This is a genomic window from Streptomyces millisiae (genome assembly GCF_031845425.1).
Classification (GTDB): Bacteria; Actinomycetota; Actinomycetes; order Streptomycetales; family Streptomycetaceae; genus Streptomyces; species Streptomyces millisiae.
Genome location: NZ_JAVREM010000004.1, coordinates 1 through 113,300 on the forward strand (window position 1 = coordinate 1; position 113,300 = coordinate 113,300).

At 72.9% G+C, this 113,300-nt stretch carries 101 protein-coding genes, 1 tRNA gene and 1 pseudogene (1 of these 103 running past the window's edge); 49 read left to right on the forward strand and 54 right to left on the reverse strand.

What is annotated here, in order from left to right; genetic code table 11:
• Positions 1–227 precede the first annotated feature (227 nt).
• Genes RNC47_RS05850 through lpdA form a run of 3 tightly spaced genes read left to right on the forward strand, consistent with a single transcriptional unit; the run spans position 228 to position 2,351 of the window.
• Positions 228–473, forward strand: coding sequence for a DUF6186 family protein (locus RNC47_RS05850; RefSeq protein WP_311596118.1), 246 nt, complete (start codon positions 228–230; stop codon positions 471–473).
• A gap of 9 nt (positions 474–482) precedes the next feature.
• A complete protein-coding gene (locus RNC47_RS05855; RefSeq protein WP_311596120.1) occupies positions 483–914 on the forward strand; it encodes a DUF6256 family protein in 432 nt (143 codons plus the stop codon).
• 27 nt (positions 915–941) lie between these two features.
• The gene (lpdA, locus tag RNC47_RS05860; RefSeq protein ID WP_311596122.1) at positions 942–2,351 is read left to right on the forward strand and encodes a dihydrolipoyl dehydrogenase; all 1,410 of its coding nucleotides are present in this window, start codon (positions 942–944) and stop codon (positions 2,349–2,351) included.
• Between the two features lie 325 nt (positions 2,352–2,676).
• On the opposite strand, the gene RNC47_RS05865 is transcribed toward lpdA, so the two are convergent.
• Positions 2,677–2,892 carry a hypothetical protein gene (locus tag RNC47_RS05865; protein ID WP_394814718.1) on the reverse strand — a complete coding sequence of 72 codons (216 nt, stop codon included), beginning with the start codon at positions 2,890–2,892 and terminating at the stop codon, positions 2,677–2,679.
• Between the two features lie 359 nt (positions 2,893–3,251).
• Between RNC47_RS05865 and RNC47_RS05870 the strand changes: the two genes are divergently transcribed.
• Both RNC47_RS05870 and RNC47_RS05875 read left to right on the forward strand, forming a co-directional pair.
• Positions 3,252–3,617 carry a hypothetical protein gene (locus tag RNC47_RS05870; protein WP_311596127.1) on the forward strand — a complete coding sequence of 122 codons (366 nt, stop codon included), beginning with the start codon at positions 3,252–3,254 and terminating at the stop codon, positions 3,615–3,617.
• 256 nt (positions 3,618–3,873) lie between these two features.
• A complete protein-coding gene (locus RNC47_RS05875) occupies positions 3,874–4,014 on the forward strand; it encodes a hypothetical protein (protein WP_311596128.1) in 141 nt (46 codons plus the stop codon).
• Between the two features lie 219 nt (positions 4,015–4,233).
• Here RNC47_RS05875 and RNC47_RS05880 read toward each other — a convergent pair whose 3' ends face one another.
• Positions 4,234–4,497, reverse strand: a complete 264-nt coding sequence (locus tag RNC47_RS05880) for a hypothetical protein (protein WP_311596129.1) — start codon at positions 4,495–4,497, stop codon at positions 4,234–4,236.
• A gap of 148 nt (positions 4,498–4,645) precedes the next feature.
• Positions 4,646–4,846, reverse strand: coding sequence for a hypothetical protein (locus tag RNC47_RS05885; protein ID WP_311596131.1), 201 nt, complete (start codon positions 4,844–4,846; stop codon positions 4,646–4,648).
• 111 nt (positions 4,847–4,957) lie between these two features.
• Here RNC47_RS05885 and RNC47_RS05890 point away from each other — a divergent pair, with 111 nt between their 5' ends.
• The 4 genes from RNC47_RS05890 to RNC47_RS05905 all read left to right on the forward strand — a co-directional run bounded on the left by RNC47_RS05890 (position 4,958) and on the right by RNC47_RS05905 (position 8,132).
• Positions 4,958–5,494 (forward strand): RNA polymerase sigma factor, encoded by a 537-nt coding sequence (locus RNC47_RS05890; RefSeq protein WP_311596133.1) that lies wholly within the window; start codon positions 4,958–4,960, stop codon positions 5,492–5,494.
• Entirely contained in the window at positions 5,481–6,272 is a 792-nt protein-coding gene (locus tag RNC47_RS05895) for a hypothetical protein (RefSeq protein WP_311596136.1), read from the forward strand. The genes RNC47_RS05890 and RNC47_RS05895 overlap by 14 nt, the downstream gene beginning before the upstream one ends.
• A 70-nt stretch (positions 6,273–6,342) precedes the next feature.
• The gene (locus tag RNC47_RS05900; protein WP_311596138.1) at positions 6,343–7,470 is read left to right on the forward strand and encodes a sensor histidine kinase; all 1,128 of its coding nucleotides are present in this window, start codon (positions 6,343–6,345) and stop codon (positions 7,468–7,470) included.
• A complete protein-coding gene (locus RNC47_RS05905; RefSeq protein ID WP_311596140.1) occupies positions 7,467–8,132 on the forward strand; it encodes a response regulator transcription factor in 666 nt (221 codons plus the stop codon). The genes RNC47_RS05900 and RNC47_RS05905 overlap by 4 nt, the downstream gene beginning before the upstream one ends.
• Here the strand turns inward: RNC47_RS05905 and RNC47_RS05910 are convergent, their stop codons facing one another.
• Positions 8,133–8,666 (reverse strand): NUDIX hydrolase, encoded by a 534-nt coding sequence (locus RNC47_RS05910; RefSeq protein ID WP_311596141.1) that lies wholly within the window; start codon positions 8,664–8,666, stop codon positions 8,133–8,135.
• A gap of 407 nt (positions 8,667–9,073) precedes the next feature.
• Here RNC47_RS05910 and RNC47_RS05915 point away from each other — a divergent pair, with 407 nt between their 5' ends.
• The 5 genes from RNC47_RS05915 to RNC47_RS05935 all read left to right on the forward strand — a co-directional run bounded on the left by RNC47_RS05915 (position 9,074) and on the right by RNC47_RS05935 (position 14,133).
• Positions 9,074–9,988 (forward strand): ATP-binding cassette domain-containing protein, encoded by a 915-nt coding sequence (locus tag RNC47_RS05915; RefSeq protein WP_311596144.1) that lies wholly within the window; start codon positions 9,074–9,076, stop codon positions 9,986–9,988.
• The gene (locus tag RNC47_RS05920) at positions 9,985–10,734 is read left to right on the forward strand and encodes an ABC transporter permease subunit (protein WP_311596146.1); all 750 of its coding nucleotides are present in this window, start codon (positions 9,985–9,987) and stop codon (positions 10,732–10,734) included. The genes RNC47_RS05915 and RNC47_RS05920 overlap by 4 nt, the downstream gene beginning before the upstream one ends.
• A 111-nt stretch (positions 10,735–10,845) precedes the next feature.
• Positions 10,846–11,256: a DoxX family membrane protein gene (locus RNC47_RS05925; RefSeq protein WP_311596148.1), complete on the forward strand. Its 411-nt coding sequence runs from the start codon at positions 10,846–10,848 to the stop codon at positions 11,254–11,256.
• Positions 11,257–11,380: 124 nt separating this feature from the next.
• A complete protein-coding gene (locus RNC47_RS05930; RefSeq protein WP_311596150.1) occupies positions 11,381–12,523 on the forward strand; it encodes a MarP family serine protease in 1,143 nt (380 codons plus the stop codon).
• Between the two features lie 74 nt (positions 12,524–12,597).
• On the forward strand, positions 12,598–14,133 hold the full coding sequence (locus tag RNC47_RS05935) for an FG-GAP-like repeat-containing protein (RefSeq protein WP_311596152.1): 1,536 nt from the start codon (positions 12,598–12,600) through the stop codon (positions 14,131–14,133).
• Here RNC47_RS05935 and RNC47_RS05940 read toward each other — a convergent pair.
• Complete coding sequence (locus tag RNC47_RS05940) at positions 14,130–14,729, reverse strand: histone deacetylase (RefSeq protein ID WP_311596154.1); 600 nt, start codon at positions 14,727–14,729, stop codon at positions 14,130–14,132. The two genes, RNC47_RS05935 and RNC47_RS05940, sit on opposite strands and share 4 nt — an antisense overlap.
• A 155-nt stretch (positions 14,730–14,884) precedes the next feature.
• Between RNC47_RS05940 and RNC47_RS05945 the strand changes: the two genes are divergently transcribed.
• On the forward strand, positions 14,885–15,763 hold the full coding sequence (locus RNC47_RS05945) for a phosphatidylinositol-specific phospholipase C/glycerophosphodiester phosphodiesterase family protein (RefSeq protein ID WP_394814719.1): 879 nt from the start codon (positions 14,885–14,887) through the stop codon (positions 15,761–15,763).
• Here the strand turns inward: RNC47_RS05945 and RNC47_RS05950 are convergent.
• Both RNC47_RS05950 and RNC47_RS05955 read right to left on the reverse strand, forming a co-directional pair.
• On the reverse strand, positions 15,746–15,964 hold the full coding sequence (locus tag RNC47_RS05950; RefSeq protein ID WP_311596156.1) for a hypothetical protein: 219 nt from the start codon (positions 15,962–15,964) through the stop codon (positions 15,746–15,748). The genes RNC47_RS05945 and RNC47_RS05950 overlap by 18 nt on opposite strands.
• Positions 15,965–16,149: 185 nt before the next feature.
• Positions 16,150–16,944 (reverse strand): VOC family protein, encoded by a 795-nt coding sequence (locus tag RNC47_RS05955; RefSeq protein ID WP_311596157.1) that lies wholly within the window; start codon positions 16,942–16,944, stop codon positions 16,150–16,152.
• Between the two features lie 145 nt (positions 16,945–17,089).
• Here RNC47_RS05955 and RNC47_RS05960 point away from each other — a divergent pair, with 145 nt between their 5' ends.
• Positions 17,090–18,259: a cytochrome P450 family protein gene (locus RNC47_RS05960; RefSeq protein ID WP_311596158.1), complete on the forward strand. Its 1,170-nt coding sequence runs from the start codon at positions 17,090–17,092 to the stop codon at positions 18,257–18,259.
• 284 nt (positions 18,260–18,543) lie between these two features.
• Here the strand turns inward: RNC47_RS05960 and RNC47_RS05965 are convergent, their stop codons facing one another.
• Positions 18,544–19,737 (reverse strand): MFS transporter, encoded by a 1,194-nt coding sequence (locus RNC47_RS05965; protein WP_311596159.1) that lies wholly within the window; start codon positions 19,735–19,737, stop codon positions 18,544–18,546.
• Positions 19,738–19,809: 72 nt separating this feature from the next.
• Here RNC47_RS05965 and RNC47_RS05970 point away from each other — a divergent pair, with 72 nt between their 5' ends.
• Both RNC47_RS05970 and RNC47_RS05975 read left to right on the forward strand, forming a co-directional pair.
• Complete coding sequence (locus RNC47_RS05970) at positions 19,810–20,217, forward strand: helix-turn-helix domain-containing protein (protein WP_311596160.1); 408 nt, start codon at positions 19,810–19,812, stop codon at positions 20,215–20,217.
• Positions 20,218–20,333: 116 nt separating this feature from the next.
• Positions 20,334–21,167 carry a glycoside hydrolase gene (locus tag RNC47_RS05975; protein WP_311596161.1) on the forward strand — a complete coding sequence of 278 codons (834 nt, stop codon included), beginning with the start codon at positions 20,334–20,336 and terminating at the stop codon, positions 21,165–21,167.
• Here RNC47_RS05975 and RNC47_RS05980 read toward each other — a convergent pair.
• From RNC47_RS05980 to RNC47_RS05995, 4 genes are all read right to left on the reverse strand, one after another.
• Positions 21,160–23,673, reverse strand: a complete 2,514-nt coding sequence (locus RNC47_RS05980) for an ABC transporter permease (protein WP_311596162.1) — start codon at positions 23,671–23,673, stop codon at positions 21,160–21,162. The genes RNC47_RS05975 and RNC47_RS05980 overlap by 8 nt on opposite strands.
• On the reverse strand, positions 23,673–24,419 hold the full coding sequence (locus tag RNC47_RS05985; RefSeq protein ID WP_311596163.1) for an ABC transporter ATP-binding protein: 747 nt from the start codon (positions 24,417–24,419) through the stop codon (positions 23,673–23,675). Before RNC47_RS05985 ends, RNC47_RS05980 begins: the two co-directional genes overlap by 1 nt.
• Entirely contained in the window at positions 24,416–25,027 is a 612-nt protein-coding gene (locus RNC47_RS05990) for a helix-turn-helix domain-containing protein (RefSeq protein ID WP_311596164.1), read from the reverse strand. The genes RNC47_RS05985 and RNC47_RS05990 overlap by 4 nt, the downstream gene beginning before the upstream one ends.
• Positions 25,028–25,625: 598 nt before the next feature.
• Positions 25,626–26,051, reverse strand: a complete 426-nt coding sequence (locus RNC47_RS05995; RefSeq protein WP_311596166.1) for a hypothetical protein — start codon at positions 26,049–26,051, stop codon at positions 25,626–25,628.
• A 588-nt stretch (positions 26,052–26,639) separates the two neighbouring features.
• Here RNC47_RS05995 and RNC47_RS06000 point away from each other — a divergent pair.
• Together RNC47_RS06000 and RNC47_RS06005 are read left to right on the forward strand one after the other, a co-directional pair.
• On the forward strand, positions 26,640–28,232 hold the full coding sequence (locus RNC47_RS06000) for a lipase/acyltransferase domain-containing protein (protein ID WP_311596168.1): 1,593 nt from the start codon (positions 26,640–26,642) through the stop codon (positions 28,230–28,232).
• 61 nt (positions 28,233–28,293) lie between these two features.
• Positions 28,294–29,496 carry an aminotransferase-like domain-containing protein gene (locus RNC47_RS06005; RefSeq protein ID WP_311596170.1) on the forward strand — a complete coding sequence of 401 codons (1,203 nt, stop codon included), beginning with the start codon at positions 28,294–28,296 and terminating at the stop codon, positions 29,494–29,496.
• 35 nt (positions 29,497–29,531) lie between these two features.
• On the opposite strand, the gene rpmB is transcribed toward RNC47_RS06005, so the two are convergent.
• Together rpmB and RNC47_RS06015 are read right to left on the reverse strand one after the other, a co-directional pair.
• Positions 29,532–29,759 carry a 50S ribosomal protein L28 gene (rpmB, locus tag RNC47_RS06010; RefSeq protein WP_311596171.1) on the reverse strand — a complete coding sequence of 76 codons (228 nt, stop codon included), beginning with the start codon at positions 29,757–29,759 and terminating at the stop codon, positions 29,532–29,534.
• A gap of 119 nt (positions 29,760–29,878) precedes the next feature.
• Complete coding sequence (locus tag RNC47_RS06015; protein WP_311596172.1) at positions 29,879–30,577, reverse strand: DUF4232 domain-containing protein; 699 nt, start codon at positions 30,575–30,577, stop codon at positions 29,879–29,881.
• A gap of 200 nt (positions 30,578–30,777) precedes the next feature.
• On the opposite strand from RNC47_RS06015, the gene RNC47_RS06020 reads away from it, so the two are divergent.
• Positions 30,778–32,052 (forward strand): helix-turn-helix domain-containing protein, encoded by a 1,275-nt coding sequence (locus RNC47_RS06020; protein WP_311596173.1) that lies wholly within the window; start codon positions 30,778–30,780, stop codon positions 32,050–32,052.
• Positions 32,053–32,077: 25 nt separating this feature from the next.
• On the opposite strand, the gene RNC47_RS06025 is transcribed toward RNC47_RS06020, so the two are convergent.
• Positions 32,078–32,818, reverse strand: coding sequence for a TetR/AcrR family transcriptional regulator (locus RNC47_RS06025; RefSeq protein WP_311596176.1), 741 nt, complete (start codon positions 32,816–32,818; stop codon positions 32,078–32,080).
• Between the two features lie 132 nt (positions 32,819–32,950).
• Here RNC47_RS06025 and RNC47_RS06030 point away from each other — a divergent pair, with 132 nt between their 5' ends.
• Complete coding sequence (locus tag RNC47_RS06030; protein ID WP_311596178.1) at positions 32,951–34,450, forward strand: MFS transporter; 1,500 nt, start codon at positions 32,951–32,953, stop codon at positions 34,448–34,450.
• Between the two features lie 64 nt (positions 34,451–34,514).
• Here the strand turns inward: RNC47_RS06030 and RNC47_RS06035 are convergent, their stop codons facing one another.
• Both RNC47_RS06035 and RNC47_RS06040 read right to left on the reverse strand, forming a co-directional pair.
• Entirely contained in the window at positions 34,515–37,352 is a 2,838-nt protein-coding gene (locus RNC47_RS06035) for a family 43 glycosylhydrolase (protein ID WP_311596180.1), read from the reverse strand.
• Positions 37,353–37,383: 31 nt separating this feature from the next.
• Positions 37,384–37,911 carry a hypothetical protein gene (locus RNC47_RS06040; protein WP_311596182.1) on the reverse strand — a complete coding sequence of 176 codons (528 nt, stop codon included), beginning with the start codon at positions 37,909–37,911 and terminating at the stop codon, positions 37,384–37,386.
• A 353-nt stretch (positions 37,912–38,264) separates the two neighbouring features.
• On the opposite strand from RNC47_RS06040, the gene RNC47_RS06045 reads away from it, so the two are divergent.
• From RNC47_RS06045 to RNC47_RS06055, 3 genes are read left to right on the forward strand one after another with little or no spacing between them, the layout of a single operon-like run.
• The gene (locus RNC47_RS06045) at positions 38,265–39,902 is read left to right on the forward strand and encodes a metallophosphoesterase family protein (RefSeq protein ID WP_311596184.1); all 1,638 of its coding nucleotides are present in this window, start codon (positions 38,265–38,267) and stop codon (positions 39,900–39,902) included.
• A gap of 39 nt (positions 39,903–39,941) precedes the next feature.
• Entirely contained in the window at positions 39,942–40,604 is a 663-nt protein-coding gene (locus tag RNC47_RS06050) for a hypothetical protein (protein WP_311596186.1), read from the forward strand.
• Entirely contained in the window at positions 40,601–41,365 is a 765-nt protein-coding gene (locus tag RNC47_RS06055; RefSeq protein ID WP_311596188.1) for a HoxN/HupN/NixA family nickel/cobalt transporter, read from the forward strand. The genes RNC47_RS06050 and RNC47_RS06055 overlap by 4 nt, the downstream gene beginning before the upstream one ends.
• Here RNC47_RS06055 and RNC47_RS06060 read toward each other — a convergent pair whose 3' ends face one another.
• Genes RNC47_RS06060 through RNC47_RS06075 form a run of 4 tightly spaced genes read right to left on the reverse strand, consistent with a single transcriptional unit; the run spans position 41,366 to position 45,780 of the window.
• Positions 41,366–42,355 carry a sugar-binding transcriptional regulator gene (locus RNC47_RS06060; RefSeq protein ID WP_311596189.1) on the reverse strand — a complete coding sequence of 330 codons (990 nt, stop codon included), beginning with the start codon at positions 42,353–42,355 and terminating at the stop codon, positions 41,366–41,368.
• 10 nt (positions 42,356–42,365) lie between these two features.
• Positions 42,366–43,880 carry an FGGY family carbohydrate kinase gene (locus RNC47_RS06065; protein WP_311596191.1) on the reverse strand — a complete coding sequence of 505 codons (1,515 nt, stop codon included), beginning with the start codon at positions 43,878–43,880 and terminating at the stop codon, positions 42,366–42,368.
• On the reverse strand, positions 43,877–44,902 hold the full coding sequence (locus RNC47_RS06070; protein ID WP_311596193.1) for a transketolase family protein: 1,026 nt from the start codon (positions 44,900–44,902) through the stop codon (positions 43,877–43,879). Before RNC47_RS06070 ends, RNC47_RS06065 begins: the two co-directional genes overlap by 4 nt.
• Positions 44,899–45,780, reverse strand: coding sequence for a transketolase (locus tag RNC47_RS06075; RefSeq protein WP_311596195.1), 882 nt, complete (start codon positions 45,778–45,780; stop codon positions 44,899–44,901). The genes RNC47_RS06070 and RNC47_RS06075 overlap by 4 nt, the downstream gene beginning before the upstream one ends.
• 201 nt (positions 45,781–45,981) lie before the next feature.
• Here RNC47_RS06075 and RNC47_RS06080 point away from each other — a divergent pair, with 201 nt between their 5' ends.
• From RNC47_RS06080 to RNC47_RS06110, 7 genes are read left to right on the forward strand one after another with little or no spacing between them, the layout of a single operon-like run.
• Positions 45,982–46,974, forward strand: a complete 993-nt coding sequence (locus tag RNC47_RS06080) for a sugar phosphate isomerase/epimerase family protein (RefSeq protein WP_311596197.1) — start codon at positions 45,982–45,984, stop codon at positions 46,972–46,974.
• 50 nt (positions 46,975–47,024) lie between these two features.
• The gene (locus RNC47_RS06085) at positions 47,025–48,557 is read left to right on the forward strand and encodes an ABC transporter substrate-binding protein (RefSeq protein ID WP_311596199.1); all 1,533 of its coding nucleotides are present in this window, start codon (positions 47,025–47,027) and stop codon (positions 48,555–48,557) included.
• 19 nt (positions 48,558–48,576) lie between these two features.
• Positions 48,577–49,518: an ABC transporter permease gene (locus tag RNC47_RS06090; RefSeq protein WP_311596201.1), complete on the forward strand. Its 942-nt coding sequence runs from the start codon at positions 48,577–48,579 to the stop codon at positions 49,516–49,518.
• Entirely contained in the window at positions 49,515–51,329 is a 1,815-nt protein-coding gene (locus RNC47_RS06095; RefSeq protein WP_311596203.1) for a dipeptide/oligopeptide/nickel ABC transporter permease/ATP-binding protein, read from the forward strand. The genes RNC47_RS06090 and RNC47_RS06095 overlap by 4 nt, the downstream gene beginning before the upstream one ends.
• The gene (locus RNC47_RS06100; RefSeq protein ID WP_311596204.1) at positions 51,326–52,153 is read left to right on the forward strand and encodes an ATP-binding cassette domain-containing protein; all 828 of its coding nucleotides are present in this window, start codon (positions 51,326–51,328) and stop codon (positions 52,151–52,153) included. The genes RNC47_RS06095 and RNC47_RS06100 overlap by 4 nt, the downstream gene beginning before the upstream one ends.
• 2 nt (positions 52,154–52,155) lie before the next feature.
• Positions 52,156–53,913 carry a DUF5605 domain-containing protein gene (locus tag RNC47_RS06105; RefSeq protein WP_311596206.1) on the forward strand — a complete coding sequence of 586 codons (1,758 nt, stop codon included), beginning with the start codon at positions 52,156–52,158 and terminating at the stop codon, positions 53,911–53,913.
• 20 nt (positions 53,914–53,933) lie between these two features.
• Positions 53,934–56,363, forward strand: coding sequence for a beta-glucosidase family protein (locus tag RNC47_RS06110; protein ID WP_311596207.1), 2,430 nt, complete (start codon positions 53,934–53,936; stop codon positions 56,361–56,363).
• A gap of 323 nt (positions 56,364–56,686) precedes the next feature.
• Here RNC47_RS06110 and RNC47_RS06115 read toward each other — a convergent pair whose 3' ends face one another.
• On the reverse strand, positions 56,687–59,092 hold the full coding sequence (locus tag RNC47_RS06115) for a hypothetical protein (protein ID WP_311596209.1): 2,406 nt from the start codon (positions 59,090–59,092) through the stop codon (positions 56,687–56,689).
• Positions 59,093–59,390: 298 nt separating this feature from the next.
• The gene (locus RNC47_RS06120) at positions 59,391–60,131 is read right to left on the reverse strand and encodes an XRE family transcriptional regulator (RefSeq protein WP_311596212.1); all 741 of its coding nucleotides are present in this window, start codon (positions 60,129–60,131) and stop codon (positions 59,391–59,393) included.
• Positions 60,132–60,278: 147 nt separating this feature from the next.
• Between RNC47_RS06120 and RNC47_RS06125 the strand changes: the two genes are divergently transcribed.
• The 4 genes from RNC47_RS06125 (at position 60,279) to RNC47_RS06140 (ending at position 62,166) form a co-directional block, all read left to right on the forward strand.
• On the forward strand, positions 60,279–60,731 hold the full coding sequence (locus tag RNC47_RS06125; protein WP_311596214.1) for an ATP-binding protein: 453 nt from the start codon (positions 60,279–60,281) through the stop codon (positions 60,729–60,731).
• Between the two features lie 161 nt (positions 60,732–60,892).
• Positions 60,893–61,138 (forward strand): hypothetical protein, encoded by a 246-nt coding sequence (locus RNC47_RS06130; protein WP_311596216.1) that lies wholly within the window; start codon positions 60,893–60,895, stop codon positions 61,136–61,138.
• On the forward strand, positions 61,135–61,605 hold the full coding sequence (locus tag RNC47_RS06135; protein ID WP_311596218.1) for a GntR family transcriptional regulator: 471 nt from the start codon (positions 61,135–61,137) through the stop codon (positions 61,603–61,605). Before RNC47_RS06130 ends, RNC47_RS06135 begins: the two co-directional genes overlap by 4 nt.
• Before the next feature lie 9 nt (positions 61,606–61,614).
• Complete coding sequence (locus tag RNC47_RS06140) at positions 61,615–62,166, forward strand: HD domain-containing protein (RefSeq protein WP_311596220.1); 552 nt, start codon at positions 61,615–61,617, stop codon at positions 62,164–62,166.
• On the opposite strand, the gene RNC47_RS06145 is transcribed toward RNC47_RS06140, so the two are convergent.
• Positions 62,154–62,630, reverse strand: a complete 477-nt coding sequence (locus RNC47_RS06145; RefSeq protein ID WP_311596222.1) for an NUDIX hydrolase — start codon at positions 62,628–62,630, stop codon at positions 62,154–62,156. The two genes, RNC47_RS06140 and RNC47_RS06145, sit on opposite strands and share 13 nt — an antisense overlap.
• A 9-nt stretch (positions 62,631–62,639) precedes the next feature.
• Positions 62,640–63,377 (reverse strand): DUF5919 domain-containing protein, encoded by a 738-nt coding sequence (locus tag RNC47_RS06150; protein WP_311596224.1) that lies wholly within the window; start codon positions 63,375–63,377, stop codon positions 62,640–62,642.
• Positions 63,378–63,860: 483 nt separating this feature from the next.
• On the opposite strand from RNC47_RS06150, the gene RNC47_RS06155 reads away from it, so the two are divergent.
• Positions 63,861–64,145 (forward strand): hypothetical protein, encoded by a 285-nt coding sequence (locus tag RNC47_RS06155; protein ID WP_311596226.1) that lies wholly within the window; start codon positions 63,861–63,863, stop codon positions 64,143–64,145.
• A gap of 313 nt (positions 64,146–64,458) precedes the next feature.
• On the opposite strand, the gene RNC47_RS06160 is transcribed toward RNC47_RS06155, so the two are convergent.
• The 3 genes from RNC47_RS06160 to RNC47_RS06170 form a co-directional block, all read right to left on the reverse strand.
• Positions 64,459–64,532, reverse strand: a tRNA-Thr gene (locus RNC47_RS06160).
• Positions 64,533–64,797: 265 nt separating this feature from the next.
• Entirely contained in the window at positions 64,798–66,393 is a 1,596-nt protein-coding gene (locus RNC47_RS06165) for an alpha/beta hydrolase (protein WP_311596228.1), read from the reverse strand.
• A gap of 44 nt (positions 66,394–66,437) precedes the next feature.
• Positions 66,438–67,640: a DNA polymerase III subunit delta' gene (locus tag RNC47_RS06170; RefSeq protein ID WP_311596229.1), complete on the reverse strand. Its 1,203-nt coding sequence runs from the start codon at positions 67,638–67,640 to the stop codon at positions 66,438–66,440.
• A 148-nt stretch (positions 67,641–67,788) separates the two neighbouring features.
• Between RNC47_RS06170 and RNC47_RS06175 the strand changes: the two genes are divergently transcribed.
• Complete coding sequence (locus tag RNC47_RS06175; RefSeq protein WP_311596231.1) at positions 67,789–68,478, forward strand: choice-of-anchor P family protein; 690 nt, start codon at positions 67,789–67,791, stop codon at positions 68,476–68,478.
• Between the two features lie 19 nt (positions 68,479–68,497).
• Here the strand turns inward: RNC47_RS06175 and tmk are convergent, their stop codons facing one another.
• From tmk to RNC47_RS06215, 8 genes are all read right to left on the reverse strand, one after another.
• Entirely contained in the window at positions 68,498–71,470 is a 2,973-nt protein-coding gene (gene tmk / locus RNC47_RS06180) for a dTMP kinase (RefSeq protein ID WP_311596233.1), read from the reverse strand.
• A 308-nt stretch (positions 71,471–71,778) separates the two neighbouring features.
• Positions 71,779–74,616: a type I DNA topoisomerase gene (topA, locus tag RNC47_RS06185; RefSeq protein WP_311596234.1), complete on the reverse strand. Its 2,838-nt coding sequence runs from the start codon at positions 74,614–74,616 to the stop codon at positions 71,779–71,781.
• Positions 74,617–74,830: 214 nt separating this feature from the next.
• Positions 74,831–76,375 (reverse strand): class I SAM-dependent methyltransferase, encoded by a 1,545-nt coding sequence (locus tag RNC47_RS06190; RefSeq protein ID WP_311596237.1) that lies wholly within the window; start codon positions 76,373–76,375, stop codon positions 74,831–74,833.
• A gap of 53 nt (positions 76,376–76,428) precedes the next feature.
• Positions 76,429–77,154: a small secreted protein gene (locus RNC47_RS06195; protein WP_311596239.1), complete on the reverse strand. Its 726-nt coding sequence runs from the start codon at positions 77,152–77,154 to the stop codon at positions 76,429–76,431.
• Positions 77,155–77,268: 114 nt separating this feature from the next.
• Positions 77,269–78,222: a phosphorothioated DNA-binding restriction endonuclease gene (locus tag RNC47_RS06200; RefSeq protein WP_311596241.1), complete on the reverse strand. Its 954-nt coding sequence runs from the start codon at positions 78,220–78,222 to the stop codon at positions 77,269–77,271.
• A gap of 49 nt (positions 78,223–78,271) precedes the next feature.
• Positions 78,272–80,617: a sodium-translocating pyrophosphatase gene (locus tag RNC47_RS06205; RefSeq protein ID WP_311596244.1), complete on the reverse strand. Its 2,346-nt coding sequence runs from the start codon at positions 80,615–80,617 to the stop codon at positions 78,272–78,274.
• Between the two features lie 224 nt (positions 80,618–80,841).
• Positions 80,842–81,261 (reverse strand): ATP-binding protein, encoded by a 420-nt coding sequence (locus tag RNC47_RS06210; protein ID WP_311596657.1) that lies wholly within the window; start codon positions 81,259–81,261, stop codon positions 80,842–80,844.
• Between the two features lie 152 nt (positions 81,262–81,413).
• Entirely contained in the window at positions 81,414–81,755 is a 342-nt protein-coding gene (locus RNC47_RS06215; RefSeq protein WP_052847650.1) for an STAS domain-containing protein, read from the reverse strand.
• Between the two features lie 136 nt (positions 81,756–81,891).
• Here RNC47_RS06215 and RNC47_RS06220 point away from each other — a divergent pair, with 136 nt between their 5' ends.
• Positions 81,892–84,291 carry a DEAD/DEAH box helicase gene (locus RNC47_RS06220; RefSeq protein ID WP_311596249.1) on the forward strand — a complete coding sequence of 800 codons (2,400 nt, stop codon included), beginning with the start codon at positions 81,892–81,894 and terminating at the stop codon, positions 84,289–84,291.
• Positions 84,292–84,390: 99 nt separating this feature from the next.
• Here RNC47_RS06220 and RNC47_RS06225 read toward each other — a convergent pair.
• The 7 genes and pseudogenes from RNC47_RS06225 to ssd form a co-directional block, all read right to left on the reverse strand.
• Positions 84,391–84,681: pseudogene (locus RNC47_RS06225) on the reverse strand (Rv3654c family TadE-like protein); the annotation flags it as partial.
• Entirely contained in the window at positions 84,665–85,039 is a 375-nt protein-coding gene (locus RNC47_RS06230; RefSeq protein WP_311596251.1) for a TadE family type IV pilus minor pilin, read from the reverse strand. The pseudogene RNC47_RS06225 and the gene RNC47_RS06230, both read right to left, overlap by 17 nt.
• Positions 85,026–85,232, reverse strand: coding sequence for a DUF4244 domain-containing protein (locus RNC47_RS06235; protein ID WP_311596253.1), 207 nt, complete (start codon positions 85,230–85,232; stop codon positions 85,026–85,028). Before RNC47_RS06235 ends, RNC47_RS06230 begins: the two co-directional genes overlap by 14 nt.
• 62 nt (positions 85,233–85,294) lie before the next feature.
• Positions 85,295–85,915: a type II secretion system F family protein gene (locus RNC47_RS06240; RefSeq protein ID WP_311596255.1), complete on the reverse strand. Its 621-nt coding sequence runs from the start codon at positions 85,913–85,915 to the stop codon at positions 85,295–85,297.
• Positions 85,912–86,790 (reverse strand): type II secretion system F family protein, encoded by an 879-nt coding sequence (locus tag RNC47_RS06245; protein WP_311596258.1) that lies wholly within the window; start codon positions 86,788–86,790, stop codon positions 85,912–85,914. Before RNC47_RS06245 ends, RNC47_RS06240 begins: the two co-directional genes overlap by 4 nt.
• Complete coding sequence (locus RNC47_RS06250) at positions 86,787–88,007, reverse strand: TadA family conjugal transfer-associated ATPase (protein ID WP_311596260.1); 1,221 nt, start codon at positions 88,005–88,007, stop codon at positions 86,787–86,789. Before RNC47_RS06250 ends, RNC47_RS06245 begins: the two co-directional genes overlap by 4 nt.
• Positions 88,004–89,074, reverse strand: coding sequence for a septum site-determining protein Ssd (gene ssd / locus RNC47_RS06255; protein WP_311596262.1), 1,071 nt, complete (start codon positions 89,072–89,074; stop codon positions 88,004–88,006). Before ssd ends, RNC47_RS06250 begins: the two co-directional genes overlap by 4 nt.
• A 477-nt stretch (positions 89,075–89,551) precedes the next feature.
• Here ssd and RNC47_RS06260 point away from each other — a divergent pair, with 477 nt between their 5' ends.
• Positions 89,552–90,370 (forward strand): HAD family hydrolase, encoded by an 819-nt coding sequence (locus RNC47_RS06260; protein ID WP_311596265.1) that lies wholly within the window; start codon positions 89,552–89,554, stop codon positions 90,368–90,370.
• 275 nt (positions 90,371–90,645) lie between these two features.
• Here the strand turns inward: RNC47_RS06260 and RNC47_RS06265 are convergent, their stop codons facing one another.
• Positions 90,646–91,518, reverse strand: a complete 873-nt coding sequence (locus RNC47_RS06265) for a Fic family protein (protein ID WP_311596267.1) — start codon at positions 91,516–91,518, stop codon at positions 90,646–90,648.
• A gap of 118 nt (positions 91,519–91,636) precedes the next feature.
• Here RNC47_RS06265 and RNC47_RS06270 point away from each other — a divergent pair, with 118 nt between their 5' ends.
• A complete protein-coding gene (locus RNC47_RS06270) occupies positions 91,637–92,626 on the forward strand; it encodes an ATP-binding protein (RefSeq protein WP_311596268.1) in 990 nt (329 codons plus the stop codon).
• Here RNC47_RS06270 and RNC47_RS06275 read toward each other — a convergent pair.
• Positions 92,614–93,903, reverse strand: coding sequence for a polysaccharide deacetylase family protein (locus tag RNC47_RS06275; protein WP_311596270.1), 1,290 nt, complete (start codon positions 93,901–93,903; stop codon positions 92,614–92,616). The genes RNC47_RS06270 and RNC47_RS06275 overlap by 13 nt on opposite strands.
• A 302-nt stretch (positions 93,904–94,205) precedes the next feature.
• On the opposite strand from RNC47_RS06275, the gene RNC47_RS06280 reads away from it, so the two are divergent.
• From RNC47_RS06280 to RNC47_RS06300, 5 genes are all read left to right on the forward strand, one after another.
• Positions 94,206–96,530 carry a bifunctional SulP family inorganic anion transporter/carbonic anhydrase gene (locus RNC47_RS06280; protein ID WP_311596271.1) on the forward strand — a complete coding sequence of 775 codons (2,325 nt, stop codon included), beginning with the start codon at positions 94,206–94,208 and terminating at the stop codon, positions 96,528–96,530.
• Positions 96,531–96,709: 179 nt separating this feature from the next.
• Positions 96,710–98,671 carry an acetate--CoA ligase gene (acs, locus tag RNC47_RS06285; protein WP_311596273.1) on the forward strand — a complete coding sequence of 654 codons (1,962 nt, stop codon included), beginning with the start codon at positions 96,710–96,712 and terminating at the stop codon, positions 98,669–98,671.
• 163 nt (positions 98,672–98,834) lie between these two features.
• Complete coding sequence (locus tag RNC47_RS06290; RefSeq protein ID WP_311596275.1) at positions 98,835–99,272, forward strand: phage holin family protein; 438 nt, start codon at positions 98,835–98,837, stop codon at positions 99,270–99,272.
• Positions 99,269–100,210 carry an alpha/beta fold hydrolase gene (locus tag RNC47_RS06295; RefSeq protein WP_311596277.1) on the forward strand — a complete coding sequence of 314 codons (942 nt, stop codon included), beginning with the start codon at positions 99,269–99,271 and terminating at the stop codon, positions 100,208–100,210. Before RNC47_RS06290 ends, RNC47_RS06295 begins: the two co-directional genes overlap by 4 nt.
• Positions 100,211–100,516: 306 nt before the next feature.
• The gene (locus RNC47_RS06300; protein ID WP_311596279.1) at positions 100,517–100,705 is read left to right on the forward strand and encodes a hypothetical protein; all 189 of its coding nucleotides are present in this window, start codon (positions 100,517–100,519) and stop codon (positions 100,703–100,705) included.
• A 25-nt stretch (positions 100,706–100,730) separates the two neighbouring features.
• On the opposite strand, the gene RNC47_RS06305 is transcribed toward RNC47_RS06300, so the two are convergent.
• From RNC47_RS06305 to nth, 3 genes are all read right to left on the reverse strand, one after another.
• A complete protein-coding gene (locus RNC47_RS06305) occupies positions 100,731–101,930 on the reverse strand; it encodes a MarP family serine protease (protein ID WP_311596281.1) in 1,200 nt (399 codons plus the stop codon).
• Between the two features lie 13 nt (positions 101,931–101,943).
• Positions 101,944–102,630, reverse strand: coding sequence for an NUDIX hydrolase (locus tag RNC47_RS06310; protein WP_311596282.1), 687 nt, complete (start codon positions 102,628–102,630; stop codon positions 101,944–101,946).
• A 69-nt stretch (positions 102,631–102,699) separates the two neighbouring features.
• Positions 102,700–103,548: an endonuclease III gene (nth, locus tag RNC47_RS06315; RefSeq protein WP_311596284.1), complete on the reverse strand. Its 849-nt coding sequence runs from the start codon at positions 103,546–103,548 to the stop codon at positions 102,700–102,702.
• Between the two features lie 287 nt (positions 103,549–103,835).
• On the opposite strand from nth, the gene RNC47_RS06320 reads away from it, so the two are divergent.
• Positions 103,836–104,510, forward strand: a complete 675-nt coding sequence (locus RNC47_RS06320; protein WP_132933688.1) for a Crp/Fnr family transcriptional regulator — start codon at positions 103,836–103,838, stop codon at positions 104,508–104,510.
• A 26-nt stretch (positions 104,511–104,536) separates the two neighbouring features.
• Here the strand turns inward: RNC47_RS06320 and RNC47_RS06325 are convergent, their stop codons facing one another.
• From RNC47_RS06325 to RNC47_RS06340, 4 genes are all read right to left on the reverse strand, one after another.
• Positions 104,537–105,370 (reverse strand): MBL fold metallo-hydrolase, encoded by an 834-nt coding sequence (locus RNC47_RS06325; protein WP_311596288.1) that lies wholly within the window; start codon positions 105,368–105,370, stop codon positions 104,537–104,539.
• Positions 105,367–106,224 carry an NUDIX hydrolase gene (locus RNC47_RS06330; RefSeq protein WP_311596290.1) on the reverse strand — a complete coding sequence of 286 codons (858 nt, stop codon included), beginning with the start codon at positions 106,222–106,224 and terminating at the stop codon, positions 105,367–105,369. The genes RNC47_RS06325 and RNC47_RS06330 overlap by 4 nt, the downstream gene beginning before the upstream one ends.
• A gap of 559 nt (positions 106,225–106,783) precedes the next feature.
• Entirely contained in the window at positions 106,784–107,980 is a 1,197-nt protein-coding gene (locus tag RNC47_RS06335) for a M20 family metallopeptidase (RefSeq protein ID WP_311596292.1), read from the reverse strand.
• A 57-nt stretch (positions 107,981–108,037) separates the two neighbouring features.
• Positions 108,038–109,606, reverse strand: coding sequence for an AbgT family transporter (locus tag RNC47_RS06340; RefSeq protein ID WP_311596293.1), 1,569 nt, complete (start codon positions 109,604–109,606; stop codon positions 108,038–108,040).
• 189 nt (positions 109,607–109,795) lie between these two features.
• On the opposite strand from RNC47_RS06340, the gene RNC47_RS06345 reads away from it, so the two are divergent.
• On the forward strand, positions 109,796–110,893 hold the full coding sequence (locus tag RNC47_RS06345) for an Lrp/AsnC family transcriptional regulator (protein ID WP_311596295.1): 1,098 nt from the start codon (positions 109,796–109,798) through the stop codon (positions 110,891–110,893).
• Between the two features lie 230 nt (positions 110,894–111,123).
• Here the strand turns inward: RNC47_RS06345 and RNC47_RS06350 are convergent, their stop codons facing one another.
• Entirely contained in the window at positions 111,124–111,714 is a 591-nt protein-coding gene (locus RNC47_RS06350; RefSeq protein WP_394814724.1) for a TetR/AcrR family transcriptional regulator, read from the reverse strand.
• A gap of 111 nt (positions 111,715–111,825) precedes the next feature.
• Here RNC47_RS06350 and RNC47_RS06355 point away from each other — a divergent pair, with 111 nt between their 5' ends.
• Positions 111,826–112,254 carry a DoxX family protein gene (locus RNC47_RS06355; protein WP_311596299.1) on the forward strand — a complete coding sequence of 143 codons (429 nt, stop codon included), beginning with the start codon at positions 111,826–111,828 and terminating at the stop codon, positions 112,252–112,254.
• A gap of 10 nt (positions 112,255–112,264) precedes the next feature.
• Here the strand turns inward: RNC47_RS06355 and RNC47_RS06360 are convergent, their stop codons facing one another.
• Positions 112,265–113,300 carry the 3' portion of an ABC transporter ATP-binding protein gene (locus tag RNC47_RS06360; protein WP_311596300.1) on the reverse strand. 911 nt of this gene lie beyond the right edge of the window, so only the last 1,036 of its 1,947 coding nucleotides appear in the window; its start codon lies beyond the right edge, outside the window; it ends in the stop codon at positions 112,265–112,267.

Consider the following 113,300-nt stretch of genomic DNA (forward strand, 5'->3'; position numbering starts at 1 on the left):
GTGCATGAGGGCCTTCTCAAGGTCGGTGGAGACGTCGCAATCCACACCGAACCCGGAAGGCCCTCACCCATTCAAGAACCCACAGCCGAGACCTCCATCACCGTCCACAACCTCCCGAGACAGAACAGCTAGCGCACCCGAGCCCCGGGCGCGGCGCACCGCGGCGGCGGCGGCCGTAAATCCCACTCCGCCGGGGTCGCGTGCAGCACCATGCCACCATGTCCGAAATGCCACATCACGCCCAGATCGGATACATCGTCTGGGCCATCCTGTTCGCCGCCCTCTTCGCGTGGGAGGGCATCGGCCTGCTGCACCCCGTCGACTCCTACCCCACCCTGAGCCAGGCCCTCGGCGCGACGATGCGCCACCAGTTCGGCCGCTGGGCCCTGTTCACCGCGTGGCTGTGGTTCGGCTGGCACGCCTTCGTCCAGAACTGGCACTTCCTGCTCCGCGGCCCGGGCCCCGTGGGCTAGCCGGCCGCCATGGGAGACTGGATCGCCGTCATCTCCGTCGCGGTCATCTACGTGCTGGTGATGATCTACCTCCGGGTGGGCGTGCGGTTGTTGCGCGTGGAGCCGGACGGCCGGCCGCACCGGCGGCACCCGGAGCGGTGGGGCTGGCCGGAGTTCGCCCGCCAGCTCGCCCGCACCTTCGTCGGCGGCTGGCTGCTGCTGATGGTGGTGATCGTGGGCTACTACGGCGGCATCGCCCGACACAACGCCACCTTCGTCTGGCACGCCTTCACCGGCACGCTCTCGCTGATGGCCATCACCTACCCGCTGTTCCTCGGCGCGACCTGGGTGTTCCTCAAGGTGGCCGGCTGGCGGTCACGCCCCGGGCGGCGCGGGCGGCCGGACGGCAGCGTGGTGTCATGGGAGGGGCAGAATCACCGTCCCGACCACCCGAACCGTTGAGAGCGCGAAAGAGGGCGTGAAGGTTTCATGAGCACGCACTACGACGTCGTCGTCCTGGGCGCGGGGCCCGGCGGCTACACCGCCGCCGTCCGCGCCAGCCAGCTGGGTCTCCGGACGGCCGTCATCGAGGAGAAGTACTGGGGCGGGGTGTGCCTGAACGTCGGGTGCATCCCGTCCAAGGCGCTGCTCCGCAACGCCGAGTTGGCCCACACCTTCACCCACGAGGCGAACACCTTCGGCATCCGGGTCGAGGGCAGCGTGAGCTTCGACTACGGCGAGGCGTTCCGGCGCAGCCGCAAGGTGGCGGACGGCCGCGTCGCGGGCGTGCACTACCTGATGAAGAAGAACGGCATCACCGAGTACGACGGCCGGGGCACCTTCACCGACCCGCACACGCTCCAGGTCGCGCTCAGCGCGGGCGGCACCGAGACGGTCACCTTCGACCACTGCGTCATCGCGGCCGGCGCCACCACCCGCCTGCTGCCGGGCACCCGCCTCAGCGACCGGGTCGTCACCTACGAGGAGCAGATCCTCACCGAGGAGCTGCCGGGCTCCATCATCATCGCGGGCGCCGGCGCGATCGGCGTCGAGTTCGCGTACGTGCTGCACAACTACGGCGTCAAGGTGACGATCGTCGAGTTCCTGGACCGGATGGTGCCCCTGGAGGACGCCGACGTCTCCAAGGAACTGGCCCGCCAGTACCGGAAGTTGGGCATCGAGGTGCTGACCTCGACCCGGGTCGACGCGATCGACGACTCCGACCCGGCCCAGCCGGTCAGGGTCACCGTGACCAACGCCAAGGGCGAGCAGCAGCTCCTCCAGGCCGACAAGGTGCTGCAGGCCATCGGCTTCGCGCCCCGGGTCACCGGCTACGGCCTGGAGACCACCGGCGTCGCGCTCACCGAGCGCAACGCCATCGCGGTGGACGGGCGTTGCCGCACCAACGTGCCGCACATCTTCGCCATCGGCGACGTCACCGCCAAGCTGATGCTGGCGCACGCCGCCGAGGCCATGGGCGTGATCGCGGCCGAGACCATCGCGGACGCCGAGACGATGGAACTCGACTACGTGATGATCCCGCGCGCCACCTACTGCCAGCCGCAGGTCGCCAGCTTCGGCTACACCGAGGCCCAGGCGCGGGAGCGCGGCTTCGACGTCAAGGTCGCCAAGTTCCCCTTCACCGCCAACGGCAAGGCGCACGGCCTCGGCCAGCCGACCGGCTTCGTCAAGGTCATCAGCGACAACACCCACGGCGAACTGCTCGGCGCCCACCTGATCGGCCCCGAGGTGACCGAGTTGCTGCCCGAGCTGACGCTGGCCCAGCAGTGGGACCTCACGGTCCACGAGGTCGCCCGCAACGTCCACGCCCACCCGACGCTGGGCGAGGCCGTCAAGGAGGCGATCCACGGCCTGGCGGGGCACATGATCAACATGTGACTCCCGGCTGCCGCCACCTCGAACGGCCCGCCCCCGACCAGCGTTGGGGCGGGCCGTTCTGGTCGCTGTTGGCCGTCGCCGGTCACCCGGGGCCGTCGTCGCACGGCCCGGAGACGGCCCGGGCGGCGAGGCCGAACACAACGGTCTGCCCACCGACAGCCCACATGACTACACGGCTCGACCCGCAACTTGGTGGGGAAAAGCCCCGGACAGGGTGTGTCGTACAGCTCATGGCTGCTACGCGAAGAGCCCCGGACCTCTCTCACCGAGACGGCCGGGGCTCACGAGCATGTCATGCAGCGATAAGCGAACGCGTAAGCATGCGTCAGACGATGTGCACGCGCTCAAGTGATCCATCCTCCGTGCGAAGTAGAACCTGTCGCCCCTCAGCCATCTCCCTGGCCAGAAACGCGTACACCTGAACAGCTCGATTGATGACGTCCGACTTCGAGAGCGCCGAGATCTCCGTCAACTCCTGCACCGCCTGAACGGCAGCCGGAACGAAGGTGACCGAGTAACGCTCACTCTCTGCGGCTTCCACGGGTCGCATCGACCTACCCATACAGCCCCTTCCATCGCATACACCAGACACCGAAACCCATTCGGCACCACTCGGCCACCTGCACTCTCTCACAGATACACCGCGAGCGCACCCATGGCGATGCACTTCCGGTGCATCGCCGGTGCATTTGTGCGCTAGGCTGAGACCACCACTTCGCCTGGGGTGCGAGCATCGTGTCGCAGTGGGCAAAGTGTCGTACCGATATGACCACAACCGAAAGGAGTCGCCTTGGATGACCTATTTATTCGCTCCCGTAACGGGACGCGGGTAACGCCCTAGCTCCGTCGTGCACTCATAGGGAGTGCACAGCTTGGGCATAGGCACCTGAAAGGGCTCCTATGGCCACCGACAAGGACCTGACCATCCCCGCCGCTGTGAATGACGCCGTCTCCAGCCAGGAGGAGGCGCATGAAGCCGCAGAGATGCTGCTGGACGAGCCGACGTCGGCCGCCACCGTCAGCATCACTTGCACGCCTGAAGGCCTGGGGGTGACCGCCTCCGCGCCGGACAGGTGGAGCGGCTACACGCTGCACACGCTCAACTCGCTGAGCGCCACTGCGGCCACTGCGACCGGCCCGGTCCTCCTGTTGAAAGTATCCCAGGGCACCGGTATGCCCTGGCAGGCGGCAACAGGTTTCGCCCTGCTCTTGACACTCATGCCCCTGGCTTACCTTCTGCTCTCCATTCGGCACACACGGGCTTGATCACCCTCCGTTGTCGGATGATTCCTCCGCACTAGTGCACTGGCGCCAAACCCTCTGATCCAGGGTCCAGACAGTCGCCAGCCGTTTGTTCCCCACGCCGCTCGGCGTGGGGAACAAACGGCTGACACTTGTCCTCCTAGAAGGACGCCGCTCTCGCTTGGAGCAGGCCACGTTGGCCACAGGATGGCAGCAGGCATCAGCTTTCACCCTGCCGAGCCCCTCAGGAGTCAGCGCTTCGGCAACGACGGTTAGCGACGTGACCACAGCGACGGCGCCAGCGTCCGCCAGGGATCGTTCCTTCGAGGCTTGTTCGCTACCCGATCGCGGCGATCCCGGCGGCATGGCCAGCTTCGACATCCCGCACCGCGTCGCCGATAAGCACGAACTCGCGCACTGAGTCGCCGACGAAGACGAGATCCCCTCCCATACAGTGCCCCAGGCGCGTCCAGTAGCAGGCGCGGACCCGGCTTCATGGGGGACGGATCTCCGGGAACCCAACCAATTACCCCGCTGATCCGCTCTGTCAATCCGTGCAACAGCAAGTACGACTCGATGGCGCGACTGGCGTTGTTGCTCACGACGACCACGGAGCGCCCGGTGCGACTCGCGGCGTCGATCACTCCGTCGATGTCGGGGTTCGGCCGAGCCAGGCCAGCAGCCTCCGTCTCCAGTTCCCCCTGAACCGCATCCGCAGCAGTAGTGAGAACGGGTCGCTCTCGTCGTTCCACCCTTGCCTGGGCGGGTGCCCTGCGTTCGTGAGTTGCCGACGCATGCGCTGCGCCACCTCATCAGCCGGGAGGCCAACGAACATCGAACCGAACGGCCCGTCGAAGTCAATCAGCAGGTGGCGGACGCCGCTCAAGGCGTCGTCGAGGCTCACGCCTCGTCCCGCTGGCAGGCGATGCTGTCTCAGATGCTGTCGAACCGCCGCTGGGACTGCTGGACGTACTGCCAGCCGAGTGATGCGTCCTCCTGGCCTGCCGAGTGGTGGAACAGCGTCGTGTCCTTCCCCGGATACCGAAGACCACTTACACGCCGTTGATGATGTACAGCTTGAAGAGCACGGACGCCTGGAAGAACCGGATGTCCACCGTGGCGGACTGCACCAGGCCGACTTCCGCCAGCACCTCCACTGAGTGCTTGATGCCGCCGGCGAGTTGCCGGCCAACAGCCCAGCACGGTTCCTGAGTGCGGGGGTCGTCGTACAGGCTGTCTACCAGGACCCGCACCGCCAGGTGAGGACGCTCCGCTGTCAGGTGGGCCGCCGGGGGACCGGCGGCCCACCGGCGTGTGGTCCGACGGACCTGTAATGAGGGGTGGGGTGCCGGACATTGCCGGGCATGGACTCAGACGAACTGGCCGACCGGTTCGACCGGCTGGCCCGGTCGACGCTCCGCCGGGTGACGGGCTACTGCCTGCGCAGAACCGACGAGGCGGCGGCCCACGACGCGGTGTCCGAGGTGTACGCGGTCGCCTGGCGACGCCGCCGGCAGCTGCCGGACGACGACCACCAGGCGTTGTTGTGGCTGCTCGGCGTCGCGCGCAACGTGCTGGCGAATCAGGCGCGTTCGCAGCGGCGTTGGCTGCGGCTGCTGCGTCGTGCCGCTGAAGGGGCCGTGCCGGCGCCGGCGTTCGAGACCGGCGTGGCCGATCTCGACGTGGCGCTGGCGGAGTTGTCGGAGGCCGACCGTGAGGTGCTGCGGCTCGCCTACTGGGACGACCTGTCGCACGACGACATCGCCGACCACCTCGGCATCACGCCCGGCGCGGTCGCCACCCGGCTGCACCGGGCGCGGCAGCGGCTCAGGCCCCATCTGACGGCCCTCGACCACGCCCCCCAGGACAGCGAAGGGAAGCTCGCGCATGCTCGGCGATGAAGGACTCGAAACGGTGTTGCGGGCCGCGGACCCGGTGCGGGACGAGCGGCTGCCGGATCCGGAAGGGCCGGCGGGGCTGCGCCTGCTGACCACCGCGCGGCGCCGCGCCGGCCGGAGCCGGCTGCGGCGGCTGGTGGTGATCCCGACGGCGGTCGCCGTGACGGTCGGCGCGGCCACGGCGGCCGTGGTGCTGGCCACGGGCGAGGGCGCGGTCACGGACTCGACGCTGGTGCGCTGCGTGGCGCCGGAGGGCGGCTACCGGCCGTTCGCCGATTCCGAGCCGCTGCCCTACATGAACACCGACTTCAACGCGGCCACCGACGACCTCGCCGCGGTCTGCCGGGACGTGCTGACGGACGAGACCGGGGCGTCGGTGGTGGCCGACACGCAGCTCACCCCGTGCGTGAACGGCGAGGGCCTCATCGTGGTCCGCCCGGGCCCCACCGCGGTCTGCGCCGAGAACGACGAGGTGCGCTACGTCGGCGTGACGGAGGAGCAGCGGCGGCTGGCCGAGTTCCGGCTGGCGGTGGAGAACTCGATCGGGTACGGGGAGGGCGAGTGCCTCCCGATGACGGAGCTGCCCGCGCTCGTCGACCGGCTCCAGGCGGAGCATGGCCTGACCGGGTGGACCGTGGACCTGTCCGACGAGGTGCCGGGCACCTGCGTGTCCAACGTGCTGTTCCGGGAGTCCGAGCGGGAGATCACCGCGTGGGCGCTGGACGAGCGGTGGGTCGAGGAGATGGTGGAAGGGGGCGTTCTGGAGATCGAGGCCGGGTAGGTGCGCCGAGCCGGCCGGCTACTCCCGTCGTCGTACGTGCCGCGCGCCCGCCCCGCCTACCGTGGGGCGGGTGCGGACGTTCACGTATCCCCTCGCGCTCTCGCTCGGCGTCGGCTGCCTCACCGCGGCCGACCTGGCGTCCAACGTGCCGGGGTCGCGGGAGGACGACTGGTTCAGCTGGCTGGTGTACGCGGTCTCCCTCGCCGGGCTGCTGGCGCACCGCGTGCGGCCGGGGCTCTCGGCCGTGGTCACCGGCGCCGGCTGCGTCGCCTGGACGCTGCACGGGCACGTCGGCGAGCTGCTGAACCTGCCGGCCATGGTGGCGCTCTACTTCGTGGCGCTGGGCGGGGACCGGCGCCGCACGGTGCGGGTGGCGGTCCTCGCGGCGCTGGTCGCGGGGGCGGCGGCGGTGGTCTCGGGGCAGGAGGAGGGGCGGCCGGTGCCCTCGCCCGTCCTGGAGATGGCGGTGCCGCTGGTGCCGCTGCTGCTCGGCGAGGTGGTGCGCGGGCGGCGCGAGCTGGTGCGGCACGCGCTGGTCGAGCGGGAGCGGGAGGCGGAGCGCCAGGTGCGCGCCGAGCGCATGCGCATCGCCCGCGAGCTGCACGACATCGTGGCGCACACCGTCTCGGCGATGACGGTGCACGCCGGGGTGGCGCTGGAGGCGCTCGACCGGCGGCCCGAGGTGGCCAGGGCGGCGCTGCGGCAGGTGCGGGAGTCGGGGCGGGAGGCGGTGGCCGAGCTGCGCGCCACGGTGACGGTGCTGCGCGACGCCGACGCGACCGCCCCGGTGGGCCCGGCGCCCGGCCTCGACCAACTCCCGGAGCTGGTCGAACGGTTGGCGGGCGGCGGGCTGAGCGTGACGCTGCGCCGCTCGGGGGCGCGCCGTCCGCTGCCGCCGATGGTGGAGCTCGCCGCGTACCGGATCGCGCAGGAGGCGTTGACCAACGTGGTGAGGCACTCGGCGGCGCGGCACGCGGCCGTGTCGGTCGTCGACGGGGAGGACGGCCGGCTCACGGTCGAGGTGCTGGACGAGGGGCCGAGCAGGCCGGAGGCCGCGGGCCGGCCGGGGTTCGGCCTGCTCGGCATGCGCGAGCGGGCCGCGGCGGTCGGCGGCACCCTCGACCACGGCCCGCACCCGGCGGGCGGCTTCCGGGTGCGGGCCGTCCTGCCGGCGCTCTCCGGCGAGGTGACCGGATGATCCGGGTGGTGCTCGCCGACGACCAGGCCGTGGTGCGGGCCGGCTTCCGGGCGTTGCTCGATCTGACCGACGACCTGGTGGTCGTCGCCGAGGCCGCGGACGGGGCGCTCGCGGTGGAGGCGGTGCGTTCCACCCGTCCTGACGTGGTGCTGATGGACATCAGGATGCCGCGCCTCGACGGCCTCGCCGCCACCCGCCGGATCGCGGCCGATCCGACGCTGGCGGACGTGCGGGTGCTGGTCCTGACCACCTTCGGCGCCGACGAGTACGTCTTCGAGGCGCTGCGGGTCGGCGCCGCCGGCTTCGTGCTCAAGGACATCGAGCCGGCCGAACTGCGGTCCGCGATCCGCACGGTGGCCGCCGGCCAGAGCCTGTTGTCGCCCTCGGTGACCCGGGGGGTGATCGAGGAGTTCGCCCGGCTGCGCACGCCGCTGGCCGAGGGCGCCGGCCGGCTCGCGCCGTTGACCGCGCGGGAGCGCGAGGTGGTGGCGCTGGTGGGCGGCGGCCTGTCCAACGACGAGATCGGCGCCCGGCTGTTGATGTCGCCGCTCACCGCCAAGACGCACGTGAGCCGCGCCATGACCAAGCTGGGCGCGCGGGACCGCGCCCAACTCGTGGTGCTGGCCTACGAGACGGGACTGGTGCGCCCCGGCGGGCGGTGACTACCGCACGCCCTCGTCCATCAGCAGGTAGAGCAGCCCGTTGAGGGTGGCGCCGCTGACGATCTCGCCGCGGTCGATCAGGGAGCGGATCCGCTCGATCGGGACCCACTCGATGCGGTCGGACTCGTTGAGCTCGGTGGGCGGCCCGATGTGGGTGGCGCCCTCGGCCCGGAAGATGTGGTGCTGGGAGTCGGTGATGCCGTTGGCCGGCTCGGCGTAGAGCAGCGGCTTCATCGGCCCGGGACGCCAGCCCGTCTCCTCCTCGACCTCGCGCGCCGCGGCCTCGGCCGGCGACTCGTCGGCCTCGACCAGGCCCATCGGCAACTCCCAGGCCCAGGCGTCGGTGATGAAGCGGTGGCGCCACATCATCAGCACCTCACGGCGGGAGTTCACCACCACGGCGACGGCCAGGTGCCGCAGCCGCACGACGTGGTGTTCGAAACGCTGGCCGTCCGGCAACTCGACATCGACAAGGCACACGTTGAGCCAGTGGTTCGTGTAGATCTCACGCTCGCCGAATGTCTTCCACCGCATGCGCGTTCCGCCCTTTCGTCGTTCCGCCGTTCCGTCGCGCCGAGTATTCCAGAGCGGAACCCCCGCCTCACCCGTGGCAACCATGCCTCACCTGCGACGCTTGACGATTCCCCACCTCGCCGGAATGCCGGGAAAAAGTAAACCCCTTCGGTTGCCGAACAGTTATGGGAACCGCGGTGCCCGGCGCGGGTTTCAGCGTGCGAGAAGTCGAGAAGGAGGCCTGCAGAATGCCATGATCCCGGCGAAGACAATTCACTCGGGGGCGGATTCGGGCGACATGGCGGAAACGGCCGCCGTTCACGCGCGCGGGCGACCGTGCCGGCGGCCGAGCGGCTACTCCCGGCGCGGTAGCGGCCGACTCCCGCCGGCGGACGACGGGCCGGCCGCCGGCTCCTAGCGTCGGCGGCATGATCGAGGTGTTCGAACTGACCAAGCGCTACGGCGAGCGAACCGCCGTCGACGGGCTCACCTTCGCCGTCCGACCCGGGCGCGTCACCGGCTTCCTGGGGCCGAACGGCGCCGGCAAGTCCACCACCATGCGGCTGATGCTCGGCCTGGACGCGCCCACCTCGGGCACGGTGCGGGTCGGCGGCCGGCACTACCGGGAGCTGGCCGCGCCGCTGCGCGTGGTCGGCTCGCTGCTGGACGCGAAGGGCGTGCACGGTGGCCGTTCCGCCCACGCCCACCTGGCCGGCCTGGCCGCGAGCAACGGCATCCCGCGCCGCCGGGTGGACGAGGTGCTGGCCGCGGTCGGCCTGGACCCGGCCACGGCGCGCCGGCGGACCAGGGGCTTCTCGCTCGGGATGGGCCAACGCCTCGGCATCGCCGCCGCGTTGCTCGGCGACCCCGAGGTGCTGCTGCTGGACGAGCCGGTCAACGGCCTGGACACGGAGGGGATCAGGTGGATCAGGGAGCTGATGCGCTCGCTGGCCGCCGAGGGCCGCACGGTCCTGCTCTCCAGCCACCTGATGAGCGAGATGGAGCTGACCGCCGACCACCTGATCGTGATCGGCCGCGGGCGGCTGCTGGCCGACACCGGGATGCGGGAGTTCATCGAGTCCAACTCCCGCGCCGGGACGCTGGTTCGGGCGCCGGAGGCGGAGCGGCTGCGGGACGTGCTGGCCGCGGCGGGCGCCACGGTCCGGCTCGACGCGCGCGGCGGCTGGCTGGTCGAGGGCCTGGACGCGCCGGCGATCGGCGAGCTGGCCCGCGAGCATCTGCTGGCGCTGCACGAACTCACGCCGCGTCACTCGTCGTTGGAGGACGTCTACACCGCGATGGCGGCGCCGGCCGCCGAGTACCGCACGGAGGTGGCGAGGTGACCGCGACGACGTTCCGCAGGGCGCTCGCGTACGAGTGGATCAAGTTCCGCAGCGTGCGGTCCCTGGTGTGGACCACGGTGGTGGCGGCCGCGCTGCCGGTGCCGGGCGCGGCGTTCGTCGCCGCCACCGGCAGTCTCAAGACGGACGACACGGTGCTCGGCGGCAGCCTCACCTTCAGCGTGCCGGCGATGATGCTGGCCGCGGTGCTCGGCGCGCTGCTGGTCTGCGGCGAGTACGGCAGCGGCACGATCCGCGTCACCCTGGCCGCGGTGCCGCGCCGCGGCACGGTGCTGGCCGCGAAGGCGACCCTGGTCGCCGCGCTGCTGTACGCGCTGGCGCTGCCGGCCACGACCGCCGCCTACCTGGTGGGCGGCGCGATGCTGGGCGAGGAGTACGCGCCGGGCGAGCCGATGCCGGCGCTGCTCGGCGTCGCCGCGGCCTTCTCGGTCGCCGGCCTGCTCGGGCTCGCGGTGGGCACCCTGCTGCGCCACTCGGCCGGCGCGATCACCGCGGTGCTCGCCCTGCTGCTGCTCCCGTCCATGCTGGGCCCGCTGCTGGGCGACGCGGAACGCTGGGTGGCCGGCGTCTCACCGACGGCGGCGCTGGAGAAGCTGATCCAGACCTCGGACGCCACGGCCGACGCCGTCGGCTCGCTCCCGGCCTGGCCGTCGCTGGTCCTGGTCACCGGGTACACGACCCTGGCCCTCCTCGCCGCCACCGCCCTGCTCCACCGCCGCGACGTGTGACCGTCCGGTTGCCGGGCGCACGCCGCCGCAGGACAGTGGGAGGGCGACCGGCCTGGCCGCCTCGGAAGGGCGTCCAGACACCGACAACCATCTCCCGTCCGGAGGTGCTCCATGGACGTCATCGTCCTCATCGGCCGGATCCTCTTCGTCGCCCTGTTCCTGAACTCGGCGTTCGGCCACCTCACCCAGAGTCGCGCCATGGCCGGCTACGCCGGCGCCAAGGGCGTGCCGTCGCCACACCCGGCGGTGCTCGGCTCCGGCGTGCTGCTGCTGCTCGGCTCGATCAGCGTGCTGCTCGGCATCTGGGCCGACCTCGGCGCGCTGCTGCTGCTGGTCTTCCTGGTGCCGACCGCGCTGCTGATGCACGCGTTCTGGAAGGAGAGCGACCCGGCGGCCCGCCAGAACGACATGATCCACTTCATGAAGGACCTGGCCCTGGCCGGCGCGGCGCTGATGCTGCTCGGCCTCTTCTCGATCGCCGGCCACCGGCTCGGCCTCACCCTCACCGGCCCGGCCTTCTGACCGGCCCTCCCGATCCACCGGGCCGGGAACCGTCGGCGCCCCTCCCACGTTGACCATGCGACGTTCCATATCCCGACGAACGGGACGAAGAAGCTCGCCGGGTCACGGCGGAGGGGGGTGCCAGGTGAATCTGCTCGACGTGGTGCTGCTGCTCGGCGCCGTCCTGGCCGCCGTCTCCGGCTACCACCGCGGCCTGATCGCCGGCGTGATCTCGCTGGCCGGCTTCGTCGGCGGCGCCGTCCTCGGCGTGTGGCTGCTGCCGTTCGTGGTGGACGCGGTCGAGCCGGGCTCTGCCGCCGCCACCCTGCTGGCGCTGCTCGTGGTGCTGGTCCCGGCCGCGCTCGGCCAGGCGCTGGCCTGGCCCCTGGCCATGCGGCTGCGCGACCGGCTGCGCTGGGCGCCGGTGCGCTGGGTGGACGGCGTCGGCGGCGCCGCGTTCAACGCGGTGGCGGTGCTGCTGGTCGCCTGGATCGTGGCCAGCGCCCTGATCCCCACGCCATCGCCCGGGCTCAACCGCGCGGTCACGGAGTCGCGGGTGCTGGGCGGCGTCCAGGACCGGATGCCGTCCCAGGCGCCCACCTGGTTCAGCCGGGCCACGGGGGCGCTCACGGAAGCCGGCTTCCCGCAGGTCTTCAACCCGTTCGAGAACGCCCCGACGGCCGAGGTGCCCGAGCCCTCAGGGGACAACGTCACGCAGGCCGCCGTGGCCGCCGCGCAGAACAGCACGGTCAAGATCGCGGCCTCCTCGGGGCTCACGGGGCAGGAGGGCAGCGGCTGGGTCTTCGCCGACCAGCGGGTGCTGACCAACGCGCACGTCGTCGACGGCGCGAGCGCCGTCTCGGTGCAGATCGGCGGGGTCGGCCCTGACCTGCCGGCCACCGTGGTGCTCTCCGACCCGGACGTGGACGTGGCCGTGCTCGACGTCCCCGGGCTCACCGCGCCCACCCTCGCCCTCGCCGACGACGCGGGCAGCGGCGACCCGGCGGTGGTCGCCGGCTACCCGGAGAACGGCGGCCTCGACGTGCGCGCGGCCACCGTGGCCGGCCGCACCAACGCCCAGGGTCAGGACATCCACGGCGAGAGCGTCGTCGTCCGGGACATCTACACCATCCGCGGACTCGTCCGCCCGGGGAACTCCGGCGGGCCGTTGCTCACCACGGACGGCCAGGTCTACGGGATGGTGTTCGCGCGCTCGGTCACCGACTCGGACACGGGATACGTGCTGACCGCCGACCAGATACGCCCCTACCTCCAGGCCGGGGCCTGACGGGGGCAACCTCCCGCCCGCCTCGTCGGTCTGACACGCTGACCGTCCGTGGGGTGAATCTCGGGTGATCCCGAGTGAAGCGAGTGAACGCGCTCGTCCCGACCGCCGCCATGGCCCGCCGACCGAGAGGCCGCCCGTTGCGTACGTCGTCGCGTCCCCGCGCCCGCGCCACCCTCGTCCTCGCCGCCGCCACCGTCGCCGCCGCGGCCGGCGTCGTCCCGCTGGCCGCCACCCCGGCCGGCGCCGCGCCCCCCGGCGTGCGCGACGACTTCGACGGGAACGGCTACCGGGACCTGGCCGTCGCGGCCCCGCACGCCCTGGTCGACGGCCAGGAGCACGCCGGCGCGGTGGTCGTGGTGCCCGGCTCGGCCGCCGCCCCGAGCGCCGCCGCCACCACCGTGCTCAGCCAGAGCAGCCCCGGCGTGCCCGGTGCCTCGGAGGCGGGCGACGCCTGGGGCGCGGCGGTCGCCGCCGGCGACTTCGACCACGACGGCCGCGCCGACCTGGCGGTCGGCGCCCCGGGCGAGGACACCGGGCAGGGGGTGGACGTGGGCGCGGTGATCGTGCTGTGGGGCGGCAGCGGCGGGCTCGGCGCCGGCACCGCGCTGGCCACCCCCGCAACCCCGGGGCTCACCGGCTTCGGCGGCACCCTCGCCGCCGGCGACTTCGACGGCGACGGCGTCGACGACCTGGCCGTCGGCCAGCAGGGCGTCAACGACGTCTGGATCTACCGCGGCGGCAGCGGCTTCCCCGCCGCGCCCACCGGCTTCGAGGCGACCGCGCTCACCGACGGCGTCGCCGGCGTCGCCACCCTGGCCGCGGGCGACATCAACGGGGACGGCACCGACGACCTGGTGGTCGGCGGGGACAACCTCACCGCCCGGGACTACTTCCGCAACGCCGTCTACCTCTCCCCCGGCTCCGCCTCGCGCCGCGTCTACGCCGGCCTCGCGGGACACGGCACCTCGGCCGCCGTCGGCGACGTCGACGGGGACGGCCGCGCCGACGTCGTCACCGGCCACCCGCGCGAGCCGGACGGCGTGTTCCAGGGCACCTCGCGCGGCGGCAACGTCACGGTGACCTACGGCGCGGCCGGCGGCCTCGCCACCTCCCGCGCGCCGGTGGTCATCCACCAGAACACGGCCGGCGTGCCGGGCGCCGCCGAGCCGGAGGACCAGTTCGGCGCCTCCGTGGCGCTCGGCGACATCAACGGCGACGGCTACGCGGACCTCGCGGTCGGCGCCGACCAGGAGAACATCGGCGAGGCGCTCCAGGCCGGCGCCGTCACCGTCTTCCACGGCTCGGCGGCCGGGCTCACCACCACGACCTCCTACTCCCTGCACCAGAACACGGCGGGCGTCCCGGGCGGCGCCGAGGCCAACGACCGGCTCGGCAACGCCGTCTCGCTGACCGACCGCAACCGCGACGGCCGCGCCGACCTGGCCATCGGCGTGCCCGGCGAGGACGAGGGCGCCGGCGGCTTCATGTGGCTGCCGGCCACCGCGACCGGCATCACCACCACCGGCTCCGTCGGCGTCGGCGCCAGCGCCACGGGCCTGGCCGTCACCGGCCAGTACCCACCCGAGCTCGGCTCCGACTTCTCCGGCTAGGTTTCGGCCCGGCACTCGATCAGCTCGCGCACGGCGGCCGGGTCCCAGTGGCCGCGCGCGCCGGGGCGGGAGGCCAGGTAGCGCGCGGCCCGCGCCGCCGACCAGCCGCGGCCCTCCACCAGGCCGGTGCCGAGCTGCCGCAGGTAGCCGGCGGACGGCGCCCGCCACGGCACGTCCCCGCTCCCCCAGGGCGCGGTGAACGTCAGCACCGGCAGCCCGGCGACCTCGCCGGCGCACACCAGCGTCTCGTACCGCCCGGGCCCGAGCCGCGCGCTGCCGCCGGGCCGCCGCAGTCCGGCGGCCAGCACCAGGTCCTGGCCCGGCGCCCGGCCCATCTCCTGCGCCGCGATGTCCGAGAACTGACCGAGCGTCAACAGGTGTGCCCTGGCCGGCGTCTCCTCCCCGGCCGCCCCCGGGTCGTAGAACGCGCGCCCGCCACCCCACACCGGCGAGTGGGTGGCGAAGTACAGCAGCCCCGGCAGCGTCACCGGCACCGACCGCTCGGGCGGCCGCGGGTCGCGGCAGCCGGGATGCGCCCGGGCCGCGCCGGGCGCGACGCCGCCCCGCAGATAACGGTCAAGCCGCGCCAAGGACATGTTCGACCCGTAGGCCGCATACCAGACGCGGTCCTCGGCGGCGCGGCCACGCGCCGGTGATCTCTCGGCGAACTCTTCCCCGCCGACCGCCGCAGCCCCTGCCAATTCCCGCCGCCTCCCTCGATACTCACCGCGACACCGTCTCGGGAGGAATCGTGACGCACCTCAGCCGCCGCCAGGCCCTCGGCACGGCGGGCACGCTGGCCGTGACCGCCGCCACGCTCACCACCGGCCTCGTCGCCACCCCGGCCGCCGCCCATGGCCGGCCCGGCACCGGCCCCACCCCGCTGCGCCGCGCCCACGCGCACAACGACTACGAGCACCCGCGGCCGCTGCTCGACGCCCTCGACCACGGCTTCACCAGCGTCGAGGCCGACATCTGGCTGGTGGACGGCGAGTTGCTGGTCGCCCACGACGCCGTCGACCTCGACCCGGCCCGCACCCTGGAGGCGCTCTACCTCGACCCGCTGCTGGCGCGGGTGCGGGCCAACGGCGGCTCGGTCCACGCCGGACACCGCGCCCCACTGCAACTGCTGATCGACATCAAGACCGCGGGCGACCCGACCTACCGCGAACTCTCCCGCCGGCTCCGCCCCTACCACTCGATCCTCAGCTCGGCGACCGGCGGCCGCGTCCACCCCCGCGCCGTCACGGCGGTGATCTCGGGCGACCGCGCCGCCCGGGTGCCGATGACCGAGGAGCGCGTCCGCCACGCCTTCTACGACGGCCGCCTCGACGACCTCGGCACCGCCGCGCCCGCCTCGTTCATCCCCCTGATCAGCTCCAACTGGACCAGCAGCTTCCGCTGGCTCGGCGAGGGCCCGATACCGCCGGCCGAACGCCGCCTGCTGCGCGACATCGTGGGCCGGGCGCACGCCGCCCGGCAGCGGGTGCGCTTCTGGGCCACCCCGGACGTCCCGGGGCCGGCCAGGGACGCGGTCTGGCGCGAGCTGGTGGCCGCGGACGTCGACCACCTGAACACCGACGACCTGCCAGGGCTCGCGGCCTTCCTCCGCTCAGGCACGGACGGGTAGGTCCTCGATCCACGTGTAACGGGTGCCGCGGCCCTGGGTGGTCCGCAGCTCGTAGAGGCCGGAGGAGGTCGCCTCGGCGCCCTCCTGCCGGGCGGCCAGCATCAGGGGCAGCAGCGCCTGCCCGGTGATCACCAGGTCGACGGTGCGCCCGTGCCGGGGACCGCCTTCGAAACGAACGCTGATGACATGGGGCTTGGCCATGCTCCCCAACCTAGCCCCGCCGCCCGTAAGAGCGTCGTCAAGCGGACGTGGCGAGGCCGGCGTTCGCCCCTGAATTCGGGCGGGAGTACCCCGCCTGCCCCACTCGTTCGAGTGATGGGCGGCGAAAGGTTACCCCGCCCGAGGTCCCTGCTGGGGGTCTGTCTGAGGGGCCTGCTGACGCCCGGTCAGACCGTGCCGGCGGGCTCGCCGATCGTCGTCTCGGGGTCGATCAGCGTGAAGGTCGCGCCCAACGGGTCGGTGACCGCGGCGAACCGCCCGTAGGGGCTGTCCATCGGTCCCCGGACCAGTCGCCCGCCGAGGCGTTGGAGGTTTGCCACCGCCTGGTCGCAGTCGGCCACCGCGAAGTACACCTCGACGTGCGGCGCGATCTCGGCCGGCGCGTCGTCGGGGATCCGGTAGCGGCCGGTGCGGGGCTCGCCGTGGATCATCCACACCGCGTAGTCCATCTCGGCCGTGCTCTCCAGCAGCTTGGCGTCGATCGGGAAGACGGTGGTGAAGAACTCGTCCGTCCTGGCCGCGTCCCTGGTGTGCACCTCGGCCCAGCAGAAGGCGCCCGGCGCGTCGCGCTTCTCGAAGCCGTGGTGGGTGCCCTCCTGCCACACGCCGAACCGCACCCCCGCGGGGTCGCGGGCCATCAGCATGCTGCCGAACGGCGCCACCTCCATCGGGCCCATCAGCGTCTCGCCGCCGTGGTCCCTGACCCGGCCCGCCGTCGCCGAGACGTCGGGCGTGTCGAAGTAGACGGTCCAGGCCGGCGGCACGTCGTTCTGCCCCGGCATCTGCGGGGCCAGCGCGGCGACGGCCTTGCCGTCCGAGTAGGCCTGCGTGTACCCGCCGTACTCCTGGGAGCCGGTCTGGAAGGTCCAGCCGAACAGATCGCCGTAGAACCGCTTGCCGGCCTCCAGGTCGGGCAGCGTGACGTCGGCCCAGCAGGGCGCGCCCTCGGGGTAGCCAGTCATGATGCCTCGTTCCCCTTCTCCCCCTGATCTCGTTGTCCTCTCCTGTCACTCACACCCCTGTCTCCACGCTAGTCAGCGGTGGGACGATCGGCACGGCGAGCGGACCGCCCGCCCACGACCTGCGAGAACGAGGCGAACCCCGCGGATGTCCCAGACCACGGCCCCCTTCACCGACGACTTCGCCCGCGACCCCTACCGCGCCCTGGCCCGGCTGCGCGAGGCGGCGCCCGTGCACCACGTCACGCTCCCGGACGGCAGCCGCGCCTGGCTGGTCACCCGGGACGCCGAGGTGCGCCCGCTGCTCGCCGACGACCGGCGGCTCTCGGTCGACAAGCGGCACTCCAGGACCGGCTACACCGGCTTCTCGCTGCCGCCCGCGCTCGACCGGAACCTGCTCAACGTCGACGGCGCCGACCACCTGCGGCTGCGCCGACTGGTCTCGCAGGGCTTCACCCCACGCCGGGTGGCGGCGCTGCGCCCGGCGATCACGGCCACGGCCGAGCGGCTGGCCGCCGCGCTGACCCCGGACGGCTCCGACCTGGTCGCCGACTTCGCCACCCCGCTGCCGCTCGCCGTGATCGGCGACCTGTTCGCGCTCCCGGAGGCCGACCGGGCGCCGTTCGCGCGCTGGATCACCACCATGCTGACGCCGCCCACGCCCCGCGACGCCGTGGCCGCGATCACCGCCGTCCACCGCTTCCTCGTCGACCTGGTCGCCGCGCGCCGCGCGGCCCCCGGCGACGACCTGCTGTCCGCGCTGGTCGCGGCGCGCGACGAGGACGACCGGCTGACCGAGGACGAACTGGTCTCGCTCGCCTTCCTGATCCTGGGCGCGGGCATCGAGAACGTCCAGCACACCGTCTCGGCCGGCCTGTTCGCCCTCTCCCGCCACCCGGACCAGCTGGCCGCGCTCCGCTCGGAACCGGCGCTGCTGCCGGGCGCGGTCGAGGAGTTCCTGCGGTACGCGCACCCCAACCTGACGGCCATCCGCCGCTTCGCCACCGAGGACCTGGCCGTCGCCGGCACCGCCATACCCGCCGGCGAGACCGTCCTGCTCTGCCTGGCCTCCGCCAACCGCGACCCGCGCCGCCACGCCGACCCCGAGGCGTTCGACGTCCGCCGCCCCACCCAGCCGGCCCAACTCGCCCTGGGCGCGGGGCTGCACTACTGCCTCGGCGCCCCGCTGGCCCGCCTGGAGATCGAGGTCGCCCTGTCCACCCTGCTGCCGCGCTTCCCGCACCTGGACACCGGGTCGGCACGCTGGCGGACCAACTTCCGCTCACACGCGCTGGCCTGCCTCCCCGTCACCGCCTGAGCGGACAGTGCGGCGCGCAGATCCACAGCACGAAGCTGTGCCCCCACCGGTCCCGCAACGTCCCCACCCGCCGCCCCGAGGCCCCGAGCCGGCGACCACAGCGCACACAGGCGATCCCCATCTGCTGCGCCGGCGTAAGCCGGTCGAACTCCGGCGTCTCATGCGCCCCACCCCATTCGACCCCCCTCATGCCACAGCCCTCCCACTTCCACCCGGATCGGCGCGAGCCGGCAGGAGAGAGATACCCGCGAATCACCCCCTCTCATCGCCGGCGCACGACGGCGTCACGACGCACGCCAGGCGCTCGCCCGCGCCGACCCCACGAGGGCCGGCAGCAGGGCCAGGGCGGCGAGCGCGTTGAGCGCGGTGACCAGGCCGAGGCTCGCGGCCAGGGCCGGGGCGGCGAGGCCGCCGACGACGGCTGCCAGCGCGTCGGCAGCCAGGAAGAGGGCCGTGACGCGGCCCAACATGCCTGCTGGGACGGTGTGTTGGAGGTGGATCTGGACGGCGGTCAGCAGGAGGCTGCCGGGCACGCCGACCAGGCACGCCGCGAGCACGGCGGCCGGCAGCCCCGGGGCGTTGGCCAGGGCGAAGAAGGCGGCGCCCGTGCCGATCCTCGCGGCGGCCAGGACCTGGAGGGTGCCGAACCGGGCCAGGGCCGGGCCGGCGAGCGCCGCGCCGAGCAGAAAGCCGGCGCCGAGCCCGGAGACGACATAGCCGAGGGCGTGGCCCGGCGCCTGGAGGCGGGTGACGAGGAGCGGCACGAGCAGCGCGGTGAGCCCGGCGTTGGCCGTGAGGAAGAGGGTGTTGGCGGCGAGCGTGCCGCGCAGCGTCCGGTCGGCGGCGACGGCGGCGAGGCCGGCGCGTAGCCCGCCACGGGCGGGGACGGTCGGTGCGGTTGCGACCTTTCGGCCGAGGAGGGCGAAGAGCGCGGCGGAGGCGAGGTAACCGGCGACGTCGATGGCCAGCACCGCGCCGATGCCGGGGCCGGCGAGCAGCAGGGCGCCGAGCGGCGGCGCGCCCAGCCTGAGCACGCTGCCGACGGTCAACTCCAGGGCGTTGGCGGCGGCGAGTTCACGCTGGCCGGTGCCGACGACGGCGGGGGTGAGGGCGCGGACCGCCGGGCGTTGGACGGTCGCGGCGGTGTTCTCGGCCAGGACGGCGAGGTAGAGCAGCCAGACGTCGCCCGCGTCGTCGACTAGGAAGATCAGTGCTACGGCGGCGGCGCAGGCCAGTTGGGCCAGGCTCAGGGCACGGGTGAGGCTCACCCGGTCGAGCAGCACGCCGGCCCAGGGGCCGACCACGAGGCCGGGCAGTGCCTCGACGGCGATCGCGAGCCCGGTGGCCGTGGCAGAGCCGGTGAGGTGGAAGACATGCACCGGGATGGCCACGATCAGCAGCCAGTTGCCGAGCGCGGCGACGGCGCTGCCGCCCAGCAGCAGCCGGAACGCGGGATGGCGCGGGACGGGGACTCTCACTCGACAGAAAGTATCTCTGTAGAATATTTTTCGGCAAGAGTGTTCGGTGAAGACAGTGCAGGAGGTGGCGGCATGGACGGCGCGGAGCTCGGCCAGGAGTTGCGGGCCCGCCGCAGGGCGGCGGGGCGGACCATCGCCTCGGTGGCGGCGGACGCGGGGCTCTCGGTGCCCTACATCGCCAATCTGGAGAACGGGCGGGGCAATCCGACGCTGGCCGCGCTGGCCAGGCTGGCCGAGGCGCTGGGCGCGCGACTCGCCGTCTCGCTGGGCGAAGCCGACACCGCGGACGCCGAGGAGGCTGAGGCGCGGCGGCTGCTTCGGACACCGCGGGCGCGGGCCGTCGTCGCCTCGCTGCCCGGCGGGGAGTCGCGCGTGCTCGCGGCGCTGACGGCGATCGCCGGGGCGGCGGGCCGATCCCCGACCGAGCGCGACCTGGACCGGCTGCTCGACCTCCTGCTGTTGGCGACCGACGAGCGGTGACCGCGACCTGGTGGCCGGTGGATTGACATGGGCGGGTCAGGGGGGAAGTCTGATGGAAGCTGGGAGGTGTTGTTCGCTTCTGTTCCTTCGCCGCGTCATTCGCCTGGAGGTCAACGATGACCGAGCACAACGCGCTGAGCCGTCGCCGGCTGCTGACCGGGGGCGCGACCGTCGCCGCCGTGACGGCGGCCGGTGGCCTGGGGGCCGCCGGTCGGGCCCACGCCGCCGAGACCTGGGAGACCGTGCTCAACACGGACTCGTTCGCCAGCTACCAGTCCCTGGAGGCGAACTGGAACTACCGCTACCCGTGGGGCTCGGACCACAACGGCAGCGCCCGCATGTACGCCAGCCCGAGCGACCACAACCACGTCTTCCTCTCCGGCGGCGGGGTGCTGACCCTGCTGGCCACCCGCATCAACTGGGACGAGGGCACCAGCAGTTCCACGCCCCACCTGCCGATCCGCTACCACTCGGGCGCGATCCACGCCAAGCACCAGATCACCGTCACCAACCAGTTCCCCAACTACGAGGTGAAGGGCGAGTTCCAGGCGCCGAGCGCGCCCGGGACGTGGCCGGCGTTCTGGCTCACCGGGGTCAACAGCTGGCCGCCGGAGAGCGACATCCTGGAGTTCAAGGGCGACAACCGCAACTGGTTCAACACCTTCCGCACCTCCTCGGACGTCTCCAGCACCATCGTCCCGGTCTCCTCGCCCGGCAGCTGGCACGGCTACCGGGCCTGGATCACCAAGGTCAACAACACCGACGTCGACATCCACTACTACCTGGACGGCACCTGGAAGGCCGTGCACCGCGGCGCCGGCTTCGTCGGCAAGCCGCTGTGGCTGATCTACAACCTCCAGATGGAGGGCTCCTCCGGCAACTCGGGCCCGACGTCCGACACCTACTACCGGGCCCGCAACGTCTACATCGGCCGCACCCGGGTCAGCTGACCCGAACCGCGGCGGCGCGCAGCGCCACCCGGGCCGGGATCGCCGTGGCCAGCAGCGTGAGGCCCACGACCGCCGCCACCAGCGGCGCGTAGCCGGTCGCGGAGACGGCCGGGGCGACCCGGCCCGTCATCCCGCCGCTGAACGCGGCGAGCGTGGCCAGCGCGATGCCCGTGCCCAGCAGCACCGCCGTCGCCGCCACCGTCAACGACTCGAGGCGCAGCATCCGCAGCACCTGCCGCCGGCTGGTGCCGATCAGCCGCAGCAGCGCGAACTCGCGGGCCCGGTCGGCGGTCGCCATCGCCAGGGTGTTGACGGCGGCGATGGTGGTGAAGGCGAGCACCAGGCCCATGCCGAGGAACGCGACCTCGGCGTCGGCCCGCCGGCCCTCCGCCACCCGGTCGGCGAGCGCGCCGCCGTCGCGCACCGCGAGCCACCGGAACTCCGAGACCGCGGCGGCGAGTTCGGCCGCGTCGACGGAGCCGTCCGAGGCCACCAGGGTCGCCTCGGCCAGCGGGTCGTCCACGTGCGCGGCCACCAGGCCACGGTCCAGGGTCAGTTCGCCGAAGCCGAGCCGGCGTTCGTAGACGGCCACCACGGTCGGCGTCACCGGCGTGTTGTCGCCCAGCACCAGCGGGAACGCGTCCCCCGGCCGCAGCCCGTGCCGGTCCGCCACCAGCTCGCTCACCGCCACCCCGTCCTCGTCGAGGTCGGCCAACGAGCCGGCGACGACGCCGAGATCGAGCGTCTCGGCCAGCCCAGGACCGGACGTGACGCCCTGCGTGCGGTAGCGGTCGAGCCCCGGAGTGCGGACCTCCGTGTGCGACACCTCGGTGACGGCGGTGACGCCGGGCACCGAGCGCAGCCGGTCCCCCACCACGGTCGGCACGCCGAGTCCGCCGTCGGACACCACGGCGTGCTCGGCCACCACCCCGTCCCTGGCCTGCCGTTCGGCCGCCGCGCCCAGCGTCGGCTGGCTGAACACGATCACCGCGGCCATCGCCACCAGCAGCGTCAACGGCGTGATCACGGCCGCCAGCCGGCGCGCGCCGGCCCGGGCGTGGTGCGCGGCCAGATGGCCCGAGACCCGGGAGAGCCGCAGCGGCACGCCGAGCACCGCGAACGCGCCCCTGGCCAGCACGGGTCCGAGCAGCGCCACCGCCACGCACAGCACCAGCACCGCGAGATAGGTGACGGGCGTGGCCGCCGGCTCGGTGCGCAGCGCCGACAGCACCACGAGCAGCACCACCCCGCCGGCGAGCACCAGGCCGCCGGCCAGCAGCCGGCCCCACGCCACCCCGCGCACGTCGACCGCCGACTCGGTCAGCGCCTCGGCCGGCCTGATCCGCGCCGTGCGCCGCGCGGCGAGCCGGGCCGCGAGCCAGGCGGCGAACAGCGTGGCCAGCACGGCGGCCACGGCCGGGAACGGACTCGCCACCCGCTCCACCGTCTCCGGCACCGTGCCGAGTTCGGTCAGCCTGGCGTGCAGCAGGGCCGCCAGCGGCTGCCCGGCCACCGCGCCGCACCCGCCGGCGAGCAGGCCGACGATCAGCGCCTCGCGGCCGATGAGCCGCCGCGTCTGACGCGGCGTCGCGGCGATGGCGCGCAGCAGCGCGAGCTCGCGGTGCCGCTGTTGGGTGGCGAGCGTCAGCGTGCCGACCACGACCAGCACCGCCACCAGCAGCCCGGTGCCGCCGATGGCGCCGCCCATGCTGACCAGCCGCACCCGCGCCTGGGCGGCGTCCAGGAACTCGACCTCGCCGCGCTCGCCGCCGGTGCGCACCACGGCCGAGGTGTCGCGCAGCGCCTCGCCGAGCCGGGCGGCCAACTCGTCGGCCGGCACCCCCTCGGCGGGGAAGACGCCGAGGACCGTGTCCCGCCCGTCGTGTCCGGCGAGCCGCCGCGCCTCGTCCTCCGCGAAGAAGACCGCGGACTGCTCGCGGACGGCGCCCTCGGCCACCCCGACCACGGTGTACGCGGCCGGCGCGTCCGTCGCCTGCACGGTCACCGCGTCCCCGACGGCGATCCCGGCCCGCCGCGCGAGACCGGCGTCCACCACGATCTCGTCGCCCGCCGCCGGCGCCCGCCCGCCGTCCCGGACGGTGAACGGCGTGAGCGCGGCCGAACTCCACGCGTGCCCCAGCGACTCGGGCCCGCCCTCGGCGCCGACCACCGCCGCCGGGAACGTGACCTCCGGCACCACCCGGCCGACCCCCGGCACGCCCGCCACCGCCCCGGCGGTGCCGGCCGGCAGCCAGACGCGCTCGCTCACCGGCTTGGCCTTGTGCTTGACCTTGTCGCCCTTCCGCGTCTCGTGGTGCACGTTCTGGTCGGCGGCCACCACGACCGGCGCGGCGGCGTACCGCTCGGTCCCGATCTCGCCCCGCAGCCCCGTCTCCAACAGGCCGCCGCACGCCGTCACCAGGGCGGCGGCGCAGCACAGCGCCAGGAACGCCCCGACGAAGCCGGCGCGCCGGGCGCGCAGGGTCCACCACGCATAGCGCAGCATCAGGCCCACGCCCCCATCCGCGTCATCCGGTCGGCCACCAGCTCGGCCGTCGGCTCCGTCATCTCCCCGACCAGCCGCCCGTCGGCGAGGAACAGCACGGTGTCGGCGTACGAGGCCGCCACCGGGTCGTGCGTCACCATCACCACCGTCTGGCCGCTCTCCCGCACGATCCCGCGCAGCAGTTCCAGCACCGACCTGGCGGTGACCGTGTCCAACGCCCCGGTCGGCTCGTCGCCGAAGACGACGTCCGGCTCGGTGATCAACGCCCGTGCGATGGCGACGCGTTGCTGCTGGCCACCGGACAACTCGGCCGGCCTGGCGTCGGCCTTCCCGCCCAGCCCGACCCGCTCCAACGCGGCCTCCACCCGCCGCCGGTCGATCCGCCGCCCGGTCAGCCGCAGCGGCAGGGTCACGTTGTGCCGCACCGTCAACGCCGGCACCAGGTTGAACGCCTGGAACACGAACCCCACCCGCTCCCGCCGCACCTCGGTGGCCCGCCGCTCGTTCAGCCCGCTGATCTCCACGCCCCCGAGCCAGGCGCTGCCGGCCGTCACCCGGTCGAGCCCGGCCGCGCAGTGCAGGAACGTGCTCTTGCCGGAGCCGGATGGCCCCATCACGGCGGTGAAGCTGCCGCGCGGTATCGCGACGCTCACCCCGTCCAGGGCGCGCACGGCCGAGCCGTTCCGCCCGTACACCTTGCTGACGCCGTCCAACCGGACCGCCGCCACCGTCGTTCCGCCGTTCATTCCGCCGTCTCTCCTGTCTGGGCTGGCTGGGCTGGCTGGCCCGGCTGCTCGTCCGCCGGCTCGGCGAACGCGTCCGGGAACGCCAGGAACCGCGTGTACACCGTCCGGGCCCCCGGCGGCGTCTCGTCCGCCGGGCGCTTGTAGCGGTTGAGCAGCGCGATGTACGCCTCGAACAGCTCCCGCAGCTCGTCCGCCGTCAGCCGCACCGTCCCGCGCGAGTACGGGAGGGCGTCCTGCCAGCCGTCGGGCGCCGGCCGGCCGCGCAGCGCCTCGAAGGCCCGCAGGTCGGCGACGTACGCCAGCCGGTTCAGCTCGTCGACGGCGCTCCTGGTCTCCGCGTCCGCCCCGCCGCCGGCCGGGAACCGCAGGTCCCGCGCCCCGACCCGCCACCACCGCTCCCGCCCGCGCCCGGCCCCGGCCGCCTCCACGACGAACCCGTGCCGCGCCAGCTCCCGCAGGTGGTAGCTGGTCGCCCCCGAGTTCAGCCCGAGCCCCCGCGCGACCCGCGCCGAGGTGGCCGGGCCGTGCACGCCGAGCCACTCGAGGATCCGCAACCGCCTGGGGTGCGCGAGTGCCTTGAGCCCGTCGAGGGAGGGGGTGAACGCCATGCGCACAGACTCCTGTGCACAGGGGTGTGTGCACGATCCGACGACCCCCAGGACCGGGGGTGGGGTTAACCCCCGGAACGCGGCCACCCGGTCGGTCACCCTGCTCGACGGTCGCCCCAGGCCCGAGCAGAGCGGGCGAGGCGGGGAGGGCCCCCGGAGGGGTCCCGAGGCCGGACGCGTAGCGTCGAGGGTGCGATGTCGGTACGTGGATTGCTCTTCGGCGCGGTCGTGGCGAGCCGCTCCTCCTCCCCGGCCCTCCGGAGTTCACCGCTGACGGCCGGTCCGCGTTCGTCGTTCCGCCGCTGCTCGACGAGATCGTCGTGGTCTCGGCCGACAACGGGGCGACCACGTCCGTGCGATGCGAGGGGTGCGACGACCGTAGGAACGACTGCGGCTGTCAGTTCGTGGTGCCCGTCGGCGGCAGCCGGATCGCCTGGCTGGACGGCGACAATCGTCCGCTGATCACGGATCTCGGCCGACGCCTCACCGGCAGCGCGGCGGACGGACATCACGGTGCCCACCGAGGAGGGCACCGTGGACGAGCGGGTGGCCCCGCGCTGACCGAAGGACACCGTCCGGCCCAGGCGCTGGCGCCGGGTCAGGCGGCTTGGGCTCGTTCCGTCGGCTTGTCGCAGGGGCGAGCGGCGCCGTGGTCACGCACCGGTGCGGGGGCCGCCGGAGTGCGGCGGCGCCGCCGCCAGTAGGCGATGGTGAGCAGCGCCAGGAAAGGGCCCCAGAGCAGGAGCGGGGCATAGCTGGCGATGAAGATGGCGAGGTGCCAGCCGTGCAGCGTCTGGGTGGGGAAGTCACTCGGGAGCGGGTCGCCCTGGAGGGTGGACCCGGCAGCGATGGCCACGCCGGTCGCCGTCCATATGGCCGTCAGCATCGTGGCACCGAGCGCGGCAGGTACCACCGCGGCCGGCAACGGTACGCGGCGTCCGCCCAGACCCGGAATCCAGCGGGGGAAGACCTCACCCCATCCGGCTATCAGGCCGACCGCGGCGAACGCCAGCAGCTCGGACACGACGGAAAGGCCGATCACGTACGCCTGGATCGGGAGCCACGACGGGAGGTCTCCGACTCCGTGACGTGCGCCGTCCCCGCCGATCTGGAAGACGACCCCAGCGATCCGCCACAGACCTGAGGGCAGGACCGTGAACGGTACGGCACAGGCAACGAGCCGAGCCCAGCGGGGAACCCCCGGGACGGGCGCGTGCGCCCTCCGCCACGCGCCGCGCAGGCGTCCCGGTGCCGCTGCTTCGGCGTGAGTGATCGTCATCCGTGGAACTCCTCAGGTCCGGCAGTCGTGCCATCGCTTCGCTTCGAAGATCGCAGCCACGGCGCGCGGCGAGCATCACCCCGTGGTCGGGCCCTGCTCCCCCGCGCGGGGGAGTCGTGAGAGCCGCCCCGCCCTCCGGGGCGGTGTCAGGTGTCCGGCGAGCACCCTCGTGCGAGTGCCACCACCACTGCCCGGCCGTGCGGGGTGAGGAGCGGTGACCGGGTCGGAAGGCCCCCGTCCGGGTGAGCTCCGCGCCGCGCGGGGCCGTTCCTCCCTCGTGGCGCGGCGGCCGGTCCCGAGACTGGTCGGCAGCGACACCCGAGGAGGGCTCCCATGGATCGGCTGCCGATCGTCTACGTGCGCGGGTACGCCGGGCCGACCGCCGGGATCAACGAGCAGGTGGACGACCCCTTCTACGGCTTCAACCGGGGCGCCACCCATGTGCGCGTCGGCGGCGACGGCGACCCGGCGTTCTACCAGTTCGAGGGGCCGCTGCTGCGGCTGATGACCGACGAGGGCTACCAGTTGCTGGTCCACGGCGACCAGCACCAGTACCTGCGGGGCGCCGAGGACGCCAGCGTGCCGCCCGCCTCGCTCTGGGTGTACCGCTTCTATGACCAGGCCGCGACCACCTTCGCCGCGCCGCCGCACGAGAGCCTGCCGGAGCGGCTGCTCGGCAAGCTGCACCGCCGGGTCACCGCGGACGGCTTCGACATCGAGTCGGCGGCGGCCGGCCTCTACGACCTCGTCGAGCTGATCCGGCGGAAGACCGGGGCGCCCAGGGTGTTCCTGGTGGCCCACTCCATGGGCGGGCTCGTGGTCCGCTGCATGATGCAGAAGGTCTGCTTCCAGGCCGACGCGGAAGGACGCCCCCGCTCGCCGGCGAAGGACCTGGTGGCGCGGTTCTTCACCTACGGCACCCCGCACGGCGGCATCGCCTTCCGCCTGGAGGCCCTGGACCGCGGCGAGCAGCTCTTCGGCCCGGCCGGCTCGGACATCTTCGCGCCGGAGAAGATGTACGGCTACCTGGAGCCCAAGGCCCGCTTCGGCGACCTGCCGCCGCGCTCGGCCGACTTCGACCCGCAGCGCCTCCCCGAGCAGGCCTTCGACACCGACGACGTGTTCTGCCTCATCGGCACCGACCCCAGGGACTACGGCCTCTCCCGGGTGCCCGTCGGCCCCAGGAGCGACGGCCTGGTCCGCATCGAGCGCGCCTATGTGCGGGGCGCCCACCGGGCCTACGTCTACCGGTCCCACTCCGGCACGTACGGGGAGGTGAACTCCGAGGAGGGCTACCAGAACCTGCGGCGCTTCCTCTTCGGCCGCTGGCAGGTCCGGCTCGACCTCGCGGGGCTGCCGGGCGACCTGCCGGAGGAGCCCGTCTGGCAGGCGGACGCGCGCCTCGTCATCCGGGGCCTGCCCATCGTCATGACCGAGCAGAGCGCCGCCCACTGGTGTCCCGTCCAACTCGGCGACGAGATCCGCCGCCGGGCCGGGAAAGCCGGGGCCGGCGTCGCCGTCCCGGTGACCGGCACCTTCCTGCTCGACCGGGACCGGCTCCGCTACGCCCTCACCCTGCGCGTGTTCTCCCTGCGCGAGGACGGCGGCCGCCTCCACCTCGGCGAGCACCTGGAGCAGGTGCCGGCCTGGGCCGACACCCTGGTGGTGGACGTCAGGCCGGACGCCGACGACGCGGGCCTCACCGCCTGGGCCGCCTGGAACAGCGCGGTCGACGGGCCGCCGGACCGCTTCGACCCCATCACCGAGGGGCTCCCCGACGGTGCGCGCGGCCCGCTGGAGTGGCGCCGCGCGGACCGGGACCTGGTGGCCGACGTCCCGCTGCCCGCCACCGCCCGCGCCCTGACCGTCCTCGGCCCGGACGCCACCCTGCGCATCGCGGTCCGCGACCGGCAGGGCGCCGGCTGACCGCCTGCCCGGATTCCGGAAAGTAGGTGGCATCTACAACGATCCGCCGTACCCTGCCTCCATGAGCATCGACTCCCTCATCACCCGCGCCCCCCTGCCACCGCTCGCCGGGCGGGTCGCGCAGGTAGGGGCCTCGCCGGTGCGGGAGATCCTGGCGCTGACGGCGCGGCCCGAGGTGATCTCGTTCGCGGGCGGGCTGCCGGCCCCCGAACTGTTCGACGCGGAGCGGATACGCGCGGCCTACGACCGGGTGCTGGCCGAGGCGCCACGCCGGGTGCTGCAGTACGCGACCACCGAGGGCGACCCCGCGCTGCGCGCCGCCGTGGCCGGGCGGCTCGCCGAGCGCGGCCTGCCGACCGGGGCGGACGAACTGCTGGTCACGGCCGGCTCGCAGCAGGCGCTGACCCTGGTGGCCACCGCGCTGCTCGAACCCGGCGACGTGGTGCTGGTCGAGGAGCCGACATACCTGGCCGCGCTCCAGTGCTTCGGCTTCGCCGGGGCCCGGGTGGTGCCGGTGCCGTGCGACGCGGACGGCGTCGACCCGGCGGCGCTCGACCGGCTGATCGTCGCCGAGCGGCCGAAGCTGCTGTACCTGATCCCCACCTTCCAGAACCCGACCGGCCGCACCATGCCCGTCGAACGGCGGCGCGCCGTCGCGGAGTCGGCCGAGCGGCACGGGCTGTGGATCGTGGAGGACGACCCGTACGGGGAGCTGCGCTTCGAGGGGGAGCCGGCGCCGTGGCTCGCCTCGTTCCCCGGCGTCGAGGACCGCACGGTGCTGCTCGGCAGCTTCTCCAAGATCATGTCCCCGGGGATGCGCCTCGGCTGGCTGCGCGCCCCCGCCGCGCTACGACGCGCCTGCGTGATCGCCAAGCAGGCCGCCGACCTGCACTCCTCGGCCGTCGACCAGGCCGCGGCCGCCCGCTACCTCGCCGACAGCGACCTGGGGGCACACCTCACCCGGGTCCGCGCCGCCTACCGCGAGCGCCGCGACGCGCTGCTCGCCGGCCTGCCGGCCGCGCTGCCGCCCGGCAGCACCTGGAACCGCCCCGAGGGCGGCATGTTCGTCTGGGCGAGCCTCCCGCCGGGCCACGACGCCACCGCGCTGCTGCGCACCGCCATCGCCCACGACGTGGCCTATGTGCCGGGCGCGCCCTTCTACGCCGGGGCGCCGGACCCGACGACGCTGCGCCTCTCCTTCACCACCCACACCCCCGAGGAGATCGCGGAGGGCCTGCGCCGGCTGGCCGCCGCGATCGGCTGACGCCGACAACGCGGAACGCCGTGTCCCGGGAGCGGTCAGGCGGCCTGCGGGCGGCGGGTGACCTTGCCGCTCTTCAGGCACGAGGTGCAGACCTTGACGCGCTGCGGGGTGCCGTCGACGACCGCCCGCACGGACTGAATGTTCGGGGTGAACTTACGCGGCGACCGCGCCTTGACCCGACGCGCGATGGCGTTCTTGCCGAGGCGGGAGACCCTGTTGCCGAAGGAGGGTTCCTTGGCGCACACATCGCAACGGTTAGACATTCGACTACTCTCCGTACGGGACCGGCCTTGATACTGCAACGACTACTAGCCCTCAGTGGGCATACATCCCTTTAGTCTAAGGCACTCCCCAGGCGCCCCCGACCACCCCCTCGGGCCGGCTACCACATGAGGGCGGTGTCCATGTCGGTCTGCCAGTAGGTGACGGCGGCCGCGTCGCCGACGAACACCTCGCCGCCCGGCAGCGCCAGGTCGACGAGCTCGCCCACCGGGTTGCCGTTGACGTCCATGAAGGTGAGGCTGAGGGAGGTCGAGGTGTAGCCCTCCGCCGAGTCGGCGGCCGAGGTGATCACGCCCGCGTACGCCGAGTCACCCGGCTCCAGCGAGACCACGGCCTGCGGAACGCTGTCCTCGACGAACGGCAGCGTGGACTGGGAGTTCTCGAAGCCCAGCAGGGGGTAGCTGAAGGCCTCGCACCGCTCGTCGCCGGTGTTGGTGACGGTGAGCAGCAGGTGGTTGATGGGCCGCTCGACGGGGGAGACGGTCACCTGGGTGTTCTGGTCGGCGCAGGGGATGACGGCCAGTTCGTCGCCCGCTTCGCCGTCCTCGCCCTGCCCGCCGCCCTCGACGATGTCCTCGCCGTCCTCGGTGCCCTCGCCGTCGCCCACCTGGTCACTGCCGCCGCCGGTGGTGCCGCCCGAGGTGCCGTCCTGCCCCGCGGCGGAGCCGGACTCCTCCTGACCCGCGTCGCCGCCCCCGACGAGTTCGTCGTCCTGGCAGGCGGTGAGCGAGAGGGCGGCCACCGCGGCGACGGCGGCGACGAGGGTGCGGGTGCGGCGGCGGAGCGTGAAGGCGTTCATGTGGGTGCTGCTTTCTCGTGTGGTCTGTCGTTCGATCCCGGCGGGTGGCCCGCCGGACGACCACAGCTTCGGCCGGTCTTCGTCCCGCCCACCAGCGACGATGGCCGGGACGGGGGGATGGGACGTTCGAACCCCCGGTGAGCTGGGAGGATGTGAGGCGGATCGAATGGCCCGCCGGGACGGTGGAACGAGGGGGAGACATGTCCGCGGACACGGAGATCGCCGATCTGGCCGCGCTGCTCGAGGAGTTGAAGGGGCGCTCGGGGCTGAGTTACGGCACGCTCGCCAAGCGGCTGCACCTGAGCGCCTCGACGGTGCACCGCTACTGCAAGGGGGACGGGCTGCCGCCGGAGTTCGCGACGGTGGAGCGGTTCGCGCGGCTCTGCAAGGCGAAGCCGGAGGAGCTGGTCGAGCTGCACCGGCGCTGGATCGCGGCCGACACGGCGCGCGAGCGGGAACGCGAACAGCGGGTCCCCGCACAGGAGTCGCCGGCCGTCGCGCCGGCGGTGGCCGAGGAACCCGCGCCGCAGGAGCCGCCCGCGCCGCCCGCGCCGCCCGCCCGGCGGCGTTGGCGCCCCGCCCTCGTCGCCGGCGCCCTCGCCCTGACCGCGACCCTGACCGTGAGCGCGGGGATGCTGCTCGCCTCCGGTGACGACGAGTCGGACGGGACGAACGCGGCGGGGACGACGGAGACCACGGAGACGCCGGAGACCAGGGAGACGCCGCCGGCGGACCCGACGGAGGCGGCGCGCCCGGAGGAGACGGCGGCGGCCCCCACGGGCCCGGACGACGCGGCGGAAGCCGAGGGCACGGAGGGCACGGAGGGCACGGAGGATCCGGCCGGGGAGCAGCCGCCCCCCGGCGGCGAGGGACCGGCGCCGGTGACGGTGGCCACCCGCGCCCACGCGTTCGAGAGCCCCTGCGGCAACCACTACCTCGTCGACGCGGAGCCCGAGTCCGTCCCGCCGCCGCCCGACGAGCCCGGCGCCCCCGGCTGGGCCCGCGCGATGGGCGCCGTCTCGGCCGGGCAGCAGTACGTCGAGCTGACCGTCCAGGCCGCGGCCGACGAGACGGTGGTGCTGCGGGACCTGAGCGTCCGGGTGACCCGCACCGGCGACCCGCTGCCCTGGAACCTGTACACCGGGTACAGCGCCTGCGGCGGCGGCCCCGTCGAGACCACGGCCTACGACGTCGACCTGGACGCGGCCGCCCCCCAGGCCACCGCCGCGGGCGGCCAGCCGGAACTGCCGCTCTGGGTGGACGAGACGGACCCGCTCGTCGTGTACGTCACCGCGCACACCGACACCCGGGACGTGGAGTGGTACCTGGAGCTGGCGTGGACCAGCGGCGAACGCGAGGGGGTGCTGGTGATCGACGACGAGGGGCAGCCGTTCCACACCAGCGCCACCAGCGGCCAGCCCGAGTGGGCCTTCCCGCTCGGCGGGACCGAGTGGTACGCGGCCGACGGCGGTTGAGCCGCGCCGAGCGGCGGACCACCGCTCAGCCCCCCAGCCGGCGCGCCAACCCTTCGACGACGATGTCCAGGCCGTAGGCGAACTTGTCGTCGCGTAGCCCGGCCGGGTCGGGCGGCGGGGCGGCGTAGGAGTCGGCGAGGTGGCGGTGGTCGGCCGCGGCCTCCCGCGCGGTGGGCATCAGCCGGGCGACGAAGTCGGCCTCCGACTCGCCGGAGCGGGCGACCATGGTGAGCCAGGCCGCCTCCGAGACGCTCATGCCGATGGCGTAGGCGAGGAGCGTGTCGATGGCGCGGCTCGGCTCGGGGAAGCCGGCGGCCGCGAACAGGTCGGCCAACCGCTCCGAGAACGCCATGAGGTTGGGGCCGAGGTAGGCGAGGCCGGCCTGCCCCAGCATGGGGGCCAGCCACGGGTGCCGCAGGGCCGTCGCGCGGAAGGACCCGGCGGCCTCGGTGACGGCGGCGCGCCAGTCGGCGGCGTCCGCCGCCGGGACGACGACCTCGGCGAGCACCTCGTCCACGGCGAGTTCGAGCAGCTCGTCCTTGGTGGCGACGTGCCGGTAGAGCGAGGTCGCGCCGGCGTTCAGCCGGGCGCCAAGCTTGCGCATGCTGAGCGCCTCGATGCCGTCGGCGTCCAGCATGACGACGGCCTCGCGGACGATCGCGGCCCGGCTGAGCGCGGGCTGGTCGGGCTCGCGCCGTCGTCGGGCCCACACCGATGGGATCGACCCCCGTCCTTGACTCTCGTTGCGGCTGGTCTTCGCGGTCATGGTTCTCCCTCACCTGCTGCGTACGCCGTTCGCGTCGAGCGTACAGGGAAGAGGGCTTGCGCACATCGTTCCGGCCTGCGTACAGTGTTCGCATCTTCGGAACGGCGTACGCGCCTGGCGAAAGGACGCCCCATGGAACCCCGTGACCCCCGCCGCTGGTGGATCCTGATCGTGCTGTGCCTCAGCTCGCTGGTCCTGGTGGTCGACAGCATGGCGCTGACCGTCGCCGTCCCGTCGATGGCCGAGGACCTCGGCGCCAGCTCCCAGCAGACCCAGTGGATCCTCGACTCCTACATCCTGGTGTTCGCCGGGCTGCTGCTCACCTCGGGCAGCCTGGGCGACCGGTTCGGCCGCCGCCGGGTCATGATCGTGGGGCTGCTGCTCTTCGGCGCCGCCTCACTGGCCGCGTCGTTCTGCACCGCCCCCGGCGAGGTGATCGCCGTCCGGGTGGCGATGGGCGTGGGCGGGGCGCTGGTCATGCCCTCGACGCTGTCGATCCTCATCACCGTCTTCGACGAGACCGAGCGCGGCAGGGCGATGGCGGCCTGGAGCTCGGTGTCCATGCTCGGCCTGGTCGGCAGCCCGGTGCTGGGCGGCGTGCTGATCGACCACTTCTCCTGGCACTCGATCTTCCTCATCAACGTCCCGGTCGTCGCGCTGGCCGTCCTGGCGGCCGTCGTCCTCATGCCGGAGTCGAAGGGCCCGTGGCAGAAGCCGGACCCGCTCGGCGCGGTGCTGTCGGCGGTCGGCATGACGGCCCTGGTCTGGTGGATCATCGAGCTGCCGGCGCACGGCGCCTTCGGCGGCCGGTCGTCGATCACCCTGGCCGTCGCCGTGCTCGCCCTCGTCGGGTTCGCGGTCTGGGAGAACGTCACCCCGCAGCCCATGGTGCCGCTGGCGCTGTTCCGGCAGCGTGACTTCAGCGGCGGCTCGCTCTCCCTGGCCCTCGTCCAGATCGGCAACGGCGGCCTGCTGCTGGTGCTCACCCAGTACCTGCAGTTCGTGCTCGGCTACTCGCCGATCGAGGCGGGCCTCGCCTTCGTGCCGCTGGCCGTCGCCGCGCTGGTCGGCAACGGCGTGGGCGCCGGGCTCGCGGTGCGGCTCGGCAACCGCCCGCTGGTGCTGGCCGGACTGCTGGTCATGGCCGTCTCCTTCGGGCTGCTCACCACCGTCTCCGTCGACAGCGGCTTCGCGGTCCCCGCGGTCGCCCTCGGCCTGCTCGGCCTCGGCGCCGGCCTCGCGATGCCGGCCGCGATCAGCGCGCTGATGGGCACCATCCCGGCCGAGCAGGCGGGCGTCGGCTCGGCCCTGAACGACACCATCCAGCAGGCCGGCACCGCGCTCGGCATCGCGATCCTCGGCTCCCTGCTCTCCAGCGGCTTCGCGAACGAGATGCCGGCCGAGGCGCCCGAGCAGGCCAAGCGCTCGATCCTGGACGCGATGGCGGTCGCCGACGGCGACGCCGGCCTGGTCCACGTCGCCCGGGAGGCCTTCACCGCCTCGATGTCCACCACCTTCACGATCAGCGCGATCGGCGTCCTCGCCGCCGCCGCGCTGGCCGCCCTCATCATGCGGCCCAAGTCGAAGCCGGCCGCCGAACTCCCGGCCGAGGCACCGGAGCTGGCCGCCTGACCCGTTCGACGCGGCGGGCCGGCACCCCCACCGGGGGTGCCGGCCCGCCGCGTTGGCCGGGCGGCTACCCGATCCGCCGCGGGCGCACGCTCTCCAGCGTCGGGCGGACGGGCTGGAGCAGGTTGTCCGGCGAGAAGGTGAGCCGGTCGAGGGTGGTCTCCCGGTGGGTGCCGTCGCCGTCGGGGATCGCGAAGCGGTGGTAGGCGATGTACCAGTCGTCGGTGCCCGGCACGTTGAGCACCGAGTTGTGGCCCGTGCCGAGCACGCCCAGCGAGTCGTCCCGGCGCAGGATCACCCCGCGGGAGGTGAACGGGCCGAGCGGGCTGTCGGACGTGGCGTAGCCGACGCGGTAGTTCGGGCTGCGGGTGTCGTCGATCGAGTACGTCAGGTGGTAGCGGCCGTCGCGCTCGACCACGAACAGGCCCTCGCGGAAGTCGGTCAGTCCCTCGATCCGGCGGACCCGGTCCGGGTCGTAGGAGACCATGTCGTCGTTCAACGGCACCGCCCAGGCCGAGCCGTTGCCCCAGTAGAGGTACGGCTGGCCGTCGGTGTCGGTGAAGACGGCCGGGTCGATGGGCTGGCCGCCGCCGTCGGGGTTGGCGGCGATCAGCGGCGCGCCGGAGTCGACGAAGGGGCCGGTCGGGGAGTCGGCGACGGCCACGCCGATCGTGGCGTCGGCGCAGTAGTAGAAGTAGTAGCGGCCGTCGCGTTCGGCGATCGTCGGCGCCCAGGCGCGGGAGTCGGCCCAGGACACGTCGGGCCCGAGGTCCAGGATCACGCCCTCGTCCCGCCAGTCGACCAGGTTCCGGGAGGACCAGGCGCTGAACGTGGTGGAACCCCAGCCGGGGAAGCCGTCGGTGGTGGCGTAGAGGTAGTAACGGTCCCCGAACGCCACGATGTTGGGGTCGGCGGTGTACCCGGGCAGCACCGGGCTCCGCATCTCGACGGCGCGCACCGTCCAGCGCCGGGTGGTGCCCTCGGCCGAGGTGACGGTGTAGGTCACCGGCTCGCGCAGGTCGACCGGCCGGCCGCCGGGCGGGGAGATCCGCGCGCCCGGGGCCAGCGTGAACTCGGGGCGCAGCCGCCGCCGGTCGGTGCCGGGGACCACGGGCAGGGTGACGGTGTCGCTCGCGGTGTCGATGACGGCCGGCACCCGCAGCTGGCGGAGGTCGACGGCGCGCACGGCGGTCGCGTTGCCGGGCAGCGCGGCGATCTCGTCGGCGGACAGGGCGCGGTCGTGGAGCCGGACGTCGCGCATCCGGCCGGTGAAGCGGTGGTCGGCGGTGTACTGCGAGCGGCCCAGGTAGTTGGCGGTGGTGCGGCCGCCGGCGATGTCGGAGGGCCGCAGCGTCATCGTGTCGTTGCGCGCCACCTCGACGCCGTCGCGGTACAGCACGGCGCTCGTCCCGTCGATCGTGTACGCGACGTTCACCCAACGGCCGCGCGGCAGGCCGCCGTCGGACGCGGCCTGCTGCTCGCGGGTCCAGTCGCCGTCGGAGAGCGCGGCGCGGAAGCCGCCGTCCTCGGTGCCGCCGGTGGCGAAGAGGTAGCCGTCGCCGCGCCCGTCGGCGGCGGTGTTGCCGAAGCCGAAGAGGAAGTAGGGGGTGCGTTGGGCGGGATCCACCCACACGTCGGCGGAGACGGTGACGGCGTCGACGCCGGCCAGCAGGTCGTCGGGCAGCCGGACGTGCCCGTCCGTGCCGCCGAAGGCGAGCGCCCCGTCCGCCCAGCTCACGTCGCCGGCGAGGGTGCCGTCGTAGCCGTGGCCCGAGGCGTCCGCCGCCGAGCCGTCCAGCGGCCAGTGCGCGACCAGTCCTTCCTCGTCGGACCGCACCGGCGGCACCCCCCAACGCTCGGCGAGCCGGTCGTACTCGGCCTGGGTGACCGGCAGCACGGTGCCGTGCCGGGGCGAGGCCGGCAGCCGGTAGTCGGCGGACTCGGTCCACCGCCCGGACGCCAGGTCGGTGGTCTCGAACGGCACATAGCCGCGCCCACCGAACTCGTCGATGAACAGGTACCACTTCTCCTCGGTGTTGGACCGGAAGACGGTCGGCCCCTCGCCCCGCGCCAGCGTGCCGCTGCCCAGGCAGTCGGCGACGAGGTCCCAGGCGGGGTCGAGGAGATCGGTCGAGGACTCCTGGGCGACGAACTTCGCGCAGGGGCCGCCGGACGAGGGGTCGCGCTCGTCCTTGGTGAAGCGGTGGAAGACGCCGTCCTCCTCGATCACCGTCGAGTCGATCACCGAGTAGCCGGGGTCGTGCCACACCTCGGGCTCGCTGAACGTCGTGAAGTCGCGGGTCGTCGCGTACATCATGCGGTTGTGGGTGTCGCCCGTGTGGTCCGGGTCGTCCTCGGCGTACAGCTTGGACGCCCAGAACACGACGTACGCCTCCCGCTCCGGGTCCCAGTACGCCTCCGGCGCCCAGACGTTGCCGGCGGTCGGCGGCGCCACCTCGACGGACCGCTGCGCCGACCAGTTCACCAGGTCGCGGGACTCCCACACCATGATCGACCGGCTGCCGTGCCGCTGCGCCCGGTCCCAGTCGCCGTCGCCGTGCATCCGCAGGTCCGTGGCGATCAGGTAGAACCGGTCGCCCTCCGGCGCCCGGATGACGAACGGGTCGCGCACCCCCAGGTCGCCGAGCGTGGAGCTGAGCACCGGGTTCCCGCCGTTCAACTCCTGCCAGCGCAGCGGGTCGTTGCCACGGCTGAGGGCGAAGTACACCTGCTCGCCGTCGGCCGTGCCCTCGCCGGTGAAGTAGGTGAAGAGGTAGCCGGCGTACGGCTCTTCGACCGGGGAGGTGGCCTGGGCCGGTGCGGGGAGGGCGAGCAGGGTGGCGAGCAACGCCAACGCGCCGACGAACGCTGCGCCGAGCCGGGACGACCGTCGTGTGGGGGGCATGTCGCTCAGTATCCGAAATGAATGACCACGGTCAAGACGGTATGCGCAAGGAGTCGCACAGAACCGAACACCGCGGGCCGCCTCGGGCCAACGGCAGGAGCGAGTCGGTGAGTTCGCCCGCCGGGCGGTAGACCACGCACATGACGGTGCGGTCGCCGGAGCGCCAGGTTCGCTCGGTCGGCAGCACCGGGTAGAAGGCGAGCCCGTCCGCCGCCCCGCCCGGCCAGTAGCTGTCGAAGCCACGGCCGCAGGTCTCCCGGGCGAAGGAGGCGAGCCGGGGCCGGTCGAAGGCGCCCTCGGGGGCGGTCACGAAACCGTAGACCTGGTTGTCCGCGTGGTCGTCGCAGGGCGTGTACGCCACCGTGACGTCGCCCAGCGGGTCGGAGTAGGCGGGATCGGTGAAGCACTCCCCCGCCTCCAGGTCGAACACGCCCCCGGTCTCCGCGGTGAGGAAGGTGTCGGTCTTCTCGGTCGACGACCGCCGGCCCGGGTCCGCGGCGGGCAGCAGGATCAGCGCACAGAGCGCGGCCACGAAGCCGAGCGCCGACCGCCGTGCCATCCGTGCCGCCTCCACTCGTCCGCCGCTCCCACCGGCGCAGGTCTACCGGGCGGCGCGGTGCCGGCGGCGAACGGGTGGCGAACGGTCGGCGCCGAACGGAAGAACTCACACCGGCCGAGCAGGCGTTCGCCACAACCGGCGCACCACGCGCGGAAGTGTTCATCGCCCGGCAAGGAGAGAACGGCGCACCGTTCGACCGCCCCTGACTGAATCCACTCGCCTCCGGCCCGCCGCCGAGGCGCACCGCACCGCACCGCCCGTGAGGGGTTCATCGTCAAGTGAGCGACATCTCCCGTCCCGACCGTCCCGACCGTCCCGACCGTCCCGACCGTGTCGTGTCCAGAGTGTGGGCCATGCGGTCCACGCGCGCGAAGGTCGCCGTGCTCGGCACGGCGACCCTGGCCGTCAGCGGCCTGCTCGCCAGCCCCATGGCCTTCAGCGACTCGCCCACCCCGCCGACCGAGTACCCGGCGGCCGAGATCCACCGCCCGTCCCCCATGCCCGACCGCGTCCTGCTGACCCCGACCACCGCGCCGGCCACCAGCCAGAACGTGACGTGGCGGGCGGACGCGCCGAACGGCTCCGCGCAGGCCCAGATCCTGGCGGCGCCCCGCGCCCTCGGCGACGTCCAGCCCGCCGAGGGCGCCGTCACCACCGTGCTGGCCGCCGCCAGCACCCCGGTCAACACCGACCTGGGCTACGCCTCGACCTACCACACGGTCAACTTCACCGACCTGGAGCCGAACACCCGCTACAGCTACCGGGTCGGCGACGGCGTCAACTGGAGCGAGTGGGTCGACTTCACCACCGCGGCCGACGAACTCGAGCCGTTCTCCTTCATCTACTACGGCGACGCGCAGAACTACATCGACTCCGCCGTGCCCCGGGTCTTCCGGCAGGCCTTCGCCGACCGCCCGGACGCGCGGCTGATCATCAACGCCGGCGACCTCGTCAACTCCCCCAACTCCGAGGAGGAGTGGGGCCAGTGGCACCAGGCCGACGGGTTCATCGACGGCCAGGTCAACAACGTCTCGGTGCCGGGCAACCACGAGTACGGCAGTGGCCGCCTCTCCTCCTTCTGGCGGCCGCAGTTCCCGTACCCGGACAACGGCCCCGGCACCCCGGAGACCAACGGGACCGCCTACACCGTCGACTACCAGGGCGTCCGCTTCATCGCCCTGGACTCCAACCTCCAGAACAACGCCACGGTGATGGCCGCCCAGACCGAGTGGCTGGCGGGCCTGCTGCGGGACAACCCCAACCGGTGGACCGTGGTGACCTTCCACCACCCCGTCTACTCCATGACCGGCACCCGCAACAACACCAACGTGCGCGCCCAGTGGGGCCCGCTGTTCGAGGAGTACGGCGTCGACCTGGTGCTCCAGGGCCACGACCACTCCTACGGCCGCGGCAACCGCGCCGACGCCCGCCAGTCCGTCACGGTGCACAACGGCGTCACCTACGCCGTCTCCGTCTCCGGCGGCAAGATGTACGACCTCAACAACGGCGAGAACTGGACCGGCAACGGCGGCGAGATCGTCAGCGACGGCCAGGACGCGCAGCTGTACCAGCTGATCGACGTCACCGAGGACACCATCCAGTACGAGGCGCGCTACGCCAACGGCGAGCACCACGACGGCTTCCTCATCCGCAAGAACGACGAGGGCGAGCGCACCGTCAACGAGATCCGCACCCCGGAGAACACCGTGGGCGAGCAGGTCACCGTGGACCGGACGTCCGCGCGGCCCGGCGATCGCGTCGAGGTGTCGGCGTACGGCTACGACCCGGACGAGCGGGTCACCGTCCGGTTCCGCCGGGACGGCGACGACGGCGACGGCTCGTCCCTCGGCACGGTGCGGGCCGACGAGCTCGGCCGCGTCTCGGGCACCGTCCAGATCCCCAGGTCGGCGCGGCGGGACACCGCCTACGAGCTGTACCTGACCAGCGAGAACCAGCGGATCGACAGCCCGTCGATCACCGTCACGAGGTAGTCCGCGCCCGGTCGGCCGCTTCCGGGAGAACACGACACCGTGACCATCCGTCCCCGTGCCCTGGCGAGGGCGGCGCTCGCCGCCTGCGCCGCCGCCGTGCTGTGGGCCGCCGCAGGACCGGCACCGACCGCCGCGGCCCATCCGTTCGGCCCACCGTCCACCGCCACCGTCAGCGCCGAGGGTTCGCGCGTCACCATCACCTGGCGCGCCGCCGAGGACGACTGGGTGGCGCTCGGCCAGACCGTCGGCGCCTTCGAGGACCCCGCCCTCGACACCGTCTCCACCTCGCTGACCGGCGAGCAGAAGCTGCGACGCTCGGCCGCGCTGCGGACCTACCTGCTGGAGCGGATCTACGTCACCCAGGACGGCGCCAGGTGCGCCGGCGAGGTGGCCTCGCTCGACGCCCTCCTCGCCGAGGGGGCGCGGCTGCGCTACCAGTGCCCCCGCGACATCCGTGAACTGGACGTCACGGTCGGTGCGTTGGCCGACCTCAACGAGGCGTACCGCACGATGCTCTCGGCCGGATCGCCCGCCAGCCCGGCACAGACCCTGCTGACCGCGACCGACACCACCCAGCGCGTGGACTTCACCCGGCACGCGGCGGGCCCGGCCCGCGCGGCGGCCGTCGGGGTCACCGGGCTCGCCCTCGCCGTCGTGGCGGGCGCCGGCTATCTGCTGCTCAGCGGACGGAGGCGGGCATGACCAACCTCGAGGGACTGGACTCCAGGCTGGTCGCGCTCTTCGACAGCGGGACCGTCTTCTGGGTCGCCGCGGTGGTGGCCCTCGGCGTGGGCGCCGCGCACGCGGTCGCCCCCGGCCACGGCAAGAGCATCACCGCCGCCTACCTGGTCGGCGTCCGAGGCCGCTACCGCGACGCGCTGCGGCTCGGTCTTGCCGTCGCGCTGATGCACACCGTCTCGGTGCTGCTGCTGGCCAGCGCCTGGGTGGGAGTGACCGGCGCCGGCGGCTTCGCCACCGAGGCCGTCACCGCCTGGATGCAGGTCGCCGCCGGCCTGGTGGTGATCGCCGTCGGCGGCCATCTCGTCCGCCGCCATCTGAGGGACCGCGGCCACCACCATCACCACCACGACCACGACCACGACCATCACCACGACCACGGACGGGCGCCCGATCCCTGGTCCCGGCGCGGCCTCACCGCCCTCGCCGTGTCCGGCGGCCTGCTCCCCTCGCCCTCCGCCTTCCTGGTGCTGGTCAGCGGCATGCTGACGGGCCGTTCGCTGAACGCCGTCATCCTGGTCCTGCTGTTCGGCCTCGGCATGGCCGGCACCCTGACCGGCGTGGGCGTCCTGACCGTCCGCGGCCACGCCCTGCTCGCCGGCCGCGCCCGCCACGGCCGGCTCGCCACGGCCGCCGCGGCCTGGGCCCCGGCCCTGGCCGGCGCCGCGGTCGGCCTCGGCGGCTGCCTCTACCTGCTCGCCGCGGTCGCCACGCTCACCGCGTGATCACGGCTCGTCGAGCAGGCGGCGGGCCGTGGCGATGTCGGTGACGAGCGCGGTGATCCACCGGCCGCGGACCGCCGCGCGCACCGCGGTGTACTTGCGCTCCCAGCCGGCCACCGCGATGCGGCGCGGCACGGTGCGCAGCTGGTCGACCGAGATGCCGACGGTCCGCTCGCCGAGGCCGGCGTCGACGTACACGCCGTTCTCGTCGAAGAAGCGCTGGCAGATGTCGCCCACCGCGCCGAGGGCGCGCAGCCGCGCGATGTCGTCCTCGGTCACCGCGTTGCCGCTGAGCCGCAGCAGGGGCGAGGGCTCCAGGCTGCCGATGCCGACCAGGGCGGCGGTCAGCTGCTGCCACGCCTGGCTGACCTCGCGGACCGCCGGGTCGTTCAGCAGCGACAGACGGGCCTCCACCGAGCCGACCATGCCGGGGGCGCGGACGAACAGCGGGGTGGCGCCGGTCAGTTCGGCGAGGCCGGCGGTGAGCCGGGTCGCCTGCACCTGGCCCTGCGGATCGCCGACGCCGCCCATGAGCTGGACCACCTTGGCGGCGCCCGGCGCCTTGACCGGCCGCATCGCGTCGACGGCGGCGAGCAGCGTCTCGCTCCAGGTGGAGATGCCGATCAGGTCGCCGGGGTGGAAGGCCGTCTCCAGGTAGCTGGCGGCGGCGGTGCCGAGGGCCCGCAGCAGGGTGTGCGAGTGGCCCGGCAGGTCGTCCCCGTCGACGACCACGACGTCCGTCAGCTGGTACCGCTCGGCGAGCGCGTCCTCCAGGTCGCTGTGGATGCCCGGCGGGGCGACCACGACGGTCCTGACCACGCCCAGCTCGGTCGCGGAGCGCAGCAGGCGGGACACCCTGGCCTGGGACAGGCCGAGGGCGCCGGCGATCTCGGCCTGCCGCATGCCGCGCTCGTGGTACATGCGGGCCACGCGCACGATCAGGCGGAGCCGGTCCACGGAGTCGCGGTCGGAGAGGTCTGGACGCTGGGGCACACCCCGAACCCTACTGACCGCCGGGCCGATGAGGGCCCGGGGCCGGCTCGGGACGGAGCCGCGCCCGGGCGACGGCGTCGTGCCAGGCGGCGACGCGGCGGGCGCGCTCCGGCTCGGGACACTGCGGCCGGTACACGTCCTCGGGGCCGCGCGCGGCCGCGAGACGCTCCGGGGTGGTGAGCCCCAGGGCGCGTCCGGCCAGGTGCGCGGCGCCCAGCGCGGACAGGTTGCCGGCGTGCGGGCGGCGCACGGTGCGGCCCGAGGTGTCCGCCTGGAGCCGCATCAGCGTGCCGTTGCTGGTGGCGCCGCCGTCGGCGAGCAGGGTGTCGATCCGCCGGCCGACCGTGTCGAACCCGGCCACCAGGTCCTCCACCTGGAAGGCGATCGACTCCAGGGCGGCCCTCGCCAGTTCCGGCAGCCCGGTGGCGAAGGTGAGCCCGGAGACGACGCCCGTCGCGTCGTTGTCCCACCAGGGCGCGGCGAGGCCGCCGAAGGCCGGGACCAGGTGCACCCCGCCGGAGTCGGCGGCGGCCCGGGCGGCGAGGGTCGCCTCGTCGGTGCCGAACAGGCCGGCGAGCCAGCGCAGCGTGGCGCCGGAGGAGCGGATGTTGCCCTCCAGGGCGTAGGCCGGGGCGCCGTCGTCCCAGGCCACGGTGAGGCACAGCGGTGAGCCCTCGGCCTGGGCCGGGGCGTCGATCAGCCCCATGACGGAGGAGCCGGTGCCGTAGGTGACCTTGACGCTGCCCGGCGCGCGGACGCCGTGGGCGAGGAGCGCGGCGTGCGAGTCGCCGAGCACCGCGGCGACCGGGGTGCCGTCCAGCAGCGGGGGCAGCCCGCGCACCGGCGGGAAGGGGCCGGTCGAGGCGGTGACGCGGGGCAGGACGGCACGCGGGACCCGGAACAGGTCGAGCAGCCGCTCGTCCCACTCCCTGGTGTGGACGTTCAGCAGCTGGGTGCGGGAGGCGTTGCCGACCTCGACGAGGTGCGCACCGTGCCCGGCGCCGCCGCCGAGCCGCCACAGCAGCCAGGAGTCGACGGTGCCGAGGCAGAGCTCGCCGCGCCGCGACCTGACGCGCTCCGGGTCGTGGTGGTCGAGCAGCCAGCCGGCCTTCAGGGCGCTGAACATCGGGTCCAACGGCAGCCCGGTCGCCGCCCTGACCTCGGGCCCGACGCCCGCGGCGAGCAGTTCGGCGCGGGCGTCGGCCGTGCGCCGGTCCTGCCAGCCGAGCATCGGCCCGAGGGGGCGCCCGGTGGCCCGCTCCCACAGCAGGCAGGACTCGCGCTGGCTGGAGAGGCCGACCCCGGCCACCCGGGCCGGGTCCTGCCCGGCCAGGCACGCGCCCACCGCCCGGACCACGCTCGCCCAGATCGCCTCGGGCGACTGCTCGACCCAGCCGGGCCGGGGGTGGGCGACGTCGAGGGGCGCGGACGCCGTGGCCACCACCCGCCCGGCGCCGTCGACGAGCAGCGCCTTGGTGGCTGAGGTGCCCTGGTCGACGGCGAGGAGCAGCGGATCCCTGGTCATGAGACCGAGGATGGCAGGCCGAGGACCTCGCGCGCGGCCCGGTGGATGCCGTCGACGGTGAGGCCGAAGTGTTCCAGCAGGTGTTCCGGGCCGCCGGTCGGCGCGAACCCGGAGACGCCGAGCAGCCGCAGCGGGGTGGGGTGGTGCTGGCCGGTGAGCGAGGCGACGGCGGCGCCGAGTCCGCCGCTGACCGTGGCCTCCTCGGCGACGACGATGCCGCCGGTCTCCTCGGCGGCGCGCAGCAGCGTGGCCTCGTCCAGCGGGTCGACGAAGGGGGTGTTGAGGACGCGGGCCGAGACGCCCTCGGCGGCCAGCCGCTTGGCCGCGTCGAGGGCGCGCGGCACGAGGGTGCCGACCGCCAGGAGCGTGACGTCGGTGCCGTCCCGCAGGACCAGCGCCCGGCCGGGGGCGAACGGCGCGTCGGCGGGGACGACGTCGGGCACCTTGAACCGGGGGACGCGCAGGTAGCTGGGCCCCTCGTGGGCGTATGCCCAGCGGACGGCGGCCCTGGTCTGCGCCCGGTCGGTGGGCACCACGACCGGCAGGTCGGCGACGGCGCGCAGCCAGGAGAGGTCCTCGACGGAGTGGTGCGTCGGCCCGAGCTCGCCGTAGGCCATGCCGGGGCTCTGGCCGCACAGCACCACCTTGAGCCCGCTGTAGGCCACGTCGGCCTTGATCTGCTCCAGCGCGCGGCCGGTGAGGAAGGGGCCGGCGGCGGAGACGAAGGGGACGAGGCCGGCGTTGGCGAGGCCGGCGCCGACGCCCACCATGTTCTGCTCGGCGATGCCGACGTTGATCAGCCGGTCGGGGAACTCGTCCCGGAAGGCGACCAGGTTGCTGGAGCCGACGGAGTCGTTGCAGACGACGACCACCCGCTCGTCCTCGCGGGCGAGGGCGCCCAGCTCCTCGGCGAAGGTGCCGCGGCAGTCGTACGCGGGGGCGTCGGCGAACGGCCGGGCGCTCTCCTCGGACCCGGCTGCGGACCCGGCTGCGGGCACGGCTTCTGGCACGGTCTCGGTCACCTGCTGAGCTCCTTCGCGGCGGCGCGCACCTGGTCCTGGTTCGGCACCTTGTGGTGCCACTCGGCGCGGTCCTCGATGAACGACACGCCCTTGCCCTTGACGGTGTGGGCGACGACGGCGACGGGCCGTCCGGTGGTGGACGGGGCGAGGGCGACGCGCAGCGCGGCGTGGTCGTGGCCGTCGACCTCGCGCGCCTCCCAGCCGAAGGCGGTCCACTTGTCGGCCAGCGGGTCGAGGCCGACGGTGTCCTCGGTGCGGGCGCCCTGTTGGAGCCGGTTGCGGTCGACGATCGCGGTGAGCCGGTCGAGGCGCTGGTGGCCCGCGGTCATGGCCGCCTCCCAGTTGCTGCCCTCCTGCAGCTCGCCGTCGCCGAGCACCACCACGGTCCGGCTGTCGTCGCCGCGCAGCCGGGCGCCGATGGCGGCGCCGACGGCCACCGGGAAGCCGTGCCCCAGCGGCCCCGTGTTGGTCTCCACGCCGGGGACCTTGCGGCGGTTGGGGTGGCCGTTGAGATCGGAGTAGGGGGCCATGAAGGTGGCCAGTTCGGCGCGCGGGAAGTAGCCGCAGTGGGCGAGGGTCGCGTACAGGGCGGCGGCGCTGTGGCCCTTGCTGAGCACGAAGCGGTCACGCCCCGGCGCGTCGGGGTGCTCGGGGTCCACGTCGAGGACGGCGCCGAAGAGGGTGACCAGGATGTCGGTCACCGAGAAGTCGCCGCCGATGTGCCCCATGCCGGCCCGGTCGATCATGTCCAGCACGTCGAGCCGGACGTCGGTGGCCATGGCACGCAGGAGCGGGGCGGCCCGTTCCGGTTCCTCGGCGCGAACGGTCGACCGCAGCTCCCGGTAGCGCGCCACCGCGGGAGGGTCAGAGCACAGCATGTGAATATCCATTCAGTCCCTGATGTTTATTACCACCGATAGTGCGGCGCCCCCCTCGACACCGTCAAGCCCGCGCCGTTCCATCCCGTTTTGGGCGGCCACAACAGCCACCGCCACCACTCTTGACACGCCCTGTTCGCCAGTTCTACGGTCCGAATCGCCAAGAAGATGCAGAGCTGAATAAACATTCAGGGAGCGCCAATGACGTCCGCACCGCCCTCAGCAGCCCGTGCCTTCGCCGGTGGGATGTGGTCCTTCGGTCGGATCATCGACAGGTACGCGACGGATGGCTACGGGCCCGAGGTGGGCACGTTGCGGACGATCGAGCTGGCCGCGGCCTCCGGTGAGCTGGTGGGCCTGGACCTGAACTACCCGTTCGACCCCGGGGTTTCGGTGGCCGAGGTGAAGGCGGCGCTGGACGCGCACGGCCTGGTCGCCACCAACATCACGCCGGTGGTCTACGACCGCCGGTTCAGGAGCGGCTCGTTCACCGCCCCGGACGCGGCGACCCGGGCGGCGGCCCGGGAGCTGGCCGAGGAGGCCGTCCAGGTCGCCGCCGACCTCGGCGCCCGCTACGTGAAGTTCTGGCCGGGTCAGGACGGCTACGACTACCCCTTCCAGGTCGACTACGCCACCCTGCGCCGACACGCCGTCGAGGGCGTGCGGGACGTCGCCCGCAACCACCCCGACGTCACCTTCGCCATCGAGTACAAGCTCAAGGAACCCCGCAACCGGCTCTTCTGGTCCACCGCCACCGCCAGCCTGCTGGCCATCGAACAGATGGGCGTGGACAACGTCGGCCTCGTCGTCGACTTCGGCCACTCCCTGTTCGCCAAGGAGAACCCGGCCGAAGCCCTCACGCTGGCCCACTCCATGGGCCGCCTGGTCGACATCGAACTCGACGACAACTACCGGGAGTGGGACGACGACCTCACCGCCGGCGCCCTCCACCTCGTCGAGACCCTGGAGTTCCTCCACGTCACCCGCGAGATCGGCTGGTCGGAGCCGCTCAAGCTCGACCTCTTCCCCTACCGCGAGGACCCCACCGACGCCGTCCGCGAGTCCGTCGCCACCCTCCGCGCCCTCGAGGACCGCGCCTCCCACCTCGACCTGGACCGGCTGCGCGCCGCCCAGGCCGACCACGACGCCATGACCGCCCAGCGCCTGGTCAGGGCCGCGCTGCTCGGCGCCTGAGCACAACCACCACCACATTACGATGACGTAATAAGCCGAGGAGTCACCTTATGCGTTCATTGCGACGAACGCGCAGCGCGATCGGCATGGTCGCCGCCGTCGGACTGTTGTTGACGGGCTGCGCCGGCTACGTCGACCAGGGCGGCGGCTCGGCCGACGACCTGGTGCTCGGCAGCACGGTGGTGCCCGCCTCCTTCGACCCGGCGCAGGCCGGGGACGCCAACTACGTCCCCTACTTCCAGGCCGCCTACGACACCCTGATCCGCCGGGAGCCGGACGGCGACCTGGCGCCGATGCTGGCCACCGACTGGTCGTACGACGAGAGCAACACCGTGCTCTCCATGACCCTCAGGGACGACGTCACGTTCAGCGACGGCGTCGCCTTCGACGCGGACGTGGCCAAGCAGAACCTCGAACGGTTCCGGGACGGCACGGGCCCGCTCGGCCACTACCTCGCCCTCCTGGAGGAGGTCGTGGTGGTGGACCCCACCCACGTCGAACTCCACCTGAGCGCCCCCGACCCCTCGCTCCTCGTCCACCTCGGCGACGCGGCCGGGCTGATGGCCTCCCCGGCCGCCTTCGACTCGCCGGACCTCGCCACGGTGCCCGCCGGCTCGGGCCCCTATGTGATGGACACCTCGGCGACCGTCCAGGGCTCGTCCTACGTGTTCACCCGGCGCGACGACTACTGGGACCCCTCGCTCCAGCACTACGAGCGGCTGAGCTTCGACATCTTCCCCGACGAGACGGCCCTGCTGAACGCCCTCAAGACCGGCCAGGTCGACGCGGGCAACCTGAGCAACCGCAACAACGTCAACGAGGCGGAGCGGGCCGGCATCGAGATCGTCAGGCCCGACATCCACGTCTCCTGGGTCGGCCTGATCATCTTCGACCGCACGGGCACCACCATCCCGGCCCTCGGCGACGAGCGGGTCCGCCGCGCGATCAACCACGCCTTCGACGGGCCGCGCATCCTCGAAGCCCTCTACGACGGGCAGGGCACCCCCACCCAGCAGATATTCAGCGAGGCCTCGGAGGCCTACGACCCCGCGCTCAACGAGACCTACGCCTACGACCCCGAGCTGGCCCGCGAGCTCATGGCCGAGGCCGGGTACCCGGACGGCTTCGACATCACCATGCCGACGAGCGCCTTCTTCGACCAGCCGACGCTCCAGATCATCCGCCAGTCACTCGCCGACATCGGCGTCCGCGTCACCTACGAGGACGCCGGCCAGGACCTGATCAGCCGGATGCTCGCCGGCGACTACCCGATGAGCCTCATGTTCCTCGGGGCCCCCGTCGACTGGACGCTCGTCAACTCCTACCTGACGCCCGACTCCGCGTGGAACCCCTTCCACGCCCAGGACCCGGAGCTCAGCGAGCTGATCGACGCCGTGCCCGCCGCCGACGACGGCGAACAGGCCGAGCTCTTCGGCGAGATCAACCGGTACCTGGTGGACCACGCCTGGTTCGCCCCCTGGTTCTGGATCGACGAGACCTACGCGGTCAACGACGGCACGGACGTGGTCCTCCAGACCCAGCAGAACGTGCCCTCCGTCTACAACTACACGCCGTCGGCGTGACCGGGGAGGACGACCACCCATGCTCTCCTACATCGTCCGCAGACTGGCGGCCGGCGTCGTCCTGCTGTTCGTGATCAGCGGCATCGCGTACGCCACCATGTTCCTCTCCGGCGGCGACATCGCCCGCCGGCTGCTCGGCCAGATGGCCACCGAGGACCAGGTCGCCGCGAAGGCCGGCGAACTCGGCCTCGACCAACCCCTGGTCACCCGCTATTTCGACTGGCTCGGCTCGGCCCTCGGCGGCGACTTCGGCCGCTCCTGGTTCACCGGCGAGCCCGTCGCCCAGGCGCTCGAGAACCGGCTGCCGGTCACCCTCACCCTGGTCATCGGCACCACGCTGGTGGTCGCGGTCGTCTCGGTGCTGCTCGGCACCGCGGCCGCCGTGCGGCGCGGCTGGCTCGACCGGACCGTCCAGCTCCTCTCGGTGGCCGGCTACGCCCTGCCGGGATTCTGGATCGCGCTCCTCCTCGCGCTCGTCGTCGCCGTCGAGCTCGGCTGGTTCCCGGCGACCGGCTACGTCCCGTTCTCGCTCTCGGTGGCCGGCTGGCTGTCCACCATCACACTGCCCATCGCGGCGCTGTCGATCGGCGCCGTCGCGTCCACCACCCAGCAGGTACGCGGCGCCATGATCGACGTCCTGCGGCAGGACTACATCAGGACCCTCCGCAGCCGGGGGCTGCCCCGGCGCCGGGTGCTGCTCCGCCACGCGCTGCGCAACGCCAGCGGGCCCGGGCTCACCGTCCTCGCCCTGCAGTTCATCGGGCTGATGGGCGGGGCCGTCTTCGTCGAGCAGATCTTCGCCCTGCCGGGCATCGGACTGCTCGCGGTCAACGCGACGACCAGGGGCGACATCCCCATGGTGATGGGCGTCGTCGTCGTGACGGTCGTGCTGGTGACCGTCGTCAACCTGCTCATCGACATCGCGGTGGGCTTCCTCAACCCGAAGGCGCGCGTCCGATGACCACCGAAGCCACCGCGGTCCCGGCCGTCGGGCCCGACCGTCGCGCCGAGCGACGCGGCCTGACCGCCCAGGTACTCAGAAACCCCCTCGGCGCCACGGCCGCGGCCGTGCTGCTGCTCATCGTCCTCAGCACGGCCCTGGCGCCGCTGCTCGCCGCCCACGGGCCGAACGACTCGCAGCTGGCGGACGTGCTCGCGCCGATGTCGGCCGACCACCCGCTCGGCGGCGACAGCGCGGGCCGCGACCTGCTGTCCCGGCTGCTGCACGGCGGCCAGCTCAGCCTCCTCGGCGGGGCCTTCGCACTGGCGGTCGCACTGGCCGTCGGCGTCCCCTCCGGGCTGATCGCCGGCTACTACGGCGGCTGGGCCGACGGCGTCTCAGGATGGCTCACCAACCTGGTGATGGCCCTCCCCGGGGTCATGGTGCTGCTGGCGGTCAGGGCGGCCGTCGGCCCGTCGATCTGGATCTCCATGGGCGTGTTCGGGGTGCTGCTCGCGCCGTCCTTCCACCGGCTGGTGCGGTCCTCGGTGGTGGCGGTGCGCAACGAGCTGTACGTCGACGCGGCGCGCGTCGCCGGCCTCTCCGACCGGCGGATCATCGCGCGGCACGTGCTGGTGGCCGTCCGGGCGCCCATCGTCATCCAGGCGGCCATGATCATGAGCCTGGCCATCGCCATCCAGGCCGGCCTGGAGTTCCTCGGGCTCGGCGACCTGACCAGGCCGAGCTGGGGCATGATCCTCAACGAGGGCTTCCAGAACATCTACCGGGCCCCCGGCATCCTGCTCTGGTCCGGGCTGCTGCTGAGCCTGACGAGCGCCTCGCTGGTGCTGCTCGGCAACGCCGTGCGCGACGCGCTCCAGGGCTCCGACCAGTCCACCGCCGCCCCGCGTCCCGCGGCGCCGGCCGCCACGGCTGAGGCCGACGCGCCGGACGCGCCGCCCGCACCGGAGTCCGCGCCTGAGTCCGCGCCGGAGTCCGCGCTGCTGGCGATCGACCGGCTGACCGTCGGCTACGGCGACGGGAACGGAGGCTGGCGGCCGGTCGTGGACGGCGTCTCGCTCCACGTGTCGGCCGGCGAGGTGCTCGGCCTGGTCGGCGAGTCCGGCTCCGGCAAGACCCAGACCTCGCTGGCGGTGCTCGGCCTGCTGCCCGAGGGCGGCGCCGTGCTCTCCGGCGGGATCCGGTTCGACGGCGTCGACCTGGCGACCGCGCCCCGCAAGGCCCGCGAGGCCCTGCTCGGCACCCGCATCGCCTATGTGCCGCAGGAGCCGATGAGCAACCTCGACCCCTCGTTCACGGTCGGCGACCAGCTCGTCGAACCCCTGCGGACCCGGCTCGGCCTGTCGCGGTCCGCCGCCCGCGAGCGCGCGCTCGAACTCCTCGCCCGCGTCGGCATCCCGGAACCGCGCCGCGCCTTCGCCTCCTACCCGCACCAGATATCCGGCGGCATGGCGCAGCGCGTCCTCATCGCCGGCGCCGTCTCCTGCGAGCCCGACCTGCTGATCGCCGACGAGCCGACGACCGCCCTGGACGTCACCGTCCAGGCCGAGATCCTGGACCTGCTGCGCGACCTCCAGCGGGAGCACCGCATGGCGCTGGTCCTCGTCACGCACAACCTCGGCGTGGTCGCCGACGTCTGCGACCGGGTGGCGGTGATGCGCGCCGGGCGGCTCGTCGAGGTGGCGGGCGTCCGGGAGATCTTCGCCGACCCCCGACACCCCTACACCCGCCAGCTCCTCGGCGCCACGCTGGAGGGCGCACCGCCCAGGGCCGCCTACCAGGCCCCCGCCACCACGGAGGTCACGGCATGACCGCACCACTTCTTGCCGTCGAGGACCTGGTCGTCGACTTCCCGACCCGGGGCTGGCGCCGGCCGCCGTTCCGCGCCCTCAAGGGCGTCAGCCTCGACGTGCGCCCCGGCGAGACCGTCGGGCTCGTCGGCGAGTCCGGCTCCGGCAAGACGACCCTGGGCCGGGCCGTGCTGGGCCTCGCGCCCGTCACCGCCGGCCGGATCGTCTTCGACGGACGGGACATCACCCGGGCCGGCCGGGCCGAGCGCCGCGCCCTCGCCTCCGACATCCAGGTCGTCTTCCAGGACCCCTACACCTCGCTCAACCCCTCCATGCGGATCACCGAGATCCTCGCCGAGCCGCTGAGCGTGCGCGGCGTCTCGACCCGGGACGCCGAGCGGCGGGTGCGGCAACTGCTCGACCAGGTCAGGCTGCCGAGCGACGCCGGGGACCGGCTCCCCCGCGAGTTCAGCGGCGGGCAGCGGCAGCGGATCGCGATCGCCAGGGCCCTGGCGCTCAGCCCCCGCCTCGTCGTGTGCGACGAGCCGGTCTCCGCGCTCGACCTCTCCACCCAGTCGCACGTGCTCGACCTGCTCGTCGACATCCAGGAGTCCACCGGCGTCGCCTACCTCTTCGTCTCCCATGACCTGAGCGTGGTCCGGCACATCAGCCACCGGGTCGCGGTGCTCTACCACGGCGAGATCGTCGAGACCGGGGACGGCGCCGAGGTCACCGCCACCCCCAGCCACCCCTACACCCAGCGGCTGCTCCTCGCCTCCCCGGTCCCCGACCCGGCGGCCCAGGAGCGCCGCCGGGCCGAGCGTCACCAGCTGTTGAGGAGCTGATCGTGTTCACACCGACGTCCAAGATCTCGGCCGCCCTGGAGAACGACGCCGCGCGCGCCGTCCTCGCCAGATACCTGCCCGGGGTCGTCAACACGCCGATGCTCCCGCACATCAAGGGGCTGCCGATCGGCGTCGTGGTCGAGCACGACACCGCAGCCGCCGCCGACCCCGCCCTGCGCGAGCGCCTCTTCGCGGAGCTGGCCGCGATCGACGACCAGGGCGCGGGCGACCCGCGCCCGGAGGAGCCGCCGATCCCGCCGGACCCGGCGTACGAGGGCGCCGACGTCCCGCGCGCCTCCGCCACGGCCCGGTTCCCGGGCGAGTGCGCCCGCTGGGACGTGTTCGAGATCGAGATCGCGGGACCCGCGCACGGCAACCCGTTCGTCGACGTCGAACTGACCGCCACGTTCAGCGACGGGGAGCGCGAGCTGCGGGTCGGCGGCTTCTACGACGGCGACGGCACGTACCGGATCAGGTTCATGCCGGACCGCGAGGCCTCCTGGACCTTCGCCACCGCGTCCACCGCCCGCTCCCTCGACGGCCTCACCGGTTCGTTCGTGAGCGGCCCGCCGGACCCTGGCCGGCACGGCCCGGTGCGCGTCGCCGACGGCCACCACTTCGCCCACGCGGACGGCACCCGGTACCTGCCGATCGGCACCACCGCCTACGCCTGGACCCACCAGCCGGAGCGGCTGCGCACCGCCACCCGCCGCGCCCTCGCGGCGGGCCCCTTCAACAAGGTCCGGATGTGCGTGCTGCCCAAGGCGTACCTCTACAACACGGAGGACCCCGAGCTCTTCCCCTTCCCCCGGTCCGCCTCGGGCGACTGGGACACCACCCGCTTCGACCCGGCCTTCTTCCGCCGCTTCGAGGACGAGGTGCTGGCCCTCCGCGACCTGGGGATCGAGGCGGACGTCATCCTCTTCCACGCCTACGACCGCTGGGGCTTCGCCGAGCTCGGCAAGGCCGCCGACGACCGGTTCACCCGCTACGTGGTGCGGCGCCTCGCGGCGTTCTCCAACGTGTGGTGGTCGATGGCCAACGAGTACGACCTGATCTGGACCAAGAGCGAGGACGACTGGGAGCGCCTCGCCGCCGTCGTCACCGAGGAGGACCCGTCAGGACACCTCAACTCGATCCACAACTGCTTCGGCTTCTACGACCACTCCCGGCCGTGGATCACGCACTGCAGCGTGCAGCGCGTCGACGTCTACCGCACCGCCGAGAACACCGACGAGTGGCGGACGCGCTGGGGCAAGCCCGTGGTGATCGACGAGTGCGGCTACGAGGGCGACATCGACCAGGGCTGGGGCAACCTCACCGGCGAGGAGCTGGTGCGCCGGTTCTGGGAGGGCGCGGTCCGCGGCGGGTACGTGGGGCACGGCGAGACCATCCTCAACGAGGCCGAGGAGCTGTGGTGGTCCAAGGGCGGCGAGCTCGTCGGCGACAGCCCCGCCCGCATCGCGTTCCTGCGCGACGTCATCGCCGCCTCGCCCACCGGGGTGCTCGACCCACTGCCCTCCGAGTGGGACGCGCCGCGCGGCGGCGTCGCGGGCGAGTACGAGATCGTCTACCTCGGCTTCAACCGCCCCCGCTTCCGTAAGGTCGTCCTCCCGGCCGACGGGCGGTTCGCGGTCGACGTCCTGGACACCTGGGCGATGACCGTCGAACGCGTCGCCGACTCGGCGAGCGGGATGCTGCGCGTCGAGCTCCCGGGACGGCAGTACATGGCTGTCCGCGCCACCCGCCTGACCGACTGACCGACTGAAGGAAGACGTTCATGCCCCTCACCCTCGACTCCCCCGAACTCCACCGGCTGGTCGCGAGGCTCCCCCTGGAGACCAAGGTCAGGCTGCTGACCGGCCGGGACTTCTGGACGACCTGGCCGGTCGAGTCGATCGGGCTGCGCCGGATGGTGCTGTCCGACGGCCCGTCGGGGGTGCGGGGCGAGGTGTGGGACGAACGCTCCCCCTCGCTCAACCTGCCCTCGGCGACCGCCCTCTCCTCCTCCTGGGACCCGGACCTCGCCTACCGCTACGGCGCCGTGCTCGCCGCCGAGGCCCGCCGCAAGGGCGTGGACGTGGTCCTCGGGCCGACGATCAACCTGCACCGCTCGCCGCTCGGCGGCCGCCACTTCGAGGCGTTCAGCGAGGACCCCGTCCTCACCGCCGACCTGGCCGCCGCCTTCGTGAGCGGCCTCCAGGACCACGGCGTCGCCGCCACGCCCAAGCACTACGTCGCCAACGACTACGAGACCGAACGCTTCACCGCCAGCACCGAGGTCTCCCAGCGCGCGCTGCGCGAGCTCTACCTCCTCGCCTTCGAGAAGGCCGTCGTCGAGTCCCGCCCCTGGCTGGTCATGTCCGCCTACAACGCCATCAACGGCGTGACCGCCACCGAACACGAGCTGCTGGACACCCCGTTGAAGTCCGAGTGGGGCTTCGACGGCGTCGTCGTCAGCGACTGGACCGCCGTCCGCTCCCTCGCCTCCGCCGAGGCCGAACAGGACCTCGTCATGCCGGGCCCCGAAGGCCCCTGGGGGGACGCCCTCCTCTCCGCCGTCCGCGAAGGCCGCATCCCCGAGACCACCATCGACCGCAAGGTCCGCCGCATCCTCCTCCTCGCCTCCCGCGTGGGCGCCCTCGACGGCCACGAACCCGCCGCGCCACCCCGGGTCACCGCCTCGGACAACGTCGCCTTCGCCCGCCACGCCGCCACCGCCGGCACCGTCCTCCTCGCCAACGACGGCACCCTGCCCCTGGCCCCCGCCCGCCTGCGCCGCGTCGCCGTCATCGGCCAGAACGCCAGGCACGCCCGCACCCAGGGCGGCGGCTCCGCCACCGTCCTGCCCGAACGCGTCGTCAGCCCCCTCGAAGGACTGCGCGCCGCCCTCCCCGACGCCGACATCACCTACACCCTCGGCGCCATCGCGCACGACGGCCTGACCGAACTCCCCCTGTCCCACATCACCAACCCGGCCACCGGCGAACCCGGCATGCTGGTGCGCTTCCTCGACGCCGAAGGAACCGAACTCTTCCGCGAGGACCGCCGCTCCACCGCCCTGGTCTACTTCGGCGGCGACGCGCCCATCACCACCGCCGCCACCATCGAGTTGTCCGTCACCTGGACCCCGGACACCACCGGCGACACCCTGCTCGGCTTCGCCTCCGTCGGCACCGGCCGCATCCACGTCGACGACCGCCTCCTCACCGAGGACACCGCGACCGCCGTCGGCCAGGACCTCGGCGCCAGCCTCCTCGCCCCACCCGCCGTCACCGCCCCCCTCCACGTCACCGCCGACACCCCGCTCGCCCTCCGCGTCACCTTCGACCTCGGCTCCCGCGACAGCGCCATGGGCGGCACCTTCGCCATCACCCTCGGCACCCGGCCCGCCCCCCACAACCCCGACACCCTGATCGCCGAGGCCGCCCGAGCCGCCGCCGAGGCCGACGTCGCGATCGTCGTCGTCGGCACCAACTCCCAGGTCGAGTCCGAGGGCTTCGACCGCACCGACCTCGCCCTCCCAGGACACCAGGACGCCCTCGTCACCGCCGTCGCCGCCACCGGCACCCCCACCGTCGTGGTCGTCAACTCCGGCTCCCCCGTCCTCCTCCCCTGGCGAGACGACGTCTCCGCCCTCCTCGTCACCTACTTCGCCGGCCAGGAGATGGGCAACGCCCTCGCCGACGTCCTCCTCGGCCACACCGAACCCGGCGGCCGCCTCCCCACCACCTGGCCGGCCACCACCGAGGACGTCCCCGTCCTCGACACCACCCCCACCGACGGCGCCCTCCACTACACCGAGGACATCCACATCGGCTACCGCGCCTGGCTGAGGTCCGGCACCACCCCCGCCTACCCCTTCGGCCACGGCCTCGGCTACACCACCTGGACCCTCGCCGACCTCACCGCCACCACCGACACCATCCACCTCACCGCCACCAACACGGGCCCCCGCCCCGGCAAACAGATCATCCAGGTCTACCTCGCCCGCCCCGACTCCACCCTCGACCGCCCCACCCGCTGGCTCGCCACCCACACCACCATCACCGCCACCCCCGGCGAGACCGTCCCCCTCACCATCCCCCTCCCCCACCGCGCCTTCGCCACCTGGCAACCGGACGGCTGGCACTACGAACCCGGCCCCTACGAGTTGTCGGTGGGCACCTCGGTCACGGACCTCCCGCTGCGGACGACCGTCCACCTGTAACCGAGGAAGGGGCCGGCAACAGAGCCCAACTGAGACTGGAACCGAGACCACGGACAGCCGCACGGCTCGCGCTCGGCGGCGGCGACGCGTCCGATAAACGATGAAACCCCAGGTCAGAGCGATCTGACCTGGGGTTCTCGGATGAGCCGCCTGAGGGAATCGAACCCTCGACCTACGCATTACGAGTCCCCCGACCAGTGATCCACTGACGTCCGGCGGTGTCCATCCTCACAGGTCAGCCCACCCGGCGACTGACGACGGACACCGCCGGACATGCGCGTACTGCTACTGATCTTGCAACGGAGCGGAACTGATGGGAATCGCTAAGCGTCCTCCCCACCGCTTTCCATCGGACGGAGACCTTCCAGGGCCCTCGTTGAGCGCTGCGAGCGAGGTTTGCGTCGAGGGAAATTCGCCCATAGGTCTGCGAAAGGCGATTGCACTTCCGACCGAAAACGCAAGTAATGATCCGGAGCCGCAAAACATGCGGCCGACATGACATGCAGGCTGCGACTAGTTGATGGTAGCCCGAGCCAGTCAAATTGCGTCGGATTGCGCACTTCGATGGACATACTCTTTGCATTTAACAAAGTTGTAACCGACCTGCCATATCCATCAGCCTTTTGGGACGACGTAGCGAATTTGACACGCGCAAATCCACTATCTTCAATCATTTGAACGACATCCTTTACAGCAGCGAGAACCTTTCGCACCCTGGTGGGGTCAGGTATCTCTCGCCCCCCGTGCATCCAACTATTCCGGTCGTCATACACCTTTTCACTCACCAGCACTCTACTGATCTCTTGCAACTGACGCAGAATCGTCATACGCGATTCGGAAGTGAGATCCAAGAAGGGGACGGTGTGCCAGAATACAAACTTCTGCAGATTCTGTTGAGCGGCCCACGAAGGAACGATGTCTCCGGATCGCAGCCACCTATCTGGTTCCGCACTCATTCTTTCTAGTTCGGCGCCCAGGCACTGATATCCTCGCATAAGTGCATGCAAGGTCACCTTTTCCCCGTAATTTAGCGTCGAGTCTCCTGACCTATCCACCACATCCTGCAACCATGAGAACGCAAATGCAGAATCCACCTCCGGCCGATAAATGAATGGCTGCCTCGCAACGTAGTGATCGACCGTCAACGCCCAGATGGAATAGCAAAGACTGTCTCTCAGCAACGTCTCCAAGGCGACGAAATAATTCGCTGCGGCTCCGCGGAAGTCATCCACGGGAGGCGGCTGTGGCGCTCCAAGAGCAGCACGAGTTAACTGTTCAAGCTTTTCGTGATGACGCCAAAAATCTGCATGAAGGTCATCATCGATATGCGTCCCGAATCCAAGTTTCCAGAGGATGAGCGAGACAAACTGGGGGTCCTCAATCGCTCCTTCTCGAAGCCCTAACACTTCGCAAGCAGTCACTGCATTGCTCTTACGCACAACTGAAAGGGTCTTGATAACCGTCTCAGGCGAGCGCTTTTGCAGGTAACTTTCAAGCCGGGCCTCTAGACTCGGCCCATTCTCACCGCGAAGTTGCCAGTCGAGCTCTTCTCTATCAATGACATCGTCGAGGCGATACATTGACTCAACAAGACGCCGGAGACGCAAAGGAGCAAGGTTTACAGAATGAGAACGAATACGGACACCGCTAGGACCCAACTCCGCATGCAGTTGGAATTCACCGATTCCGTTTTCGACGACAACTTTAGGGCGTCTAACCTCCCCCGGAGGCACCTTAATATCCCCGCTATAAATTAGGGCATCAAGACCATTTGTTAGATCACGGTCGCCTAGTGTAAGACACAACTGCATCATCTCGGCCCTACCAAGGCCAGCCACTATGTCCGATGCTCGGCCTCTCAGTGCCACACTCTCAGCCGTAGAACGCAGTCGTCCCTGCGTATTGTCCAGCAGCCATGCAGAGAGGGATCTAATCTCTGCATCTGTAAGACAGTCACCAAGGATGGGAATCAGTGTATCCCCAACCTGATCTCGCGCCGGCTTGAGGTCTCTCACGAAGAGATCGGAAAGGAATGACCCCCACGCGCTCGGGTTATCGCTGTCTTTAGCCAGAACCTTTACGGCCTCACTACGATGTTTATTAATCGCGGCCTCGGCACCCGTGGCAAAACCAACACGATGCACTGCGGCGCAATCAACATCGCTACAATGCATCAGAGGAGCCCCGCGCTCTGGCGGGAAAAAGCGCGGCTCCTGACTAGTGAGCAGTCCATACGGACCAGTCACGTAGTCCCTGTACTGAAAGACCCCTTGAGGAGTGTCATCCAGAAATTCCAGAGTCTCCGAGAGATTCAGGCTCATCACGCCATCTTCTAGATCCAACTTCTCAAAAGCCCTGTCGTACAAAAACCTACCAAAGATGAAAGGGAAATAGATTTTCCGGTCGACGATCTCACGGCTAATAGCCTCCCGCACGTCTTCGGAAGAGGTTGCAGTTGGATCGACAAGAAGATCGATCCAACTGAGCTCCAGAAGACAGATGAGTCGGGCTTCAGAATAGGGCACCCTCTTTTTGACGAAAGATTGCAGCTTCTCTTCGCCGTACTTGGTAAGCTTGAAAGACTCGTTAAGCCGAATAGACGGCTTGTACGAATTCGCAATCAGAGAGTGCCCTAGAATATCACTCAGAGCTGCTAACTGCAGAATTTTCTTCTGCAGTTCTTCATCAGCGTACTTGCGAAAAATTTCCTCTTTGGAAAGAGTCTCCATAGTCCCCCCAGCCATTAGAAGCGCCAGTCGCTCGACTATACCCGCGTTGGAAGCCGCCGAACCACTCCAACTCCGGCGCGGTGCAGACGCCCTCACTCCGACGATCCCTTCATGTTGCTGCCGCGCACGTTCTCTACCTGTCTAAGAGTTCACACGCAGAGGCATGTTCACAACTTAAGGGGCCACAGGCCAGAGACAGAGCGCGTGTCAGCTTTGCAAGTGGGAGCAATACCTCTCGCTTCCGTGAGAAGTCGTCCCAGTCGCACGACGAGGAGTGAGGTCAGGCGTGCATGGCTCACTACCTCACTTGCTGTTGCGGACCCGCCTTGGCCCACACTTGCTCGAAGCTGTCCATGTATGTTCGGATCAACTCGGCAGCTCCTAGTGAGTACAGACGAACGACGGGGGAGTGAGCAGCCGGTTGGCCGTGAAGATGCATGTTGATCAATAGCCCGTCGTCTGCTCGGAAGATTGAGTTGTAGAGGGTGGTGTTGTGACTCCTGATCTCGATCCCTGGGACGGATACCAACGGACACAGGAGCACAAAAGCGTTCCGGATTCGGGCCGACATAGCGTCACCGATGCCCTCCTCAGCGCCTTGAATCGCCACGTGCTCGCTGCTTGGATCGCCAAGCAGTAGTCGCACCTCCACGCCGCTGGATGCTTTGGCCTTGAGGATCCGCAGGATGGCCGTGTCCTCGATCAAGAAGAGTCCGCTGTAAACAAGGAGATCAATACTCCTCTCTGCGCTGGCAAAGAACTCTCTCCACACATCCGGCGGGACGCACCACCGATGCGGGTAAGTCGTAGTTACCGCCTGGCCGATGCATTCGGGTCGTTTCCCAGGAATGGTCGTGTCCGGCCAAAGTTCCGCTTCAGGCACATTCAAGAGCGCACTCAATCGCCCACGGCTACGCGGGTGTGGCATGCGTCCCGCGATCCAACGCTCCACGGTCTTGGGGTCGACTCCGAGGTCTGCGGCCACATCAACGACAGTGAGTCTGGCACGTGTCAGCGCTTCTCTCAGCACGTAGTTCACTGTTCCGCCTCCCGTAGGGGACGTCTTCAATATAGCGAAGACGTCCCAAGACGTCCCAGAAACGCGGTACTTGTCGGGAGGGGGCGACAGAACACTCCTGCACATGCACACCCTGTTGATGACGGCGCCGTCCCATGGAGGGCCGCCGTGAGTCCATTCATCCGCCGATCGGTGGCCACAACGTCCGAGCCGGGTACTGCCGAGCTACTCGGTTCCCTCACGCTTGACTACGCCCCTAGATCACCATCCCTCGCACGTCGGTTCGTCAAGATCGCGCTGACCGCACGTGGGATCAAGGCAGAGACGGAGTCGCTCGACGTCGTCGTCTCCGAGCTGGTAACGAACTCCGTGATGCACGCGCGTCCGGCGACGTCAGCTTCTATCCGGTTGCGTCTTTGGCAGGTGAGACACCTCATTCGGGTTGAGGTGTACGACGCCGATCCGCGGATTCCCATGCCGCGCCGGACGAAGCCTGATGACGAGAGAGGCCGTGGCATGTACATCATTCGCGATCTCGCAGCCAATCAGGGCTTCTACCGCAGTCGCACCGGCAAGTGCGTGTGGGTTGACATGGATATTCTGCTGGGGAAGGAAGAGTAGGCATGCGGGAGGCTTGTTTGCCCCAGCCTGGCTACTGGTGTGAGTGCACCATGTTTACTCCGGCCTCTGAGTTCGGTGTTCGTCGAGTCGCCACGCTCGAAGCACACAGCCCTGCGCAGGCATTGAGCTGGGTACGGGTTTCACTGCGCACCCTGATGTCCGTGCTCACGGAGCAGGACGCGGAGGAGGTGCTCGAATGGTTGGTCTTCGGACAGCGCAACGCGCTGCGGACACTTCGCGACGGTTCGCCGTTCGCCTTCTCGATTTCCTGCCGTGAGACGAAAGTCGAGTGGACGATCCGCAGCGTGAAGTTCCTTCCGCTGGTCAGACATCACGGGACTGGCGACACGGCGTGCGGACCGGACATGATGGCTCGACGCCCCGCGCAGACCGAGAGGACAGAGTGAGTCCACGTTCGACGGCATGGGGAGCCTACGCCCAGATTGCGAACGTCCTGCGGGAGCGCATCGAGACCGGGGCGCTCCCGTCCGGGGAGCTGCTTCCCTCCGAGGTGAGGCTCTCGGACGAATTCCGAGTCGCGCGCAACACCCTGCGCCGCGCCCTGGCGCTGCTGGAAGCTGAGGGGCTCATCGAGTCGCTCCCTGGGCGCGGCAGGGTCGTCCGAGCCGACCAGAAGCGGGGCAAGGGGGCCCCGGGCCCCCGGTTGCCGCAGTTCCGGCGGATCGCCTCGGAGATCCGCTCCGCGATCGAGTGCGGCGAACTCGCCCCGGGCGAGGCGTTGCCGAGCGAGGCCGGCCTCTCCGCCCGGTACGGGGTCTCACGCGGTACCGCGCGCCAGGCCCTGGCTGATCTGGCTTCTGCTGGACTTGTTGAACCTGTGCACGGCAAGGGTTGGTTCGTCCGCAGGCGCTAGCCTCGGGGCATGGATGTCGCATGGGCTCGTGATCTCGCATGCAGGCTGTTGGCGGACCCGCTCCCCCGTCGTTGGGCTCACTCGCAGGGCGTAGGCGCTCAGGCCGAGCGCCTCGCCCCGATCATGGGAGAGAACGCCGAACTGCTCCAGTGCGCCGCGCTGTTGCACGACATCGGTTATTCACCGCTCATTGTCAGCACGGGGTTTCATCCCCTGGACGGAGCTCGTTATCTACGGGACGTCGAGCACGCGGACCCTCGAATCTGCAACCTGGTGGCTCACCACACTTGCGCGATCATCGAGGCGGAAGAACGGTCCCTCGATCGAGAGCTATCCGCAGAGTTCCAGCTCGAAGATCCATCACTCGTCGAGGCGTTGACCTACTGCGACACGACGACAACCCCCGACGGTGAAGTGACCACCGTCGAGGAGCGAATCAACGAGATCTTTGGGCGCTACGGCCCCGGCGACATCGTCACCCGCTCCATACAGCGCGCCACGCCTCATCTGATCGCCGCATCTCAGTCCGTGCTGAAGAAGCTTGAGGATCAACCCAAGTGAGGCTGATCCGGCGAGTTCAGGTAGTCGTCGATACGCGAGCGCATGGACCTGTCCATCTGGAGATCCGCGACATTCGCAGGACGCATCCAGACGACTTCTCGTGACTCGTCGCTCGGGGTGGGTTCTCCGCGTACCGCGCGCGCCTTGAAGACGACGGAAAACTCCTGCCTGCACTCGCCATCGCTGGTGTACAGGATCACATGCCTGGGGTCGGTGTAGATTCCGACAAGCCCAGTGATCTCACAGTCGATCCCGGTCTCTTCCGCGACCTCTCGCACAGCGCACTGGGGCAGTGATTCCCCGAGGTCCAAAGCTCCGCCGGGAAGTGCCCAGTTCCCGTTGTCGGTGCGCTTGATCATCAGGATTTCGTCGTGCTCGTTCAGTACGACCACGTTGGCCGAGGGGACCAGGCTGTTCGCCGGTGGCGCCTCGGGGTCGTCGTAGTAGTCGATTCGTGTTGCCATCATGGTTCCTCAGGGCAACGGCTTAGCGTGTGCCCAGACTCGTTCAAAGCTTTCCTGGTAGGTGTGCACCATCTCTCCGCCCGGAATCTGTCGTAGGTGCAGAACGGGAGCGTGCGAGGCACCGAATCCGTAGACATGCGTGTTGACGAGAATCTCGTCGTCGGCCAGGTACATCGAGTTGTACAGGACCGTGTCGTGGAGTCTGATCTCGATTCCCTCGACGTGGCCCACAGTCCGCCGGTAGAGCACGATGACGTTACGGATCTTGGCCGCCATGGCCTCGTCGATCCCCTCGTCAGCACCTCGGTTGGCGACATGTTCGCTGTCCGGGTCCCCCAGGAGAATCCGCACCCGCACGCCGTTCTTCGCCTTCTCGGCGAACGTGCGCAGCACTCCGGCATCCTCCGCCAGGAAGAGACCGCTGTAGACGAGTACGCCGATCTCCTCTCGCGCCGTCTGGAAGAGCCTGCCCCACGCCTCGCGTGGCACGGCCCACCGGTGTGGGAAGACGGTCACGATCTCGCTCTCGGAGGCGCTCACGACCTGCTGACGCGGGAGCGCGTCGGGCCACAGGTACGCCTCCTCGACGTTGAGGAAGTTCGCCACGGCGTATCGGTGTCTCCGGTACGGCGTGCGGCCGTTGATCCAGCGCTCGACCGACTTCGGGTCGACTTCGACCGCCTCTGCCAACTCGGTCGGCTGCACGCCGCGTTGCAGCAGCGTCGCTCGTAATCTCTCGTTCGCCATGTATCCCCATCCGGGACGACCCGGGACGTCCTCCCTTCAGGAGACGTCTTGCACACGTCCAGTCATGTGGTGATCACGTCCCATCCTCTCATCGGATGCTCATTGTCGTGCGGAGTTGTCTGCACACGTCCACCGTCAACGGTGAGCTGAGAAACCCCACTTGACAGGCACAGGCACCACCGCGAGGCTCAGAACTTGAACATGCTGTACATGTTCAAGTGTGGGTCGTGCGGCGCCAGGCCGGGTCTCAGCTCCTGTCAGGAGAGGAGGTCCGATGCGACGCAACAGGAGGAACGCCCATCGAGTACAGCCTGAAGCTCTCGGCACGTGCGCCTGCGGAGCGCTGATCAGCGGCCGGGGGGCGCTCTGCCGGAAGTGCCGCCGCCGACTCCGCTGGATTCAGCGGCTGAGCGGCAGGCGACGCGACCAGGGTCGCCAGTTCAACCGGTCCAACTTCTACTTCCGAGAGGCGGTGCACGCGTCATGACGATAGAGACGACCCACTTGGTACCGACGAAGCACAAGGGCCGCCGCTTCCGGTTGAAGCCGCCGGCGGCCATCGAACTGAGCGCGGTCTCGGTGCGACCGGCGGAGCACTACACCCGACCCTGGTCCGCCACGTCCCAAGACGTCTCGTTCGCCTTCCGGCTCGCGGTGCTGCCCGTGCGGCTGCTCGCGCTGTCGGTGCTCTGGGCCACGTCCTCGCCGCAGCGTCTGTCGCTCGCCGCCGCCGTCTGCGGCGCGGCCGTTCTCATCGTCCTGGTCTGAACGGAGGTGATCCATGTTCCTCTCGATCTCCGCCGTCGTCCTGGTGGGCGCGGCGATCTACGCCCTGTGGCGCTTCGGTCGCCTCGCCATGTCGCACACGGCGCTGTGCACGCTCTTCGGCTTCCTGCTCGCACGCATCGTGATGGAGATCCTCGGGCACTCCGATCTCCGCGTCACGCCCCGCTACACGCACATCGCGACGCCGCTCACCGAGGAGGCCGCGCGGCGCATGGGACAGGCCCTGTGGGGCGCTACTGCTACGGAAAAATCCCAGGCCCCCGACAGTAACGTCGTTGACCTGGGATCTTGGCGGAGCCGCCTGAGGGAATCGAACCCTCGACCTACGCATTACGAGTGCGTCGCTCTGGCCGACTGAGCTAAGGCGGCGGGGCGCTGCGGGCCCCCGTTGGGGGTACAGCGCTGGTTAGTCTACACAGGTTTGGGGGGTGCGCCCGAACGCCTTCTGCGGAGGAGGTCGTCGGTCGCCTCGCGCAGGGCGCGGAGGTGTTTGGACCAGCGGCGGCAGTCTAAGCAGCTGGTCAGGTGGGTGTCGAGCTCATGCTCGGTGACCTCCGGGGGCAGGGGGTCCCCCATGGATCTCGCCGATATGGCGGTGCGGAAGCGGATGCACGGCATGGGTACATGATCCCAGTCACGAACAGGTGGTTCCGTCCTCCGGGCTGATGTTCTCCAGGAGGTAGCGGTTGACGGCGGAGTCGACGCACGGGCTGTTGCCGCCGTAGGCGCCGTGGCCGTCGCCGTCGTAGCTGAGGAGGATGCCGGAGGAGAGCTGGTCGGCCAGGCCCTCGGCCCAGGCGTAGGGGGTGGCGGGGTCGCGGAGGGTGCCGACGACCAGGATGTCGGCGGCGCCTTCGGCGGCGATGCTCACGGGTTCGCCGGTGGGTTCGACCGGCCAGGCGGCGCAGAGCAGGGTGGCCCAGGCGAAGTCGCGGCCGAAGGTGGGTGAGGCGTCCTCGAAGGAGCCGATGGTGGTCTCGAGTTCGGCGACGTCCGCGTTGCCCGCCGGGCTGTCGAGGCAGCTGATGGCGGGGAAGGCGAAGTTGGAGCTGCCGTAGGAGCCGTCGGGGCCGCGCTCGTTGTAGTCGTCGGCGAGGGACAGCAGCCCGGCGCCGTCGCCGTCGTTGATGGCGGCGGAGAGGGCCTGCCGGAGGTCGGGCCAGAGGAACTCGGCGTACAGCGCGTTGGCCACGCCGGTGGTGGCCAGGGACTCGGTGAGCTGGCGGTCCTCGCCGGTGGGCAGCGGCTCCGCGTCGACCTGCTCGAAGAAGGCGCTCAGGCGGTTGGACGCGTCGTCCGCGCCCTCGGAGCCCAGCGGGCAGTCGGGGAAGGAGGAGGTGCAGTCCTCGGCGAAGGAACGGAACGCGGTCTCGAAGCCGCCGGACTGCTCGCGGTCGGTGTAGAGCGTGGGCAGGCGCGGGTCGACGGCCGCGTCGAGGACGAGGCGGCCGACGTTCTGCGGGTAGAGGCCGGCGTAGACGGCGCCGAGCTTGGTGCCGTAGGAGAAGCCGAGGTAGTGCAGCTGGTCGTCGCCGAGGACGGCCCGGAACACGTCCATGTCGCGGGCGGTCTCGATGGTGGAGATGTGGGAGAGCAGGTCCTCGCCGGAGTTCTCCGCGCAGGCGGTGGCGAACTCGTCGAAGGCGGCGAGGAGTTGCTCTTCCTCGGCCTCGTCGTCCGGGGTGCGGTCGGTGAGCGTGTACTCGTCCATCGCGGGGCCGTCGAGGCACTCGACGGGCTGGCTGCCGCCGGTGCCGCGCGGGTCGATGGCGGCCATGTCGTAGCGGGCGAGCACCTCGGACGGGAAGATGTACTCGGCGGAGCTCTGGGTGAAGTCGACCGCGGAGGCGCCGGGGCCGCCCGGGTTCATGAGGAGGGCGCCGATCCGCTGGTCGGGGTTGGTGGCCGCGGAGCGGGTGACGCGCAGGTCGATGTCGCCGCCGCCCGGGTTCGCGTAGTCGAGGGGGACGGTGAGGGTGCCGCACTCGTATCCGCCGCCGCAGTCGGACCAGCTCAACTCCTGCTCGTAGTACGGCTGGAGCTCGGCCGGGATCTCCGCGGGCAGCGGTTCGAGGGGTGGGGCGTCGGGCGGCGGCTCGACGGTTCCGGTGGCCTCGGACGAGCCGTCGTCGGACTCCAGGGGCGGACCGCCCCTGGAGGTACAGGCGGTGGCCAGAAGGGCGGTGGCGACGCAGAGCGTCAGGGCGGTTTTGCGTGGTGCGCGCATCATTCCCCCGTTGTCCGTGGTGCGGCCTGCCCCAGGAGCGTATCCGCTCAGCGCAGGGCCATGGTCATCGCCTCGACGGCGAGCAGGGGCGCCACGTTCCGGTCGAGGGCGGTACGGCACTCGAGGATGGCCTCCATCCGGCGGAGCGTCTGCTCGGGGCGGGAGGCCGCGGCGACCCGCTCGACGGCGGCCGCGCTCTCGCCGCCGGACAGGGCCACGGCCGAGCCGAACTGGCGGGCGAGCACGTCCCGGTAGAAGGCGGTGAGGTCGGTGAGGGCCAGGTCGAGCGCGTCCCGCTGGGTGCGGGTGGCGCGGCGCTTCTGGCGGTCCTCGAGCTCCTTCATCGCGCCCGCGGTGCCGCGCGGCAGCCGCTTGCCCTCGGCGGCGCCGAGGGCGGCGCGCAGCTCCTCGGTCTCCTTCTCGTCCAGCTCCTCGGCGAGCTGCTTGGCGTCCTCCGCGGCGGCGTCGACCAGCTCCTGGGCGGCGCGCAGGCAGCCGCCCACGTCCCCGACGCGCTCGGGGAGCCGCAGGACGGCGAGCCGGCGGGCCCTGGCCCGCTCGTCGACGGCGAGCCGACGGGCGCGGTCGACGTGGCCCTGGGTGGCCTGGGCGGCGGCGTGCGCCACCTCGGGCTCCACACCGTCCCGCCGGATCAGCAGGTCGGCGACGGCCCCGACGGGCGGGGTGCGGAGCGAGAGCTGGCGGCAACGGGAGCGGATGGTGGGCAGCACGTCCTCGATGGAGGGCGCGCACAGCAGCCAGACGGTGCGCGGCGCCGGCTCCTCGACGGCCTTCAGCAGCACGTTGCCCGCGCCCTCGGTGAGCCGGTCGGCGTCCTCCAGGACGATGACCTGCCAGCGCCCGGAGGCGGGCGAGAGCTGGGCGCGGCGGACCAGCTCCCTGGTCTCCTTGACGCCGATGGTGAGCAGGTCGGTGCGGATGGCCTCGACGTCGGCGTGGGTGCCGATCAGGGCGGTGTGACAGCCGTCGCAGAAGCCGCACCCCGGCTGGCCGCCGAGCGCGCGGTCCGGGCTGACACACTGGAGCGCGGCGGCGAACGCGCGGGCCGCGGCGGCCCGGCCGGCGCCGGGCGGGCCGGTGAACAGCCAGGCGTGGGTCATGGCGGAGCCGGAGAGCTCGGGCTGCTCGCCGCGCTCGACGGCGGTGACGAACGCGTCCGCGTCCCGCGCGGCGGCGGCGAGCTGCGCCGCGACCCGCTCCTGACCGACCAGGTCGTCCCAGACCGCCATGCCCACGCTCCTCTCCACCGCCGGTAACCGCTACGACAACCGCTACGACCGACGACGACCATTGTGCGGCACGGCACCGACAGCGCCGCCGTTCGGAGGAATTCACGCCGAACGAGCGGGCGTATGTGATGTTCTCCGCATGATGCGCATGTCATTTGGCGGGCCGGCCGCGGGGGCGTGGTTGGCGACGGCCGTCACACTGCTGCTGGTCGGCGGGGCACTCGCCGCCGCCACCGACGCCACCACCGCCTCGGCCGCGCCGGCCGACACCGTCGCGCCCGGGTCGAGTTCGGCGCTCGGCCTGTCCTCCACCCTCGGCGGGGTCGACGTCGCCGAGGCGCACGCCCACTACCCCGAGGGCCCGCTGCGGGTCACCGTGGACTCGGTCGAGGTCGGCGCGGCCGCCTCCGAGGGTGGGCCCTCGGGCACCGCGCTCGCCGCGACGGCCAGTGTCACGGGCGACGACACCACGGGCCAGACCGCCGCCAGGGCCGGCGTCGAGGCGCTGACCCTCGACCTGGGGGAGGGCACGTTGACCAGCGGGCCGGTCAGCGCGGACTGCTCGGCGGGCCCTGGCCAGGCCACGACCGGCCTCGTGTCCCTCACGGACGCCGGCCTGACCCTGCCGGGCCACGACCCCCTGACGTTCGACCAGGCTCCGGCGCCCGACACCGTCGTGCACCTGCCGGACGGACTCGGCCGGGTGGTGCTCAACGAGCAGCTCGCCGGGGCGGACGGCGCGCTGACCATCAACGCGCTACGCCTGGAGACGCCCGACGGCGAGCTGACGCTCGGCAGCGCCGGCTGCCGGGGCGGCGGGCCGCTCGACGAGGCCTGAGGAAGGCTCGCGAGGCGGCCTAGCGGCGCCGGCGGTCGTCGTCCTCGCCCTCGTCGCCCTCGCCCCGGTGCGGGCCGAGCAGCTCGTCGGCCAGCGTGGGCAGGTCGTCGAGCGGCGTCTCCTCGGCCCACTGGGGCCTGGGCCGCGGCTGGTCGGGGTCGAGCTGCGGCAGCGGCCGCGTCTCGTCCACCGAGTCGTCCCGCTCGCCGGGGCGGTGGGCCGGCGGCCGCGGCGCCTCGGGGCGCGGGATGACCGCCGTGTCCTCCTCGTCGGGGGTGACGGGGCGGTGCGCCGGGGGCTTGGGGAGCTGGACCGTCTCGGCGTTGTCCGAGACCTCGCCGGGGGCGTCACGCCTGGCCTCCCGCGCGGCCTGCTCCGCGGCGGCGCGCCGCGCCTCCTCGGCGAGCAGCGCCTCCTCGGCCTTCCGCTGCTTCTCGATCCGCCGTGCCTCGGCCTCGGCGCGCAGCCGCGCCTCCTCCTCGGCCGCCCGGCGGCGGCGCTCCTCCTCCTCGCGGAGCCTGCGCTCCTCCTCGGCGCGCCTGCGGGCCTCCTCCTCGGCCCGGCGCCGCTCCTCCTCGGCACGCCGACGGGCGTCCTCGGCGCGGAGCCTGAGCTCCTCGGCACGCCGGGCCTCCTCGGCCAGCCGGCGGGCCTCCTCCTCGCGCCGCTTGCGCTCCTCCTCCTCGGCGCGCAGCCTGGCGAGCTCCTCCTGCCGCTCGCGCTCCCGGCGCTCTTCCTCCTCCTTGCGCTGGCGCTCCTCCTCGGCGCGCCTGCGGGCCTCCTCCTCGGCCTTGCGGCGCGCCTCCTCGCGGGCGCGCACCTCGGCCTCGGAGAGCGGCAGCATCTGGTCGAGCCGGTGCCGGGCGGCGGTGGTGACGGACTCCGGGTCCTGGCCGGCGTCCACCACCAGGTAGCGCGCCGGGTCGGCGGCGGCGAGCGCCAGGAAGCCGGCGCGCACCCGCTGGTGGAACTCGCTCGGCTCGGACTCCAGGCGGTCGGGCGCCTCGGTGAAGCGCTCCCGCGCCGTCTCGGGGGAGACGTCGAGCAGCACCGTCAGGTGCGGGACCAGGCCGCCGGTGGCCCAGCGCGAGATGCGGGCGACCTCGGTGGGCGACAGGTCGCGGCCGGCGCCCTGGTAGGCGACGGAGGAGTCGACATAGCGGTCGGTGATCACCACCGCGCCGCGCTCCAGCGCGGGCCGGATGACGGTGGCGACGTGCTCGGCCCGGTCGGCCGCGTAGAGCAGGGCCTCGGCCTGGTGGGAGAGGCCGCCGGAGGAGACGTCGAGCAGGATGGAGCGCAGCCGCTGGCCGATCGGGGTGGCGCCCGGCTCCCGGGTGACGACGACCTCGTGGCCCTTGCCCCTGATCCACTCGGCGAGCTTGTCGACCTGGGTGGTCTTGCCCGCCCCGTCGCCGCCCTCGACGGCGATGAAGAAGCCGGTGGCGGCCTGGCCCGAGGGGGGCTCGACATTGCGCCGGACGGCGTCCGCCAGGTCGCGGCGGAGCGGGACGCCGCGCCGGTCGTCGGTGCGGCCGAGCACGACGGCGGCGACCGGCAGCAGCAGGGCGCCGACGATCATCAGGGTGAAGGCGGCACCGCCGTGCTGGATGACGAAGTCGCCGCGCTCGACGCGGTGCGGGCCGATCAGCGCGGCCGCCAGCGGGGCGGCGACGGCGGCCAGGGCGATGGCGAGCCGCACCACCGCGTGCAGGTGGCGGGTGAGCTCGGGGCGCCGGAACTCCTCGGTCTCCTGGTCGAGCAGCACGTGCCCGCTGTGCGCGGCGATGCCCGCGACGACGCCGGTGGCGAGCGCCGTGAACAGCACCGTCGACGGGTCGGAGATCATGCCCACGCCGAACAGGCCGAGCCCGGTGAGCGCCAGGGCCAGCGCGAAGAGGCGGCGGCGGGAGAGCGCGGGGACGGTCACCGGCGCCAGGCGCACGCCGGCGGCCACGCCCCCGGTGAGGCCGAGCACCAGCAGCCCGAAGGTGACGGGGCCGCCGCCGAGGTCCCCGGCGCGCAGCACGCCGAGCGCCACGGCCGCCGCGATGGCCGCCGCGACCGAGGCGCAGCCGAGCACCAGCACCGGGATGGCGCCGGTGCGGCCCTTGAACGGCTCGGTGCCGGCGGCCGGCCGGCGCAGGCCCTCCAGGGGGGAGACCGGGCGGCGCGGGTCGGCCGCCGGCAGGTCGAGCGTGGCGAGCACGGAGACGGCGGCCGCGAAGAAGCCGGCGGCCACATAGGAGGCGAGCGCGGCCTGGTGGGTGTCGAACCAGTCGAGCCCGGTGGCCAGCAGGTTGCTCGCCAGCGAGGCGGCGACCAGCGCGACGGCCGCGGCCGGCAGCGCGAGATACCCGCCGCGCAGCCAGAGCCGGCGCAGCGCCTCGCGGTGGTCGGGCAGCGGGCGGATCGCCGCGCCCTCGGGGGGCGGCGGGGGCAGCAGCGCGGGGGCGACCCCGTCCCGCGCGGTGGTCCACAGGCTCTCGCCGATGCCCAGCAGGAACACGGTGCCGAGCAGGTAGGCGTAGGCGCTGTCCGGCGTCCAGTCGATCCAGAGCGGCGCGACGATCAGCAGCGCCGCGCGGACGCCGTCGATCGCGACCATGGTCCACCGCCGGTCGAGCGGCCCGGCCGGGGAGAGCAGCCCGGCGATCGGCCCGAGCAGCAGGATTCCGGCCAGGCCGGTGGCGACCAGGCGGACGGCGAGCGCGACCGTGACGGCCAGCGCCACTCCCCGGTACTCGCCGCCGAACAGCGGCTCGCCGCCGTCCGCCGGGAGGTGCAGGGCGGCCTGCACGCTGAGCAGGAGCAGGACGAGCAGCGCGAGCGCGTCGCCGGTGGCGCCGCTGATCTGGGCGTCCCAAAGGCGGCGCAGCGCGGGCACCTGCAGCAGGGCGTGTCTGGCGCGGTCACGCGAATCGGCGGCGAGTGCCTCGTCGGTGGCGCCGCAGGTGGGGTCGACAACCTGTGGTTGCTCTGCTCGCGTCATTCGGCCAGAGTAACGCTCGCCAGTGACAGCCAGCGCACCCGCCCGAACATCCGCCCGGGCAACGGGGGCGCGTGCGAACCGCGTTACGCGCCTGGGCGCTCCGCATGAAAGCCGCGACGGGCCGTCGGTCACATGCGGGCCCCTCGCGGCTGATCGTGCGAACACGCGGCGGAGCCGCGGCGCTCCGCCGGAAGGGCCGCGACAGGCCGTCGATCACGTGCGGGCCGTCGCGGCTGCCCGCGCCCACGCGGCGGAACCGCAGGACGCGACTGTCCGGCGCCCCTTTACGGGCGGGAGGGTCAGGCGCCTCAGTCCGTGGCCGTGGAGTTCTTCCTGGCCGCCGTCTTCTTCGCGGAGGTGGTCTTCTTCGCGCCGGCCGCCGTCTTCTTCGCGGCCGTCTTGGCGGTGGCCTTCTTGGCCGCCGTCTTCTTCGCCGGGGCCTTCTTCGCCGCCTTCTTGGTCGTCTTCTTCGCCGGACCCTTCGCCCGCTTCTCGGCCAACAGCTCGTAGCCGCGCTCGGCCGTGATGGTCTCCGGGTCGTCGTCCCGGCGCAGCGTCGCGTTGGTCTCCCCGTCGGTGACGTATGGGCCGAACCGCCCGTCCTTCACCACCACGGGACGGCCCGTCACCGGGTCCTCGCCCAGCTCCTTCAGCGGCGGCTTGGCCGCGGCCCGGCCGCGCTGCTTGGGCTGCGCGTAGATGGCCAGCGCCTCCTCCAGCGTGACCGTGAACATCTGCTCCTCGGTCGCCAGCGAGCGCGAGTCGGTCCCCTTCTTCAGGTAGGGGCCGTAGCGGCCGTTCTGCGCCGTGATCTCCGCGCCCGACTCGGGGTCCACGCCGACCACCCGCGGCAGCGACAGCAGCCGCAGCGCGTCCTCCAGCGTCACGGTGTCGATCGACATGGACTTCAACAGCGAGGCGGTGCGCGGCTTGACGGCGTTCTTGCCGGTCCTGGGGGTGTCCTCGGGCAGCACCTCGGTGACGTACGGGCCGTACCGGCCGTCGCGCGCCACGATCGGGTGACCGCTGTCGGGGTCGATGCCCAGCTCGAAGTCGCCGCTCGGCTTGGCCAGCAGCTCCTTGGCGAGGTCCACGGTCAGCTCGTCGGGCGGCAGATCCTCGGGCACGTCGGCCCGCTTGCCGGGCTCGCCCGGTTCGGCGTCGGGCGCGGGCGGCGCCTCGACGTAGGGGCCGTAGCGGCCGACCCGCAGCACGATGCCCTCGCCCACCGGGAAGGAGGAGATCTCGCGGGCGTCGATCGCGCCGAGGTCGGTGACCAGTTCCTTGAGGCCGCCGAGGTGGTCGCCGTCCCCGTTGCCCGCGTCGGCCGCCGCGCCGGCGGCCGCGCCGGCCTGGCCGTTCTCGCCGAAGTAGAAGCGGCGCAGCCACGGCACGGCCTCCGCGTCGCCGGTGGCGATGCGGTCGAGGTCGTCCTCCATCTTGGCCGTGAAGTCGTAGTCGACCAGCCGGCCGAAGTGGCGTTCGAGCAGGTTGACGACGGCGAAGGAGAGGAAGGAGGGGACCAGCGCGGTGCCCTTCTTGAACACGTAGTGCCGGTCGAGGATGGTGCCGATGATGGAGGCGTAGGTGGAGGGCCGGCCGATCTCGCGCTCCTCCAGCTCCTTCACCAGGGTGGCCTCGGTGTAGCGCGCGGGGGGCTTGGTGGCGTGGCCGTCCGGGCTGATGGCGCGGGCGGTGAGCGGGTCGCCCTCGGCGACCCGCGGCAGCCGGCGCTCGCGGTCGTCGACGTCGGCGCCCGGGTCGTCCACGCTCTCCACGTACGCCTTGAGGAAGCCGTGGAAGGTGATCACCTTGCCGGTCGCGCTGAACTCGCAGTCCCGCCCGTCGGCGCTGGTGCCGCCGACGCGCACGGCGACCGACTGGCCGACGGCGTCCTTCATCTGGGAGGCGACGGTGCGCTTCCAGATCAGCTCGTAGAGCCGGTACTGGTCGCCGGTCAGGCCGGTCTCGGCCGGGGTGCGGAAGCGGTCGCCGGAGGGGCGGATCGCCTCGTGCGCCTCCTGCGCGTTCTTCACCTTGCTCGCGTAGACGCGCGGCCGGTCGGGCAGGTAGTCGGCGCCGTAGAGCTGGGTGACCTGGGCGCGGGCGGCGGCGACGGCGGTGTCGGACAGCGTGGTGGAGTCCGTCCGCATGTAGGTGATGAAGCCGTTCTCGTAGAGCCGCTGCGCGACCTGCATGGCGGACTTGGCACCCATGCCGAGCTTGCGCGACGCCTCCTGCTGGAGCGTGGTGGTGCGGAACGGCGCGTAGGGCGAACGGCGGTAGGGCTTGGACTCGACGGAGCGCACGGCGAAGGTGGTGTCCGCCAGCGCGCGCGCCAGGGCGCTCGCGCTCTCCTCGCTCAACGCCTGGACCTGGTCGGGGTGGCGCAGCTGCCCGTCGGGGCCGAAGTCGCGGCCCTGGGCCACCCGGCGGCCGTCGAGCGCGGCGAGCCGGGCGTCGAACGTCTCGCCCCCGGGCACGGTGGCGAAGGTGCCGGTGAGGTCCCAGTACTCGGCGGAGCGGAACGCGATCCGCTCGCGCTCCCGTTCGACCACGAGGCGGGTGGCGACGGACTGCACGCGGCCGGCCGAGAGCCGCGGCATGACCTTCTTCCACAGGACCGGCGAGACCTCGTAGCCGTAGAGGCGGTCGAGGATGCGGCGGGTCTCCTGGGCCTCGACGAGGAGCTGGTTGAGCTCGCGCGGGTTGTTCACCGCCTGCCGGATGGCGTCCCTGGTGATCTCGTGGAAGACCATGCGGCGCACCGGGACCTTGGGCTTGAGCACCTCCTTGAGGTGCCAGGCGATGGCCTCGCCCTCGCGGTCCTCGTCCGTGGCGAGGTAGAGCTCGTCGGAGTCGGCCAGCAGCTCCTTGAGCTTCCTGACCTGGTCCTTCTTGTCGCTGTTGACGACGTAGAGCGGCTCGAAGTCCTCGTCGACGTTCACCCCGAGGCGGGCCCAGGGCTCACTCTTGTACTTGGCCGGCACCTCGGCGGCGCCGCTCGGCAGGTCGCGGATGTGCCCGACGCTCGCCTCGACCACATATCCGGGACCGAGGTAACCCTTGATCGTCTTCGCCTTGGCGGGCGACTCGACGATCACAAGTCGGCGTCCGCCGTTCGCGGTCTCGCTGGTCGGGGACAACTCTCGCTCTTCTCTCCTGCCCGGGGAAAGTACTGACGGTGCGGAGTGTGACGGTACATCCCCGCTTCGTGTCAAACGGGAAAACCCCGCAACGCATCTCGAACGGTAACCCGAGATCAGCCATTCCCGCCGCCCGGAGACACCCACCGGGTCGCGCGAACCCGGCTTCGACGCTCACGCACCGTCACCAACGCGGGACCGTGGCGGTCGCCGCTCAGCCGACGCGCTCGCCCTGCGGCACGAGAAACCCCTGCTCAACGAGGGGGCGCAGCCAACCGGCCGCACCGGCACGGAGGGTGACGGGGTCCTCCCCGAGCAGGTGGGCGATGGCGTCCACGATCGCGCCGGCCACGAGTGTTCCGTCACAGCCGCCGGCGAACCCGGCGCTGACGGTGTCCATGGCCCGGGCCCGCAACATGCCGTGGCGCTGGCGCAGGACGACGTGTTCCGGGTCCTCGGCGCCCGGGCTGCCGAGCTGTTCCTGGACGATGCCGTCGGCGAGCAGGTAGCGGTGCCTGAGCAACGCCGCGTCGTCGTGGGCGCGCAGGAACTCCTGCCGTTCGAAGTGGGCCGGCACCAGCGGGCCGAGCGGCTGTTCGACGCTGTGTGGCCAGTCCTCGACGGTGATGGTGGGGTCGGTGGTGCCGGTGTGGCGCAGGGTGATCCAGCCGAAGCCGACGGCCTCGGTGCGGCGGGCGGCGAACTCGTCGAGCCAGGCGTCGTACGCCGTGGCGTAGCCGGCGGGGTCGCCGCGGTGGGCGCCGGCGTCGCGCAGCCACAGCTCGGCGTACTCGGTGACGTCCTGCCGCTCGCGCTGCACGATCCACGCGTCGCAGCCGGGCGGCACCCAGGCGGCGACCCGCTCCCGCCAGTCCTCGCCGGTGACGTGCTGCCAGTTGGCGAGCAGCTGGCACCAGCCGCCCTCGGCGAGGTGCGCGGCGGAGCCCTGGACCAGGCGGCGGCAGAGCTCGTCGCCGCCCAGGCCGCCCTCGCGGTAGGTGAGCGTCTGGCCGCCGTTCGAGGGGGCAATGACGAAGGGCGGGTTGGAGACGACGAGGTCGAACCCGGGTTGGTCGGCGACCGGTTCGAAGAGCGAGCCCTCGTGCAGGGCCGGCGCCGGCGCGCCGGAGAGGGCGAGGGTCGCCGCGGCCATCCGCAGTGCGCGCGGGTTCACGTCGGTGGCGGTGACGTGCTCGGCGTGCTGGGCGGCGTGCAGGGCCTGGACGCCGCTGCCGGTGCCGAGGTCGAGGGCGCGGCCGACGGGCCGGCGGACGGTGAGCGCGGCGAGGGTCGCGGAGGCGCCGCCGACGCCCAGGACGACGTCGGGGCGGCGGCCGGCCGCGCCGGCGGCGCCGCCCACGGCGCAGCCGAGGTCGGAGACGACCCACCACTCCTGGCCCTCGGGCCCCGCGTAGGGGCGCACGTCGACGGTCGCGCGCAGCTCGTCGCCGTCGGGCGCCAGCCAGCCGTCGGCGAGCGCCGCGTCCAGCGCGGGCCCGGGCAGTGCGGCGTGGGCGGCGCCCCGGGGGACGGCGTCCTGGAGCAGGAAGAGCCGGACGAGGGTGGCGAGCGGGCCCGCGTCCCCGCGGACGGCGCGCCGCGCGGGGACGGTCTCACCGCGGGCGAGGGCGGCATGGGCGGCGGCGCCGAGGAGTTCGGGGAGGCCGCCGGGGGTGAACGAGGCCGCGAGCAGGGCCTCGCGCAGCGGTGCGGTGCCCGGCCCTGGGGCGGGGAGTCCGGTGTGGGTCACGGGCACCATTGTGCGGACCGGCCCGGGTGGGCCGGTCCGCACGGGTGGTCGGAAGGACCGGGTCAGCCGTTGGCGCCCTCGAGCTCGGTGCCGCTCGGCTGGTCGGCGTCGTCGCCCTCGGCGCTCTGGTTCTCGGTCTCCTCGCCGGCGTCGGCGTTCTCCTCGGACTCGGCGTCGCCCTCGGACTCGGCGCCGTCCTCGGACCCGCCCTCGGCGTCGGCCTCGGCCGAGTCGTCGCTCGGCGCCTCGGCCGGGCCCTGGCAACCCTCCTGACGGGCCATGGCCTCGCCGAGCTCGCCGGACTGGAGCTCGTTGAGCGCCTGGTCGCCGCTCTGCCCCAGCTCCTGGAGCTGGCCGGCGACGCCCTGCAGGCCCTCGGCGAACGCGGCCTGGTCGGAGGTGTCGAGCCCCTCGACGGTCTGCTGGAGCTCGGCGTAGGAGTCGGAGATCGCGCGCAGTTCCGAGACCGCGTCCTCGCGCAGCTGGGCGCCCTCGTCCACCGGCGGGTCGCCGGCCGCCTCGACGGCGTCGGCGAGGGAGGCGTAGGCCTCGGCGATGTCCTGGAACGCCGCGGAGTCGGCCTCCTGGACCTCGGCCGGTGAGCGGTCGCCCGCGCTGGCGTCCGTGATGGCCGCGTTGGCCGCCTGGATCTGTGCCACCTGGGGCTGCACCTGGTCGCAGACGTTCTTCGCCCACTCGTCGGTCTGCGCGGCGCTGTCGTCTCCACACGCGGACAGCGTGAGCATCAGGGCCGCACCACTCGAGAGTGCCAGCGCGAGCTTCTTCATCACCGTTCCTCGTCCCTTCGTGCCACGGGTGGCGCTGGGCGCGAACTTACACGCAGGGGCTTCCCTCGTCCGAGTGACGGCCGGAGCGGTTTACCCGGAATATAGCCATTTGCACTAGCGTTCGGCGCTCCCGGCGAGCGCTCGGCCATGCTTGAACACCTGTGTGTCATGCCACTCCACGAAGTGCGCCGCCGGCGCCTCCTCGGCGCGGCGTGGCACGGTCAACGGCTCGCCGTCCAGGTCCGCTACGGCGAGACCGGCCCGGCCGCGGGCCACGTACAGCGCGGAGACCCGGATCCGCCGCTCCGTCGTCAGACCGAGCACGCCGAGGTCGAAGAGCGTGTGATGAAGCGAACAGAGCGCCAGCGCGTTGGGCAGCTCGTCCGGTCCTTCCTGGCTGTGCCAGCGGATGTGCGCGGCCTCGAGCCCCACCGGGTCGCGGCCGAGCGCCCCGTCGAAGCCGCACATGGCGCAGGCGTAGGCGTACGTCCGCAGCACCTCCTCGGCGAAGCCGGCCCGCCTGACGGGCCGCCGGCGGCCGGCTGGGTCGCCGTCGACGACCAGCCGCAGCGCCGCGTCCTCGAGCTCGGTCAGGTCGAGGCCGGCGGCGGCGCAGACGGCCGGTTCGAGCGCGGGCGTGAAGTGCTGGTCGAGCAGCAGCCGCACGGCCCTGGCCGGCATGCCGGGCGTGGCGAGCAGCGCCTCCACCTCGGGCCGCAGCCGGCCGTGCGCGCCCTGCCGGTGCAACCAGCCGCTCTGGTCGGGGACGCGCGCGTCGAGCGGGGTGCCGGTGGCGTCCCTGAGGTCCCAGAGTTCGCGCTCCAGGTGGACGAACGGCATCGCCGCCCGCCGCCTGGCGCGCCCCCGGTCGCTGACCGCGGGGCCGAAGTCGTTGATCATCCGGCTCACGGGCTCCTCCGCCTCGGCGTAGGAGACCGCCGTGCTGCCCCGCGCCACGAAGCGCCCCACCAGCCACAGCAGGAACAGCGGCTTGTGGGGCGCCCGGCGGCCGGCCACCTGGGCCCGGCGGAGCGAGGCGAGCAGCGTCAGCAGTTCGTCCCGGGTCATGCGGTTCAGCCTGCCACGGCCGGCCAAGTGGCCGGCCGGGCGGGCGACTTCAGCTGCCCTCGGCGGCCGGGAGCGGCGCCGGGGACGGGGTGTCCTCGACGGCGATGCCGCGGCGGCGCGAGACGTGCACGGCGCCGGCGATGACCAGCAGCGCGGCCAGGGCCAGGGCGGCGCGGACCGGCGCACTGGCGTCGTCGCCGTAGGAAAGGGTGATGACCGCCGGCGCGATCAGCAACGCCACCAGGTTCATGACCTTCAGCAGCGGGTTGATGGCCGGGCCCGCGGTGTCCTTGAACGGGTCGCCGACGGTGTCGCCGATGACGGTCGCCGCGTGCGCCTCGCTGCCCTTGCCGCCGTGGTGCCCGTCCTCGACCAGCTTCTTGGCGTTGTCCCAGGCGCCGCCCGCGTTGGCCAGCAGGACGGCCATCAGGACGCCGGCGCCGATCGCGCCGGCCAGGAACGAGCCGAGCGCGCCGACGCCGAGGCCGAAGCCGACCGCGATCGGGGCGAGGACGGCCAGCAGCCCGGGGGTGGCGAGCTCGCGCAGCGAGTCGCGGGTGCAGATGTCGACGACCTTGCCGTACTCCGGCTTCTCCGTGTAGTCCATGATCCCCGGGTGCTCGCGGAACTGCCGCCGCACCTCGTAGACCACGGAACCGGCGGACCGGGAGACCGCGTTGACCGCGAGGCCGGCGAAGAGGAAGACCACGGCCGCGCCGACGACCAGGCCGACGAGGTTGTTGGGCTGGGATATGTCGAGGCTGAGGCCGGTCTCGCCAAGCACCTCGGCCGCGCTGAGGCCCACGTCGCCGGTGGCCTCGGCGATGGCGTCCCGGTAGGAGCCGAACAGGGCGGCCGCCGCCAGCACGGCGGTGGCGATGGCGATGCCCTTGGTGACGGCCTTGGTGGTGTTGCCGACCGCGTCCAGCTCGGTGAGCACCCGCGCGCCCTCGCCCGTCACGTCACCGGACATCTCGGCGATGCCCTGCGCGTTGTCGGCGACCGGGCCGAAGGTGTCCATGGCGACGATCACGCCCACGGTGGTCAGCAGCCCGGTGCCGGCGAGCGCCACGGCGAACAGCGCCAGCATGATGGTGCCGCCGGCCAGCGCGAACGCCGCGTAGACGCTGAGCGCGACCAGCAGCGCGGTGTAGACGGCGGACTCCAGGCCGAGCGAGAAGCCGGAGAGCACGACCGTGGCCGGGCCGGTGCGCGAGGTCTTACCGATGTCGCGCACGGGGCGGCGGCTCGGCTCGGTGAAGTAGCCGGTGAGCTGCTGGATCAGCACGGCGAGCACGATGCCGATGGCGACGGCGGCCAGCGCGAAGAGCCGCGGGTCGGCGTCGTGGGCGAGGATCGCGGGGTCGTCGACGCCGTCGAGGTCGGCGAAGCTCGCGGGGAGGTAGGCGAAGGCGGCGACGGCCACCAGCACCAGCGAGATGCCGGCGGAGACGAAGAAGCCACGGTTGATCGCGGTCATGCCGCTGCGGTCGCCGCGCCGGGGGGCGACCAGGAAGATGCCGGCCATCGCCGTGAGCACGCCGATGCCGGGCACCAGCAGCGGGAACGCGAGGCCGGCGTCGCCGAACGCGACGGTGCCCAGGATGAGGGCGGCGACGAGGGTGACCGCGTAGGACTCGAAGAGGTCGGCCGCCATGCCGGCGCAGTCGCCCACGTTGTCGCCGACGTTGTCCGCGATGGTCGCGGCGTTGCGCGGGTCGTCCTCGGGGATGCCCTGCTCCACCTTGCCCACCAGGTCGGCGCCCACGTCGGCGGCCTTGGTGAAGATGCCGCCGCCGACGCGCATGAACATCGCGATCAGCGCGGCGCCGAGCCCGAACCCCTCCAGGACGCGGGGCGCGTCGGCCGCGTACACCAGGACCACGCAGCAGGCGCCGAGCAGGCCGAGGCCGACGGTGCACATGCCGACGACGCCGCCGGTGCGGAAGGCGATGCGCATCGCGGTTTCCCGGCCCGCCTCACGCGCCGCCGCCGCCACCCTGACATTACTGCGCACCGCCAGCCACATTCCGAGATATCCGGTCGCCGCGGAAAAGACCGCGCCGATCACGAAGAACACGGAACGGCCGGCGCGCTGTCCCCAGTCGTCGGCGGGCAGCGCCAACAACAGAAAGACCACGGCGACGGCGAAGAAGGCGAGGGTGCGCAGCTGACGGGCGAGATAGGCGTTCGCGCCCTCCTGGACCGCGGCGGCGATCCGCCGCATGGACTCGGTGCCGTCGCCGGCGGCGAGGACCTGCCGCACCAGGGCCAGGGCCACGCCGAGCGCGGCGAGGGCGACCACCGCGACCACGACGACCAGGCCCCGGTTCCCGCTCGTGAGCTCGGCGGCCTCGACCGCCCCGGCTGCCTGCGGGAGATATGGATGTGCCATTCGTCCTCCTTGACGCTCAGCCGTGATCCGAGAACAGACAGACGTGGCCGGAGTGTAGAGAGGCGTTGGACATCAAGACAGGGGCCGGGAAGGGGAATTACCGTGAATCAACGTGCCCGGCGAAGAAGGATCTTCGCCGGGCACGGAGAATTAAGATCGAAAAGGAGATCCAAAAGAAGATCGAATTCGAGGAACACTCTCGAAGATCGAATTCGGGGGGCGAATCAGGGGAGGACGGCGGTGGCCGTGGGCCAGCTCATGCGGATCTTGCCGCCGTGCCCGTCGGAGATCACCTCGACGTCGTCGACCAGGCCGCTGATCACGGCGAGGCCCAGCTCGTCGGTGTCCTCGGCGGCCTCGGCCGCCGTCTGGTCCCTGGGGGCCGGCACCGCGCTCGGCGCGTCGTCGCCGACCTCGATGGAGAACGACTTCTCGCCCTCCGTGAGCGCCACCCGCACCGGGCTGGTCAGCCCGTGCAGGGCGTGCAGGCCCACCGCGCGGCTGCACGCCTCGCCGACCGCGAGCCGCAGCTCGTCGAGCACCGACTCGTCCACCCCGGCGCGGCGGGCCACCGCCGCGGCCACCAGCCGGGCGGTGCGCACGTGCTCCGGGGACGCGCTGAAGCGGAGTTCCACGGTGGCCATACCATCCCCCTCGATCCTGCGGGCACACACCGCCCCGGCCGCGACACGGAGGACGCCGAACGCGTCGGCACCACCGAGGCCCGGAGCGGTCACCTGATCATTTTTACGCTGCCGGGGCGCGCGGCCGCGCGGGGCGGCGCGCCGACGGCGCCTCAGTCGGTGGCCGCGATGGCCTCGTCCACGGACTCGTGGATGGGGAACACCTTGGTCAGACCCGTGATCCGGAAGATCTTGAGGATGCGCTCCTGGTTGCACACCAGGCGCAGCGACCCCTCCTGGGCTCGAACCCTCTTCAGCCCGCCGACCAGCACGCCGAGACCGGTGGAGTCCAGGAAGTCGACGCGCTCCATGTCCACCACGAGGTGGTGGTTGCCGTCGTTGACGAGCTCAACCAGCTGTTCGCGCAACTTGGGCGCGGTGTAAACGTCAATCTCGCCGCCTACCTCGACGACCGTACGGTCGCCAACGGTTCGGGTCGACAGGGACAGGTCCACGGATCCTCCAGCACCTTGCTATCGAGCGGTCGCCCCCCATGGATCGGCAGCCGCCAGGGCATTCAACCACTTACCGCCTGCCCAGCACGACGTCTTACAGCCATTGTCCGTCAGACCAGTGACAGACTCGACGGCGATGTCCTCCGTGCACCCACCGCCGCGAGCGGGCGAGAACAACGGCCGCCGGCCGTCGCCGCGGGCTGTCCTGGACCGCCTGGGAGGCCACCGGGACCGGGCAGAGCGGATCACTCACACGGAGCACGTGCCCGCCCGTCCCGGCAGCCATGCCGAATGGCCGGCGGAGATACGCCCCGAGGTCCGCGCCGCCGTGGCGGCGGCCGGCATCGACCGGCCCTGGGCCCACCAGGCCCGCGCCGTCGAGCACGCGCTGCGCGGCGAGTCGGTGGTGATCGCCACCGGCACGGCCTCCGGCAAGTCGCTCTCGTACCAGGTGCCGGTGCTCGACGCGCTGCTCGGCGCGGCGCCGGGGCCGCGGCGGGAGGCGACCGCGATCTACCTGGCGCCGACCAAGGCCCTGGCCGCCGACCAGCTCCGCGCGATACGCCGGTTGGCCGCGCCGCTGGGCACCGCCGTGCGCCCCTCGGTCTACGACGGGGACACCCCGCACGAGGAGCGGGCCTGGGCCAGGGAGCACGCGAACGTGCTGCTGACCAACCCGGACATGCTGCACCGCGGGCTGCTGCCCGGGCACCGCCGCTGGTCCTCCTTCCTGCGCGCGCTGCGCTACGTGGTGGTCGACGAGTGCCACGTCTACCGGGGGGTGTTCGGCTCGCACGTGGCCCAGGTGCTGCGCCGGCTGCGGCGGCTGTGCGCGCACTACGGTGCCGAGCCGGTGTTCCTGCTGGCCTCCGCGACCACCGCGGAGCCGGGGGCCGCCGCCGGCCGGCTGACCGGGTTGCGCGTGGCGGAGGTGACCGAGGACGCCTCGCCGCGCGGCGAGTTGGTCTTCGCCCTGTGGGAGCCGCCGCTGACCGAGGCGCTGGGCGAGCGCGGGGCGCCGGTCCGCCGCACGGCGACCGCCGAGACCGCCGAGCTGCTGACCGACCTCACCGCCCAGGGGGTGCGCACCGTCGCCTTCGTGCGCTCCCGGCGCGGCGCCGAGCTGATCTCACTGATCGCCCAGGAGCGGCTCGCGGAGACCGACCGGGCCCTGGCCGGCCGGGTGGCGGCCTACCGCGGCGGCTATCTCCCCGAGGAGCGCCGGGATCTCGAGCGGGCGCTGCACGGCGGCGAGCTGCTCGGCCTGGCCGCCACCACGGCGCTCGAACTCGGCGTCGACGTGGCCGGGCTCGACGCGGTGCTGCTCGCCGGCTATCCGGGGACCAGGGCGTCGCTCTGGCAGCAGGCCGGCCGGGCCGGCCGGCAGCGGCAGGGGGCGCTCGCCGTGCTCGTGGCCCGCGACGACCCGCTGGACACCTATCTGGTGCACCACCCGGACGCGCTGTTCCGGCAGCCGGTGGAGAGCACCGTGCTCGACCCGGGCAACCCGTATGTGCTGGCCCCGCACCTGTGCGCCGCGGCGGCCGAACTCCCGCTGACCGAGGCTGACTTCGCCGGCGACGAGGCGCTGTTCGGGCCGACCGCGGGCGAGCTGCTGCCCAAGCTCGCCGAGCGCTCGCTGCTGCGCGGGCGCGGCTCGTCCTGGTACTGGACGCGCCGGGAGCGACCGGCCGACCTGGTGGACATCCGCGGCTCGGGCGGCGACCCGGTGCGGGTGGTGGAGGCGGACACCGGCCGGCTGCTCGGCACGGTCGACGCGGCGGCCGCGCACGGCACCGTGCACGACGGCGCCGTCCACCTGCACCAGGGGCGCACCTATGTGGTCAGGGAGCTCGACCTGGCCGACTCCGTGGCGCTGGTCGAGGAGGCGAACCCGCCTTGGAGCACCTCGGCCCGGGAGGTGACCGAGCTCGCGGTGCTGGAGACCGACACCGAGGTGCCCTGGGGTGACGCGCGGCTCTGCTTCGGCTCGGTCGAGGTCACCCACCAGGTGGTCTCCTATCTGCGCCGCCGGCTGATCAGTGGCGAGGTGCTGGGCGAGACCCGGCTCGACCTGCCGCCGCGGACGCTGCGCACCCGCGCGGTGTGGTGGACGATGACCGACGACCAGTTGGACGCCGCCCGGATCGCGCCGGAGATCCTCCCCGGGGCGCTGCACGCGGCCGAGCATGCCGCGATCGGGATGCTGCCGCTGTTCGCCACGTGCGACCGCTGGGACATCGGCGGTGTCTCCACCGCGCTGCACCCGGACACCCTGATGCCCACGGTCTTCGTGCACGACGGCCACCCGGGCGGCGCCGGCTTCGCCGAGCGCGCCTTCCACACCGCCCGGCGGTGGCTGACCGCGACCAGGGACGCGATCGCCGCCTGCGAGTGCCGGAGCGGCTGCCCGTCCTGCATCCAGTCGCCCAAGTGCGGCAACGGGAACGAGCCGCTGCACAAGCGGGGCGCCGTCCGGCTGTTGACCGAGCTGCTGCGCGGCGCCGAGCGCGGCGGGGCCGACGGCGGCCGGTGAGGGCGCCGCCGGCGGGGCGGCCAGGGCTTCGGAGCCCGGCGGCCCGGCCCGGGCCCTGGCCTCGGCCCGGTAGGGGCCGGCGGTGGCCTCGGCGGTGAGATCGGCGATCTCGCCGACCAGCTGACAGCGGGTCAGCCGGGCGTCGTGCTCGCCGGCCACCCGCTCGGCCAGCGCGCAGGCCGCCTCGGCGCCGGACAGGGCCAGCTCGGCGGCGGCCAGGGCCGCGAGGTCGGCGGCGGTCGCCGCGCGCTGCCGGGCCCCCAGCACCTGACCGAGGGTCAGCAGCACGCCGAACACCAGGCACAGCACGGCGCCGCAGCCGATCGCGACCACCGTGCCTGAGCCCCGGTCGCCCGCGGCCGGCCGGCGGGGGTCAGTCGGGCTCGGCATGCGCCACCGCCTCCCCCGAGACCGGGAGGGCGAGCGGCCCCGGGCCGGGCGCGCCCACCGTGACCTGGATCCGGTGCAGGCCGCCGTCCCGCTCGACGCGCACCTCGGCGCCGCCGGGCGCGGCGGCCAGCGCCACCGCGGTGACCTCCGCCGCCGGCTCGCCGCGGGCCGCGGCGCGGGCCCCGGCCCGGGCCGCGTCGCCGCAGCGCAGCTGGAGGGCGACCGTGCCGAGGCCCCACAGCAGCATGCCGAGGAGCAGCAGCAGCGCGGGCACCGCCAGCGCGCTCTCCGCCGTGACGAAGCCGCCGTCGCCCCGGCCGCCCCGGCGGCCCGCGCCGCTCCGGTCACATCGGCGCACTGAGCGCCCCCTCGATCAGCTCCTGCAGGGCGCCCCGCACCCCGCCCCCCGTGACGATCTCCAGCAGAATCGTCGCCAGCCCCACCGCGGCCAGCGTGCCGATCGCGTACTCCGCGGTGCTCATTCCGGCGTCCCGCCGCTGGGCGGCCCGTCGCCAGGCCCACCCGCGGGCCACCTCAGGCGTTCCACGCATCGTTCTCGTTCCTTTCCCTCGCCATGTGTCATGGGTGTGTCGTGTCGAGCGGGCGCCGGCGGTCACCGCAGCGGCTCGGTCAGGCCGAGCACCACGGGCGCGACCCCGATGAGCAGGAAGCTCGGCAGGAAGCAGAGGCCGAGCGGGGCGGTGGCCCACACCGCGGCCCGGCGCGCCCGCGCCTGCCCCGACCGGCGGCGACGGGCCCGGCTCTCGGCCGCCTCGGCCGTCACCGCGGCGACCACCGGGGCACCGCTCGTGCCGGCCAGTTCGAGCCGCCTGGCCAGCCCGGCCGCGCCCGGCAGCCGGCCGAACCTGCCCCAGACGGCCGCCGGGTCGCCGCCGAGGCGCAGCTCGGCCGCCGCCCGCAGCAGGGCCCGGCCGACCGGGCCGTCCAGCGCGGCCCCCACCGCCCTCGCCGCCTCGCCCGGCGCCGCCCCGGCCGCCAGACAGGCCACCAACAGCTCCGCCGCGAGCGGGAGTTCCGGATCCTCCAGGGGGCGCTGGCGGCGCCGCCAGGGCGGCCTGACTCCTCCCCTGGCGGGCCGGGGCGGCGCGCCGGCGGCCGGTCCTTCGAGCCCGCCTCGTGGGGTCCTGAGCGGCGCGCCGCGGAACGCCAGGGCCGCCGCGAGCACCGACGCGAGCAGCAGCACGGGTGGGGCGGCCGCCGCCAGGGCGCTCACGCCCGGCCTCGCTCGGCCGCGCGGGTCAGGAGGCGGCACCAGACCACCCCGCCCCACTCCAGCACCACTCCGGCGAGCAGCAGGCCGAGGCCCAGGGACGAGCCGAGCAGCACCTCCAGCGGTGCGACGCCCATCGCCGAGCCGAACAGCAGCCCGAACAGCGGCAGCCCGGCCAGCACCAGGGCGCTGGCGCGCGGCCCGGCCAGCTGCGCGCGCAGCTCGTCCTCCTGGTCGCGCTCGGCGCGCAGCGCGGCGGCCACCCGCTCCAGGCCGGTGGCCAGCGAGGCCCCGCCGTCCACCGCCACCTCCCAGCAGGCGGCCACTCCCCGCAGCCCGCCGGCGCCCGGCTGGGCCGCGGCGGCGCACAGCGCCGCCGGCACGTCCCCGCCGTACCGGGCGGCCGCGAGCACCGCGGCCCCCGGCTCGCCGAGCCCGGCCAGGCCGGCGGCGAGCACGGCGCGGGCCGGCTGCCGGCCGGCGCGCAGCTCGCCGGCGAGCGAGGCGCAGAAGGCGATGACGGCGGCCCGCCGCAGGTCCGCCTCGCGGCGCTCCGCCACCCCGCGCCACCAGCGCACGGCCAGCGGCGCGAGCGGCACGGACGCCACGGGCGGCAGCCAGGAGCTCCCCCAGAGGCCGAACAGCAGCCCGCCGGCCAGGCACCACAGCACCACCCGCCGCTCGGCCGGCTCAGCCAGCCTGGGCGGCGACCAGCGCGCCCGCCGGAGCGCCGGCCAGGGTGTCCGGCGCCGCGCGGGACGCGGGCCGCCGACGGCCGCCAGGCGGGCGCCGGGTCGCCGCCCGGGGACGTCGACCAGCAGCCACGCCCCGGCACCGGCGAACAGCGCCGCCGCGAACCCCACCAGCTGCGCGCTCACGACGCCGACTCCCCTCGCCCGGCGCACAGCTCGGCGAGCCGACCCCAGCCGGGCCCCGGCCGGAAGCCATCGGGGCTCCAGCCGGCCGCCCGCACCGTGTGCACGAGGCCGCCGCCGTCCCGCTCGAACACGTGGATCTCGGCGATCCTCCGCTGTCCCGTGGCACGGTCCCTGCCGAGGTGGATCACGGCGCACAGCGCGGCCGCCAGCTGGCTGTGCAGCGCGGCCCTGGACAGCCCGGCCGTGCTGCCGAGCGCCTCAAGCCTGGCCGGCACGTCGGCCGCCGCGTTGGCGTGCAGGGTGCCGCAGCCGCCCTCGTGGCCCGTGTTGAGAGCGGCCAGCAGGTCGGTGACCTCGGCGCCCCGGCACTCGCCGACCACCAGCCGGTCGGGGCGCATCCGCAGCGCCTGGCGCACCAGGTCCCGCAGCGCGACGCGACCCACGCCCTCCTGGTTGGCCGGCCTGGTCTCCAGCCTGACCACGTGCCGGTGGCTGGGCCGCAGCTCGGCCGAGTCCTCGACGAGCACGATCCGCTCCGCCGGGTCGACGAGGCCGAGCAGCGTGGACAGCAGGGTGCTCTTGCCCGAGCCGGTGCCGCCGCTGATCAGGAAGGAGAGCCGGGCGGCCAGGACGGCTCGCAGCAGCCGCTCGCCGCCGGGCGGGACGGTGCCGGCCGCGGTGAGCTCGGCGAGCGAGAAGGCGCGGGGGCGCACCACCCGCAGCGAGAGGCAGGGCGAGCCGACGACCACCGGCGGCAGCACCGCGTGCATCCGGGTGCCGTCGGGCAGCCGCACGTCGGCCCAGGGCCTGGCGTCATCGAGGCGGCGGCCGGCCGCGGCGGCGAGCCGCTGCGCGAGCCGGCGGATGGCGGCCGCGTCCGGGAACCTGACCGGTGCCCGCTCCAGGCCCTGGCCGCGGTCGACCCAGACCTCGTCGGGCCCGTTGACCAGGACGTCCGTGGTGCCGGGCGCGGCCAGCAGCGGCTGGAGCGGTCCCGCGCCCACCAGCTCGGAGCGGAGCGCGCCGACGATCGACAGCACGGCGCTGTCGCCGAGCAGCCGGCCCTGGGCGCGGAGCGCCGCCGCCACCCGGCCGGGCGTCGGCTCGGCGCCCTCGGCGGCGAGCCGCAGCCGCACCTCCTCCAGCAGCCCGGCAAGACCTGGCACCTCGGGCAGCTCGGCGGCCGGCACCGGTCCCGGCACGGTCGGCGCGCTCATGCGACGGCCTCGGCGCTGGGCAGGGCGCGGTCGAGCAACGCCGCGGAGAACCTGGCCAGTACGCCCTTGGCGTCGGCCCCCGGCGGCTCACCGGACTCGGCGGCCGCCCGCAGCCCCGGCTCGTCGGGCAGCTCGCCGGCCAGCGGAAGCCCGAGCAGCCTGGCCAGCTCGGCGCCCGGCAGCCCGGCGGCGGAGGCCCGCGCCACCACCCGCAGGTCCCGCACCAGCGCCCCGGCCGTGGCCACCACCCGCCGCGCCGCGGCCGCCGCGCGCAGCTCGCCAGGCACCACGAGCAGCCCCAGGTCGAGGCTGGTCAGTGCCTCGGCGACCGACTCGTCCACCGTGCGCGGCAGGTCGATGACGACCACGCCGCCGCCGCGCCTGGCGGCGGTGAGCACCGAGCGCATCGCCTCGGACGGCAGCCGGGCGACGTCCGAGCGGTCCCAGCTGAGCAGGCTGAGCCCGTGTGGCCGCGGCAGCGACTCGTCGAGCGCCGTGCCGGACAGCCGGCCGCGCGCCGAGACGAAGGCGGGCCAGCGCGGCCCCGACGCGCCCTCGCCGCCGAACAGCAGGTCGAGGCCGCCGCCCAGCGGGTCCCCGTCGACCAGGGTGGTGCGCCGGCCCTGCCGCGCCGCCGTCACGGCGAGCGCGCAGGCCAGCGACGAGGCCCCGGCGCCGCCGCGCCCGCCCAGCACGCCGACGGTGAGGGCCGGCGGCCCGGCCGGCTCCACCGCGTCCGCGATGCGGTCGGCGAGCCAGCTCTCGTCGGACGGCAGGTGCAGCACCTGCTCGGCGCCGAGCGCCACGCCGCGGGCCCAGATCGTGTGGTCGTCGAGGTCCCGGCCGACCAGCAGCACCCCGGGGCGGCGGCCGGGCCAGCGGTCGGCGCCCGGCCGCGCCGCGGCCCGGTCGTCGCCGACCAGCACCAGTGGTGCCCGCTCCCAGCGCCCGGCCGGCGGTGGCGCCCCGGGCGCCACCTCGGCCTCCGCCCCGGCCGCCGCGCACAGCCGCAGCAGGTCGTCGAGGAGTTCCTCGTCCTCGGTGAGAATCAGAATGGATTCGGCCATGGCCCGTCCCCGTTCGCCGTGGTGTCCCTCGGGGGCGTCGGCCCCCGCGGTCACGCCCGGCACCCGGTCGGTGACCGAGCGCCGCGGCGCCACACCACGGTGCGTCCGATCCGGGGCGCGTGGGGATCTCGGCCGAAATCTGTGGACGACCCGGCCGCTGTGGATAACTCGTTCACCCGATTCAGCTACTCAGGGTGAGGGATGCCGCGGAACGCACGCCGCGGCCACGGTCTGTTCAGGAACGCGGAAGGGCCGGCGCCACGGCCGGCCCGGGTGGGGAAAGGCCCCCGGACATGCGACGACCCCCGCCGGGGGGGAGAGCGGGGGTCGTCTTCCTCGGCCGACTCGGGGGGGAGGAGTCGGACCGGGTTAGCACGGTCGCGAACGATCCGTGACTTCCATGGTGTACCCGAGAGCCCTCTCAGGCAAACCCACGCGCCCCAGGGTACGCCGAATGGCGGGCCGTATGCTCGGAGCGTGGAAACCCTGCCCCCGCCACGCACCGCCGCCTTCTTCGACCTGGACAAGACGGTCATCGCCAAGTCGAGCACCTTCACCTTCAGCCGGCACTTCTACCAGGGCGGGCTGATCAACCGCCGCGCCGTGCTGCGCACCGCCTACGCCCAGTTCGTCTACCTGCTCGGCGGCGCCGACCACGACCAGATGGAGCGGATGCGGGAGTACATGTCGGCGCTGTGCCGTGGTTGGAGCGTGCGCCAGGTCGGGGAGATCGTCGCCGAGACGCTGCACCAGGTGATCGACCCGATCATCTACGACGAGGCCGCCTCGCTGATCGAGCGCCACCACGCCGCGGGGCGGGACGTGGTGATCGTCAGCTCCTCGGCCGCCGACCTGGTCGAGCCGATCGGCGAACTGCTGGGCGCGGACCGGGTGGTGGCCACCAGGATGGCGGTGGCCGACGGCCGCTACACCGGCGAGATCGACTACTACGCCTACGGCCCGACCAAGGCGGAGGCCATCATCGAGCTCGCCGCCTCCGAGGGGTACGACCTGACCCGCTGCTACGCCTACAGCGACTCGATCACCGACGTCCCGATGCTGGAGACGGTCGGCCACCCGCACGCCGTCAACCCGGACCGGGCGCTCCGCCGTGAGGCGGCCGCCCGCGAATGGCCGGTTCTCGCCTTCGAGCGCCCGGTGCGGCTCAAGCAGCGGCTGCCGGGGCTGCCGCCCAGGCCGGCGCTCGCGGCGGGCGCGGCGGTGGCCGCCGCGGCCTGCGCCGCGGGCATCGTCTGGTACGCCAGCCGCCGCAGGACGGCCGCGCGCCGCGCCTGAGCGCCAGCGCCAGCGCCACTGGCACGAGCACCGCCGCACGCGAAGCAGCGGCGCTCCGTATGGAGCGCCGCCGCCGACATGCCCATCGGGGTATCAGTGCGTGCACACAATCTCGTGGCCCGGTTGGCGGGTCGGCTACGCGTGGGTCCCCGGTGTTCATGTGTCCCGGTCCATGGGCCGTTGAGTCCTTTGTACTCCGATGGGGTCAAAAGGGAAACGGGAGGCGCGAGATTTTACCTTTCGCCCCCTTCTCGCCCTGCTCACCCCTCCCCCGCTCAGGCGGCGCCGCGCTGCAACGCCTCGCACACGGCGACCGATTCCCGCGCCCCGAGCTCGATCGCCCTGCCACAGTGGACGATCCACCCCGCCACCCCGTCCCTGGTCCCCGACGCGTAGCCGGCGAGCGCGGCGAGGTAGGCCGGCCGCCCCAGCTCGGCGTGCCCGACCTCGGCCGGCGCCACGGACTTCGGGTCGAGCCCGCCCCCGACCAGCACGATCCGCTCCGCCGCCCGCGCGACCTCACCGTTGTGCGTGACGAACGGGCGCAGCGCGGCCAACTCGCCGTGCACCACGGCGGCCGTCACCAGCGCCGGCGCCGAGGTGCCGCCGAGCACGACGCGGCCCAACGCGTCGAGTCGGGCCGCCACCTCGCCGGCGTCCGGCGCCGGGGCGCCGTCGCCCCACTCGTCGTCCGCGACCGCCTCGCCGGGCAGCCTGGGCCGGCCCACGGCCTCCTCGGCCGCCGAGCCGCCGCCGGCGGCCACCAGGTGCAGCCGCGCGAGCACCCGCAGCGGCGAGACCGGCCAGATCCCGAGCGACTGCCCGGCCTCCGCGGTGAGTCGCAGCGCGGCGCCCACCGCCCGCGCCTGTGGGTCCGCGCCGAAGTCGCTGCGGCGGCGCACCTCTTCGAGCGCCCAGTCGGCGCCGGCCAGCGCCGCCGAGGCGCGGGCGCCGCGCAGCGCCGCCTCGGCCGCGATCTCCGGGCTGCGGCGGCGCATCACGCGGTGCCGGTAGACGCCGTCCACGGCGGCGCGCACCGACTCGACGGCGTCCGCCACCCCGGGGAGCTCGGCCAGCGGCGCCAGCGGATCGCCCGCGGGGTCCGGGACGGTCGAACGGCGGGGGGTCGGGTCTGCGTCGGCGTTCATGCCCCGAAGCCTAGGCGGGGCCCGATCGCGGTGAACCTCCCGGCACGACCCACACGTTCGAGTGGCCCCGTCCCTCGAATGGCCTTGGGCTCTCCCACCCCGGGCTACGCTAATGAACATGAAGATCGCTTTCGTAGGCAAGGGCGGCAGCGGGAAGACGACGCTGTCCTCGCTGTTCATCCGGCGCCTCGCGGCCCGCCGGGTCCCGGTGACCGCGGTGGACGCCGACATCAACCAGCACCTGGGCGTGGCGCTCGGGCTGACGGAGGAGCAGGCCGCCGCGCTGCCCCCCATGGGCGAGCGGCTCGGGCTGATCAAGGACTACCTGCGCGGCGCCAACCCGCGGATCCTCTCGGCCGAGACGATGATCAAGACCACGCCGCCGGGCGAGGGTTCGCGGCTGCTGCGGCTCGGCGAGGACAACCCGATCTTCGACGCCTGCGCCCGCGCCGTCCCGTTGGACGACGGCGTCGCGCGGCTGCTGGTCACCGGGCCCTTCACGGAGGACGACCTGGGCGTCGCCTGCTACCACTCCAAGACCGGCGCCGTCGAGCTGGTGCTCAACCACCTGGTGGACGGGCGCGGCGAGTTCATGGTGGTCGACATGACGGCCGGCAGCGACTCGTTCGCCTCCGGCATGTTCACGCGCTTCGACATGACCTTCCTGGTGGCCGAGCCGACCCGCAAGGGCGTCTCGGTCTACCGCCAGTACCGGGACTACGCGCGGGACTTCGGGGTCGCGCTGCGCGTGGTCGGCAACAAGGTGCAGGGCCCGGAGGACCTGGACTTCCTGCGCGCCGAGGTGGGGGACGACCTGCTGGTCGCCTTCGGCCAGTCGGACTGGGTGCGGGCGCTGGAGCGTGGCAGCGGGCGGCCGTTCGGCGAGCTGGAGTCGGAGAACGCCCGGGCCCTGGACGTGCTGTTCGAGGCGGCCGACGCGGCCTACGCCCGCCGCGACTGGGAGCGTTACACGCAGCAGATGGTGCACTTCCACCTGAGGAACGCGGCGAGTTGGGGGAACGAGCGGACCGGGGCCGACCTGGCCGCGCAGGTCGACCCCGGCTTCACGCTCAGCGAGGCGCGGCTGCCCAGCCCTCAGCTGGCCTGAGCCCGCCCGGGCGGGGCGCTGAACCCGAAGGCGGCGGGCCTGATCCCGCCGAGGAACGCCTGCCAGCCGCCGGGCGGGCTGACTCCGACGTCCAGGGTCCGCAGCAGTTCGAGCACGGCCGGGTCCTGGGCGTCGAGCCAGTCGACGAGCTGCCGGAAGGAGACGCACCGCACGCTATCCTTCGGGCACACCTCCTCGATGACGTCCTCGACGGCGCGCATGTAGATGCCGTCGTTCCAGTCCTCGAAGTGGTTGCCGATGATGAGCGGCGCCCGGTTGCCGTGGTAGGCGCGGTCGAACGCGGCGAGCAGCCCGTCGCGCATCTGCTCCTCCCACACCGGGTGCATGGCGGGGTCGCCGCTGCCCTCGCCCGACTGGTTGTACATGTAGTTGTAGTCCATCGAGAGGGTCTCGAACTCGCGTCCGGGCATCGGAACTTCCTGGAGCGGGATGTCCCAGACGCCCTCGGCGCTCCGCTCCGGCCAGACCTGCCGGCCGCTGCCGCTCGAGTCGTAGCGCAGTCCCGTCTCGGCGGCGGCCTTCAGCAGGTTCCGCTGCCCTTCCAGGCAGGGCGCGCGGCCGCCGACCAACTCCTTCTCGTAGTCGAAGGGCAGCGGTTCCAGGTCGTTGAACCCGGTGGTGGTGCGCCAGTTCTCGACCATCCACTTCGCCTGCGTGATCTCGCTCACCCACTGCTCGACCGACCAGTCGCCCACGCCGCCGGGGCCGCAGAAGTGGCCGTTGAAATGGGTGCCGATCTCGCTGCCGTCCAGCCAGGCGGCGCGTAGTTGTTCGATGGTGGCCCGGATGTTCTCGTCGCTGAGGTAACCGATGTCGGAGGCGCCGGGCGCGTGCCCGGGCGGCCGGTAACGCTGCCGCTCGCTCTCGGGAAGCAGATAGAGGCCGGAGAGGAAATAGGTCATGCTCGCGTCGTTTTCCTTGGCCACCTCGCGGAAGTGGGAGAACAGCCGGTTGCCGTCCTCGCCCGCGCCGTCCCAGGAGAAGACGACGAACTGCGGTGGCTCCTCGCCGGGTCGGAGCCGGGTGGCCTTCGGCTGGTTGGGCTGTGGCCCGGTGTCGGCGGTCGAGCCGTCGCCGATCAGCTTCCCGGCCTGCTCAAGGGACTCGCGGGACGGGGGCCCCGGATGGTCGGGCGAGGCCTCGCCCCGCTTCTTCGGCTCCTTCTCCCCGCCGCCGTCCGGCTCGTCGCCGAAGGTGCCGCAGCCGGCCACCCCGAGCAGCAGCGCGGCGGCCGCCGACCACCGAGCCGCTCGCATTCCACGCAAGACCACCATGGGTCCTCCCACACCTCATCGGTACGCCAGTCCCAACTTCATAAGAGATGTGGAAGTGAGATGTTAATACGACAAGCGGATTGAATGATTATTTAGCTCGTAAGGAGTAATTTCCGGGCGGGGGCTTTCCCCGAGTAGTCGACGCCTTTACGTGCCATTACCCTTCATTTACTGACGCTTGAGCCTGGCCATACCTTCACGGTCGGTTCTCTTCCGAAAGCCCTCGAAGCCCTCGAAGCCAACGTCGACCACCCTCGCCAGCACCTCCTGGACGGAGACGGAACATGTCCGCCTGCGCCCCTCGCCGACCCGACGTATCCGCGTCGATCTCCGTGTTCCTGATCGCGCTGCCGCTCTCGCTCGGCATCGCCCTCGCCACCGGGGCCCCGCTCCAGGCGGGCCTCGTCGCCGCCGCGGTCGGCGGCATCCTCGCCGGCGCCCTCGGTGGCGCCCCGCTCCAGGTGAGCGGCCCGACCGCCGGCCTCACCGTGGTCACCGCCGAGCTCATCCAGGAGTACGGCTGGCGCGCCACCTGCGCCATCACCGTGCTCGCCGGCCTCACCCAACTGGCGCTCTCCGCACTGCGGGTGGCCCGCGCCGCCCTGATGGTCAGCCCCGCCATCGTGCACGGCATGCTCGCCGGCATCGGCATCACCATGGCCCTCGCCCAGCTCCATGTCGTCCTCGGCGGCAGCCCGGAGACCTCCGCGCTCGACAACCTGCGCGACCTGCCGGGCCAGTTGACGGATCCACACCTCACGGCGGCGGTCGTCGGCGGCCTCACGGTGGCGGTGCTGCTCGGCTGGCCCCGGCTGCCGGGCCGGATCGGCGGTGCGGTGCGCGGCGCGGTGCCGGCCGCGCTCGCCGCGATGGCCCTGGCCACCCTGCTCGCCTGGGCGCTCGACCTGCGGCTGCCCCGCGCCGACCTGCCGAGCTGGAGCAGCCACTCGCTCTCCGGCATGCCGGAGGGGCCGGTGCTCGGTATCGCGGCGGCCGTGCTCACCATCACCCTGGTGGCGAGCGTCGAGTCGCTGCTGTCCGCGGTGGCCGTGGACAAGCTGGCGACGGCCAGGCAGCGGGCCGGCGGGCCCCCGGTGCGCCGGGCCGACCTGGACCGGGAGCTGCGGGGCCAGGGCACGGGCAACGTGGTGTCCGGGCTGCTCGGCGGGCTGCCGATCAGCGGCGTCGCGGTGCGCAGCGCGGCCAACGTGGCGGCCGGCGCCGTCAGCCGCTGGTCCACCGTCCTGCACGGCTGCTGGGTGCTGTTGGCCACCGGGCTGCTCGTCGGGTTGCTGGAGCAGATCCCGCTGGCCGCGCTCGCCGCCCTGGTGGCGGTGGTCGGCGTGCAGATGGTCAAGATCACGCACATCCGCAGCGTCACCCGGCACCGCGAGGTGCTGGTGTACGCGGTCACGGCGGCCGCGGTCACCTTCCTCGGCGTGCTGGAGGGTGTGGGCATCGGCATCGCGGTGGCCGTCGCGGTGGCGCTGCACCGGCTGACCCACACCAGGATCGGCCACGAGCGGCTGGCCGACGGCTCGCACCACATCAGGGTGCACGGGCAGTTGACGTTCCTCGCGGTGCCGCGGCTGAGCCGGGCGCTGGCGCTGGTGCCCGAAAACGAGCCCGCCACCGTCGAGTTGGACGGCACGTTCATGGACCACGCGGCCTACGAGACGCTGCACGACTGGCGGACGGCACACGCCGCGCAGGGCGGTCCGGTGGAGATCACCGGCAGGTCGGGGAGGCGGCTCCTGGACGACCTGTCCACGCCCCACCAGTGCCGGCCCTGGCTCCCCTGGCGCAACCACCAGTGCACGGCGGCGCCGCCGCCGGTCGCCGGCAGCCCGGGGCCGCTGCGCGTCGGCGACCACCACCCCGACCAACTGCTCGTCGGCGTGCGGAACTTCCAGCGCACCACGGCGCCGCTGGTGCGCCGCGAGCTGGCCAGGCTCGCGGACGAGGGGCAGCGGCCCGGCGAGCTGTTCATCACCTGCGCCGACTCCCGCCTGGTCACCAGCATGATCACGTCGAGCGGCCCGGGCGACCTGTTCACCGTGCGCAACGTGGGCAACCTGGTGCCGCCGCCCGGCGCCGAGTCGGCCGACCACTCGGTGGCGGCGGCCATCGAGTACGCCGTCGACGTGCTGCGGGTGCGCTCCATCACGGTGTGCGGGCACTCGGGCTGCGGGGCGATGCACGCGCTGGAGTCGCTCAGCCCGGACGGTCTGATCGAGTCGGAGGCGGCGGATCAGGGCGCGGCCAGCTCCCTCGACCGCTGGCTGCGGCACGGCCGGCCCAGCCTCGCCCGGCTCGCCCAGGCCAACGGCACGGCCCCCCGGCTCGACGCGCGGCCGCCGGCCGACGCGCTGGAGGCCCTGTGCCTGACCAACGTGCTGCAGCAGCTCGACCACCTCGCGCTGCACCCGTGCGTGGCGCGGCGGATGGCGGAGGGCGAGCTCGATCTGCGCGGCATGTACTTCCACGTCGGGGAGGCCCAGGCGTACGTGTTGAACCGGGGCGTGGCCGCGGGCCCGGCGCCGGTGTTCGCGGCGGTGCGGCCCGACGAGCGGCGGCCCGACGCGTGCGCGGAGCCGCTGCCCGGCTGACCCGGCGCGGCCCGCGGGTGCCGTTCGGCGCGCGCCCGCGGGCCGCTCACCGCGCCTCGGTGCCGTTCGTCGCACTCCACCGCGACAGGTCTACACCACTCGTCCGGTTGCCCTTGTCAAAGCCCATCCGGACTGATGGGGTGTGCCCTGGGACACACCAGCACGCCGAGGGAGATGTCGTGAGTAAAGAGAGCCTGGCCAATCTCATGACGGAGGAGCGGCGGTTCGCTCCCCCCGCCGAGTTGGCCGCCGGCGCCAACGTCACCGCCGACGCCTACGAGGCGGCCGCCGCCGACCGGCTCGCGTTCTGGGCCGAGCAGGCGCGCCGGCTCAGCTGGGAGCAGGAGCCCACCCAGACGCTTGACTGGTCCAACCCGCCCTTCGCCAAGTGGTTCGCCGACGGCCGGCTCAACGTGGCGTACAACTGCGTCGACCGGCACGTCGAGGCCGGCCACGGGGACCGGGTCGCCATCCACTTCGAGGGCGAGCCGGGCGACTCGCGCGCCATCACCTACGCCGAGCTCCAGCGCGAGGTCTCCAAGGCCGCGCACGCGCTCACCGAGCTGGGCGTCGAGGCCGGCGACCGGGTCGCCATCTACCTGCCGATGATCCCCGAGGCGATCATCGCGATGCTGGCCTGCGCCCGGATCGGCGCCCCGCACTCGCTGGTGTTCGGCGGGTTCTCCGCCGACGCGCTGGCCACCCGGATCGTGGACGCCGACGCCCGGATCGTCATCACCTCGGACGGCGGCTGGCGGCGCGGCGCGCCCTCGGCGCTGAAGCCCGCGGTGGACGAGGCGCTGACCCGCCCCGGCACGGAGGCGGTGCGCAGCGTGCTGGTGGTGCGCCGCACCGGCCAGGACGTGGCGTGGCGCGAGGGCCGGGACGTGTGGTGGCACGAGCTGGTGGACCGTCAGCCGGAGGAGCACACCCCCCAGGCGTTCGACGCCGAGCACCCGCTGTTCATCCTCTACACCTCGGGCACCACCGGGAAGCCGAAGGGCATCCTGCACACCTCGGGCGGCTACCTCACCCAGGTGGCCTACACCCACCACGCCGTCTTCGACCTGAAGCCCGAGTCCGACGTCTACTGGTGCACCGCCGACGTCGGCTGGGTCACCGGCCACTCCTACATCGTGTACGGCCCGCTGGCCAACGGCGCCACCGAGGTGGTCTACGAGGGCACCCCCAACACCCCGCACAACGGCCGCTGGTGGGAGATCGTCCAGAAGTACGGCGTGACCCTCCTCTACACCGCGCCGACCGCGATCCGCACCTGCATGAAGTGGGGCGACGACGTGCCCGCCGGCTTCGACCTCAGCAGCCTGCGCCTGCTCGGCTCGGTCGGCGAGCCGATCAACCCCGAGGCGTGGATCTGGTACCGCAAGCACATCGGCGGCGACCGCGTCCCGGTCGTCGACACCTGGTGGCAGACGGAGACCGGCGGCATCATGATCAGCCCGCTGCCCGGCGTCACCCACGCCAAGCCGGGCTCCGCGCAGGTGCCGCTGCCCGGCATCAGCGCCACCGTGGTCGACGACGACGGCAACGAGGTGGCCAACGGCTCGGGCGGCTACCTGACGCTGACCGAGCCCTGGCCGTCCATGCTGCGCACCATCTGGGGCGACGACCAGCGCTACCTCGACACCTACTGGTCCCGCTTCCCCGGCAGGTACTTCGCGGGCGACGGCGCCAAGAAGGACGCGGACGGCGACATCTGGCTGCTGGGCCGGGTGGACGACGTGATGCTGGTGTCGGGCCACAACATCTCGACCACCGAGGTGGAGTCGGCGCTCGTCTCGCACCCGCGGATCGCGGAGGCGGCCGTGGTGGGCGCCACCGACCCGCAGACCACCCAGGCCATCGTCGCGTTCGTGATCCTGCGCGGCGGCGCCGAGGAGGCCCCGGGCCTGGTGGACGAGCTGCGGGCGCACGTCGCCAAGGAGCTGGGGCCGATCGCCAAGCCCAAGAAGATCCTGCCGGTCGACGAGCTGCCCAAGACCCGGTCGGGCAAGATCATGCGCCGGCTGCTGCGGGACGTGGCGGAGAACCGCGAGCTGGGTGACGTGACCACGCTGACCGACTCCACGGTGATGGACCTGATCCAGGCCAAGCTGCCGTCCGCGGCCAGCGAGGACTGAGCGTTACCCGTTCGACGGGTTGAGGGGCGTCCGGTGTCCGCCGGGCGCCCCTATACCATTTGCGGCATCGCTCCCCCGGGCGAACATCCCACTACCGTCGTGCACGCGCAGCAACCACCTCCGGGCGCGACGCGTCCTGGAGAGAAGAGAGGGAGAGAACGCGATGACCGCAGCCGACGAGGGCCGCAGCCTGGGAGAGCTGGTCGCTTCGGCCACCGCCGAGCTGTCCGGCCTGGTGCACGACGAGATCGCGCTGGCCAAGGCCGAGTTGCGGCAGGACGTCAGGCGGGCGCTGCTCGGCAGCGTGGCCGGCATGGTGGGAGCCGTGCTGACGGTCTTCGCGGTGCCGCTGTTCAGCTTCGCGCTGGCCTTCTGGATCCACAACTGGTGGGGGATCTCGCTCGCCCTCTCCTGCACCATCGTGGGCGGCTTCTACGTGCTGCTCGCGCTGCTGCTCTTCCTGCTCGCCAAGAGCAGGTTCGGCCGGATCGCGCCGCCCGAGCGTTCGATCCGCTCCGCCAAGGCGTCGGCTTCCGTACTGTCGAGCGTCAGGCCCCGGCCGCGTGGCGTCCCCGCCGACGAGGCAGGCTCGTCCACATGACCGCTCCTGACCAGTCGGGGATGCGGTCCGCGGTCGTCCTGCGGGACGGGCCGTGGACGCACCGTCATGTCGCCGCCAACGGCGCCCGCTTCCACATCGCCGAGCTCGGCGACGGCCCGCTGGTGCTGCTGCTGCACGGCTTCCCGCAGTTCTGGTGGGCCTGGCGGCACCAGCTCACGGCGCTGGCCGACGCCGGCTACCGGGCGGTGGCGATGGACCTGCGCGGGGTGGGCGGCAGCGACCGGACGCCGCGCGGCTACGACCCGGCCAACCTGGCGCTCGACGTCACCGGGGTGATCCGCTCGCTCGGCGAGCCGGACGCGGCGCTCGTCGGGCACGACCTCGGCGGCTACCTGGCGTGGACGGCGGCGGTGATGCGGCCCAAGCTGGTGCGCCGCCTGGTGGTGTCCTCGATGCCGCATCCGCGCAGCTGGCGTTCCGCGCTGCTGAGGGATCCGCGGCAGACGGCGGCGAGTTCCTACGTCTGGGGCTTCCAGCGGCCCTGGCTGCCGGAGCGGCAGCTGGTGGCGGACGACGCGGAGGCGGTGGGCAGGCTGCTGCGCGAGTGGTCGGGGCCGCGCCAGCCGGAGCCGGAGGCCGTGGAGGTCTACCGGCAGGCGATGGCGATCCCGTCGACGGCGCACTGCGCCATAGAGCCCTACCGCTGGATGGTGCGGTCGATCGCCCGCCCGGACGGCATCCAGTTCAACCGGCGGATGAAGCGGCCGGTGCTGGTGCCGACGCTGCACCTGCACGGCTCGCTCGACCCGGTGATGCGCACCAGGAGCGTGGCGGGCTCCGGCGAGTACGTGGAGGCGCCCTACCGCTGGCGGCTCTTCGACGGGCTCGGGCACTACCCGCACGAGGAGGACGCGGTGGCGTTCAGCGCCGAGCTGATCGACTGGCTACGCGACCCGGAACCGGACCGTCGTCGCTAGGGCCTGTCTTCCGGATCTTCGCGGGCTCGCGACGGCTGGCATCCCGCCTGGCTGCGTTGCCGAATCGCGCGAGTACGGCCAAGTACGAGCTGCGATCCGGCGCCTTGCCAGCCGGGCGCCATCCGCCGCTCGCTGATCCACGAAGATCCAAAAGACAGGCCCTAGGTCGCTCCGCCGCGACCGATCGGCCGCGTCAGCCGTCCCGCATGTGCCGGCCGCACAGGCCATCCGCACAGGCCGGCCGCATACGCCGACCGACTTCGCATCCGGGAGGTTACTGACCTTGGAAGCGGGCAGGGAGCGGGTATGGGCTGGCACGACTACCGTGACGTGGCACGTGATCGACGCGGCGCTGGCGCCGCAACGCGGGCGCGGCTCAGCGCCGCGCGGCGGACCCGGGGCGGCTCGCTGCCGGATCCGCGGATCGGTTTCCCGGACATCCTGCGCCGGCGCGCCCGGTGGGTCGGGGTCCGGCTGCGGCACCCCCGAAGCTGACCGGCGTCCGCCCCGCTCCCTCGGGCTACAGCGCGCAGCCCTGGGTGTCGACCCGCCCCTCGGTGGCGCGGCCCAGGGCGATCAGCTCGGCCAACTCGTCGTTGGTGAGGGCGTATCCGGTGTCGGCGTCGTCCAGTGACTTGGCGAAGATCACGCCGAACACGCGGCCGTCCGGGGTGAGCAGCGGGCCGCCCGAGTTGCCGGGGCGGACGGTGGAGAAGAGGGAGTAGATGTCGCGGTCGACGGTGCCGCGGCGGTAGATGTCGGGGCCGTTGGCGTCGAAGCGCTCGCGGACGCGGGCCGGGCGCACGTCGAACGGGCCGCTCTCGGGGAAGCCGGCGACGATCGCGTCGTCGCCGGTGACGGCGTCGTCCTGGGCGAACTGGAGCGGCGGCGCGTCGAGCCCCGGCACGTCGAGCACGGCGATGTCGCGCTGCCAGTCGTAGAGCACGACCTCGGCGTCGAACAGCTCGCCCTCGCCGCCGATCTGCACGGTGGGCTCGGTGACGCCGCCGACGACGTGCGCGTTGGTCATCACGCGCTCCGCCGCGAAGACGAAGCCGGTGCCCTCCAGGACCTTGCCGCAACCGGTGGCGGTGCCCTCGACCTTGACGATGGACCGTTTCGCCTGCTCGACGACGGGGCTGGTGGCCAGCGCCGGGTCGGGTGGCGGGACGGCCGTGATGACCTCGTCGTCGAAGGGCGCGAAGACCTGGGGGAAGCCCTGTTGGGCGAGGACGGAGCCGAAGTCCGTGAACCAGGTGTCGGCCCGCTCGGGCAGGGCGCCGGAGAGGGCGCCGAGCACCCGGGAGTCGCGCACCTCGCGGCCCACCGTGGGCAGCGTGGTCATGGCGAGCGCGGAACCTATCAGCCAGGCGACGAGCAGCATGGCCAGGACGTTGACCAGGGCGCCGCCGGTGGCGTCGAGCGCGCGGGCCGGGCGCCACGTGATGCGGCCGCGCAGCCGGTTGCCCCAGTGGGTGGTGAGGGCCTGGCCGATGGAGGCGGCGAGGAGCACGATGACGACGGCCGCGATCACGGCCGCGTCGGCCGGCTGGCCGCCGTCGTTCATCTCGCGCCACACCAGGGGCAGCCCGTAGACGGCGGCTAAGCCACCGCCGACGAAGCCCGTGACGGAGAGGACTCCGATCACGAATCCCTGCCGGTAACCGATGACGGCGAACCAGATCCCGGCCAACACCAGCAGCACGTCGAGGACGTTCATGACGGATACCGTCTCACGCGCCGTGGTCGAGTGGGATCTCCCGCCGGTGGTCCCACGGCTCCTCCCACCCCGCGTAGTAGAGGATCCGGTCGATGAGGCCGGCCGTGAAGCCCCAGACCAGGGTGTCGGCGACGAGGAAGCACGGGCCGCGGTAGCCGCTGGGGTGCAGGGCGGTGCCGCGGCTGGCGGCGGCGGCGAGCTCGGCGAGCGGCACGGTGAAGACGCGGGCCGTCTCGGCCGGGTCCACGGGCGCCACCGGGGTCGGCTCGTGCCACCAGCCGAGCACCGGCGAGACGACGAAGCCGCTGACCGGGATGTAGAGCCGGGGCAGGGTGGCGAAGATCCGCACCCCGGCCGGGTCGAGGCCGGTCTCCTCGGCTGCCTCGCGCAGCGCGGCCCGCAGCGGGCCCTCGCCCTCCGGGTCGCCGTCGCCCGGGTCGAGCGCGCCGCCGGGGAACGAGGACTGGCCGGCGTGCGCCCGCAGGCTGGTGGCCCGCTGGAGCAGCAGCAGCTCGGGGCCGCTCGGCCCCTCGCCGAACAGCACGAGCACCGCCGACTGCCGGCCGCCCTCGGGCGGCGGGAGGAAGCGGCTGAGCTGCCGGGGGGTGATGGTGTGGGCGGCGCGCGCCAGGGGCCGCAGCCACTCGGGCAGCGCGTCGGGACCGACCCGGTGGATGTCGACGTGGTGCGCACTGGTCATGGGCTTCCTCGGGGTCGGTCCTGCGGTGGCGGGCCGGGCGGGGGCCCGGCCGGTGGGGAGCCCCGCGGCTCAGGGACCCGCGGCCGGTGCCGGCTTGCCCGGGTAGTCGGCCGGGGGCTTGAGCCGCTGGCCCGGCTGGCCGCCCAGCTCGTACTTGAGGAGCTTCCTCGCCTTCTCCGGGTCCGTCTCGCCCTCGCCGTACGAGGGGCACAGATGCGCGACGGGGCAGGCGCCACAGGCGGGCTTACGGCTGTGGCAGATGCGGCGCCCGTGGAATATGACCCGGTGCGACAGCATCGTCCACTCCTTCTTGGGGAAGATCTCGGCGACCGCGGCCTCGATCTTCTCCGGCTCCGACTCCTCCGTCCACCGCCAGCGGCGGACCAGGCGCTGGAAGTGGGTGTCGACGGTGATGCCGGGCTTGCCGAACGCGTTCCCCAGGACGACGTGGGCCGTCTTGCGGCCGACGCCGGGCAGCCGCACCAGGTCCTCGAGGCGCCCCGGCACCTCGCCGCCGAACTCGTCCCGCAGGGCGGCGGAGAGGCCGATCAGCGACTTGGTCTTGGCGCGGAAGAAGCCGGTGGGCCTGATGATCTCCTCGACCACCGCCGGATCGGCCGCCGCCAGGTCCTCGGGGGTCGGGTAGGCGGCGAAGAGCCGGGGTGTCGTCTGGTTGACCCGGAGGTCGGTGGTCTGGGCCGAGAGGACGGTGGCGACCAGCAGCTGGTACGGGTTCTCGAAGTCGAGCTCGGGATGGGCGTAGGAGAAGACGTCCGCCAGCACCCGGTTGATCTTTCTGGCTCTGCGCACCATGGCGACCCGGCTCTCCGGCCGCCCGGCACCCACCGAACGGGCGGCACCGGCTCGCCCGCGCGGAGCAGTGCGTTCGCCAACAGCGGAATCCTGGCTCGCGTTCACCCGCCCGGCTCCTCCTCGTGGTTCCCCGCCGTGGTTCCCCACGGCCTCGTCTCTCCGCCACGACCGGGCGATCTCCCGGCCGTTGGCCACCCGGCCAGCGTAAACGGCGGCACCGACATTCGCCCGGGCCTCCACGGAATCGCGGCCCGAACGGGCCCCTGGCGTAGGAGCGAGGGTTCCGGTAGGTCAGACTTGTGACTGATAGCACTGCCGGAGCGTCCGGCATGATGAGGGGCGTGACCGCGCCCCACCGCCCGGCGCACCCCGGCCGATAAGGAGAGGCACTCGTGGACGACGTTCTGCGGCGCGCCCCGCTCTTCGCGGCGCTCGATGACGAGCAGGCCGCTGAGCTGCGCGCTTCCATGACCGAGGTGACGCTCGCCCGCGGCGACACCCTCTTCCACGAGGGGGACCCGGGTGACCGCCTCTACGTGGTCACCGACGGCAAGGTCAAGCTGCACCGCACCTCACCCGACGGCCGGGAGAACATGCTGGCCGTGCTGGGCCCCGGTGAGCTGATCGGCGAGCTCTCCCTGTTCGACCCGGGCCCGCGCACCGCCACCGCCACCGCCGTCACCGAGGTCCGGCTGCTCGGCCTCGGCCACAGCGACCTCCAGCCCTGGCTGAGCGCCCGCCCCGAGGTCGCGGCCGCGCTGCTGCGGGCCGTGGCCCGCCGGCTGCGCAGGACCAACGACCAGATGTCCGACCTGGTCTTCTCCGACGTGCCAGGGCGGGTGGCGCGCGCGCTCCTCGACCTGTCGCGCCGCTTCGGCGTGCAGTCGGAGGAGGGCATCCACGTGGTGCACGACCTCACCCAGGAGGAGCTGGCCCAGCTGGTGGGCGCCTCCCGCGAGACGGTGAACAAGGCGCTGGCCGACTTCGCGGCCCGTGGCTGGCTGCGTCTCGAGGCGCGCGCCGTGATCCTGCTGGACATCGAGCGGCTGGCGCGCCGCTCGCGGTAGACCGCCACCTCGCCCCCTCCGGGGGGTCAGACGACGAGGCCGTGCTCGCGCAGGTACTCCAGCTGCGCGAGCACGGACAGCTCGGCCGCCGGCCACACCGAGCGGTCCACGTCCGCGTAGACGTGCGCCACGATCTCGGCCGCGGTGCGGTGGCCGGCCTCGTAGGCCGTCTCCACCTCGGCGAGCCGCTTGGCGCGGTGCACCAGGTAGTAGTCGATCACCCCGACCGGGTCGCGCAGCACCGGGCCGTGCCCCGGCAGCACGGTCCCGAGCCCCTCGCGCTCGCTGAACTCGCGCAGCCGGCGCAGCGAGTCCAGGTACTCGCCGAGCCTGCCGTCCGGGTGGGCGATGATCGTGGTGCCGCGGCCGAGCACCGTGTCCCCGGTGAGCAGCGCCCCGTCGGCCGGGATGTGGAACGAGAGCGAGTCGGCGGTGTGCCCGGGGGTGCCGACCACCTCGATCTCCAGGCCGGCCACCCGGATCACGTCGCCGCCGGCCAGCCCCTCGTCGCCGAGCCGCAGCCGCGGGTCGAGCGCCCGCACCGGGCTGCCGGTCAGCTGGGCGAACCTGGGCGCGCCCCCGGTGTGGTCCGCGTGGCCGTGCGTCAGCAGCGTCATCGCCACCCGCCGACCGGCCGCGGCCACCGTGTCGGCGACGCGCCGCAGGTGCGTCTCGTCGGCCGGGCCCGGGTCGACCACCACGGCCTCGGCGGAGCCCGGCTCGGCCAGGATCCAGGTGTTGGTGCCCTCCAGCGTCATGGGCGACGGGTTGGGCGCCAGCAGGCAGACGGACCGCTCGGTGGTGGGCCCGTCGAGCACCGCGTCGGCCGGCCGGCCCGGCAGTGCGGACGCGTCGGTCATGTCGTGCGCTCCCCACTCTCCTCGCCGCCCGCCTCCGGTTCCCTGGGCAGCCGCTTCTCGAACTCCTCATACCCGGGCCAGCTCAACACCACCTCGTCGCCGACCAGGCTGGCGCGCGCCAGCACCGGCTCCGGCTCGCCGCCGGCGGCGGCCGCCGCGGCGAGCGCGGCGGCGACGGTCCGGTGCGGCAGCAGGCGCCGCAGGGTGGCCACGGTGGGCGGCATCATCAGCAGCTCGCGCCGCTCGTAACGGGCTATCGCCTCGGCCGGCGACAGCCAGCCGGTGTGGTCCGCCTCGGTCGAGGCGTTGCGGGCGCGCTGGCCGGGCGGGAGCGCGGCGAGGAAGAACCAGGTGTCGTAGCGGCGCGCCTCGAACTCCGGCGTGATCCAGCGCGCCCACGCCCCCAGCAGGTCGCCGCGCGCCACCAGGCCGCGCCGCGCCAGCAGCTCGCCGAACGGCGGCGGCGCCGCCGCGGCGACCGCCTCGGTGACCGCCGCACCGACGAGCCGGCCGGGCTCGGCGGCCGGCGCGGCGAGCAGCACGCCCGTCTCCTCGAACAGCTCGCGGACCGCCGTGTACCGCACGGACTCGTCGCCCGGCTCCATGGCGCCGCCGGGGAAGGCGTAGGCGCCGCCCGCGAACGCCATCGACAGCCGCCGGCGCAGCAGGAACACCTCGAGCCCGGCCGCGCCGTCCGCGCCGTCCACGCCGTCCACGCCGTCGCGCAACAGCAGCACGGTCGCCGCCACCCGCGGCACGACGGGCGTCAACTCGCCGCGCGCCAACGCCCGGATCCGCTCCGGCCACTCGGGCGGGAACCACTGCCCGCCGCCACCCGCACTCCCCAGACCCATGCCTGGATGCTACGGGCTCGGCCTGGCGGCCTGAGCGCCTCGAAGGTCCCGCGCCCGGCCGGGCCGAGGCCTGGTGGGTGCGCATCCGGAACCCATCGGGCCGGCGAACGAGCCACGACGCGCGCGCCGCGCGTCGGCGACCGGCGAGCCGGTGGCCGGCAGGGCCGGAAGGTACCTCACGCCCCATCGCCAACCGACGCACCGCGCCATTAGGCCGACACCCCTCCCCCCGTGCTCGCGACCGAGCCCACCCGGCGCACCGCGTCGGGGCGGCGACGGCCCGCGAGCCCGGTGGCCGGCAGGGCCGAAGGGCACCTCATGCCAGCCACCAACCGACGCTCCGCGGCGGGAGGCGTCGTGCTCGCCCTTCGACCGGTCGATCCACACCCCCCACGCTCCGCGCCGAGCCCCGCGGCTGGGCACGGGTGGTGCTCAGCCCACCCGGCGTCACCGGTGCCCGTCCCCGCCAGACGCTCGCGGCCGAGCCCGCCCGGCGAGGGCGACGCGGCCACGCCGGGCATCGCCCGGCGCGGCGCCCCGCGCCGGGCCTGCGCGGCTGTCAGGCCGTCGTGGCCAGCGAGCCTGCGGCCAGCCTCAGCAGCGTGCCGGCCGTCAGGGCCGTGCGGTCGGGGATGTCGGCGACCAGGACGTGTTCGTGGCGGGCGTGCGCGCCGTCGCCCGTGGCGCCCATGCCGCACAGGACGGGCCGGCCGAGCGCCGCGACGAAGTTGGCGTCGCTGCCGCCGCCGACGAACAGTTCGGCCAGCGGCTCGCGGATGGCGGTGGCGACCTCGTCGGCCAGCGCGAAGATCCGGCGGCCGGCCGGGCCCGGCAGCATCGGGGGGCGGTTCCAGCCGCCGTCCACGGTGACGGTGACCCGGGGGTCGGACGCGCCGAGCCCGGCCAGCACGCCGTCGATCCGCGCGCTCTCCTCCGCGCTGCCCACCCGCACGTCCACCAGGCAGTCCGCCCGGCCGGCGATCACGTTGCGCGCCGTGCCGCCGCTGATCCGGCCGACGTTGACCGTCGTGCCCCGGTCCAGGTCGGCCGCCGCGACCAGGTGTTGGATCACCTCGGCCATGCCGTGGACCGCGCTCGCGCCCTTCGTCGGGTCGAGGCCGGCGTGTGCCTCGACCCCGGTGGTGGTGAGGTTGAAGATGCCGACGCCCTTGCGCCCGACCTTGATGCCCCACTCGCCGCCCGGCTCGAGCACCAGCGTGGCCAGGGCCCCGTCCGTCGCGCGCTCGATGTACGGCCGGGAGACGACGCTGCCGGTCTCCTCGTCGCCGTTGAACACGAAACGCACGGTGGGGCACGGCAGTCCGAGCCCGCGCAGCTCCCGCAGTGCCCGCAACGCCCAGATGCCCTGCACCACGCCGGCCTTCATGTCGAACACGCCGGGGCCCGAGGCCCGCCCGTCGACCACGGTGAACGGCCAGTCGGCCGCCGTGCCGGCCGGCCAGACCGTGTCGTAGTGGCCGACGACCGTCACCAGTCCGGCGCCCGGGTCGCCCGCGTACTCGGCCTCCAGCACGTCGCCGAGTTCGGGCTCGCGGTGGCGGACGAGGCGGTCGGGCCGGCCGAGCCGCTCGTCGAGCAGTTCGGTGATCAGGTCGGCGGCGGCGTCGAGGAGCGCCTTGTCCTCGCTCGGGGACTCCTGCTCGACGAGGCGCCGCAGGTCGGTGAGGTGGTCGTCGAGCCGCCCGGGCTCGCGGCACCAGTCGGCAAGACGTGACAGGTCGGGTGGTGCGGACATGGTCTTTCGGTTCTCCGGTGGATCGTGGCGTGCGGGTTGTTCGGTACGGACGGGAGGTCAGGGGGTCGGCGCGCCCGGGCCGAACGGGATGCCGAGCGCGTACCAGCCGAGGAAGAGCGCCGTCCACACGGCGAGCATCGAGATCGACACCGGCAGCGTCAGCGACATGAGCGTGCCGATGCCGGCGCTCGGCCGGTAGCGGCGGACGAAGCCGAGGCAGAGGACGAAGTAGGGGCTCATCGGCGTGATGGCGTTGGTGCAGGAGTCGGCGATCCGGAACAGCGCCCAGGTCGTCTCGGGCGCGACGTCGAGCAGCATCAGCATCGGCACGAACACCGGGCCGATCAGCGCCCACATCGCGGATCCGCTGGTGAGGACCAGGTTCATCAGGCTGACCACGAGGATGACGCCGACGAAGATCAGGGTGAGCGGCACGCCCGAGGAGTCGAGCAGCCGGGCGCCGCTGATGGCCATGACCTCGCCGATGCCGGTCCACCTGAAGTAGGCGAGGAACTGCGAGATCGCGAAGAACAGCACCAGGATCGGGGCGAGTTCGCGCAGCCCCTGGGCCATCAGGTCGGGGATGTCCCTGGCCTCGCGGACCGCGCCGACCGCCCGCCCGTAGGCGACACCGGTGGCGAAGAAGAGCAGCGAGAGGAAGACGGCGACGTTGTGCACCAGTGGCGAGTCGATGACGGCGCCGTGCTCGCCGCGCAGCGGTGAGCCGGTCGGCAGCGCGGCGGCCGCGATGGCGGCGACCAGCACCAGCGCCGTGTAGCCGGCGTGGCGCAGCCCGCGGCGTTCGTCGGCGCTCAGCGACAGGTCGGGCAGTGCGTCATCGTCGCCGGTCGGGTCGCCGGTGCCTTCGGTGTCGTCCGCGGCCATCTGGGCGACGCGGCGGCTGAGCAGCGTCTCGGCTATGACCGTGACGACCAGGGCCAGCACGACCGAGGAGGCGAGCGAGAAGAAGTAGTTGGCGACCGGGGTGACCGCGTACCCCGGGTCGATGGTGTGGGCCGCCGCCGTGGTGAGCGCGGCGAGCGTGGCGTCGGACGGGGTGACCAGCGGGCTGGCCGCGTGGCCGCCGGAGACCGAGACGAACGCGACCACGGCGCCGAGCACCGGGCTGCGCCCGATGGAGCGGTAGGCGATGGCGCCCAGCGGGATCATGACCACGAACGCCGCGTCGGAGGCGATGTGGGCGAGCATGCCGGTGAAGGCGATCATGAAGGTGACGGCCCTGACCGGCACCCGGGCCAGCGCGGCCCGCAGCATGGCGGTGAGCAGCCCGGCCTTGTCGGCGACCGAGACGCCGAGCATCACGACGAGGACGACGCCGAGCGGCGGGAAGGCCGCGTAGTTCTCGATCAGCCCGTCGAGCATCATCGTGATGCCGTCGTCCGACATCAGGCTCTTGACGGCGACGGTCGCGCCGTCCGTCGGCGACTCGGCGGACACGCCGGCGGCGTTGAGCGCCCAGCTCAGGACGAGCAGCACGCCGCTGAGTATCACGAAGAGCCAGAAGGGATGGGGCAGTCTGTTGCCCGCCCGCTCGATGACGCCGAGCACGCGCAGGGTGACGGCCATCGAGCCGGTGGGGCGGTCCCCCGCTGTCCTGGTCTCCATAACCGGAACCTCTCTCGTCCGATGTTCAACCACCCAGCCGCACGCTTGGCGCACCAGATGGCGTATTGCGCCAACATAAGACGCCACCGTGAATGAATGTGTCAATGGCTAGACACTTCGCGGCTGTTTCGCCCGCGTAACTTCCTGGCGATGGACGAGCCCCCTCCCCCGCCGACTAGGATCGACGCCATGCCAACGGCCACCGTCACCACCCGGCGGTCATCGAAGCGCCCGGAGGAACGGCTGCTCGACGACGTCGACCTCGATCTGGTCGCGGCGCTCCAGATCGCGCCCCGCACCCCGGTCAACGCGCTCGCCGAGGTGCTGGACAGCTCGGCCAGCACCATCGCGCGCCGCCTCGGCAGGCTGCGCTCCGAGCGGCTGCTGCGCGTCGTCGGCCGCCTCGACTGGCCGCTGATCACCACGGAGAACCCGCGCCAGGTGTGGATCAACTGTGTGCCGGGGCGGTCGGCCGAGGTGGCGGGCCGCATCCTCGAACTGGCCGAGGTGCAGACGCTGTTGCTGACCACGGGCAAGGCCGACATCTACTGCACGGTCTACCCGCTGCTCGGCACCGACATCTTCGACCTGCTGACCAACCGGCTGCCCGGCATCCCCGGCATCGTCTCCACCGAGTCCCAACTGGTGCTGCGCGCCCACACCATGGGCCAGAGCTGGCGGCTGCACCGGCTCGGCGCCGAGCAGACCGAGCGGCTGCGCGAGCACGCCATCCAGGTCACGGGCGAGCGGCTGACCTCGCCCGAGCAGCTGTCGGACCTCGAGCGCAGCGCGCTGGAGCTGATGGCGGCCAACGGCCGGATCACCGCCGCCGACATCGCCCGCGAGCTGGGCGTCAGCCGCTCCACCGCCTACCGCACCTCACAGCACCTGCTGGAGTGCGGCGCGCTGTGGCCACGGGTGGAGATCGAGCCGACGCTGCTCGGCTACCCGCTCAACGCCCTGGTGTCGCTGACCGCGCAGCCGCAGGCCATCCCCGAGCTCCTCGACACCCTCGGCGGCCACCCGTCGGCCCGCTATGTCTCGATGGTGGCCGGCTCCTCCTCGGTGATCCACTACGGCGTCTACCGGGACGAGGAGGACCTGGCGCGCTTCATCACCCACGACCTCGGGGCCTTCCCCGGCGTCACCGGCGTCGACACGTGCGTCGGCGTCCGGGTGCTGCGCCGGCACTGGACGGCGCGGGACGGGGTGCGGCTCGGCCCGCGCCTGGACGGCTTCCTGCGGCGGGGCGCGCACGACACGACAGAGCCCGGCAACGGTCGCTGACCGCCTCCGGGCAGAAGAAAGACCTGCGAGGTGGGCTCCCTGCGCCGGCATGACCCGGATCAGGTGGTGGAGGTCGCCGTTGGTCCGTCTGCTCGACCTTCGGCCTCTCAGCCCGACCTTCGAATCTCGGTCCGATCTGGTCTCTAGCCAGTCTTCCGAGTGATCTCCGGTTCGGACTCCCTCGCTCGCCCCACAGGCACTTTCTACGATAAAACGACCCATACCCCCCGTCAAGCGGCTGGCTCGCCGGGGCCCCCGCGGAACATCGCCCGGAACACCCGCCGCGCCACGGCCTCCGGATCCTGTCCCGGGTCGCGGGCCTCGGGCAGCGCGCCGTCCAGCCAGAGGCCGGCGAAGCCGTGCGCGGCCGACCAGGCGGCCAGGGTGACCGCCCGGTCCCCCGCCGGCTCTGCCGAGAGGCGCCGCGCGCCGGCGGCCAGCACGGCGCCCGCGCGGTCGCGCGCCGCGACCAGCGCCGGATCGTCCGGCCGGTAGAGCTCGGGGCGGAACATCACCGCGAAGTGCGCCCGGTGGCGCACGGCGAAACGCACATAGGCGACCCCGACCTCCTGGAAGTCCCCCTCGGCCGCGCACGCCTCCAGGGCCGCCGCGAACAGCTCGTACCCCTCGGCGGCCACGGCCGTCAGCAGTCCGGCCTTGTCCCCGAAGTGGTGCACGGGCGCGGCGTGCGAGACCCCGGCGCGGCGCGCCAGCGCGCGCAGGCTCCAGCCGGTGGGCCCGGACTCGTCGATCGCCTCCAGCGCCGCGTCGATCACGGCCCGGCGCAGGTTTCCGTGGTGGTAGCCGCTCGCCTGACTGATCTGCCGACTGATGTGCCCCACGCTCCCTTCCTCTCCCGACACCCGGTCTTTCCACTGACAAGTTATAGTCGACGCCAGGAACTTTCCAATGACAAGATTGGGGTGGGTCAGATGGCTCCGTTCGTCTTCCTGGTCGGCGGGTTCGCCGTCCTCCGGCTCCTCGGCCTGGTCGGCGTCGACGCGCTCGACGCCTGGCAGCCGGCGCTGCGTGGCGGCCTCGCGCTGATGTTCCTGGCCACCGGCCTGGCCCACTTCGTCCGGCCGAAGCGCGACGAGCTGATCGCGATGGTCCCGCCGGCCCTCCCCCGGCCCCGGCTGCTGGTCGACCTCACCGGCGTGCTGGAGCTGGTCGGCGCCGCCGGCCTGCTGATCCCGCCGGTGGCGCCGTACGCCGCCCTCGCCCTCGCGCTGCTGATGCTCGCCATGACCCCGGCGAACGTCTCGGCCGCGCGCCGCCGCCTCCCTGGCGTGACCCCGCTGCCCACCCGCATGGCGCTCCAGGTGGTCTTCGTCGGCGCCGCTGTCGCCGCGGCCCTGTGACGCCGGCCCCTCAGGCCGCCCCGCTCCTGGCGAACTGCGCGGCCTGGATGCCGTACATCTCCGCGTACCTGCCGCCGCCCCGCAACAGCTCGTCCGGCGTGCCGGACTCCACAAGCCGCCCGCCGTGCAGCACGTGCACCAGGTCCGCGTCCCGCACCGAGGCCATCCGGTGGGTGATCAGCACCACCGTCCGACCGGCGTCGGCCAGGGCCCGGATCCGGTCGAAGACCTCCTGCTCGGCCCGCGCGTCCAGGGCCGCCGTCGGCTCGTCGACGATCAGGATCGGCGCGTCCCGGTAGGCGGCCCTGGCGATCCCCAGCTTCTGCCACTGGCCGCCGGAGAGCTGGTGACCGCGCTGGAAGACCCGGGACAGCAACGTCCCCCAGCCGTGCGGCAGCCCCGCCACCACGTCACCCGCGCCGGCCTGGGCCGCCGCCGCCTCAAGCCGCTCCTCGCTGATCGGCACCGCCGTCCGCCCCACCGCCACGTTGACCCGCGCGGTGAACGGCCACCGGTAGAAGTCCTGCCCGACGACGGCGAACCGCGAGAAGAGATCCTGCCGATCGGCCGCCGCGATGTCCTGGCCACCGAACCGGATCCGGCCCGCCTGCGGCCGGTACAACCCGCACAGCAGCTTGATCAGCGTGGACTTGCCCGACCCGTTCTCCCCCACCAGCGCCGTGACCCGCCCCACCGGGATCGTCAACGACACCCCGCGCAAGGCCGGCGGCCCCTCCGTGCCGGGGAAGGCGAACGTCACGCCCTCCACCTCGATGGACTCCGGCCGCTCCGGCAACGGCGCCCCGCCCACCGGGATCTCCCGGCCGGTGGACTGCTCGACGATCTGGTGCAGGTCGGTCACGAACAGGCTGTCCTCGTGCATGGAGTTGACCTGCGCGATCAGGTTGTCCAACGACGAGGAGCCGGTGCGGATCGCCACCACCGCCGCCCCGGCCGCCGCGACCTCCATCGCCCCGGACCACAGCAGCCCGCCGAGCACCAGGTACGTCGCCAGCGCCGTGGCCCCCGTCAGCGCCGACGCGACG

What these genes read in the sequence shown, in the direction of transcription:
- RNC47_RS06330 (WP_311596290.1), bottom strand. Translation starts at nt 106,224, where the DNA reads ATGGGTCTGGGGAGTGCGGGTGGCGGCGGGCAGTGGTTCCCGCCCGAG.
- RNC47_RS06200 (WP_311596241.1), bottom strand. Translation starts at nt 78,222, where the DNA reads ATGACCCGGGACGAACTGCTGACGCTGCTCGCCTCGCTCCGCCGGGCC.
- RNC47_RS06305 (WP_311596281.1), bottom strand. Translation starts at nt 101,930, where the DNA reads ATGAACGTCCTCGACGTGCTGCTGGTGTTGGCCGGGATCTGGTTCGCC.
- RNC47_RS05970 (WP_311596160.1), top strand. Translation starts at nt 19,810, where the DNA reads ATGGACGGCGCGGAGCTCGGCCAGGAGTTGCGGGCCCGCCGCAGGGCG.
- RNC47_RS06340 (WP_311596293.1), bottom strand. Translation starts at nt 109,606, where the DNA reads ATGGAGACCAGGACAGCGGGGGACCGCCCCACCGGCTCGATGGCCGTC.
- RNC47_RS06075 (WP_311596195.1), bottom strand. Translation starts at nt 45,780, where the DNA reads ATGCTGTGCTCTGACCCTCCCGCGGTGGCGCGCTACCGGGAGCTGCGG.
- RNC47_RS06055 (WP_311596188.1), top strand. Translation starts at nt 40,601, where the DNA reads ATGACCAACCTCGAGGGACTGGACTCCAGGCTGGTCGCGCTCTTCGAC.
- RNC47_RS06195 (WP_311596239.1), bottom strand. Translation starts at nt 77,154, where the DNA reads ATGAAGAAGCTCGCGCTGGCACTCTCGAGTGGTGCGGCCCTGATGCTC.
- RNC47_RS05910 (WP_311596141.1), bottom strand. Translation starts at nt 8,666, where the DNA reads ATGCGGTGGAAGACATTCGGCGAGCGTGAGATCTACACGAACCACTGG.
- RNC47_RS06170 (WP_311596229.1), bottom strand. Translation starts at nt 67,640, where the DNA reads ATGGCGGTCTGGGACGACCTGGTCGGTCAGGAGCGGGTCGCGGCGCAG.
- RNC47_RS06265 (WP_311596267.1), bottom strand. Translation starts at nt 91,518, where the DNA reads ATGAACGCCGACGCAGACCCGACCCCCCGCCGTTCGACCGTCCCGGAC.
- RNC47_RS05905 (WP_311596140.1), top strand. Translation starts at nt 7,467, where the DNA reads ATGATCCGGGTGGTGCTCGCCGACGACCAGGCCGTGGTGCGGGCCGGC.
- RNC47_RS06080 (WP_311596197.1), top strand. Translation starts at nt 45,982, where the DNA reads ATGACGTCCGCACCGCCCTCAGCAGCCCGTGCCTTCGCCGGTGGGATG.
- RNC47_RS06295 (WP_311596277.1), top strand. Translation starts at nt 99,269, where the DNA reads ATGACCGCTCCTGACCAGTCGGGGATGCGGTCCGCGGTCGTCCTGCGG.
- RNC47_RS06165 (WP_311596228.1), bottom strand. Translation starts at nt 66,393, where the DNA reads ATGATGCGCGCACCACGCAAAACCGCCCTGACGCTCTGCGTCGCCACC.
- RNC47_RS06090 (WP_311596201.1), top strand. Translation starts at nt 48,577, where the DNA reads ATGCTCTCCTACATCGTCCGCAGACTGGCGGCCGGCGTCGTCCTGCTG.
- RNC47_RS06335 (WP_311596292.1), bottom strand. Translation starts at nt 107,980, where the DNA reads ATGTCCGCACCACCCGACCTGTCACGTCTTGCCGACTGGTGCCGCGAG.
- RNC47_RS06275 (WP_311596270.1), bottom strand. Translation starts at nt 93,903, where the DNA reads ATGCGAGCGGCTCGGTGGTCGGCGGCCGCCGCGCTGCTGCTCGGGGTG.
- RNC47_RS05940 (WP_311596154.1), bottom strand. Translation starts at nt 14,729, where the DNA reads ATGTCCTTGGCGCGGCTTGACCGTTATCTGCGGGGCGGCGTCGCGCCC.
- RNC47_RS06220 (WP_311596249.1), top strand. Translation starts at nt 81,892, where the DNA reads ATGTCCTCCGTGCACCCACCGCCGCGAGCGGGCGAGAACAACGGCCGC.
- RNC47_RS05870 (WP_311596127.1), top strand. Translation starts at nt 3,252, where the DNA reads ATGGCCACCGACAAGGACCTGACCATCCCCGCCGCTGTGAATGACGCC.
- ssd (WP_311596262.1), bottom strand. Translation starts at nt 89,074, where the DNA reads ATGGCCGAATCCATTCTGATTCTCACCGAGGACGAGGAACTCCTCGAC.
- RNC47_RS06095 (WP_311596203.1), top strand. Translation starts at nt 49,515, where the DNA reads ATGACCACCGAAGCCACCGCGGTCCCGGCCGTCGGGCCCGACCGTCGC.
- RNC47_RS06210 (WP_311596657.1), bottom strand. Translation starts at nt 81,261, where the DNA reads ATGGCCACCGTGGAACTCCGCTTCAGCGCGTCCCCGGAGCACGTGCGC.
- RNC47_RS06325 (WP_311596288.1), bottom strand. Translation starts at nt 105,370, where the DNA reads ATGACCGACGCGTCCGCACTGCCGGGCCGGCCGGCCGACGCGGTGCTC.
- RNC47_RS06015 (WP_311596172.1), bottom strand. Translation starts at nt 30,577, where the DNA reads ATGAACGCCTTCACGCTCCGCCGCCGCACCCGCACCCTCGTCGCCGCC.
- RNC47_RS06110 (WP_311596207.1), top strand. Translation starts at nt 53,934, where the DNA reads ATGCCCCTCACCCTCGACTCCCCCGAACTCCACCGGCTGGTCGCGAGG.
- RNC47_RS05925 (WP_311596148.1), top strand. Translation starts at nt 10,846, where the DNA reads ATGGACGTCATCGTCCTCATCGGCCGGATCCTCTTCGTCGCCCTGTTC.
- RNC47_RS05850 (WP_311596118.1), top strand. Translation starts at nt 228, where the DNA reads ATGCCACATCACGCCCAGATCGGATACATCGTCTGGGCCATCCTGTTC.
- RNC47_RS05990 (WP_311596164.1), bottom strand. Translation starts at nt 25,027, where the DNA reads ATGGCGTTCACCCCCTCCCTCGACGGGCTCAAGGCACTCGCGCACCCC.
- RNC47_RS05960 (WP_311596158.1), top strand. Translation starts at nt 17,090, where the DNA reads ATGTCCCAGACCACGGCCCCCTTCACCGACGACTTCGCCCGCGACCCC.
- RNC47_RS05890 (WP_311596133.1), top strand. Translation starts at nt 4,958, where the DNA reads ATGGACTCAGACGAACTGGCCGACCGGTTCGACCGGCTGGCCCGGTCG.
- RNC47_RS06145 (WP_311596222.1), bottom strand. Translation starts at nt 62,630, where the DNA reads ATGGCAACACGAATCGACTACTACGACGACCCCGAGGCGCCACCGGCG.
- RNC47_RS06280 (WP_311596271.1), top strand. Translation starts at nt 94,206, where the DNA reads ATGTCCGCCTGCGCCCCTCGCCGACCCGACGTATCCGCGTCGATCTCC.
- RNC47_RS06355 (WP_311596299.1), top strand. Translation starts at nt 111,826, where the DNA reads ATGGCTCCGTTCGTCTTCCTGGTCGGCGGGTTCGCCGTCCTCCGGCTC.
- RNC47_RS06140 (WP_311596220.1), top strand. Translation starts at nt 61,615, where the DNA reads ATGGATGTCGCATGGGCTCGTGATCTCGCATGCAGGCTGTTGGCGGAC.
- RNC47_RS06150 (WP_311596224.1), bottom strand. Translation starts at nt 63,377, where the DNA reads ATGGCGAACGAGAGATTACGAGCGACGCTGCTGCAACGCGGCGTGCAG.
- RNC47_RS06025 (WP_311596176.1), bottom strand. Translation starts at nt 32,818, where the DNA reads ATGACCGCGAAGACCAGCCGCAACGAGAGTCAAGGACGGGGGTCGATC.
- rpmB (WP_311596171.1), bottom strand. Translation starts at nt 29,759, where the DNA reads ATGTCTAACCGTTGCGATGTGTGCGCCAAGGAACCCTCCTTCGGCAAC.
- RNC47_RS06235 (WP_311596253.1), bottom strand. Translation starts at nt 85,232, where the DNA reads ATGCGTGGAACGCCTGAGGTGGCCCGCGGGTGGGCCTGGCGACGGGCC.
- RNC47_RS06115 (WP_311596209.1), bottom strand. Translation starts at nt 59,092, where the DNA reads ATGGAGACTCTTTCCAAAGAGGAAATTTTTCGCAAGTACGCTGATGAA.
- RNC47_RS05980 (WP_311596162.1), bottom strand. Translation starts at nt 23,673, where the DNA reads ATGCTGCGCTATGCGTGGTGGACCCTGCGCGCCCGGCGCGCCGGCTTC.
- RNC47_RS06005 (WP_311596170.1), top strand. Translation starts at nt 28,294, where the DNA reads ATGAGCATCGACTCCCTCATCACCCGCGCCCCCCTGCCACCGCTCGCC.
- RNC47_RS06085 (WP_311596199.1), top strand. Translation starts at nt 47,025, where the DNA reads ATGCGTTCATTGCGACGAACGCGCAGCGCGATCGGCATGGTCGCCGCC.
- RNC47_RS06155 (WP_311596226.1), top strand. Translation starts at nt 63,861, where the DNA reads ATGACGATAGAGACGACCCACTTGGTACCGACGAAGCACAAGGGCCGC.
- RNC47_RS06000 (WP_311596168.1), top strand. Translation starts at nt 26,640, where the DNA reads ATGGATCGGCTGCCGATCGTCTACGTGCGCGGGTACGCCGGGCCGACC.
- RNC47_RS06300 (WP_311596279.1), top strand. Translation starts at nt 100,517, where the DNA reads ATGGGCTGGCACGACTACCGTGACGTGGCACGTGATCGACGCGGCGCT.
- RNC47_RS05975 (WP_311596161.1), top strand. Translation starts at nt 20,334, where the DNA reads ATGACCGAGCACAACGCGCTGAGCCGTCGCCGGCTGCTGACCGGGGGC.
- RNC47_RS06205 (WP_311596244.1), bottom strand. Translation starts at nt 80,617, where the DNA reads ATGGCACATCCATATCTCCCGCAGGCAGCCGGGGCGGTCGAGGCCGCC.
- RNC47_RS06290 (WP_311596275.1), top strand. Translation starts at nt 98,835, where the DNA reads ATGACCGCAGCCGACGAGGGCCGCAGCCTGGGAGAGCTGGTCGCTTCG.
- RNC47_RS06100 (WP_311596204.1), top strand. Translation starts at nt 51,326, where the DNA reads ATGACCGCACCACTTCTTGCCGTCGAGGACCTGGTCGTCGACTTCCCG.
- RNC47_RS06040 (WP_311596182.1), bottom strand. Translation starts at nt 37,911, where the DNA reads ATGGCACGGCGGTCGGCGCTCGGCTTCGTGGCCGCGCTCTGTGCGCTG.
- tmk (WP_311596233.1), bottom strand. Translation starts at nt 71,470, where the DNA reads ATGACGCGAGCAGAGCAACCACAGGTTGTCGACCCCACCTGCGGCGCC.
- RNC47_RS06030 (WP_311596178.1), top strand. Translation starts at nt 32,951, where the DNA reads ATGGAACCCCGTGACCCCCGCCGCTGGTGGATCCTGATCGTGCTGTGC.
- RNC47_RS06250 (WP_311596260.1), bottom strand. Translation starts at nt 88,007, where the DNA reads ATGAGCGCGCCGACCGTGCCGGGACCGGTGCCGGCCGCCGAGCTGCCC.
- RNC47_RS06190 (WP_311596237.1), bottom strand. Translation starts at nt 76,375, where the DNA reads ATGGTGCCCGTGACCCACACCGGACTCCCCGCCCCAGGGCCGGGCACC.
- RNC47_RS05895 (WP_311596136.1), top strand. Translation starts at nt 5,481, where the DNA reads ATGCTCGGCGATGAAGGACTCGAAACGGTGTTGCGGGCCGCGGACCCG.
- lpdA (WP_311596122.1), top strand. Translation starts at nt 942, where the DNA reads ATGAGCACGCACTACGACGTCGTCGTCCTGGGCGCGGGGCCCGGCGGC.
- RNC47_RS06175 (WP_311596231.1), top strand. Translation starts at nt 67,789, where the DNA reads ATGTCATTTGGCGGGCCGGCCGCGGGGGCGTGGTTGGCGACGGCCGTC.
- RNC47_RS06345 (WP_311596295.1), top strand. Translation starts at nt 109,796, where the DNA reads ATGCCAACGGCCACCGTCACCACCCGGCGGTCATCGAAGCGCCCGGAG.
- RNC47_RS05915 (WP_311596144.1), top strand. Translation starts at nt 9,074, where the DNA reads ATGATCGAGGTGTTCGAACTGACCAAGCGCTACGGCGAGCGAACCGCC.
- RNC47_RS06035 (WP_311596180.1), bottom strand. Translation starts at nt 37,352, where the DNA reads ATGCCCCCCACACGACGGTCGTCCCGGCTCGGCGCAGCGTTCGTCGGC.
- RNC47_RS06020 (WP_311596173.1), top strand. Translation starts at nt 30,778, where the DNA reads ATGTCCGCGGACACGGAGATCGCCGATCTGGCCGCGCTGCTCGAGGAG.
- RNC47_RS05985 (WP_311596163.1), bottom strand. Translation starts at nt 24,419, where the DNA reads ATGAACGGCGGAACGACGGTGGCGGCGGTCCGGTTGGACGGCGTCAGC.
- RNC47_RS06065 (WP_311596191.1), bottom strand. Translation starts at nt 43,880, where the DNA reads ATGACCAGGGATCCGCTGCTCCTCGCCGTCGACCAGGGCACCTCAGCC.
- RNC47_RS05855 (WP_311596120.1), top strand. Translation starts at nt 483, where the DNA reads ATGGGAGACTGGATCGCCGTCATCTCCGTCGCGGTCATCTACGTGCTG.
- RNC47_RS06045 (WP_311596184.1), top strand. Translation starts at nt 38,265, where the DNA reads ATGCGGTCCACGCGCGCGAAGGTCGCCGTGCTCGGCACGGCGACCCTG.
- RNC47_RS05955 (WP_311596157.1), bottom strand. Translation starts at nt 16,944, where the DNA reads ATGACTGGCTACCCCGAGGGCGCGCCCTGCTGGGCCGACGTCACGCTG.
- RNC47_RS06270 (WP_311596268.1), top strand. Translation starts at nt 91,637, where the DNA reads ATGAAGATCGCTTTCGTAGGCAAGGGCGGCAGCGGGAAGACGACGCTG.
- RNC47_RS06310 (WP_311596282.1), bottom strand. Translation starts at nt 102,630, where the DNA reads ATGACCAGTGCGCACCACGTCGACATCCACCGGGTCGGTCCCGACGCG.
- RNC47_RS05950 (WP_311596156.1), bottom strand. Translation starts at nt 15,964, where the DNA reads ATGGCCAAGCCCCATGTCATCAGCGTTCGTTTCGAAGGCGGTCCCCGG.